Annotated in this window: 100 protein-coding genes and 4 pseudogenes (2 of these 104 cut by a window edge); 59 read left to right on the forward strand and 45 right to left on the reverse strand. The window is 58.8% G+C overall.

From position 1 onward, the window contains the following. Positions 1 to 561, forward strand: the 3' portion of a protein-coding gene (locus tag EDF61_RS02410; RefSeq protein ID WP_133833137.1) for a hypothetical protein. Its footprint begins 171 nt before the window's first position; only the last 561 of its 732 coding nucleotides appear in the window; its start codon lies beyond the left edge, outside the window; its stop codon occupies positions 559 to 561. Here the strand turns inward: EDF61_RS02410 and EDF61_RS02415 are convergent. Both EDF61_RS02415 and EDF61_RS02420 read right to left on the reverse strand, forming a co-directional pair. Further along, positions 545 to 1,744 (reverse strand): M23 family metallopeptidase, encoded by a 1,200-nt coding sequence (locus EDF61_RS02415; protein ID WP_166650672.1) that lies wholly within the window; start codon positions 1,742 to 1,744, stop codon positions 545 to 547. The two genes, EDF61_RS02410 and EDF61_RS02415, sit on opposite strands and share 17 nt — an antisense overlap. Then, entirely contained in the window at positions 1,744 to 2,106 is a 363-nt protein-coding gene (locus EDF61_RS02420) for a protein kinase family protein (RefSeq protein WP_133833139.1), read from the reverse strand. Before EDF61_RS02420 ends, EDF61_RS02415 begins: the two co-directional genes overlap by 1 nt. 246 nt (positions 2,107 to 2,352) lie before the next feature. Here EDF61_RS02420 and EDF61_RS02425 point away from each other — a divergent pair, with 246 nt between their 5' ends. From EDF61_RS02425 to EDF61_RS02460, 8 genes are all read left to right on the forward strand, one after another. Then, complete coding sequence (locus EDF61_RS02425; protein ID WP_133833140.1) at positions 2,353 to 3,639, forward strand: MinD/ParA family ATP-binding protein; 1,287 nt, start codon at positions 2,353 to 2,355, stop codon at positions 3,637 to 3,639. Positions 3,640 to 3,642: 3 nt separating this feature from the next. Further along, the gene (locus EDF61_RS02430) at positions 3,643 to 3,990 is read left to right on the forward strand and encodes a hypothetical protein (protein ID WP_133833141.1); all 348 of its coding nucleotides are present in this window, start codon (positions 3,643 to 3,645) and stop codon (positions 3,988 to 3,990) included. Continuing rightward, positions 3,990 to 4,745 (forward strand): DUF8175 domain-containg protein, encoded by a 756-nt coding sequence (locus EDF61_RS02435; protein ID WP_133833142.1) that lies wholly within the window; start codon positions 3,990 to 3,992, stop codon positions 4,743 to 4,745. The genes EDF61_RS02430 and EDF61_RS02435 overlap by 1 nt, the downstream gene beginning before the upstream one ends. Next, a complete protein-coding gene (locus EDF61_RS02440; protein WP_133833143.1) occupies positions 4,742 to 6,835 on the forward strand; it encodes a TrbL/VirB6 family protein in 2,094 nt (697 codons plus the stop codon). The genes EDF61_RS02435 and EDF61_RS02440 overlap by 4 nt, the downstream gene beginning before the upstream one ends. Positions 6,836 to 6,844: 9 nt before the next feature. Then, entirely contained in the window at positions 6,845 to 8,485 is a 1,641-nt protein-coding gene (locus tag EDF61_RS02445; RefSeq protein WP_133833144.1) for a hypothetical protein, read from the forward strand. Positions 8,486 to 8,736: 251 nt separating this feature from the next. Next, entirely contained in the window at positions 8,737 to 10,119 is a 1,383-nt protein-coding gene (locus EDF61_RS02450; RefSeq protein ID WP_133833145.1) for a putative type IV secretion/conjugal transfer ATPase, read from the forward strand. Further along, the gene (locus tag EDF61_RS02455) at positions 10,094 to 11,854 is read left to right on the forward strand and encodes a type IV secretory system conjugative DNA transfer family protein (RefSeq protein WP_133833146.1); all 1,761 of its coding nucleotides are present in this window, start codon (positions 10,094 to 10,096) and stop codon (positions 11,852 to 11,854) included. Before EDF61_RS02450 ends, EDF61_RS02455 begins: the two co-directional genes overlap by 26 nt. Next, positions 11,851 to 12,468, forward strand: coding sequence for a DUF4913 domain-containing protein (locus EDF61_RS02460; protein ID WP_133833147.1), 618 nt, complete (start codon positions 11,851 to 11,853; stop codon positions 12,466 to 12,468). Before EDF61_RS02455 ends, EDF61_RS02460 begins: the two co-directional genes overlap by 4 nt. Before the next feature lie 360 nt (positions 12,469 to 12,828). Here the strand turns inward: EDF61_RS02460 and EDF61_RS18710 are convergent, their stop codons facing one another. Then, positions 12,829 to 12,993 carry a hypothetical protein gene (locus EDF61_RS18710; RefSeq protein WP_166650673.1) on the reverse strand — a complete coding sequence of 55 codons (165 nt, stop codon included), beginning with the start codon at positions 12,991 to 12,993 and terminating at the stop codon, positions 12,829 to 12,831. 376 nt (positions 12,994 to 13,369) lie between these two features. Beyond that, on the reverse strand, positions 13,370 to 13,894 hold the full coding sequence (locus tag EDF61_RS02465) for a hypothetical protein (RefSeq protein WP_133833148.1): 525 nt from the start codon (positions 13,892 to 13,894) through the stop codon (positions 13,370 to 13,372). A 926-nt stretch (positions 13,895 to 14,820) separates the two neighbouring features. Here EDF61_RS02465 and EDF61_RS02470 point away from each other — a divergent pair. The 3 genes from EDF61_RS02470 (at position 14,821) to EDF61_RS19010 (ending at position 16,643) form a co-directional block, all read left to right on the forward strand. Next, a complete protein-coding gene (locus EDF61_RS02470) occupies positions 14,821 to 15,078 on the forward strand; it encodes a hypothetical protein (protein WP_133833149.1) in 258 nt (85 codons plus the stop codon). A 356-nt stretch (positions 15,079 to 15,434) separates the two neighbouring features. Next, positions 15,435 to 16,061 carry an IS110 family transposase gene (locus tag EDF61_RS19005; RefSeq protein WP_286172064.1) on the forward strand — a complete coding sequence of 209 codons (627 nt, stop codon included), beginning with the start codon at positions 15,435 to 15,437 and terminating at the stop codon, positions 16,059 to 16,061. A 72-nt stretch (positions 16,062 to 16,133) separates the two neighbouring features. Next, the gene (locus EDF61_RS19010; RefSeq protein WP_286172065.1) at positions 16,134 to 16,643 is read left to right on the forward strand and encodes a transposase; all 510 of its coding nucleotides are present in this window, start codon (positions 16,134 to 16,136) and stop codon (positions 16,641 to 16,643) included. A gap of 322 nt (positions 16,644 to 16,965) precedes the next feature. Here the strand turns inward: EDF61_RS19010 and mobF are convergent, their stop codons facing one another. Then, a complete protein-coding gene (gene mobF / locus EDF61_RS02480) occupies positions 16,966 to 21,306 on the reverse strand; it encodes a MobF family relaxase (protein WP_286172078.1) in 4,341 nt (1,446 codons plus the stop codon). Positions 21,307 to 21,908: 602 nt separating this feature from the next. Between mobF and EDF61_RS02485 the strand changes: the two genes are divergently transcribed. Then, on the forward strand, positions 21,909 to 22,343 hold the full coding sequence (locus EDF61_RS02485) for a hypothetical protein (protein ID WP_133833151.1): 435 nt from the start codon (positions 21,909 to 21,911) through the stop codon (positions 22,341 to 22,343). A gap of 280 nt (positions 22,344 to 22,623) precedes the next feature. On the opposite strand, the gene EDF61_RS02490 is transcribed toward EDF61_RS02485, so the two are convergent. Further along, on the reverse strand, positions 22,624 to 23,046 hold the full coding sequence (locus tag EDF61_RS02490; protein WP_133833152.1) for a hypothetical protein: 423 nt from the start codon (positions 23,044 to 23,046) through the stop codon (positions 22,624 to 22,626). A 1,151-nt stretch (positions 23,047 to 24,197) separates the two neighbouring features. Next, a pseudogene (locus tag EDF61_RS02495) lies at positions 24,198 to 25,393 on the reverse strand (IS110 family RNA-guided transposase). A gap of 705 nt (positions 25,394 to 26,098) precedes the next feature. On the opposite strand from EDF61_RS02495, the gene EDF61_RS02500 reads away from it, so the two are divergent. The 4 genes from EDF61_RS02500 to EDF61_RS02520 all read left to right on the forward strand — a co-directional run bounded on the left by EDF61_RS02500 (position 26,099) and on the right by EDF61_RS02520 (position 29,264). After that, the gene (locus EDF61_RS02500) at positions 26,099 to 27,025 is read left to right on the forward strand and encodes a hypothetical protein (RefSeq protein WP_133833153.1); all 927 of its coding nucleotides are present in this window, start codon (positions 26,099 to 26,101) and stop codon (positions 27,023 to 27,025) included. Further along, positions 26,986 to 27,381, forward strand: coding sequence for a hypothetical protein (locus EDF61_RS02505; RefSeq protein WP_146112352.1), 396 nt, complete (start codon positions 26,986 to 26,988; stop codon positions 27,379 to 27,381). Before EDF61_RS02500 ends, EDF61_RS02505 begins: the two co-directional genes overlap by 40 nt. Before the next feature lie 851 nt (positions 27,382 to 28,232). Next, on the forward strand, positions 28,233 to 28,601 hold the full coding sequence (locus EDF61_RS02515) for a hypothetical protein (protein ID WP_133833155.1): 369 nt from the start codon (positions 28,233 to 28,235) through the stop codon (positions 28,599 to 28,601). Positions 28,602 to 28,877: 276 nt separating this feature from the next. Continuing rightward, positions 28,878 to 29,264, forward strand: coding sequence for a hypothetical protein (locus EDF61_RS02520; protein ID WP_133833156.1), 387 nt, complete (start codon positions 28,878 to 28,880; stop codon positions 29,262 to 29,264). 569 nt (positions 29,265 to 29,833) lie between these two features. Here EDF61_RS02520 and EDF61_RS02530 read toward each other — a convergent pair. Further along, positions 29,834 to 30,136 (reverse strand): hypothetical protein, encoded by a 303-nt coding sequence (locus EDF61_RS02530; protein WP_133833157.1) that lies wholly within the window; start codon positions 30,134 to 30,136, stop codon positions 29,834 to 29,836. Positions 30,137 to 30,331: 195 nt separating this feature from the next. Here EDF61_RS02530 and EDF61_RS02535 point away from each other — a divergent pair, with 195 nt between their 5' ends. Further along, on the forward strand, positions 30,332 to 30,916 hold the full coding sequence (locus EDF61_RS02535) for a recombinase family protein (protein ID WP_133833158.1): 585 nt from the start codon (positions 30,332 to 30,334) through the stop codon (positions 30,914 to 30,916). 338 nt (positions 30,917 to 31,254) lie between these two features. Further along, on the forward strand, positions 31,255 to 31,806 hold the full coding sequence (locus EDF61_RS02540; RefSeq protein WP_133833159.1) for a hypothetical protein: 552 nt from the start codon (positions 31,255 to 31,257) through the stop codon (positions 31,804 to 31,806). Positions 31,807 to 31,910: 104 nt separating this feature from the next. Here the strand turns inward: EDF61_RS02540 and EDF61_RS02545 are convergent, their stop codons facing one another. Further along, the gene (locus EDF61_RS02545; protein WP_133833160.1) at positions 31,911 to 32,432 is read right to left on the reverse strand and encodes a hypothetical protein; all 522 of its coding nucleotides are present in this window, start codon (positions 32,430 to 32,432) and stop codon (positions 31,911 to 31,913) included. 1,159 nt (positions 32,433 to 33,591) lie between these two features. Here EDF61_RS02545 and EDF61_RS02550 point away from each other — a divergent pair. Beyond that, positions 33,592 to 34,275: a hypothetical protein gene (locus EDF61_RS02550; RefSeq protein WP_286172066.1), complete on the forward strand. Its 684-nt coding sequence runs from the start codon at positions 33,592 to 33,594 to the stop codon at positions 34,273 to 34,275. A 201-nt stretch (positions 34,276 to 34,476) separates the two neighbouring features. On the opposite strand, the gene EDF61_RS02555 is transcribed toward EDF61_RS02550, so the two are convergent. Together EDF61_RS02555 and EDF61_RS02560 are read right to left on the reverse strand one after the other, a co-directional pair. Beyond that, positions 34,477 to 35,586, reverse strand: a complete 1,110-nt coding sequence (locus EDF61_RS02555; RefSeq protein ID WP_133833162.1) for a hypothetical protein — start codon at positions 35,584 to 35,586, stop codon at positions 34,477 to 34,479. Further along, positions 35,583 to 36,092, reverse strand: a complete 510-nt coding sequence (locus tag EDF61_RS02560) for a DUF4365 domain-containing protein (RefSeq protein WP_133833163.1) — start codon at positions 36,090 to 36,092, stop codon at positions 35,583 to 35,585. The genes EDF61_RS02555 and EDF61_RS02560 overlap by 4 nt, the downstream gene beginning before the upstream one ends. A gap of 287 nt (positions 36,093 to 36,379) precedes the next feature. Between EDF61_RS02560 and EDF61_RS02565 the strand changes: the two genes are divergently transcribed. Continuing rightward, entirely contained in the window at positions 36,380 to 37,804 is a 1,425-nt protein-coding gene (locus tag EDF61_RS02565) for an Abi family protein (protein ID WP_133833164.1), read from the forward strand. Between the two features lie 232 nt (positions 37,805 to 38,036). On the opposite strand, the gene EDF61_RS19145 is transcribed toward EDF61_RS02565, so the two are convergent. After that, complete coding sequence (locus EDF61_RS19145) at positions 38,037 to 38,744, reverse strand: HNH endonuclease (RefSeq protein WP_133833165.1); 708 nt, start codon at positions 38,742 to 38,744, stop codon at positions 38,037 to 38,039. A gap of 83 nt (positions 38,745 to 38,827) precedes the next feature. Further along, the gene (locus EDF61_RS02575; RefSeq protein ID WP_133833166.1) at positions 38,828 to 39,442 is read right to left on the reverse strand and encodes a recombinase family protein; all 615 of its coding nucleotides are present in this window, start codon (positions 39,440 to 39,442) and stop codon (positions 38,828 to 38,830) included. Positions 39,443 to 39,705: 263 nt separating this feature from the next. Here EDF61_RS02575 and EDF61_RS02580 point away from each other — a divergent pair, with 263 nt between their 5' ends. Further along, a complete protein-coding gene (locus EDF61_RS02580; protein ID WP_133833167.1) occupies positions 39,706 to 40,077 on the forward strand; it encodes a hypothetical protein in 372 nt (123 codons plus the stop codon). 390 nt (positions 40,078 to 40,467) lie between these two features. Next, on the forward strand, positions 40,468 to 41,115 hold the full coding sequence (locus EDF61_RS02585; protein WP_096257432.1) for a hypothetical protein: 648 nt from the start codon (positions 40,468 to 40,470) through the stop codon (positions 41,113 to 41,115). 61 nt (positions 41,116 to 41,176) lie between these two features. Here EDF61_RS02585 and EDF61_RS02590 read toward each other — a convergent pair whose 3' ends face one another. Further along, positions 41,177 to 41,479, reverse strand: a complete 303-nt coding sequence (locus EDF61_RS02590) for a hypothetical protein (protein ID WP_013350251.1) — start codon at positions 41,477 to 41,479, stop codon at positions 41,177 to 41,179. A 207-nt stretch (positions 41,480 to 41,686) separates the two neighbouring features. Further along, the gene (locus EDF61_RS19015; protein ID WP_286172067.1) at positions 41,687 to 42,148 is read right to left on the reverse strand and encodes a hypothetical protein; all 462 of its coding nucleotides are present in this window, start codon (positions 42,146 to 42,148) and stop codon (positions 41,687 to 41,689) included. A 518-nt stretch (positions 42,149 to 42,666) separates the two neighbouring features. Between EDF61_RS19015 and EDF61_RS02600 the strand changes: the two genes are divergently transcribed. Continuing rightward, complete coding sequence (locus EDF61_RS02600; protein WP_041648428.1) at positions 42,667 to 42,870, forward strand: SDR family oxidoreductase; 204 nt, start codon at positions 42,667 to 42,669, stop codon at positions 42,868 to 42,870. 287 nt (positions 42,871 to 43,157) lie between these two features. Here the strand turns inward: EDF61_RS02600 and hxlA are convergent, their stop codons facing one another. Both hxlA and hxlB read right to left on the reverse strand, forming a co-directional pair. Beyond that, positions 43,158 to 43,781 carry a 3-hexulose-6-phosphate synthase gene (hxlA, locus tag EDF61_RS02605; RefSeq protein WP_133833168.1) on the reverse strand — a complete coding sequence of 208 codons (624 nt, stop codon included), beginning with the start codon at positions 43,779 to 43,781 and terminating at the stop codon, positions 43,158 to 43,160. Between the two features lie 57 nt (positions 43,782 to 43,838). Then, the gene (gene hxlB / locus EDF61_RS02610; protein ID WP_208294214.1) at positions 43,839 to 44,435 is read right to left on the reverse strand and encodes a 6-phospho-3-hexuloisomerase; all 597 of its coding nucleotides are present in this window, start codon (positions 44,433 to 44,435) and stop codon (positions 43,839 to 43,841) included. Between the two features lie 161 nt (positions 44,436 to 44,596). On the opposite strand from hxlB, the gene EDF61_RS02615 reads away from it, so the two are divergent. From EDF61_RS02615 to EDF61_RS02630, 5 genes and pseudogenes are all read left to right on the forward strand, one after another. Further along, complete coding sequence (locus EDF61_RS02615) at positions 44,597 to 45,895, forward strand: helix-turn-helix transcriptional regulator (protein ID WP_133833169.1); 1,299 nt, start codon at positions 44,597 to 44,599, stop codon at positions 45,893 to 45,895. A gap of 48 nt (positions 45,896 to 45,943) precedes the next feature. Then, positions 45,944 to 46,066, forward strand: a pseudogene (locus EDF61_RS19245) (IS110 family transposase); the annotation flags it as partial. Positions 46,067 to 46,178: 112 nt separating this feature from the next. Continuing rightward, positions 46,179 to 46,748: a YdeI/OmpD-associated family protein gene (locus EDF61_RS02620; protein ID WP_133833170.1), complete on the forward strand. Its 570-nt coding sequence runs from the start codon at positions 46,179 to 46,181 to the stop codon at positions 46,746 to 46,748. Between the two features lie 602 nt (positions 46,749 to 47,350). Continuing rightward, a complete protein-coding gene (locus tag EDF61_RS02625; protein ID WP_166650676.1) occupies positions 47,351 to 48,073 on the forward strand; it encodes an NAD(P)-dependent oxidoreductase in 723 nt (240 codons plus the stop codon). A gap of 134 nt (positions 48,074 to 48,207) precedes the next feature. Next, on the forward strand, positions 48,208 to 49,740 hold the full coding sequence (locus EDF61_RS02630) for a deoxyguanosinetriphosphate triphosphohydrolase family protein (protein ID WP_013348031.1): 1,533 nt from the start codon (positions 48,208 to 48,210) through the stop codon (positions 49,738 to 49,740). A 73-nt stretch (positions 49,741 to 49,813) separates the two neighbouring features. On the opposite strand, the gene EDF61_RS02635 is transcribed toward EDF61_RS02630, so the two are convergent. Next, positions 49,814 to 50,833: an RNase H family protein gene (locus EDF61_RS02635; protein WP_166650677.1), complete on the reverse strand. Its 1,020-nt coding sequence runs from the start codon at positions 50,831 to 50,833 to the stop codon at positions 49,814 to 49,816. Positions 50,834 to 51,034: 201 nt separating this feature from the next. Between EDF61_RS02635 and EDF61_RS02640 the strand changes: the two genes are divergently transcribed. Continuing rightward, positions 51,035 to 51,520 (forward strand): hypothetical protein, encoded by a 486-nt coding sequence (locus EDF61_RS02640; protein WP_133833173.1) that lies wholly within the window; start codon positions 51,035 to 51,037, stop codon positions 51,518 to 51,520. 15 nt (positions 51,521 to 51,535) lie between these two features. Beyond that, positions 51,536 to 52,030: a hypothetical protein gene (locus EDF61_RS02645; RefSeq protein WP_208294215.1), complete on the forward strand. Its 495-nt coding sequence runs from the start codon at positions 51,536 to 51,538 to the stop codon at positions 52,028 to 52,030. Between the two features lie 222 nt (positions 52,031 to 52,252). Here the strand turns inward: EDF61_RS02645 and EDF61_RS02650 are convergent, their stop codons facing one another. From EDF61_RS02650 to EDF61_RS02665, 4 genes are all read right to left on the reverse strand, one after another. Continuing rightward, positions 52,253 to 52,990 (reverse strand): type II toxin-antitoxin system RelE family toxin, encoded by a 738-nt coding sequence (locus tag EDF61_RS02650; protein ID WP_133833174.1) that lies wholly within the window; start codon positions 52,988 to 52,990, stop codon positions 52,253 to 52,255. Next, a complete protein-coding gene (locus tag EDF61_RS02655) occupies positions 52,977 to 53,252 on the reverse strand; it encodes a type II toxin-antitoxin system prevent-host-death family antitoxin (RefSeq protein WP_102598330.1) in 276 nt (91 codons plus the stop codon). Before EDF61_RS02655 ends, EDF61_RS02650 begins: the two co-directional genes overlap by 14 nt. 133 nt (positions 53,253 to 53,385) lie before the next feature. Further along, positions 53,386 to 55,608, reverse strand: a complete 2,223-nt coding sequence (locus EDF61_RS02660) for an NADP-dependent isocitrate dehydrogenase (protein WP_133833175.1) — start codon at positions 55,606 to 55,608, stop codon at positions 53,386 to 53,388. A gap of 212 nt (positions 55,609 to 55,820) precedes the next feature. Then, a complete protein-coding gene (locus EDF61_RS02665) occupies positions 55,821 to 56,414 on the reverse strand; it encodes a TetR/AcrR family transcriptional regulator (protein WP_133833176.1) in 594 nt (197 codons plus the stop codon). Between the two features lie 147 nt (positions 56,415 to 56,561). Between EDF61_RS02665 and EDF61_RS02670 the strand changes: the two genes are divergently transcribed. The 5 genes from EDF61_RS02670 to EDF61_RS02690 all read left to right on the forward strand — a co-directional run bounded on the left by EDF61_RS02670 (position 56,562) and on the right by EDF61_RS02690 (position 61,493). Then, positions 56,562 to 58,022 (forward strand): MDR family MFS transporter, encoded by a 1,461-nt coding sequence (locus EDF61_RS02670; protein WP_133833177.1) that lies wholly within the window; start codon positions 56,562 to 56,564, stop codon positions 58,020 to 58,022. A gap of 790 nt (positions 58,023 to 58,812) precedes the next feature. Beyond that, positions 58,813 to 59,952: a hypothetical protein gene (locus tag EDF61_RS02675; protein WP_166650679.1), complete on the forward strand. Its 1,140-nt coding sequence runs from the start codon at positions 58,813 to 58,815 to the stop codon at positions 59,950 to 59,952. A gap of 13 nt (positions 59,953 to 59,965) precedes the next feature. Beyond that, positions 59,966 to 60,505 carry a hypothetical protein gene (locus EDF61_RS02680; protein WP_133833179.1) on the forward strand — a complete coding sequence of 180 codons (540 nt, stop codon included), beginning with the start codon at positions 59,966 to 59,968 and terminating at the stop codon, positions 60,503 to 60,505. A gap of 116 nt (positions 60,506 to 60,621) precedes the next feature. Then, on the forward strand, positions 60,622 to 60,930 hold the full coding sequence (locus EDF61_RS02685) for a type II toxin-antitoxin system Phd/YefM family antitoxin (RefSeq protein ID WP_133833180.1): 309 nt from the start codon (positions 60,622 to 60,624) through the stop codon (positions 60,928 to 60,930). Beyond that, on the forward strand, positions 60,927 to 61,493 hold the full coding sequence (locus tag EDF61_RS02690) for a type II toxin-antitoxin system RelE family toxin (RefSeq protein ID WP_208294216.1): 567 nt from the start codon (positions 60,927 to 60,929) through the stop codon (positions 61,491 to 61,493). The genes EDF61_RS02685 and EDF61_RS02690 overlap by 4 nt, the downstream gene beginning before the upstream one ends. Positions 61,494 to 61,653: 160 nt before the next feature. Here the strand turns inward: EDF61_RS02690 and EDF61_RS02695 are convergent. After that, a pseudogene (locus EDF61_RS02695) lies at positions 61,654 to 61,856 on the reverse strand (transposase); the annotation flags it as partial. A gap of 460 nt (positions 61,857 to 62,316) precedes the next feature. On the opposite strand from EDF61_RS02695, the gene EDF61_RS02700 reads away from it, so the two are divergent. From EDF61_RS02700 to EDF61_RS02725, 7 genes are all read left to right on the forward strand, one after another. Further along, positions 62,317 to 64,002 (forward strand): formate--tetrahydrofolate ligase, encoded by a 1,686-nt coding sequence (locus tag EDF61_RS02700; RefSeq protein WP_133833181.1) that lies wholly within the window; start codon positions 62,317 to 62,319, stop codon positions 64,000 to 64,002. A gap of 165 nt (positions 64,003 to 64,167) precedes the next feature. After that, on the forward strand, positions 64,168 to 64,317 hold the full coding sequence (locus EDF61_RS18720) for a hypothetical protein (protein WP_166650680.1): 150 nt from the start codon (positions 64,168 to 64,170) through the stop codon (positions 64,315 to 64,317). 225 nt (positions 64,318 to 64,542) lie between these two features. Further along, the gene (locus EDF61_RS02705; protein WP_133833182.1) at positions 64,543 to 65,301 is read left to right on the forward strand and encodes a LamB/YcsF family protein; all 759 of its coding nucleotides are present in this window, start codon (positions 64,543 to 64,545) and stop codon (positions 65,299 to 65,301) included. Next, the gene (locus EDF61_RS02710; protein ID WP_133833183.1) at positions 65,298 to 66,902 is read left to right on the forward strand and encodes a 5-oxoprolinase subunit B/C family protein; all 1,605 of its coding nucleotides are present in this window, start codon (positions 65,298 to 65,300) and stop codon (positions 66,900 to 66,902) included. Before EDF61_RS02705 ends, EDF61_RS02710 begins: the two co-directional genes overlap by 4 nt. 9 nt (positions 66,903 to 66,911) lie before the next feature. After that, positions 66,912 to 68,651: an acetyl/propionyl/methylcrotonyl-CoA carboxylase subunit alpha gene (locus EDF61_RS02715; protein ID WP_133833184.1), complete on the forward strand. Its 1,740-nt coding sequence runs from the start codon at positions 66,912 to 66,914 to the stop codon at positions 68,649 to 68,651. Between the two features lie 52 nt (positions 68,652 to 68,703). Next, complete coding sequence (locus EDF61_RS02720) at positions 68,704 to 69,378, forward strand: GntR family transcriptional regulator (protein ID WP_133833185.1); 675 nt, start codon at positions 68,704 to 68,706, stop codon at positions 69,376 to 69,378. 395 nt (positions 69,379 to 69,773) lie between these two features. Further along, positions 69,774 to 70,769: an adenosine deaminase gene (locus tag EDF61_RS02725; protein WP_133833186.1), complete on the forward strand. Its 996-nt coding sequence runs from the start codon at positions 69,774 to 69,776 to the stop codon at positions 70,767 to 70,769. Positions 70,770 to 70,885: 116 nt separating this feature from the next. Here EDF61_RS02725 and EDF61_RS02730 read toward each other — a convergent pair whose 3' ends face one another. Then, positions 70,886 to 71,695 (reverse strand): putative hydro-lyase, encoded by an 810-nt coding sequence (locus tag EDF61_RS02730; RefSeq protein ID WP_133833187.1) that lies wholly within the window; start codon positions 71,693 to 71,695, stop codon positions 70,886 to 70,888. Between the two features lie 13 nt (positions 71,696 to 71,708). Beyond that, complete coding sequence (locus tag EDF61_RS02735; protein WP_105661644.1) at positions 71,709 to 72,926, reverse strand: NRAMP family divalent metal transporter; 1,218 nt, start codon at positions 72,924 to 72,926, stop codon at positions 71,709 to 71,711. On the opposite strand from EDF61_RS02735, the gene EDF61_RS18725 reads away from it, so the two are divergent. Then, positions 72,925 to 73,101: a hypothetical protein gene (locus tag EDF61_RS18725; protein WP_166650681.1), complete on the forward strand. Its 177-nt coding sequence runs from the start codon at positions 72,925 to 72,927 to the stop codon at positions 73,099 to 73,101. The two genes, EDF61_RS02735 and EDF61_RS18725, sit on opposite strands and share 2 nt — an antisense overlap. Before the next feature lie 179 nt (positions 73,102 to 73,280). Here EDF61_RS18725 and purH read toward each other — a convergent pair whose 3' ends face one another. Both purH and EDF61_RS02745 read right to left on the reverse strand, forming a co-directional pair. Continuing rightward, positions 73,281 to 74,951 (reverse strand): bifunctional phosphoribosylaminoimidazolecarboxamide formyltransferase/IMP cyclohydrolase, encoded by a 1,671-nt coding sequence (gene purH / locus EDF61_RS02740; RefSeq protein ID WP_133833188.1) that lies wholly within the window; start codon positions 74,949 to 74,951, stop codon positions 73,281 to 73,283. Positions 74,952 to 75,048: 97 nt separating this feature from the next. After that, the gene (locus tag EDF61_RS02745) at positions 75,049 to 75,786 is read right to left on the reverse strand and encodes a hypothetical protein (protein WP_133833189.1); all 738 of its coding nucleotides are present in this window, start codon (positions 75,784 to 75,786) and stop codon (positions 75,049 to 75,051) included. A 187-nt stretch (positions 75,787 to 75,973) separates the two neighbouring features. On the opposite strand from EDF61_RS02745, the gene EDF61_RS02750 reads away from it, so the two are divergent. Then, positions 75,974 to 77,311, forward strand: a complete 1,338-nt coding sequence (locus EDF61_RS02750; protein WP_133833190.1) for an MFS transporter — start codon at positions 75,974 to 75,976, stop codon at positions 77,309 to 77,311. A 49-nt stretch (positions 77,312 to 77,360) separates the two neighbouring features. Here the strand turns inward: EDF61_RS02750 and EDF61_RS02755 are convergent, their stop codons facing one another. Next, positions 77,361 to 77,930 carry a TetR/AcrR family transcriptional regulator gene (locus EDF61_RS02755; RefSeq protein WP_133833191.1) on the reverse strand — a complete coding sequence of 190 codons (570 nt, stop codon included), beginning with the start codon at positions 77,928 to 77,930 and terminating at the stop codon, positions 77,361 to 77,363. Between the two features lie 207 nt (positions 77,931 to 78,137). On the opposite strand from EDF61_RS02755, the gene EDF61_RS02760 reads away from it, so the two are divergent. Together EDF61_RS02760 and EDF61_RS02765 are read left to right on the forward strand one after the other, a co-directional pair. Then, positions 78,138 to 78,806 (forward strand): histidine phosphatase family protein, encoded by a 669-nt coding sequence (locus EDF61_RS02760; protein ID WP_133833192.1) that lies wholly within the window; start codon positions 78,138 to 78,140, stop codon positions 78,804 to 78,806. A 108-nt stretch (positions 78,807 to 78,914) separates the two neighbouring features. Beyond that, positions 78,915 to 81,935, forward strand: a complete 3,021-nt coding sequence (locus tag EDF61_RS02765; RefSeq protein WP_133833193.1) for an alpha-mannosidase — start codon at positions 78,915 to 78,917, stop codon at positions 81,933 to 81,935. An 85-nt stretch (positions 81,936 to 82,020) separates the two neighbouring features. Here EDF61_RS02765 and EDF61_RS19150 read toward each other — a convergent pair. From EDF61_RS19150 to purN, 3 genes and pseudogenes are all read right to left on the reverse strand, one after another. Next, a pseudogene (locus EDF61_RS19150) lies at positions 82,021 to 82,101 on the reverse strand (hypothetical protein); the annotation flags it as partial. A gap of 30 nt (positions 82,102 to 82,131) precedes the next feature. Next, the gene (locus EDF61_RS02770) at positions 82,132 to 83,646 is read right to left on the reverse strand and encodes an SDR family NAD(P)-dependent oxidoreductase (RefSeq protein ID WP_133833194.1); all 1,515 of its coding nucleotides are present in this window, start codon (positions 83,644 to 83,646) and stop codon (positions 82,132 to 82,134) included. A 32-nt stretch (positions 83,647 to 83,678) separates the two neighbouring features. Beyond that, a complete protein-coding gene (purN, locus tag EDF61_RS02775; protein WP_133833195.1) occupies positions 83,679 to 84,248 on the reverse strand; it encodes a phosphoribosylglycinamide formyltransferase in 570 nt (189 codons plus the stop codon). 146 nt (positions 84,249 to 84,394) lie between these two features. Between purN and EDF61_RS02780 the strand changes: the two genes are divergently transcribed. Both EDF61_RS02780 and EDF61_RS02785 read left to right on the forward strand, forming a co-directional pair. Continuing rightward, on the forward strand, positions 84,395 to 84,925 hold the full coding sequence (locus tag EDF61_RS02780) for a DinB family protein (RefSeq protein ID WP_133833196.1): 531 nt from the start codon (positions 84,395 to 84,397) through the stop codon (positions 84,923 to 84,925). A gap of 105 nt (positions 84,926 to 85,030) precedes the next feature. Beyond that, entirely contained in the window at positions 85,031 to 85,669 is a 639-nt protein-coding gene (locus EDF61_RS02785; RefSeq protein ID WP_133833197.1) for a hypothetical protein, read from the forward strand. Positions 85,670 to 85,687: 18 nt separating this feature from the next. Here the strand turns inward: EDF61_RS02785 and EDF61_RS02790 are convergent, their stop codons facing one another. The 4 genes from EDF61_RS02790 to EDF61_RS02805 form a co-directional block, all read right to left on the reverse strand. After that, positions 85,688 to 87,019, reverse strand: a complete 1,332-nt coding sequence (locus EDF61_RS02790; protein ID WP_286172070.1) for a cell division protein PerM — start codon at positions 87,017 to 87,019, stop codon at positions 85,688 to 85,690. A 62-nt stretch (positions 87,020 to 87,081) separates the two neighbouring features. Beyond that, entirely contained in the window at positions 87,082 to 87,891 is an 810-nt protein-coding gene (locus EDF61_RS02795) for an aldolase/citrate lyase family protein (RefSeq protein WP_133833198.1), read from the reverse strand. After that, positions 87,876 to 88,661, reverse strand: coding sequence for a 2-oxo-hept-4-ene-1,7-dioate hydratase (gene hpaH, locus EDF61_RS02800; RefSeq protein ID WP_105657357.1), 786 nt, complete (start codon positions 88,659 to 88,661; stop codon positions 87,876 to 87,878). Before hpaH ends, EDF61_RS02795 begins: the two co-directional genes overlap by 16 nt. A 236-nt stretch (positions 88,662 to 88,897) precedes the next feature. After that, a complete protein-coding gene (locus EDF61_RS02805) occupies positions 88,898 to 89,581 on the reverse strand; it encodes a CE1759 family FMN reductase (protein ID WP_105657356.1) in 684 nt (227 codons plus the stop codon). A 152-nt stretch (positions 89,582 to 89,733) separates the two neighbouring features. On the opposite strand from EDF61_RS02805, the gene kynA reads away from it, so the two are divergent. Both kynA and EDF61_RS02815 read left to right on the forward strand, forming a co-directional pair. Next, a complete protein-coding gene (kynA, locus tag EDF61_RS02810; RefSeq protein ID WP_105657355.1) occupies positions 89,734 to 90,600 on the forward strand; it encodes a tryptophan 2,3-dioxygenase in 867 nt (288 codons plus the stop codon). A 109-nt stretch (positions 90,601 to 90,709) separates the two neighbouring features. Continuing rightward, positions 90,710 to 91,429 carry a PaaX family transcriptional regulator gene (locus EDF61_RS02815; RefSeq protein ID WP_133833199.1) on the forward strand — a complete coding sequence of 240 codons (720 nt, stop codon included), beginning with the start codon at positions 90,710 to 90,712 and terminating at the stop codon, positions 91,427 to 91,429. On the opposite strand, the gene EDF61_RS02820 is transcribed toward EDF61_RS02815, so the two are convergent. Both EDF61_RS02820 and EDF61_RS02825 read right to left on the reverse strand, forming a co-directional pair. Further along, positions 91,426 to 92,796, reverse strand: a complete 1,371-nt coding sequence (locus EDF61_RS02820) for a CoA transferase (protein ID WP_133833200.1) — start codon at positions 92,794 to 92,796, stop codon at positions 91,426 to 91,428. The two genes, EDF61_RS02815 and EDF61_RS02820, sit on opposite strands and share 4 nt — an antisense overlap. Before the next feature lie 111 nt (positions 92,797 to 92,907). Continuing rightward, positions 92,908 to 93,633, reverse strand: coding sequence for a LysM peptidoglycan-binding domain-containing protein (locus EDF61_RS02825; RefSeq protein WP_105657352.1), 726 nt, complete (start codon positions 93,631 to 93,633; stop codon positions 92,908 to 92,910). Between the two features lie 664 nt (positions 93,634 to 94,297). Between EDF61_RS02825 and EDF61_RS02830 the strand changes: the two genes are divergently transcribed. Then, the gene (locus EDF61_RS02830) at positions 94,298 to 95,431 is read left to right on the forward strand and encodes a YihY/virulence factor BrkB family protein (RefSeq protein WP_166650682.1); all 1,134 of its coding nucleotides are present in this window, start codon (positions 94,298 to 94,300) and stop codon (positions 95,429 to 95,431) included. Here EDF61_RS02830 and EDF61_RS02835 read toward each other — a convergent pair. Next, positions 95,423 to 96,142: a M50 family metallopeptidase gene (locus EDF61_RS02835; protein ID WP_105657350.1), complete on the reverse strand. Its 720-nt coding sequence runs from the start codon at positions 96,140 to 96,142 to the stop codon at positions 95,423 to 95,425. The genes EDF61_RS02830 and EDF61_RS02835 overlap by 9 nt on opposite strands. A gap of 157 nt (positions 96,143 to 96,299) precedes the next feature. Here EDF61_RS02835 and EDF61_RS02840 point away from each other — a divergent pair, with 157 nt between their 5' ends. Together EDF61_RS02840 and EDF61_RS02845 are read left to right on the forward strand one after the other, a co-directional pair. Further along, a complete protein-coding gene (locus EDF61_RS02840) occupies positions 96,300 to 96,620 on the forward strand; it encodes a hypothetical protein (protein ID WP_133833201.1) in 321 nt (106 codons plus the stop codon). Between the two features lie 77 nt (positions 96,621 to 96,697). Then, positions 96,698 to 100,153 carry a TM0106 family RecB-like putative nuclease gene (locus EDF61_RS02845; RefSeq protein ID WP_133833202.1) on the forward strand — a complete coding sequence of 1,152 codons (3,456 nt, stop codon included), beginning with the start codon at positions 96,698 to 96,700 and terminating at the stop codon, positions 100,151 to 100,153. 21 nt (positions 100,154 to 100,174) lie between these two features. Here the strand turns inward: EDF61_RS02845 and EDF61_RS02850 are convergent, their stop codons facing one another. Continuing rightward, positions 100,175 to 101,413, reverse strand: a complete 1,239-nt coding sequence (locus tag EDF61_RS02850; protein WP_286172079.1) for a polysaccharide deacetylase family protein — start codon at positions 101,411 to 101,413, stop codon at positions 100,175 to 100,177. Positions 101,414 to 101,658: 245 nt separating this feature from the next. Here EDF61_RS02850 and EDF61_RS02855 point away from each other — a divergent pair, with 245 nt between their 5' ends. Genes EDF61_RS02855 through EDF61_RS02865 form a run of 3 tightly spaced genes read left to right on the forward strand, consistent with a single transcriptional unit; the run spans position 101,659 to position 107,132 of the window. After that, positions 101,659 to 103,119 (forward strand): DUF3375 domain-containing protein, encoded by a 1,461-nt coding sequence (locus EDF61_RS02855; protein WP_133833204.1) that lies wholly within the window; start codon positions 101,659 to 101,661, stop codon positions 103,117 to 103,119. Then, positions 103,116 to 103,802: a DUF4194 domain-containing protein gene (locus tag EDF61_RS02860; protein WP_105661625.1), complete on the forward strand. Its 687-nt coding sequence runs from the start codon at positions 103,116 to 103,118 to the stop codon at positions 103,800 to 103,802. The genes EDF61_RS02855 and EDF61_RS02860 overlap by 4 nt, the downstream gene beginning before the upstream one ends. A 3-nt stretch (positions 103,803 to 103,805) precedes the next feature. Beyond that, entirely contained in the window at positions 103,806 to 107,132 is a 3,327-nt protein-coding gene (locus EDF61_RS02865; RefSeq protein ID WP_133833205.1) for an ATP-binding protein, read from the forward strand. Between the two features lie 73 nt (positions 107,133 to 107,205). On the opposite strand, the gene EDF61_RS02870 is transcribed toward EDF61_RS02865, so the two are convergent. The 5 genes from EDF61_RS02870 to EDF61_RS02890 all read right to left on the reverse strand — a co-directional run bounded on the left by EDF61_RS02870 (position 107,206) and on the right by EDF61_RS02890 (position 112,316). After that, positions 107,206 to 107,550: a DUF6176 family protein gene (locus tag EDF61_RS02870; RefSeq protein WP_133833206.1), complete on the reverse strand. Its 345-nt coding sequence runs from the start codon at positions 107,548 to 107,550 to the stop codon at positions 107,206 to 107,208. Between the two features lie 94 nt (positions 107,551 to 107,644). Further along, positions 107,645 to 110,140, reverse strand: coding sequence for an ABC transporter permease (locus EDF61_RS02875; protein WP_133833207.1), 2,496 nt, complete (start codon positions 110,138 to 110,140; stop codon positions 107,645 to 107,647). Between the two features lie 3 nt (positions 110,141 to 110,143). After that, positions 110,144 to 110,893 (reverse strand): ABC transporter ATP-binding protein, encoded by a 750-nt coding sequence (locus tag EDF61_RS02880; RefSeq protein WP_105657341.1) that lies wholly within the window; start codon positions 110,891 to 110,893, stop codon positions 110,144 to 110,146. 122 nt (positions 110,894 to 111,015) lie between these two features. Next, positions 111,016 to 111,942, reverse strand: coding sequence for a cation diffusion facilitator family transporter (locus EDF61_RS02885; RefSeq protein ID WP_105661620.1), 927 nt, complete (start codon positions 111,940 to 111,942; stop codon positions 111,016 to 111,018). A gap of 2 nt (positions 111,943 to 111,944) precedes the next feature. Then, positions 111,945 to 112,316 carry an ArsR/SmtB family transcription factor gene (locus tag EDF61_RS02890; RefSeq protein WP_105657339.1) on the reverse strand — a complete coding sequence of 124 codons (372 nt, stop codon included), beginning with the start codon at positions 112,314 to 112,316 and terminating at the stop codon, positions 111,945 to 111,947. Between the two features lie 81 nt (positions 112,317 to 112,397). Between EDF61_RS02890 and EDF61_RS02895 the strand changes: the two genes are divergently transcribed. Together EDF61_RS02895 and EDF61_RS02900 are read left to right on the forward strand one after the other, a co-directional pair. After that, positions 112,398 to 112,991, forward strand: coding sequence for a DNA-3-methyladenine glycosylase I (locus EDF61_RS02895; protein WP_105657338.1), 594 nt, complete (start codon positions 112,398 to 112,400; stop codon positions 112,989 to 112,991). A 4-nt stretch (positions 112,992 to 112,995) separates the two neighbouring features. Further along, positions 112,996 to 113,841, forward strand: a complete 846-nt coding sequence (locus tag EDF61_RS02900; protein WP_133833208.1) for a DNA-3-methyladenine glycosylase family protein — start codon at positions 112,996 to 112,998, stop codon at positions 113,839 to 113,841. A 326-nt stretch (positions 113,842 to 114,167) separates the two neighbouring features. On the opposite strand, the gene EDF61_RS02905 is transcribed toward EDF61_RS02900, so the two are convergent. Then, positions 114,168 to 115,019, reverse strand: the 3' portion of a protein-coding gene (locus EDF61_RS02905; protein ID WP_133833209.1) for a siderophore-interacting protein. It continues 3 nt past the right edge of the window; the window shows 852 of its 855 coding nt (coding positions 4–855); the start codon falls outside the window, past its right edge; its stop codon occupies positions 114,168 to 114,170.

Here is a 115,019-nt window from a genome sequence, read left to right on the forward strand (position 1 = left end):
GATTCCTTGGCGGGATCCCAAAATTTTGCGAACCTCGTATCCCATATTGGTATTGCGCTGGTGTTCTTCTGCGGCGGCATACAGATCTCCCATGGCATCAACCGCCCCGAGATCGCACACAAGATCCTGAAACTCTCCACTGTCGCATTGCCGGCCTCGGCCGCCCTGATGGGTGTCCTGTTCGTGCTCAGTGGCAGCTCCTACTCTGATGTGGGGTTGAACGCGTTCAGGGATAACCCGTTGGTGGTCTTATATAAGCTCGCGCTTTACATATACCCGGCGATCGTTTCCTCGTTCCTGGTGGCCCCGCTGATGCGGGCAGCTACCGAGTCGGTATCAAGGATTCCGTACTACTCCAAGAAGCTCATGGGCTTCGGCTTCGGCCTGGTCATCGCCGCCCCGCTGGGGCATCTGGCCGAGCTGGCGAACCGGCAACTGGGCTGGATCACGGACTTGTTCATCTATCCTGCAATTCTCAGTGTCCTGGCCGGCATGACGTTGGGACTGGTGGATGCGGTGCTGCGCCGAAGACAGCAGCAGGACTTTATCCAGGCATCGTGACGCCCTGCTGCTCGAGCAGCTCCATCGGGTTCGTGATCTGCCCGTCTTTCCATACTTCGAAGTGCAGATGGAAACCGGTCGAGTTGCCGTTGGTACCCACCTGGGCGATCTGTTCTCCTGCTTCAACTTCATCGCCGACGTGCGCGATCAGATCATCCGGGAACATGTGAACATATAAGGTCGTGATCTGGGCGCCGTCGTGCATGCCGTGGTCGATTTCGATCTGGCAGGGCGACCGGCCCACAACGAGGTCATCGCAACTGGCGCGGATGACTTGCCCGGCGGCCGCCGCGTAAATCGGGGTGTCTTCCGGGGCGGCGAAGTCTTCGCCGGCGTGCGGGTAGGGGCCGCGGGATTCGCCGTAGTTGTGCCAGATCTTCGTCAACGTCTCCAAGGGGAAGACCCAGTCTGATTCATTGTTCGGAGTGTTTTCCGTTTTCGGGTTGCGGCTCTCAGCCCCCTCATCACACGAGACATAGGCTTCATCCTGGTCGACATCAGTGGCTTCGGCGCCTTGCAACGCCGCGTAGATCAGCTCTGCATCATCCCTGCGTTGCGCGTAGTTATCAGGCAGGCCGGAGGCTTGGACGGCTTCGGCGGCTTGCTCGTAGGGCAGCTCTTCCCACCCGTCAATGTTCTGGAGGCGGTCGAAGAAGGTCGCAGCCGCATAAGTAGGGTTCATGATCTGTCCGACAGTGCCCCAGCCGGCGCTGGGCCGTTGCTGGAAGGTGCCCATGGCGTCCCAGGCGTGCCCGACACCTTCATGCGGTTCATCCAAGGAAGCCACGGCCACCTCTTTGGCTTGTTCCCATTCGTTTTTGGTCATGATGTGGGTGCCTTCCGGGTACTGCCAGCTCCCGTCGTTGGCCAGGATGGTCAGGCTGCTTTCCTGGATGGAGGTCATCAGTCCGATGATGGCCGCGCGTTGGGGCAGATCTGCGGTGCTGGCTTCGTTGATGATGATCGCGGCGTTGGCCAGTTGCTTCTCGGTGTAGTTGCCGACTGGGGTGGTGGGCAGGTTGGTGACGTTAATGTTTTTCCCGATGCTGCTGTTCGGGTCGCAGTCCATAGAGAGGGGATCCGCAGCGTCTCGTGGTCCGAGGATGGTCAGAGAGAGGAAAATGCCGCCGAAGAAGACTAGGAGGATGATGGCGAGGGTTTTGATGAGTCTGAAGCGTCGCATTACTTGGCGCTGGTGATCTTTTCGACGACCCATTCACCATCAGCCCGGCTTAACAGGAAGTCCAGGGAGTCGGTGTTGGTGTTCACGGTGACGGTGGCGATCGCCGCGGACCGACCTTTGACGGGTTCTTCGGTGCTGGTGACTGTGGTGGCGGTGATGTTCAAGTTCGAGACGTTTTGGAAGGTGCGTTGCGCGTCGGCAGAGAGATAGGGCCGCAGCCCGGTAAACCATTGAGGCTGGTTCAGGTCGGGGCGGGCGTAGGCTGTCGCGGCGTTGGTGGCCACGTCGCTAGCTTCTTGGGCGATCCGGGGGCTCCAGTCTTCGATGGCTGATTGTTCCGGAGAGGCATGAATGTCGTGCATGATCCCGTTCCCCTCCCCCGGCGTGCCCTCTGTTTCGGCCGGTGTGCAACCCGCCAGCAGCGCACTGGCTAAGACCAGAGCGATCCCTGTCGTGGCGGCACGGCGGCGAGAGCGGTCCCTAGCGTGGTGCGTGGTGCGGTGCATTCCCTGGTTCATGGCAACCCCCGTAGAGTATTATTTAGTGTTGAAACTTATATTTTCAATACTAATTGATACCATGGGTTTGATGAACGAAAGGGGAACTGCATGAGCGGGGATTGGCCGGGCGAAGAACGCCGCCGCATGAGAACAGACCTTCTGGTGAAACCAGCACCCAGCGAAACGGACACCAGCAACCCACCCACCCAGCAACCAGCCAGCGACGGACCAGCCCCTGGCTCGAGCACTACGACCCCAAATAGCGAGGGGCAAGAACCAGCAAACGCATCTGAGAAACCGGATTCCGCACAGGCATCCCCGGCATCCGGGACGATTCCGGGATCAGGAACACTACTGGGCTCAGGGACACCGCTGGTCTCGGGAACGCTCAGCAGTGCGATCACCGGTTCCGACGCCCTGGAAACGCCATTGCCAGCCGAAGAGGGGTGGCAAAAGAAGATCCGCACCTTAACTGGCGGGCTGATCGCCCCGAAACCAGGACCCCAAGAACTGACACGCCGGGACACGCTCGCCTCAATCCGCCGGGTCTACCCGCGCCCGGTCACTGTGACCATCGCCCAACCTGCCGGCGGCGCCGGGAAAACATCCCTCACCGTCGCACTGGCCTCCACCATCGGCAACACCTCGGATCACAACGTGCTGGCCATGGACAACAACGAAACCATGGGCACCCTCGGAGTCCGCACCCGTTCCAACGGGTCGAACATGACCATCATCGACCTGCTCGACGCCCTCGAGCAGCTCAAAAGCGAACGGACCCGCAGCGGCGATGTCCAGTACTACACCCGCCCGCAAGGCGATAACCGGTTCTGTGTACTGGCCTCCGATGAGGATCCAGACCGGATGCAAATGCTCACCCGCCCCACCTTCAACGAACTGCTCGAAGTCGTCCAGCGCTTCTGGAACGTCGTCGTACTGGACACCGGAAACAACACCCGCGCCGAGAACTGGCTCGCCGGCATCGACGCCACCGACCAGCTCGTCTTCCCAGTAGAGCTCAACGACAAATCCGTCGTCTCGGTCCTGCGCACCATCGAGCAACTGCAGGCGATGTCCCAAGTCACCGGAAACCAGCACTATGCCAGCCTGTGTGAGCACGCGGTCCTGGTCATCACCCCAGGATCCCACCGACGCGCCGTGGCTCCAGAGCGCCGAAAAGAACTGCGCCAGATGCTCGAACAAGCCCTCGGCGAGACCGCCACATTCCTCACCGTCCCCTACGAGCCAGCCCTGGACACCAACGGGCTCATCGACTGGCAACTCGCCACAGACGAGTCAGTGCGCGCCTTCGAAAAAGTCGCTGCCGCCGTCAGCGCCGGACTCTTCCGTTCCGCCTCTAACGACACGACCCCACGAAACACCAAGGAGAACTAACCCGTGTTCGCACCAGTACACACCGCGCTCAACATCGTTGCGGAACAAAAAGAATCCACCACCGTGAAAAACCCGTTCGAGGGAGTCTCCCCCGACATCTCACCTTTGGGCGATGGATTCGACAGCGCACTGGGCATCATCCTCGGCGTCATCTGGGGCGTCGTACTGATCTATGTGGCCGTGAAACTGCTGACCAGCCTTGGCAAGTTCGCCGGTGCGAAAAAGCAAGGCCACTACGAAGAGCTCGGTGAGCATACCGATGAGATGAAACGCCGCGGCATTGCCCTGGTCGCGGTTGCCGCGTTCGGTGTCATCATCGGTGCTGTCCTGAAATTGGCGGGGATGCTCTAATGACCAGCCGCCGCAGAATCATTGTCCTCATTGTCGCGGTGGTAGCCATCGCCCTCGTCGTGGTAGCCAGCGTCCTCATGTCCCAAGACCAGGATCAACCCGATTCTTCGGCGGCCACCACCCCTGCCACACCCACCAAAACCAGCGAGTACGGGTTCCCGGTCTCCAGCATCCGCCTCGGTGAAGGCGGAACCAAGACCGCACCCGACGGAAAAACCCCTATCGGATACACGGCTTCGTGCGAAGACGCCGTCCGTGCCGCCGTGAATTATGTGGCGGCTGATTCCTACTCCCCTGAAAACTGGAAGAACCAGAAGGCAACGCTTCAGCAGATCACCGCTTCGGGCGAGTACAACACGAAGTACATCAACGCCACAGCCTCACTGGTCTCCAATAATTCAGCTTCGGCCGAGAGCAGCCTGATCTCTCCAGCGATCTACAAGGTCGAGAACTGCGAATCAGGCAAATCAGCAAACATTGCCGTGGCACTCCAGATCGACGATCCAGGGCTCGAACTGGATGGGAAAACTATCGGCCCCTCGATCGAATACCGCACTCAGAACCAATCTTTGGTGTGGGAAGGCAACAATTGGAAGCTTGATTTCTCGCCGACGCCCGTTCGTGCGGAATCTCAATTGATCATTGCCGAGGGAGAGAAAGCTCCAGAATCCCCCAACGATCTGCTGAACCAAATTTTCGTAGACTCCCAAGGCAATCCGCTAAGCCGCGATGGTTGGATGGAGCTTGCACGATGAGGCGGTTGCTGACCGCCATCTTCGCTGCCTTGCTCGCCCTAGGTCTAGCAGTCCCGGCCCAAGCCACCGGAACAGATGAAAATATCTCTGAGGTTCTGAGCCAAGACCAGGTCAAGCGGTACGAAAACTTATCGGATGACGATAAGAACACCTTGCTGCATGATGTCATCACGGAGATCGGCGCCGACGAATGCAGCAATTTCACGTACTACCGCAAGATGGAATCTTTCCTCAACTTCGACTCCCGCAACTGCGAAGAACAGACGCGCGATGCGTTGCACGCCATGTATCCGGACCCTGACGCGCTGATCATCAAGCAGGAACCAGCCATGGATTTGTGCGAGGCCCTGAGCTCCACGGGTGCGGGACAGCAAAGCGTTACTTTCTGCGTCAGGAAACAAGCGAATGATTTCCTTATGGGGTGGGCTTCAGGCACTCTGAGAAATTGGATGGGCCAAAGCGAGATCGGCCGATCGGTTCTGAACGCCATGGATGCCATCGACAACACCATCGACTTCGTAGCCGACCCGAAAAGCGGACTCGAAGAAGTCGCCAACAGCAGCAAATCAGAGTCCATCGCACTCACCTCAAAAGTCCTCGAAGAGCTCACCTCCACCACCGAATTCGATGCCTCCAGCCAAGAGTTCAAAGACCGTTGGGCACTCTACGCGGGCATTGGTGTCGTCGGGCTCTCCATCATGCTGCTCACCTTATTCAAGCACCACAGCAACGGAGAGATCAGCGACGACGACTTCAGCAACTCCTTGCTCTACTACCTCCCGGTCAGCCTCTTCCTGGTGATCTACGGGCCGTGGGCCATGATCGAAATACAGCAACGCATCGCCCCGCTGACCTCCGGGGCCACCGACTGGTCAGCGGAAATGATCAGCAACTTCATCACCGTGATCTCCCGGTTCGCCTCCCTGGAATCCAGCAGCTGGTTCGGTCCTCTGGCGGCGATCATCTTCTTCGGGATGCTGTTCATCGGCTCGATCGCCCTGATGATCTACTTCCTGCTCATCCCGATCTTCCAGCAACTCATGGGCCTGGCCATCGCCGCCCTGATCGGCATGCTCATCTCGCCGAAAACCCGCCGCTACGTCCTGAAGATCGCTTCCACCCTCGCCACCCTGCTGATCCTCAAGCCCGTGGTCTTCCTCGTTATGGGCGCCGTCTTCGGAGTCCTGGCCTCACAGACCGCGTTCAAGGAAGGCACCGACGATGTGCTGGTCAACGTGGGCAACCTCGGTGCGACTGCGTTCATCATGCTGCTGATCGTTCTTTCCCCCGCTGCGATCTTCCGGTGGATGCCGATCATCCAAAGCCGCGAAGCGAACTTCGGCGGGATCTCCCCTGAAATTTCTGCTGGTGTCGGTGCTGCGGCCGGTGGCATGGCCGGCTCCCTCGCCGGCGCTGGCGCAGGAGCCGTGCGTCGGGCGATCTCCTCACGCCGCGGCAACGCTTCCAGTGGCTCTTCTTCTTCTGGGTCCCGTTCCGGTAATGGTGCATCGGGCGGCGGTGCTGCAGCAGGAGCCGGTTCAGCAGCAGCCGCCGGTGCTGCTGGCCAGGGATCTTCAGCTGCGCGTGGCGGTGATGATAGTTCTTCCCCACCTTCAGGATCCGGTACGTTCGGAAGTCCGGATGCTGGCCAGCCGCAAGGTTCTTCTAATGGCCAGTCGTCGCCTGGCAGCCCGGGCCAGGGTGCTCCGACCGAGGTCATGGAACGGCCAACCAGCCCCCGAACAGGAGGCGCAGGAAATGCCAGTGATTCCAGCGGCGCGGGTAGTCCAGGAACCATGGGATCTTCGGGCCGCAGTCCTGAAGGCGGCCCTGCTGGCGAATCGACCTTCGACGGTGGCGGTACTGGCACTTCTGGCCAGGCGGCTGGAGCCTCCGGCCGGCAAACCCAACCCGCCGGTCCTGCCAACTCTTCAACCAGTGCCACCTCTAACAAGGCGTATCGGCCGTTGCGTACCGGCAAGGTCGGAATGCTCTCCAACGCCCGCTACGCCATGTCCAACGCGGCAGCCCAAGCCCGCATCGCCCAACAGGACTCCGACCCCGATACCTGGGATTCGTTTAAGGACTGATCAACCCTCATGACTCGTCACGTTGCCCTCGGCGGTGAGTTCAAGTCCCGCGGACTGCTCTCAGGCCGCTCCCTGCCCGAAAAGCTCCTCCTCTTCATTGGCCTCGCACTCTCCGCATTCCTGGTCATGTTGGGATCATTCAGCTTCTTCTTCCTCGTCGCAGCGCTCTTCGTGGCCGTGGCCAGCATCCTTACTACGATGCCCACCGCCATCAATGAAGGACGCAGCCTCGCAGCCATCCACGCCGAACGGGCCTACCGGCTCTGGCAGAAAACCACCGGCACTGATGTCTTCGACCCCGTCCACGAACAGATCGCCGCAGAGCGCCTGAAAACCTACCAGCACACCACCCAACAAGAGCAGAAAACCCCGCGCAAGCAGAGAACACCGAACAAACAGGCAACCCCGAACCAGCAGAAGACTGCCCGTCCCAAAGGGTTCGCTGTACGCCGGGCCCAACGCCGCAAAGCCACCGACCAGCCGGCGCCGTTGATGATCGGGAAGATGAGCGCCACCGAAGTCCCCTTCAACACCCGCGAACGCCTCACCGTCTTCAGGCATGCGAACACTGCTCCGGTGTTCTATACCGCGATCTTCGAAGTGCGCGGCAGCACCGGCGGCGTGGTGGAAGAAGACATCGAAGACATCCCGTTCATCGGGTTCGGCAAAGTCCTCGCCCGGGCAGCGCGGCGGACCAGCGCCATCTCCCACATCCAAAGCTTCACCCGCTCCGTCCCCCTGGACATCACCGACCATATTTCCTGGCTCTCGGACTACGTCCACCCCGAAGCACACGACCATCTGGTCCGCTCCTACCAAGAGCTCTGCCTGGATGTGGAGCAGAAAGCCGAACAGCACCGCTCCTACTGGGTACTGCGCTTCGACAACCTCGCCGCACTGCAGCGCGCCATCACCGCCCAAACCCCCGGCCCGCGGGCGGTGCATGACGCGATCGTCAGCGAAGCCCACGCCCTGATGTCCCAAGCTGTCACTCATAAGGCGATCCGCAGTTTCCGGCCGGTGAACTCCAACATGGCCGCCGCCCTGCTAGCGCATTTGCAGGACCCGTACGAGTTCAGCATCGACGACCCGGACCAAAACCTCGGTTCGGTCTGGCAGCGCCTGGACGCCACAAAAACGTCCAAAGCAGTTTTGGTGAATAACCGTGCTTACACTCGGGTGGCTTATATTCCCCGTCATGGGTTCATAGCCGGCTCCGCGTTGCCGGTCCAGTCCATGCGGCAACTGGTCAACGGGATCGTGCCCGCAGTCATCCATTCGGTGTCGTGGGTCAACGAAGTCGTCGATGCCCGCACCGCCCGTGCCCAAGCAGTCTCTGATCGCACCAGCGATAAGGCCAAGCGCAAATCCGATGCGGAGAAAGGAAAGGTTAGCGACGGCACCGAACACGTCATGTCCAGCTCCTCGGACCAGCGCGGCGCCGATCTCATGCCAGGCAGCGGGCATCACGGGGTGAAATGGGGTGCGTACCTGAGCTTCACCGTGCAGTCCGAAGAAGAATTATTGGCTGTGTCCACGCAGATTGAATCGGTGGCCACTGATTGCGGAATCGAACGACTGATTTGGCTTGATGACCGCCACCATATGGCGTTGGCTTCCGTGATGCCGCTAGGACGAGGGATCCGTTAATCATGAAATATTTCAAGAAAACCAACCGCTCAACTGTTCTGCCCACCAGCCCCGGCACATCCGGAAAAGCCGCCTCCGGGCCTGCCTCAACTGACGGGGCAGTTCCCGGCCACAAGGGCGCGAAGAAACAGTCACGGAAAGAACGACGTGCATCAAAGCAAGCCAGGAAACTAGGACGAACACAAACGAGCAAACTAGCAAGCAATCAAAATAGCTCCACCCCCGCACCCGCCGAGATGTTCCGCCCGGACGTGTCCTGGGACGCTGGCCGCCGTTCCCGCACCGGATCCACCTACGGGCTCTACGACCCAGCCCCCGAAGGCGGGATCAGCACCACCCGGCAAACAGAGATCAGCAACCTCGCCGTCCCCTGGTCCCCCACCTCCTACAAAGGACTGCTCTTCGGCCTCGACCTGGAATCAGGGTGGGGCGTCATGCACGACCCGATCTTCGCCTACCCGAACACCGTGAACAACGCCAACGTCATCCTCATCGGCGACCTCGGCTCCGCCAAAAGCTCCGGCGGCAAAACCTGGGGCGGCCTGCGCCCGCTGATCTTGAACCGCAACGTCATCGTCGTCGACAAGAAACCCTCGGACTCCAACCCGGAAGAAGGCGAATACGCAGCCCTCTCTAGGTTCTTCGGGCGCGAGCCGATCACCTTCAAAATCGGTGGCGGCGGAGCCTGCCTGAACATCTTCGACCCGGCCATCTCCCCCGAAGTCGAAGACACCCGAACCAACGGCTCCGAAGCCCCACCAAGCCAAGCACAGCTATTGCGGGCAGTTGCCACCGAGGTCCTCGGCCGGCCAGTCTCCTCCCGCGAAGGCAAAGCAATGCGCACTGCCCACCACCGCGTGCTCAAAGAAACCCGCGCTGCTGGCCGTACCCCCACCATCGGCCTGGTCATCTCCCGCATGCTCGACCCCTCCCCTGTCGACTGCGAGGAACTGCAGATCGACCGGACCGTGTTGCGCGAATGGGGGTACGATCTGGCGTTCGAACTGGAACGGTTCGTCGATGAAGACCTTTCCGGCCTGATCGATGGCGAAACCTCAGAGAACGTGATCCTCGCTGACGGGTTAACCGTCTTCGACGTCTCCCAGCTGCCCGAGACCGGGCCGGCGTTGGCGATCATCATGACTGTCATCAACACGTGGATGACCAACCGGCTCTTCCGGGCCAAGAACCGGCGTCAAACCCACTTCATCGTCGAAGAAGCCTGGCACGTCGTCCAAACCTCCGTCGCCAAAGTCATCCGCCGCAACCAGAAAGTCTCCCGCGCCATCGGCCTGTCGAACTGGTTCATGTTCCACCACGTCTCAGACATCCCGCCCGGCACCGAGGCCGAAGCGATCATCAAGGAATGCGACACCGTCCTGGTCTATCAGCAGAAGAAAGCCCCCGATGCGCGGGCCGCAGTGGAAATGTTCGACCTGCCTGCCTCCAGTTACGGCACGATCTTGAACCTGGCCACCGGCACGTGCCTGATGAAGATCGGCAACGAAGCACCGTTCGAGGTCAAGCACCTGCGCAGCGACGTGGAAAAGATCCTCACCGACACCGACAAGGCCCTCACCGCCCAGAAAATGAACGAGGTGATCACCGATGAGCGCGAACCCCACGCAGCGTAACCGCGAAATCCCCGCCTGGCTGCTCATCGCCGCCCTGGCCGGCCTCGCCCTGGTGGCGTTGAACTGGGGCGAACGCCTCACCCCCACCGGCACCGGGATCTCCTGGAACCCCATGGACCTAATCCAAGCCGCCCTCGACAAGAACCTGGCCTGGCCGACCGGGTCGTGGTTCATCCTCGGTGGCTTCGCAGCCGTGCTGATCGTGGCGTATGTGCTGTTCACCGAACTCTGGGGAAGCTCGCGGGATGAGGCGAAGAAATACACTCCGCAGGGCGCGTCGATTACGTCGATGATGGGCTTCACTTCCGCCTGGCGCAAAGCCCGGCAGATCTACGGGGCCCAGGTTACGAAGAAGACCGCCGAGGCGTTCATCGCCCTGGCGGTCTATGCCAACGCGTCGAAGAAAATCCCGCTGTATATCCAGCTGGAAGACAGCATGTGGGTCTACGCCCCAGCACGCGGCGGCAAGACCTCCAGCATCGTCATCCCCATGGTCCTCAACGCCCCCGGCCCCGTCCTCGCTACCTCCACCAAACCTGACGTTGTTGCCTGGACTGCCATAGCCCGGGAAAAACAAGGTCAGGTGTTTGTGTGCGACTGGGAAAACATTACCGGCTGGCCCAATACCGTGAACTGGACGCCGATCTACGGGTGCGAGGACGAAGACGAAGCCCTGGAGCGGGGCAAGGCATGGGCTAACGCGGCCCCGATGGAAGGAACCAAGAACGGGTCCTGGTTCAGCGCCAAAGCAGGCACCGTCCTCGGACGACTCCTGCACGCCGCCGCATTGGAAGACCGCACCATGGACGACCTGCTCATGTGGATCTTCGACTCGCACAACCCCGAACCCATCACCATCTTGGAGGACCACCACAAATCACGGGCCTTCATCCAGCCCTTGCGCGAACGCACCGAATCCCGGGCCGGCGAAACCGAGGACTCCATCAAAGCCACCCTCATCTCCCTCGCCGAACCCCTGGTCACCGAACGGGTGCTCTCGCAATTCCGGTTCCGCAAGGAAGAATCCTTCGACATCAACACCTTCCTCGAAGGACCGAACACCCTGCACCTCGTCGTCGACGGGGAAAACTCCCCGCTGGGGACCTTGAGCACCATGTTCGCTGACCAGGTCTATCGGGCGGCCCGCCGCAAATCCAGCCAGTTCGCTTCCGGCCGGCTCTGGCCGGTCTTCCGCATGGTCCTGGATGAGGCACCGAATGTGGCGGCGTTCAGCAACATGGGCGAACTGATCACCGACACCGGAGGCCGCGGCATCCAAGTGGTCGGCATCAGCCAATCCTTTATCCAGAACGAAGCGCGCTGGGGCAAGGAAGAAGCCAAAACCATTGAATCCAACGCCAGTTTGAAGCTGATCTTCCCCGGAATCAACAGCGAAGACCTGAGAACCTACGCGAATGACATGGGCGTGCGAGATACCCCCCGCGTCAGCCACTCCTCCAGTAAGACCGGTGGCTCGGTGACCCGCAGCAGCGAAGAAAAAGCGGTCGTGCGCGCTGAGGAGCTCAAGCACCTGCGGTTCGGACAAGCTACCGCCGTGTATCGGAACCTGCCGCCGCACGTGGTGCATACCGAGATGGTGTGGCAGCGCAAAGACCACCAGGACTTGAAAGACATGAAAGACCAAACATTGCGCAGGTGCGGAAAGATCTTCCACGAACCCACCCAAACCCAGGCCGGTAGCGAGCCGGCAGAAACCTTTGACGGTGCCCGATGAGCGAACCACAACCCCACGACGATCTCGTCGAACTGATCGTTCCGCTGGTTGAGCCGCTGATCGAACGTCAAGAAAAGGTCGAGCAAGGCCTCGCCGCACAAGAAACAATTCTTGTGGAACTCACGAACCAGCTGGAACGACTCACCAGCATAGGCCCCGAGCAGGACGTCTCCCCGTGGAACCTCTATGCAGCCAACCCGAAACAAATCAATGAGCTGCTGACCAAGATCAACCAGTGGCTTCCCTGGATGAACGCGACCTACGGGGCGGGACAAAGCACGAACATGATCCCCGCCTGCTGGTTTCTACATCCGAACGTTGTTGCCCACGTAGTGGGGTTGTATGTGTCGTGGACGGCAGCGAACTATGGGAGTGAGAACCCGAATAGTGATCTGGTGTACTGGAACCTGCGCTACCTGCCCGACGTGCTCGATATCGTCAACGCACCCGCAGATAAGGGCGGGATGGCCGGTTGCCGGCGTGAGCACCGCGCGCCGGAACGGACAGACCCAGTCCCGGAAGCTCTCACGGATGAATTTACGCAGTGGCTGGAGCGGGGATACCTGCTACCCGACGACGATGAGGCCGTCGCTCAGCTCGACGTCTCTCAATGAGGCTTAGCTTCTCGACCTGTGTGAGGCTTCAGGCTAGGTCTTCGGTCGTTGCTTTGACACTGCACGCACACGATTGAGCTTCATAAGCCACTCACCGAGAGCAGGGTCCATGTATTTCATGAGGAAGAAGACATCAACCAAGCGATGCTCGGGCTGGGCAGAAAGAATGTTCTCGCCGTGGGCTATGCGGTTTCTCAGGTGATGCAAGCGGTGCAATCGGGCGGAACGATCACGCGCTCCTTGTGAGGCGTAGGGGAACGCTTTCAACAAGGCTTCCTCCCATTAGCCCCATAATGCATCAATGCTAACCATTTACCAAAGGAAATCTGAGCACTAATATCGTAATGGATTGGCTTTCTCTTATGCCGGCTGTGGCTTTTGCCTTCGACCTGATGCATCAACCGTATGCCTTGATGTTTTAGCAATGCCGTTCCGCATCATGCTATTAGACGGTGTAGCAGGATCTTCATTCCATCTAGCCATAAACATGCGTCCACTGATTTCGACTATTTCCACTTCACTCACGATGCGAAGTGTATTCGGACTAGAGTAAAGAGATTTCACGGGCGGAGAATCATAAGGAATAAGGCCTGCCCATTTGTGGAGATTGCCACTGGGGAATATCTCGCGTGCGCATTGGCATGCGAATGGTTCTCCGAGCACTCCGGCGGGTAACATCAAACTCTTATTGGAAGGGATTTTAGGTGAGGCGTTATTTTTCTTGCTTGGGATCGCTTAGATTGGCTTGGCCAACCGGTGAAGGCCTCCCACGCTTCTTGAGAGGTGGGGGTTAGACGCCCCCACCTACTCGATTAAATTATTGCTAAATTCCCAGACATTCAGGGGAGTAATAATCTCTAAAATCTAACCTAGGACTAGTCGCTTGGCAGATTATTCAAACCTACGACCAAGTGCCGTATGTTCCGAACCCTAGGTAAGCAGACTTGCTCCTGAACTGAGGGTATCCGGCAGAGTTTTCCCAAGGAACGTTGCGGCCTCCGGTCTTTCCGCAGCCCAGACCGTAAGTTTTCTTGGTTACCCCTTTGAAAACACCATTGGTGTACTTGGACACGTAACCAATTCCTTCTCCGCAGGCTCCACCATCACTGGTATAGATCAGCTGAAAGTTGTAAACTTGACGGCCAACTTTATTTCCAATCTGAGAGCATGATCGGTTGCCCCATTTGCTCCAACCGCCGCCAACTGGCGTATAAAAACCGGTCCAGCAAGCGCCTTTAGCCGCTGCAGGTTTAGCAATTGCAGCTGAAGCAGAACGCTTCGATTGTGGAGATCCTCCGGCCTTGATAGCGAGAAGATCTTTAGCTACTTCGTTTGTTTCTTTTACTGGGACTTCACCTGGAGTAAGTCCAATGTCTGATGCTAGATCTGGCGCAATGAACAGAGCGTCTTCTGCTTCAAGAGGCATAGGGTAAAAACTTCATCGCCGCTAACCTTTGAGGTTGCAGGATCCATGACAAACATTTTTTCGGAGCTAACACCGAAATTTTCTACCATTGCCGAATCAAGAGCAGCCTGATTGACGTATGTCGAAGAACTAGATTCATGTGGAGCCGCCAGAGCAGCTACTGGAGTCAGGACGCCCAAAATCAACGGTACGCAGGCAATACTCGTCAGACTTCTTCTAAGTTTCATTTTTATCCCACGTTGGACTGAATTTACCGACAACAAATGTACATCAATCTCTAGGATTTAATACCGGCAGATGCTCAATAGTTATCAAATCGATATAATTCGACCGTGCTGAGTGTAATTTTCACTTCCCGCTGGAATCGACTTCAGAGTCCCTTTGCTCAATGCCAGGAGTTGCATCGGGTTGACTGAGGACAATTTTTTCGTAGATCTTTGACGCATCGGCCAATGGTTCCAAGGGGTGAGGCGTGCAGCTATCACGACGAGACCGGATGATTCTTACTAAAGTTCCGACAATAATAGTGATCCAGAACGCTACATGGGGTATTGCGCCGTAATGTGGCTTTGACCCATCCTGCCAAGAAAAGTAAAAAACACCAGAAATGAGGAATGTTGTACACAGGACTGCTATCAGTAGCTTTTTCACGTTCACTCGTCTTTTCAGAACGTCCAATGCGCCGCCTGCACACTGTTCATCGGTTCATCGGTTCATCGCATGAATGTTGTGTCCTGAGCATAGGCTTGAAAACATTCACGTCGGTTTAGATGCGTAACGTTCATGCTAGTCAGTACGGCGCATGAACGCTAATTAATTCATTCTCTCATTGTAAATATACTACGATAATATCAGGTCATCTCTTATCCGACTGTTAGGATATGGACCAATAGGATGAAAATCAATCACACTACCTCAAGGAAAAAATGGCTCTTATTCATAAGAAGCTCGTTAGCATTGGAGTGCTGATTGCTGCAGTTGGCGTAGTGGTATCGAGTTTGTCCCCGGGGTTCTTCTTCGGCCTCTCCAACAATTTGAGCACTAACGATCCTCTGGTAACAGTTCCGCTGACGCTCTTAGTGACTTTTTGCCAGATGATCTTGGCACCATTCGGAGCAACGCTTGCTGCAATTGGGGTGTCCAAGCATCTGTTATCCAAGTCTGAGATGGATTCAAACGAATAATATTTATGCCTTCTTGACTCCTACTGTGCCTGGAATGTGCGGCTTTCAGGCCCTATCTGCGGTGAACACATGTGGTGTTGGGTCAAAGGCTAAACACATTGTTTGGGAAGCATGAAGCCCGTTATGTTGATAGTTCCCTCACCCGAGGATGATGGGAGCAATCGCCCAGCCAACCCCGGCGTGGTTTCTTGCCCCTGCTTATCCAATGGTCCGGGGCGTTGTAACCGGGGTTGGATGGCATCAGGGTGACTGCTGATTAGAGGCACGGTGCCAAGAGGCACTGGGCGCCAGTCGTAACGTGGATGAGAGGCTTTGTTACCGGTGGTTGGCCGGCACTGAACAATTAATCGATTCAAGTGAGCACAGGTCATGAAAACCGAAAAAATCTAGATCTTCCTTGGCCTCGACGACGGAAAACCGACCGCTGGGCCTGCGCCGTCACCACCGGCGACACCAAAATCTGGAACAAAACCCTGCCAAACGACGAAGCCAAACTCACTAAGATCTGTCAAGAGCTCAGAGTCAAAGGCACCGTACTGTTAGTTATCGGTCAGTCCGCGACCATTCGTGCCCTGGCCGTGGCTGTAACTCAGCATCTGGGCATCACTGTGGCCTACTTTGCCCGGGCTTACCATGCGCCGCATCGCAGACATGTATCCGGGCACGGCCTCAACAGACGAAAAGATGCCTTCATCATCGCTGACGCGGCCCGCAGCATGCCGCACACACTGCGCAGCATCCAAGTCTCGGACGTAGACGAAGCCACGCTGGCCATGCTTACCGGATTCGATCTGGACTTGTCTCGGCAAATCACTCAGATCAGCAACCGGATCCGCGGGCTTTTCACCCAGATTCATCCCGCTTTAGCGCGTGCGTTGGGAGCGCGGCTGGAGCATGATTCGGTGTTAGAAGTTCTCGCTGCGTGGCCCACTCCCGCCCGGCTGCGTCATGCCGGCAAGGCCCGGATCGACGCGAAGCTCTAGAAGCATGGTGCCCGTCGGCACACCGACTGCGCTAGCACCATCCTGAACGCCGTCGACGAGTAAGCAGTGGTCGTGATCGGTATCGACGCAGCAGGATTAGTCATCCCGCATTTAGCCCGACAAATGATTTCCTTGCACGCCCAACGCACGGACGTAGCCACACATCTGGAGAGCATGCTGGAGACTCACCCTCTATACTCGGTCCTGACATCCATGCCAGGGGTTGCCGTTAGGACCGCTGCGATCATCATCGCCGAAACCTCCGGCAAGACCTTCACCAGCGCTACAGCACTGTCCTCATACGCAGGATTAGCCCCAACCACGCAACAGTCAGGGACATCGATCAAGTCCGAACGCGTCATCCATTCAGGTAACAAATGCTTGAAACGAGCATTGTTCCTTTCCGCGTTTGCGCCCATCCGTTTCCATCCTGTCAGCCAGGCCTATTATGACCAGAAACGAGACCAAGACAAACGCCACGACCAAGCGGTGATCGCATTCGTCCACCGTAGCCTGACGGTGTTGTTCACGATGATCCGCGACAGGTTTATTTACGGCGTTCCGGCGGTGGAAGCTGCTTGATAAAATACACAGGGGCACCTCCAGGAGTGTCACGGCGTCGCCACGAGTCGAACCCGATTGGGTTCCGAAAAGACACCGTGCGAATCCTGAAAACGCTAATCGATTTGCTCTCTAACAAACGTATTCGTTTTCCCATACCCGACACTGTGGATAGGTTTCGTACCACTTCTCTGGTCACCAAGCACTGCCTCACGTGCTAAGCCTCTGAGACAACTGCGATTTGTCATACTCACTGGTTGTGCGGGTCCACTGCACAGGCCCTCAAAAATAACTCATGATTTCCCTGACCAGCATGGGTCAGTCGCTTACCGTCGTTCTCTTCTCATCGCATGGTTGGGCCGGATGGTCCGCGGCGCTGCGTTTCATCGTCCTTGAGTTTGCGCTGCTGATCAGCAGCTTGCTGCTGTTGCTCTTGGGTCTTGCGCAGGCGGGCCAGCAACTCATTCGCTTCGGCAGCCCCGAGCCTTTCCTGTCCGGCATGGTTTTCGCTCGTACTCATGGTGTTCTCCTTCTCCTGGGGTGTGGTTTCGTTCCTGGTTTGGGCTCGTTGGCGTAGCGCCGCGATCTTCGCCGCAGCCTCCGACTGCCCCACCGTTGCGGCAGATTCATTCATCTTCTGCTGGACCAGTTGTTCCTTAGCCTCTGCGGGCATTGGCTCGCGGGTGGTCAGTTCCGAGTGCTTATGCAGTGCTGCGGCGCGGTTGCGCAGGTCCTGCGCCACCGGACTGTTCTTCAGATGTTGCGCAGGCAGGAGGGATGGTTCAGCATCGGGGATGTTGTAGGTGCGGCGGTAGGCAGCGATTTCCGCTGCCAGCCGGCGCCACTCTTCGGCCCGGTCAACCCGGCCGGGGACTGGTCCCAGATCCTCCAGCCATGCTGGCGGGTTTTGGGCGAGTTCTACTCCGAGCCTCTGGTGTTCGGCGTCAACCACGGGCCGGTACGCTTCGATCTGTTCCTTCCACGCCACAGGCAACCGCGGATCAGCCAAAGGCTCACGAGGGGCGAACCACTCACCCAAACTGTTGGCTTCACGGCGCTTCTCGAACGGTGCTTGTTCTAGTTCGCGCAGCTTCAACTCCGTGCTGATGCGGCGCAGGACGGTGCCGCTGGTGGCGGCCAGGTTCTTGTGGTCGCGGTCGCGGATCTCTGCTTGGGCCAGTGGTTCTGGCATGTCTTGGCGTAGTTGTTGCTCTGCACGCAGCCGGACCAGTGACCAGGACAGGTAGGCTTCGTTGTTGTCCACGTCTGAGGGGATCTGGCGGATCAGTTCGTCATCAGTGCGCTTGATCCGAGCAGCCAGTTCCTCTTCGCTCAGGTGGCCGTACAGCCGGCGCGTGAGCGGCTTGATGCCTTCTGCTTCGGCCAGCTCGATAGCGCTCTTCCGGTAGGAGGTGCCGGCAGCGGCCGAGCGTTCCAGGGCGCGTTGCTTCAGTTCTTCCAGGTGCCCGTGCTCGACCTCGCGTAGTGGGCGTTCGGCGGTGGTGAGGGTGGCTTCGCGGTTGTCGAGCAGGGTGTCCATGCGCCAGGCCAGGATCGCGGCGATGCTGTCTGCTTCCGTGAAGTCGTGCTGGGAGTAGGCGTCCTCGATGAGGGGTTCCAGCTTCACCCCGGCCTCTTCGGCCCGCTCCAGGTGCCGGGCCACAGCTCCCCAGGCTGGGTCTTCAAGGATTGGCTGGGCTAGCGGGGTGCTGAGGGTGGTGCGCAGGATCTGCTCGTATTTGGCAGTCTGGGCTTGGTCTACCAGGTCCCGATAGATCATTCCGAGGCTGTTGATGTCTCGGGCCTGCTCGAATTCGCGGGTCACGGTTTCGTGGGCGGTGAGGTTCAGGTCCGTCCGCTCGGCAATGCCGCGCAGAACCTCATCCGGTCGTTCCCCTTCGGAAAGTCCCACATAGATGCGGTTGTCGTATTTGCCGCGGCTGGTCGCCACGTACGCGCCGGCACGATCAGTGCTATTGGTCAGCAGTGCGTGGGCGGTGTCGACGGTGGCACCCTGGGCACTATGCACGGTATCTGCATACCCGAGGATGACGCTTTCAGCGACGTAGTCGGCGGGGATGACAGCTAGGCCGTGGTGTTGCTGGTGGCGGGCGAGCAGGTGCCCGGATTCGATGCTTTCGACTACCCAGGAGTCGTTGTTCTTTACGAAGTCCTTGCCCTGGTGGACGCTGAGACGTCTGTCATTGTTCTTAGTCAGAATGACATCGCCAACATAAATCTCAGTGTCGTTCCGGCCGGTGATCATCTGAGTTGGATCAAGTTCATTGTTGCCTAATCGGTAGGCTTGGGCCTTCTGATTCAAGGCGGCCACCTGCTCGTTAGTACCAGCCAGCATCAGGGAGGTGCGGTGTTCGTTGGTGTCTTTTTGCCAGGCGGCGAACACTTGGTCGGCCATATCACCGGTGGTGCCAGCTTTGATTTTTCCTTCGGCCCGGTAGTACGCCCACGGGTCGTCCTTGCCGACTGCTGGGGCTTCGCGCAGCGCCAGGGACGCGGCGGCTTCCCCGAGGTTGGGGGTGCCATCAAGGTTCCGGAACCGGTGGATTTCCTCCAGGTGGGTGAGTTGTTCTTCATGGTTGAGCAAGCGCAGGATCCCGCCGGATCCGACGGCGGCGAGTTGCTTGTCATCGCCGATCGCGCGGACCAGGGCGCCGTGTTCTTGGGCTTTCTCGATCAGGGCCAGGAATTGGGTGGTGCCGATCATGCCGGCTTCGTCGATGATCACCACATCCCCCGGCGACAGCTTTTCCTCAGAAGCCAAGAGTCGGTCGACGGTCATCGCTTCCACCCCGACTTCATGACCTAAGAGGGTGGCGGCTTTGGCCGAGGGCGCTACGGCGATCACGTGGTGATCGGCTTGCTTCATGGCGTTGACAGCCAGTTTCATGGAGGTGGTTTTGCCGGTGCCAGCCGGCCCGATGCCTGCCACGAGGAGTTTGGGACTGCAGGAGAATTCGCGGGCCAACGCAACCTGCGCTTCGTTCAATCGGCCCTCGAATCTATCCAGGACGCTCTGGAAATGGTCGCTCGTAACTGCCGGAATGGCGTCGGTGCGAGCGGCTTGCAGGACCTGGTGTTCTGCTTCCAACACCGCCTCGGAGGTATAGAGAGCTGCGTGGGGTTTCTGGTACTTATGCATCGCCACCATAGCCCCCGCCACCGGTGCCGGCACGGGAAGATCAGGAGTGACTTTCAAGCTCAAGGAGTCGATCGCGATGGTTCGGACGTGTGCGATGACTGCATCAGATACTGGTTGGGCTTGGTATTGGTTGGTGAGTTGGCGGCGCACTTCAGCTTCCACGTGCGCCTGATTCCATGTCGCCCGCGACTGCTCTAATCGGGTGATGGTGGACTGTGCCAGCTCGTGGATCTGTGCTTCTGGAAGCTGGTCGATCGGTGTGTAAACAGGTTCCTGGCCGGCGGAATACTTGCGGGCGGCCGCGAATAGCTCGTCTCCCACGAGCGCTCCGGGGACAGAAGAGAATTTGTCTTGCCACTGCGTGGTGAGCTCGGAAAGGGAGAGGCCTTTCTTCTTCTCTGCACGGGTTTCCAAGGTCGCTTGCTGGGAGAGCTTGATCAGCTGCTTCGGGCTCGGAGCCCGCCCATGCTTCTCTTCAAACGCGTCAACGAGGGTCTTCAGCTGCGCTTTGATGTTGGTCCGGCGTGAGGACGCAGCCTCGATGCTGGCCAGGGGGATGCCGCCGATCTCGGTGATCGGGCGCTTGCCTTCCACCGTGCGTTGCGTGGTGGCTAGGCCGAGGTCGCGGCAGATGTTCTGCATGATCCGTGCGTTGTAATGCTCCGATGCAGATACCGCGTATTTGTGCAGGACGGTCCCGTCGATGGCGCTCCATTTGTCATCCATGCCCAGTACTTTGTTGGAGACGACGATGTGGTCGTGCAGCTGCGGATCCCCATCACGGGAGTCATAATGCCGGAAGGAGGTGTAGATCAGGCCTCCGTCCACGTCTTCGGAGCGGACCCCGTTCTTGCCGCGACGAGTGAAGACCGCATTATTTTCCAGGTACTTCATGGCGTCTTCGATGGCCTCATGATGGGCTTTCTCAATGACTTCCTGGACCTTGCGGTCGCTGACGCCCCAGAGGTAGGAGATGCTCTTGGACGGGGAGAACACCATGTCATACCCGGCGACCGCGTTCGATCCCCTATGGGTCTGCCGGGAGATGAACTGGGAGAGTTCTTCCTTGGTCTTCGGCTTGCGTCCGTGCAGCTTATAGAAGTGTTCGCCGCCAGCTTTAGCGCGCAGGACACGTCGTTCATCAACGGTCGGTTCGCGGTGCTTAAGCCGTGTGAAATCGCCCATGGCTGTGTTGATCTTCTTAGCCAGTTCGCCATCGAACTGGTCGAAACGCTTGTAGCGTTGGCCCAGCTGCGCTGGGATCTTCTCCCCCGACACCGGGTCAACCGTGCCAGCTAAGGGGTGTTGCCCTAGCCCGTAGAGCAGCTCCATTTGCTCTTCGGTGACTTCACCGTTCACACCGAGGTTCTTAGCTCCCCGGCCTCCCCAGATACCGGGTGGGTGTCCGGTGACGGTGTAGTAATCCCCGAGTTTCCGATCCGGTGAGCGCAGTTCATCGGCGGAGGCAACTTCGCGGGTGTAGTAGAGATAGCCGTCCCCTGCACTGAGCTTATGCAGGGTCATCACATGTTCGACTCTAGCAATTCTGCCCAAAGTTATCGAGGATGCAAGAGGTGTGACAGATCTGGTCTTGATGGATCGGGAGAAAATAGGGCCGGAGGACTTCGACGATGCGTGAGAGATCTTGGGACGGCCGAATGAGGTACGAGTGGAAACTGGCGGGTCAAGGCTCTTGCGTGTCGGGGATGGCACTGACCGGAGGGCTGCTACCGATCCATCATGTTGGTCGGCTCTGCTCCTTTGAGGAACGAAGAAGAAATAGTGCAGAGGCGGGCAAAGAGATCTGGCCATCAAAAGAAGAATGTTTTTGGTGCGGTTTTGCACATGCGATCTTCGCTGTGTGCAGGTGCGTCCAAGGTGGGTTTGATAGGGTCGCTGCTGTGCCCAGGGCAAGTCTCTTGTGTAAAACCGTGGCCCGATGTTTTCCACCTGTGGGCGGGTGGAGACGGCGCTTAATCTCAAAGCCGTCCACAGGTGGGAAACATCGGGCAGGACAGAGCCTGAGCGTCAGCGAAGTCCGTTAACGCTTTTTTGGGGCGGGGTGCGCGAGGGGTGTCCCCTCGCAAAATTTTGTTTTCGAGTTGGTGAAGGAATGAAGTGTTTTGATGAGTAAGCCACGCAAGTCTGCTGCAGCGGTGGCCGCCCGGGAGAAGGCGCGTGCGAAGGCTGAGGAGATCACGCGTCGTAATGAGCAGTTGATCGAGTTGGCGGCGAAGTTCTTCATCCATGAGGAAGAGATCGAACTGATCGATGAGGATGCCGCGAAGAAGATCGCCGAGCTGCAAGCGACTGCGGAGGCTAAAAAAGATAAGGCGCGAGTTGCTGCAGCGTCGGTGGTGGAGCAGATGGTGGGTACGGGTGAGTCTAAGAAGTCGATCGGTGAGCGTCTGGGGCTCAGCGGTTCGGAGTTGAAGAGCTTCCTGCCGCCGGCGACTCCAGCGAAGGAACCCAAAGTGGTCGAAGAACAAAACGAAGAGACTGCCCAGGACACAGCGTCGACTGCCGAGGGGCAAGCTTCCGGAGTTGCGGCAAATGTTTAAGGCCGAATGCTGAGCGCTGTGCCGCATCTCCCCATGCAGCGGGTTTGAGCTTATGTGTCCGGTTCGAGTATTGGCTACGAATTGCGGATCTCGGCGCGCGAACGGGCTTGTCCTCAGGCGGGCTCCTGCGCAAGCCATGCAACGAAGCAGCCTCGGTGCGGATGCGCTAGAAAAACATCCTCAATCGAGCGGCTGAACATACAGCACATCGCCATTGGCAGAATGACCGTGACAGAACTTTGGCCCTGAACGCGTGAGCGTTCAGGGCCAAAGCGTTAGGTTAGTTCCCGAAGTCCGGGATGTACGGTTCACACAGTCCGTCGATCTGTTTGAACTCTTGAGGGTTCATCCTTTCCAACGCTTCTGGTCCGTCCGCTTGTCCGCTGGCCCAGTACCAGAAGGCTTCCTTGCTGATGGCCAGGTTGCGGGCTTCGCAGCTGCGGTACCAGCGCGCGGTCACGTCGCCTTCCACGTACGTGGTGTATCCGAAGAGCTTCCCGGTTTCGTCTTCTGTTTTGGCTGCGGCGAAGATGATGTAAGGCCAGGATCCCAAGTCCCATCCGTCGCGTCCCCATCCAGGCACTTCGTACCACCCGGTACCGGCCAGCGATTCCATCCAGTCATACCCTTCTCCGTACATGTCACGCTCGACAGTCGCTGGGACGGTTACGGTTTCACGGGTGTCCTTGGTCGTGGTCTGCATAGGTTTTTGCTTCCTTTCGCTTCACGGAAAGAGGGGCAGGTTGCCAGCCACCCGCCTAACCTCTCCCCCGGTTGTTTTTTGCCTGCTGGCGAAATGCAATGAAGCGGGGCCAGCCGGAAAACCCATCAACCCGTCAGGGGTGCGCAATCCACGAAAATCTTGGGCCGGAAGAAGCGACGAAGGAGCGCGGCCCAAGAATTTCTGGTGGAGCACGCCCGAAGCGCAGCGAGTGGCTTGTGGGTTTGTAGGTGGCCCGTACACTCCGAAGGACAGCAGCAAGAAACAGGAAAAGGCCGGACGAAGTCCGGGCTAACAGTCGGCCGCGCCAGCGGACGCCCGATACACCCTGGAGACGAGCTTGCGAGGAGCCAGGGTGCTCAGCGGGACGGGCACCTCATGGCATAACCTAGTCCGTGTCTAACGTCCACGACTATCCTGGACGGGGAATGCTCGCATGTTCAGGACCACCAGCGGGGAATTGTTGCCAAAGTTCGGGACATCGGGTTCACGCAGACCTTGAAACACAGGAAGCATTCAGCCCACTGCAAGTCGCCCATGATGCCCCACAGATCAACTACGAGCAGCACACGAAAGCGTAAAGTACTCGTGCACGACGGTATTCCATCCAGCTCAATCCTGGAGCAACAAGAGCGCAGCACCATGCGCGGTGAGTATCTTTCGGCCTACCTGCTCAGCGCGTGAGAACTGGTCCACCGGTAACTGGCTTAATGAAAAACCAGAAATCTTCAGGGTGTGGTGTGCAAGTAACCATACAGCTGGTGGTTTAGCCTAGTTTCATGCGTGGTTCAGTCTCATGGCGACACCACGCACTGTTCGGATTGAGCGTTTCACCTCTCTCATCCGTGCGGGAACCCTGCATAATGGCTAGGTGCCCTATTGGGCACCTAGCCATTTGCATCTGCAAGCACTGAACAGGCTTAGCTTGACGTTCTGTGGACCAGAGTGGCCACACTTCAACGGTCCAAAACCAGCGATGAACAATCACGAGCATGCGACGTTTACTTCTTGTTCAGCGTCATCGCCACTGTGGCATATCCAGGCTTCGCGGCAGTTAACCAGACAGCCGAATTCCTTCTAAGGTCCTTCTTGGTCATGGTCTAATTCGGCTGGGGGTGCCCCTATGTTCTGTGTCAAGCAATTTTCAGCTCCGGAACATCATAAAGTGAGCCGTCTCGGATCATGGCAAACAGGACTGTGAGCCGTCGGTGGGCCAGTGCGATGAGCGCTTGGTTATGGCGTTTACCCTGAGCCCGTTTCCGGTCTTAGTATTCTCGGCTGGTCGGATCAAAACGGATGGAAGCAAACGCCGAAAGGAACAGCGCTCGTTTCAGTCGTTTGTTGCCTGAATGGCTGACGCGTTCGGACTTGATCGAGGTGCCCGACTGGCGCGTGGTTGGCGCAAGCCCGGCGTAGGAGGCCAGCGCCACTGCACTGGTGAAGGGCTTGCCGGAGGTCTCGGCGATGATGACCGCGGCGGTCTTGACGGCGACCCCTGGCATGGATGTCAGGACCAAGTAAAGAGGGTGGGCCTCCACCATGGCTTCCAAGTGCGTGGCCACGTCTACGCGCTGGGCATGCAAGTAAATCATCTGGCGGGCAAGGTGCGGAATGACCAGACCTGCGGCGTCGGTGCCGACCACGACCACGGTTTGCTCATCCAACGTATCCAGGATGGCTCCGGCCCAAGCAGTGCGCCGGCGGGCTCCCTGCTTCTTGAGCTTCGCATCGATCCGCGCTTTGCCAGCATGCTGCAGTTGCGCCGGTGTCGGCCAGGCTGCGAGGACCTCCAGCACCGCGTCGTGTTCCAGCCACGGGCCAAGAACGCGTTCCAGTGGCGGGTGGATCTGGGTGAACAACCCGCGGATCCTGTTGCTGGTCTGGGTGACCTGCCGGGCCAGATCCAAGTCGAATCCGGTGAGCATGCCCAGGGTGGCTTCATCCTCGTCCGAGACCTGGATACTGCGCAGCGTGTGCGGCATGGTGCGCGCCGCATCAGCGATGATGAACGCGTCTTTTCATCGGTTTTCGCCGTCCCGGGATACATGGCTGCAATGCGCCGCATCGAGAGTCCGGGCATGTAGGCAACAGTCATTCCTAGGTGCTGAGCGACGGCAACAGCGAGGGCTCCGATGGTTGCGGGTTGGTCCACGACGACTAGCACGGTGCCTTTGGCGCTGAGTTCTTGGTAGACCGAGACAAGTTTGACTTCGTCGTTGGGCAGGGTCTTATTCCAGATTTTGGTGCCGTCCTTGGTGACGGCGCAGGCCAAATGGTCTGTTTTCCCGACGTCGAGGCCGAGGAAAATTTCCACACCTGGGGTGCTCATGACTAGTGCTCCTTTGAACTAGTTCTTGTTCAAAGTCGACCAACCGTCGGTCGCAAAGTCTTAAATCCACGTTATGACAGACGTCCAGTTTTGGCGCAACGTCCCGCACCAGCAATCACCACGCTGCCATCGCAATCACGGTGGCAACACCCCCGGACTATTGGATAAGCAGGGGCAAGACACCATGCCGAGATTGGTCAGCCGACAGCTCCTATGTTCCTCGGTGTTAAGGAGCTGTCAACAGATGACGGGTTGTCAGAACCCTCACGAAAGATCTGGTCTAGTCTGTTCAGTCCACTGCTGAAGTACTTGATCCGGCGACCGATATTGAAGTTTCGAATACTTCGTTCTCGTGCGTCAGAAGAGGAGCTTAGTCGTAAAGACATCCTCCTTCAAACCTTCCTCAACTATCTGTGGGGGCTCTTGCCCACTCCTGCTCCAAACCCGTTGTAGACACAGCGTGGATCCCGGATCGTGAGGTTGCTGCCACGAGAGCGAGGCGCGAATGCGTTTAATTCTAAATTTTTGGCAACATCGAAGTGAAAAGCGAATTTACTAGATATGATCATATGCAATGCATATAAATCAGAATGCATTAATACGTTCGTATTCCGAGGCGCCACCTGCAGTCAGAACTTGCACTAGCGGACGTGGTCCCTACTTGGAATTGGCTATCAATTGAAAAAGGGCCCTTTGAAGGGACTAATGACGATGCTTGTCTCTGGGCTGACATTGGCGCTGACCATGGCTGCGATGCCTTCTTACGCATCACAAGATACGGATCTAAACCTAAGCGATGTCAAGAGCGCTTCGCCTATTCCAGCAGCCGAATCTGCGTCTCTTCTGAAAGACGATCCGTCATCGAAGACGATCACTTTATCAAACGGGGTGATTGTACCTTTCAGTGCAGACGACCGTACGAGTGCTGAAGAGGAAGCATTCCGCAGTGAAGTGTCATTGTTGGTAACTCTCGATCAGCTAACGTCAGCCAAGATGAATGAGCTGGGCCTTTCGGAGCCGGCAGAAACTCTGGCGACAATCCCAGTGACAGTAAAACCCAGCGATTTTCTTCTTGGGGTAGCTGAACCGGCCAAGCTCGGGTGCCGTGTTACCAAGCCTTCGTCGAGTGCAGGTGACATAAATATTTCTCGCCCCCAGATTGTAAAATCTGGGACAAAGATTTATGCGTATGCTCGATACAATTGGAAGAATGCACCCTTTTCCGAGTGTCCACGCGGCAAATCTCAGATCGGTGGACCCGACGGGCTAGCAATTACGTTCAACCGCGCCGTCACCAACAAGGGCGTTTCCTTTGTGGGGTGCAACAGCTATAACAAGTGTGAGAAAACTGGATGGCTGGAAACCAACAATCAATATGGTGCGGGTTGGGCGTTCCAGGATTGGGGCTACGGCGCGCTTTACGGACACAGTCCTACATATAAAGGAACTTTGACCTATACGCTAACCACGAGTTCAACTAAATGCCTTCAAGCTTTTGCGAAATATGGGCATTCTTGGAACTCTACAAAGCTGACCGGTTTTAGTATAGGTAAGTCTTCAATCGGAATCTCATGGAATACGAGCTCAAATCTATGGCAGAAATCAAGCCAAGCCGGGTCTTACCGATGCTAGGACGCACCTGGGCAAAGGGATTAGCCCTTGCATCATTTGTTCTGATCGCAGCTGGTTGCTCAACTTCAGATACATCCCAGTCACTATCTGTGGATGCCGTCATGGATGTTTGTGCAAAAAATGATTGTTTTACGGTAAAAGTTCCTGCGAACCTTTCAGTAACGGTCAACGGCCATGAAGTGAGCATTCCATCTTCCAACGGGTCTGGGACAGTGGCTTTGGAATCTGTCGGTGCTGTTCAAGTGACGGCACGCTGGAATTCGTTTGAGAAGACAGCCGATCTGATGATAAGTGATGGATCAGCGGAGTCAGTCACCATCAAGTTTGATGAAATAGCGAGAGTAACCGAACTATAGAGAAAAGTCTGAGGTCAAACCCCTGATTATTCTGATCGTCTGCATCACACGGCTGAGGTTTCTGTCGCGGTGCTGGTGATGGTTGATATCGTCGGAGCCGTCCAGGATTGCTGAATCCCCATGAGGGAGAGACCTCATCTGCAACAAGGGTGGCAATGATTGTTCATGTCTCAACAGACTCTTTCGCATGGAAGCATCCCGCGGTCTTTGCAGGATGCTTCCATGTTTAATGCCGAATCCAGAAAATCGCACGTGCCATCCATGAGTCGGTAGAAAGAATTGTCCAGTGAGTCCGCGGGATTTCACCTGCACTTCCTCACCACGGCCTTGACCTCCCCACCGCCAACGCCGAGATTGCCGAAGATCTCGTGCAGCTCGACGGCTCTCCCGTCATCGACTACACCCACTTCTCCCTCGCGTTGAGCCGATCACGCAAGTTCGCCCGATGGGTGAGCTGGAACATCGACGGATTACGCATGCAGTTGCTCTCCCGTGCCGGTATCAACTTCACCAAAGAGCAGCTACGGACCCGAGTGGAAACTTAAGAAATTTAGCTAAAATACCAATGACGGGTGTCGGCCCCCCAGAGTCATCCATACCTTTCCGAAGTCCCCCAATCTGCGTCGTGCCGTCCGTATGAGGAACCTTCACCGGACATTTCGTTGGCCGGCCATCCGCACCGAGAACGGGATTCGGAGGATCTTCTTCTAAGACGGTCCTCCGGGATGGGTAGACTCTCCTTCAACTGATCCAGGACGGCTCGGTGCAGGTTGCGGTGATCGAAATGACCAGGCAAAGGGGAACGCGAATGAGAAGGGTCCTTCCATTTAGCCGCGAGTCGATGAGGCTCCATGGCTGATCCGCTGAACGACATCGAACTTGAGATCATCGAAAACGGTGAAGACGACTGGGTCCTTTTCCTCCACATCATGGGGATCATCAACGAAGCCAAGGGAAGCGTCCTGACGGAGGACGAGGCCATTGCAGAGGCCACAGGATCTGCCTTGGCCCTGTGCGCCAAGGGGTATGCCCAGCTCGGGAGATACACCGGACCTACAAGTTTTGTGCCGTGGCCCGAGACCGGTGATGCGCTCCGCACTCGGTTGGAGCACGAGCTGAAGAATCCGCCTCCCGGGGAAGGCCACGAGTGCAATCTGATGTACATCATGCTCGATATCCTGCCTGAAGGGCAGAAAGCCAGAGACGAGCAGTCCCGGTAACCGAACGGCTAACGGGAATGGGCATCCCCTAGTCGTTAGACTGTCGGGCAGGAGAATGGAGGGGTGATGTTATTTCCTTGCAGCGACCAAGAGGCCGCAAAATGGATCACGACCGGCGTTGAGCACTGGTGTAATCTGGTGACGCTGGGCCCGCCGGGATTCCCGGCGTATGCGCGGCTGCGATTCATCCCCGATCCAACCTACGAGGGTCAGCCCTAAAATGATGCTGCGCGCTGGAATGACACCCTCTCAGACAATGATCAGCTCCGCATCACGGTGGGGACGTTACTGCAGCCCACCAGCTCGTCCACCGAGGGATACCTGCTGATATGGGACGGTTGGGGTGGTGACTCGTTCCCCGATCGCGTACTGCGCACGTCCCATGTGGTGGTCCCGAACCGTGAGTACTACCTGTGCAGGGTCTCGCTGCAGGACTTCGTATCCGGTGCGATCGAAGACTCGTGGCAGACTGAAACGGGTCACACCATGCCGCACCCTGCGTTCATCTGGCCTTCGGACCAGTCTTGGTGCATCACCTCAGACGTTGATCCCCATTGGGCTGGCATCGGGGCTGAAAAGGCGCTGATCGACCCGCTACTGACCGAACCACGTCTTGACATCGTCCGTGTCGAGCCGAATCAAAAAGTGCCCTTCTACCACTAGGGGGCGGCGAACCAACGAGACGGAGGGAAAGCGCCCGCAGCAGTAACCTCAGCTGGGACGCTGTTTCCGACTCTGATAGTCGAAGGTAACTAGGGCGACAGTATTTCCCAGTAACGTACTAGTGCATGCTTGTATATTGGTCCCATGCGCGCCATAGAAACAGTTCACGCGGAACCACGCGACTCGGATGATTCGCCCTGTTACCGAGTCAATTTTTGGGAACAACCTCGTCCTGGGTATAGCTGGAACTTAGATGCTTTTGTACTGGTTGAAGTGCAGGACGTATCAGAGGCACTCCGTTGGGTGGAGGAGCATGCGAATGGACGGCCCTTCGAACTGTTCGCAGAAATGGGCTCCGAGCCCGAGAAACCGCTCGGTACTCCGCGAAAAGCATCTCTTATACGTTTACTCGGAAACAATCCCAATGCCGGTTAAACCTGCGAGGGTTATTAACAGTTGACGTTCGGATCGCAGCGCTGAATAACATTAGGTGCCCTCTCAGCAGAGGAATGCATAGCGGCACGGCATGGAACGCGTTTTGTTCTCCGTATTCTGCAGTCTGTGCCTGATTACTGCCGGAAATAGGGGTCACTGGCAGAAGGCGAGCCCGCCTCTGTTGGTTCCCACCCGTGGAGACGAGCCATGCCGATTCCGCCTTCATAGATGTACTCAACCCAGATCACGGCATAGCGGCCGTAGCGGTTTGCTTCTGCCCATGCGAGGACATCAACGATGCTTTTTGCGTTTTCAATGCGGTTCTCGAAACAGGCACGGTTTTCGTCCCAGAAATCTACCCGATACACGGGATCTGGATTTTCCTGACTGACGTATCGAGGATCAATGAGAGTTGCCTTGATTTTTTCTGCACTCATGCTCACAACCTATCCCGTTCGAGGGTAATCATGCAGGAATTCTCGACCTGTCCCGTAAGCCGGTCGTTCACCGGTACAACTACAGACGACTTCGGACACTAATAAATTTGGCGAGTTTCAGCGATTGCTAGATTCCCGTATACCCCGCCCGATAAAATGCCCGGTGAAGGGGCGCTAAACGGTACACTCCAAATCATGACCGGACTCCTGATCGGATACGCGCGCGTATCCACTAACGACCAAGACCTCACAGCTCAAAAGAACGCGCTCATGGCCTCGGGCGTGCCTCCTGAGAAGATATTCACCGACCAAGGCCTCACCGGCACCAATAGAGCACGGCCAGGACTCAGCGAAGCATTGGCCGCCTGCCGCAATGGGGATACGCTGGTGGTCACTAAACTAGACCGGCTGGCACGCTCATTACGCGACGCAAAAGACATCGTTGACGAACTCACCCGCCGTGAGGTGAAGCTCAGCATCGGCGGATCTACCCATGACCCCACCGACCCTGTAGGCAAGTTACTCTTCAATGTCTTAGCCATGGTTGCCGAATTTGAGGCAGATCTAATCAGGGCGCGTACCCGCGAGGGCATGGCCGTTGCCAAAGCAAAGGGCAAACTGCGCGGCAAACAGCCCAAACTCTCCAAGAAACAAGAAACCCACTTAGTCGCGCTTCACCACGCGGGGACCCATACGACGGCAGAACTTGCCGAACTCTTCTCAGTGGCTAGATCCACTGTTTACCGCGCTATTAAACGCGCGGGTGAAACAGCCAGTTAGGGCCGCACATTCCCTCTGTGCAGGATAGTGCAGAGGACTATTGATCAAAAACCGACTCCGTGCAGTCGACTTCTGAAATTTTTATGTCCATAGTCGATTGCACAAGCCCGGAATTTCAACGGCTCATGTGCAGCCAACTTCGGAATCTGACAGTCATAGTCAGAGTGGGTGTTCGCATAAAAACACCCCCTAAAGAACTGTCCAAAACGCCATGCCGGACAGACCCCTACGGGACGGTGTGACTGTTGCAGGTGCGAAAGAAAAAGCTTGTAGGTTCGAATAAAGCGCGGGGCGCGCTTCAGCGATTAACATGATTCGGACTGTGCCATACTGGCGAAATGGACACGCCACGCATCCCCGTATCATCGATCATGGCGCGATGGAACTCCGCTGATCAAGCCGTGGACCTTGTCATCGACGGGACCGCGGTCATCGATATAGTCGATATTCAACGACATTGGGGGGTTTCTCCGTTTGCACGCCGTTTCTCGCGCGCAGCAGTACACCAATGGTTGACTGATTATCGCGGGGCGTACGGCGACCGCGATGAGAGGCTTTCGGGAGAAGAACTAGAAATCACAGTCTGCAGGGCGTGCGGCGATATGGATTGCGGCAATCTTGCGGTCGAGGTCGAGATGACAGCCGACACAGTCACCTGGAGACGACCTCATTGGGCCGGAGATGACGATGAAAACGACGACGAGCCCGATGCTAACGATCCAGAATCACTCTTCCCTCAGCTATTGGTATTCAACCGTGTCCAGTACGATACCGCGCTAATAGACGCGGAAAGGTTCATCGCGCGATCCAGGTGGCGTCGGCAGGAACCCGAGGCCGCAATATGGCTTGATCGACTACGCAACCGGTTCATGAGACTGTGGAATAAATAGGTACGTGCGCGCTGGTGGTAGAGGCCTGCTAACGCGATCCCAGTTAGGGTTCAGCTGGCGGTCATCGGATCTCAGTGGAGACGGCTTTGGAAAACGACAATTGCTCAGCCGGAAGTTGCATCAGCTTCTGCAACGGCAGCCAGAGCTGTACCTTCTACGCTCAACATCACAGTGCTGTCCCGACGGTTGAAGAAGTGTGTAATGATCGTCCGGCCGTTGGCCTCCCAAATCCAGGGTGGCGTCTCTTCGTTGTCCCACGGATGTTCTGGTTTTCCAAAGAGATCGGTGAGTTGGATACGTAGTTCGTTGAATCCGTTTTGAACTGCTGGTGCACCGGATTCTTGAGTGCTGTAGAGGTGGATTGTTACACCTAGGAACTTACGGTTATACGTGTCCCATGAACCAAGCACTTGTCCACCGACACATATATCCAGCTCATTCATCTGGTGGGGTGATTCTTCGTTCTCTAGCTCGTACCGGCCCCCTGATATGAATCCAAGACGCGCGAATAGATTTTCGCGTTCTTGATCAGACCGTGGCCAAGGCTCGTCGACCAATTTCTTGACGAGCTTCACGACGGTGCCAGGAGTGGGATTCAATTCCAACAAGAGGTCAGTCTCGGACATAGTGTGAGCTTACCTCGCAAGAATTGAGACATGGCCCTTAGAGGTTCCTCATTCGGGACACCAAAAACGGTCGTTTATGACACACTCATCCGTCGGCTTGGCCGAGAAACGCTGATAGTTGTATTCACAGCAGCTTTTCAACGCAGATTTGTCGCAAAACTCAATGCCATAAACTATGTGCTGATACGCCAATGCTCGCACGTGTTTTGAAACATTTAGGTATGTGTGACAACTCCTCCAGTCGCCCCAAGCTGTGAGGACTACTAGTCATGTTCACTCGAAACGTTTATCCCAATCCACCACCCACTTAGCCCGGAAGCGCCTATCTTCAGTCACCTTAAGCGGATTAATGCTGATCTTGGAATCGCAGATCGTGTATTAGGATGAGCCTGGACCGGTGAGAAACTTACCGCAAGGTCAATCAGATTCCACTTCTCCAGAGCGCGAAGAAGGATCCCACTCCAGGCAGATGAACGAGACCCCTCAAATCGGATCGGCTAGCTAGGTCAATGTTAGGTGAACACACCAAGTGCATATATGACCGCCGCTAATCCGTAGAGGACACGATGTACATCCAATCGGATAGTGGCGGTAACTCTAACGTCACCCTTAGGTTTTCGTTTAGCCATCAGTTTGTTCATCTCCTTTCTACATCCACCAAAGCGTAAGGGTGCCGTACGCCGGATGAATCGAACGCCTAAAGACTATGCATGATTTCGTCAGTTATCCATTACACTGAAGTGACGGGTAAAGCCGCATGTATCAAATCGATGCCGACAAGTTAACGTAGATACAGGCGGCTTTAGACGTTCAGAACTAGATGTAGAAAGTAGTGTGTATGTCGATAGAAATCCTGGATTTTTCCCGCCCTCCTAACGGGAAAGAGCGCAAAGCTTTCGCTTCCCGTCTTGCTCGACTGGAGGGAAACTACGGGAAAATGGTTGAATTCGCAGCTAAACGACTTCGCTCGCGACCGAGCGGAGGAGGGTCGCTGTCTCGTCACGGTTTTCGGATTCGAAAGACTTTTTGCTATCTAGAAAACGCGCCTAAGGGAAACTACTCTGATCGGACTGTTCCTCCTCGCTGTGAGCGACCACCAGCTACCCGCATCTCATCGAGCCGGGGTTCAACGCTGAGGTTTTATCTATTAGCGATCGCGATGACTCAAATGGAAAAGGGGGCGGGCGGAGCTGGAGTTGCCTTGCCAATCGTTGGAAACACCAGGTCCGCTGGGTGGACTGACTTCGTGGTCACGGACGCGGGAGATAACTCTGGGATAAATTTCATAGCGTCTAAAGACAAAAGAGCTAGGTCGGTTCGTTCGAGCCTTAAAGCGCTTGAACGAGAACAACTGTTAAAATTCGTTGCCGCCTCGGGGAAGCGCGGCAGTTTAGAAAAATACCACCTACTCGACGAGATGGGCGGGCAGGGTAGCCACATCGAACCTTACAAGGTTCCAAGATCACATGAGGAAGTTATAGCACTTCCTTCTGAATTCATCCTAAATTCATGGATCAACGTGTTGGAAGACTCCGAAATTTCTCTTCTCTTGATGATTGCCTGCGGAAAAGGTGGTTTTTACAACGACGGATTTGTTGCCATTCCGTCTAACGTGAGGCTTCTCCACTACGGAATCGGCCGCGATCCCTACATGCTGGCACGCAAGACGCTAGAACAATTCGGACTTATCGAAGTCGAGGAAGTAGGGCGTCACAGTGATGGCCGCGCGGACAGCGAAGAGGGTTACTTCCCACATCGGTTCAGAGTTCTTGAAGATGGCTTCAAAAAACAAGCTCTACCGACTGCAATTGGTATTCTCAAACAGCAGCTCCACAGAAAGTAGCTCATTAAGTAAAACTAAGGATAAAAGAGACACAGATGCACGATACAAAATGTTTTTCACTATTTGTCATATTAGGAGGACGAAAAGACAACTAACCAGCACTACTTAGAGTAGAAGCCGACGCAATCGCTTACGTTTCGGGTCACCCAATTGGACCTTTCCTCTGCAAAGCAAGTCCACTACGTCGAACTGTTTATTTGCTCATGAGAAAAGCAAAGTATTTCTAAGGGTTTCCACCCGTATCGGAGCCAAAATTTTCAGTCCTTTGCCGTGGACAGCTTCGACTTCACCTTCAACCACCAAGGTCTCTTTTTGGTCGAACCATTGATGTGATTTCCGCAGTTCTTCATCACGCAAAACTACCGTGATTTCGCAACTACGCCCTTTCCGAACCGTCTGGATATTAACTTCTCCATAGGTTAAAGACTCTTCATCTCGAAGCTGAACTATCGGTCCAGTAAAAGATTCGGTCCTCTTGTCCCGCGTAGGCCGCATCTTATCTGCAGTCATCTGCAGCAGTTCACTTGAGCCAGATGGAATGGATATTTTTCTCGGCAAAGTTTCGTTCGGAGGCAATGCCCCCGCCCAGAAGAACTCAGCAGAGAATTCAGATACAGCTTCCTCCATAACTACACTATGAAGGGCGTTCATCATCTCTCTACTGACCCCTGATAGGACAAGATCATCTACTATCCTGCGAGTTGGTTCTTTTGCAGGATCAACGATCAATGTCTGCACAGCAGACAGCGCTTGGGCCATGGTTCTGGTCGCCCGACGTTCCTCGGACTCATACTCCGCTGAGAAGAGATAGACGTCTTCCGCCTTTTTCAGGCTTAGGTCTTCGACCGGCACTAGCATCGGAAGGATATAGGATCCTTTTTTCGTGTGCGCAAACCTTGCTTTTTCTACGATTCGTTCGGCTGGTCGAGAATAGTTGCCGCCGATCTGTGCCCGTGCACCCTTGGAGGTAGTAGCACTTGCACGGAAAATAGTTCGGGCAGTAGAGATTAAGGAATATCCAGCTTCAATGGGGATACTTCCTTCAATAAGTATGTCGTCGGCGGCTCGGAAGTCGGTCACGTCCATATATGCATGTTCGATTGCTGAAGCAACCGACTCAATAGCGGACCGGGTGGGCCTCGCTATACGTTCGATCAGTCCATACCATTGCAAGTCTCCCGGCGAAATCTTCCAAGGAACCGCTATCACAGAACCTCGCTCATGCCTCCACAGTTCCCCGGCGGCGCCTTTGCTAAGTAAAGCCCAGCCATGATTCTTTAGATACCAGTTAAGGTTGGGGGAAATATTCATTGTGCTCCCCCCGTTGAAAATGAATTGACCAGATCTTGGTTCCATAAAGCTAAAGTTTTAGAAGTGAGACGGCTTGATCGATTTACGGCGATAGACGATCCTATATTTGCCGTTTCAATGCGCGTCCAGTAGGCGGTGGCATGTAGCAGCGTGGATTCTTTTCCCTCGTATCCTATCCAACGTTCCGGGGTATCATTCGGTACTTGAACAACGACAAAATAGGCAGGCCCAAAGTTCTGTTCCCATTTGCGCTTCCACTGGTTGTCTATGGGCCATGTCAATTGATGATTTGAGTTAAAACGTTTTTTGGTACATTTTATTTGGATACGGACAGGTAGCTCGGCAAACTGCACCGTCCCATCAATAGCCAAGACGTCCTCGTCTGGAGAAGTTGGATCGAAACCTACCCCGAACTGGGCACAAACATTCTGAAAATAAGCCACGCCGTAGCGACCTTTCCTCGTATTATTAGAAAAAGTTGGCCCTGCGGGAAATAATTCACTCATGTTGCTCTCTCCACCGTCATATCCAGGCTCATCCTATCGTTCTTCGCGATATCCCTGTGTCACGAGTGAATTGTAAAACTACGGACGCGTCCTCCAAACTGATTAATCGCTTAAATTCGAGCTATAAACCTCACACTAGCCGCCTTACCGTCAATGTCCGTTAAAGGCAGGTGACCAAGCACTCCGTCTCAGATATATTGACAATATGGAACCTCCCCGTGTAAATTTGACATCAACATGGCTAGCCATCCACTTCCGCATGGAAGGGATGGCCAGTTCTCTTTAAAATGACCTCTTCTTACAAGAAACCCTTTAAGACCGTCTCCGAGCAAATAGAAATACTTAGTTCTCGTGGAATGCACATCGATGACGAAGCTACGGCTGCGCAGAACCTACAAAATATCGGTTACTACCGTTTAAGTGGGTATTGGTACCCGTACAGACGGGAGATTCTTGGGCCCTCACCAGATCCCAAGTTCCCATTACTGCCCAGATCGAGCATCTTCAAACCCAACACTAATTTCAAAAACGTCATCCATCTCTACGAGATGGACCGAAAACTCAAACTTCTAGTGTTGGACGGGCTAGAACGTATCGAAGTTGCCATGCGGTTCCAAGTGGGCCATGTTTTAGGTGAAGGTCACGCATATGCGCATTGTGATCAAACCAGACTAAGCAGCGCTTTTACTGGGGTAACCGATGTGGAAGATCCGTTAGAGCGTGAAGGATGGCTCACTAGCGAGCATGCCAAATGGCTTTCGAAGGTCCGAAGGCAAGAAAATGACTCGAAAGAAGAATTTGTAAAACATTTCAAGTCGAACTACGGGGGCGCTCTACCCGTATGGGTTGTAACGGAAATATTAGATTTCGGCGGCATCTCGACACTCTACGGAGGTTTGAAACAGAATCATCGAGATCAGATAGCAGAGTCTCTCGGTTTCGAAGTTCAAGCCAGAGGTGACGGAACCTCTTTAGCGTCGTGGATGAAGAATCTCAATTTCATCAGAAATACGTGTGCTCATCACGCAAGGTTATGGAACAAGAATATAACTGTTCAAGGAACAGAACTTGACGAAATTCCCGATCTAAAACATGCGTCCGTATCTAGAGACCGAATCTACGCCTCCCTCGCTGTAATAGCCCACATCCTTATTCGCTCTTGTCCTGAAGCAACATGGCGTCAAGATGTTCGAGAGTTCATCATTCAGAGCTCCCAAGTCGCAGAACCGGCGCGCATGGGTTTTCCTGATAATTGGGAAGCCGAACGTATCTGGGACCCCCAATACCGGCCGAAGGTCGATCCCGTGCTTTCGCAACGAAGGAAGCTTCGAAATAAATTCGAGTGCATACAAAGCAGCGAAGTAGGACTCCTTATCTCGCCTCATGGTTCGAGGAAAGAAGCTAACAACATGGTCAGATCGCTTCGATCTCAAAGTTCTCTTCTGGCGTTGCAACTAGAAAATGGAAGCCAAGCGTATTTCCCGCTTTTCCAATTCGATCCCGATCAAAAGCGCATTAACCCAGCTGTCGAATACATCAATCAGAGACTCGAAGTCCGAAAAGACCCGTGGGGGGCTGCCCATTGGTGGCAGTCTCCTCATGACTCTCTTGAAGGAAATACACCGCTGCATTCGGCTATGAACGGAGACCTAACTAAATCCATGGCGCAAATTCTAATTCCAGAAAGCTCCGTCGAAAAACCTGCAAGATGATTTGAGTTGGCGTCTTGCATCCCATAGGTTGCAAGACGTCTCATCCTGCTCTTGCTGCAAGATCGAAAAACCCTGGAAACTCAGGATTCATTGATTCTTACAACCATGCCTCCCAAGTGGTTACGAGATAAGCGACACCGGCGTTGGTTATGAACGCTGGAGTTACAGTCCCAAAAGTCCTCTAAATCGTCCCGAGCTTCGAAAATTACAGTCGTCCATGGAACACAGCCAACTAAGGTTGCTGAGGTGGCGGCTGAATGTGCCCGAACCGACCTTCAAGGTCTTCAAGAGACAGTCTGAAACTCCAAGCCCCTGGATCGTTTCCTTTCGTTATGTTGCAGAACCTGTGGGAAGTAAAGAGGTTGTCGATACCATTCTGCCCTCCATTCGACACTGCATCACCATGATCAAGATGAGGATAAGCATCATCCATTGGACGAGCTGAAGGGTCGACCGGATACCCGCAAAGCTGACAAATATATTCGTCTCGTTTGTAGACCTCTTCCCGGTGCTTCATATACGAAGTGTCTCGGGAGGGCTTAGGTGTCCGACTGCTCAGGTTCTTGTAACGGCTAACGCTAATGCCCAAGCTCTCACGGTTACGAGTGCATTTACTGCAGAAACATATCGGTGGAATACTTTGCGCTTCGAGAGCATCCCTCTTGCAGCTGTGGTGCTTCAGCAAGAACGCGTTTTCTTCAGCCTTGGTGGGGCGTTCAAGCAACCTAGCCAGAAAGTCTTCCTCGGTCCCGACTTCAGCTATGGGACGTATCCGCTCTTTGCAGTAATAACAGAATGACTTGATTCTCCCAGTGCTGAAAGAACACTCGTACGAGCAGTAGACCTGGCTACGAAGATGTGTATAGAAATTTCGGCCGCAACCACGGCAGACTAGTTTTTCCGAATTGCGAAGCTTCTCCGCTTCGATCTGTTCCGTCATAGGGTGAGTTTATCTAGGCTGAACCATCACGAGCATTAGGCAGAATTTTTGGGTGGTGGATATTTCAGTAACGAGCCGAAGTTCTACTTCCGATTTAGTAGTTTCGCCCCGTCCGGTCGTAGCTCACCGGTAGGTGAGACGTGACGATAGAGCGTTTGCCGGGTAATCCCTAGCTCTTCACATAAAGCGCCCACTTTGGTCTCTTGCTGACCCATCGCCGCCATCGCCAACCTCACCTTGGCCGGCGTCATTTTAAATGGCCGGCCGCCCCTATGGCCTCGGGCACGGGCTGAGGCTAATCCTGCTTTAGTGCGCTCAGAAATGAGCTCACGTTCAAACTCGGCCAAAGCGGCGAAGATCCCGAAGACGAGTTTGCCAGAGGCTGTCGTCGTATCGATGGCAGCGCCTTCGCCGGTAAGTACTTTGAGGCCGATTCCCCGCTCAGTCAGATCATGCACCGTGTTTATCAAATGTCGCAGGTCTCGGCCTAGCCGATCTAACTTCCAAACCAGCAAAGTGTCGCCAGAACGCATACCTTTTAAACACGCTGCGAGTTGAGGACGATCGTCTTTACGTCCAGAAGCATGATCTTCATAGAGGTTCGGCTCTTCGACCCCCGCACTAAGAAGGGCGTCGCGTTGCAGGTCGGTATTTTGCGATCCGTCTGCTTTCGACACTCGCATGTAGCCGATCAGCATACTTGAACCCCTTTGTAATTTATACGTTCGTTTAAGTGACACATTGAAACCCTCGTGCCACTAGATCTCAATCTGTAATTTAACCAGTTACTTATTCTAAGTGTTGCAATCGATATTGAAAATCAATAAGTGACAGTGTCCCGAGGTGTGTCAAAACGCGGATCATCATATTAACTAATTTTAGAATATGATGACGATCAGAAAGCAGATTATTCACAACTCTATGATATTCTATGAGAAAAGAGTTTGAAAGGAATTGCATCATGGCTGAGTTTGAATCTATTGAAGATCTCCGAAATCACTTGCTTGAAGAACAGATTATGGTTGTTTCACTTCAAGAGTTACGTGAAGCACTTGATTATAAGAAACTAGGTCCACGTGTTCTCGTTGAAGTCGCGCAGAAGCTATCAGGTCAAGGTCTTGGATACTTTCCTCGAGACACGATCGACAACAACGTAGAGCCACGGGCTTGGGAAGAGGTGCGGGTATACCTGAAAGACTCGGCTCTGGGTAAGGTTGTACAGTCGGTCCTCGACCCGACGGAAAGTGGAGACACCTACCTACTGGAGCTCGCGGATGGGGATAACTCTGCTGCTGAAATGCTTGATGCAATTAGAAAAGTGCTCGGGGAGTAGCGCTCGCTCTGAAACGAGCAACGCTCGAAATATGAAAGGCCTCGCAGCCTGGTAGCAACCGCGTCTGACTGCTTCCCCGAGACCTCCAGATTGTCATCAGGAGGTCTCGGACCGCTCCCGAAAACGCCCAAGGTTCGATTTCGGGACATTGGGTTTCGGAACCCAGTTTCGGGAAAAGTTATTCATCAGAAACCGCCACCCAAGCATCTAGCTCGGAGGGCGGTTTTAATTTCCCATAAATGATCGTTTTTGAATCATCTACACTACTCAAAGCATCGACTGTTCAAAATTTTTTAATTGCGCTCAATACCTCGTCAAATACGGATTAAATGTTGAAGCTCAGTATAAGCTGATCAATATGATTGACTAAGGCAACTAACAGATCGATGGGTGAAACTTTTGAAAAAAATCACTTCAATTGCTCTCGGCGCTCTTCTGCTAGGTAGCTCGTTGCTGAGCGCGCCAGCTAATGCAGCCCAGATGGAGCCAGAAAATTTCGTAGAAACACAGGCAGTCCCAGCCTATGCTGTCGGGGAAAGTGGAGAACGGTTCTACTTTGACAACATTGAACAGAAGTTAGGGGTCGCGCAACCCGCAGCATACTGGTCACCCTGTGGCGTTTTCGATAAGAACGAAAAGCTCGTCAGAACTTTCAGTAGGCAAACGGTTAAAGGAGTCTCGGGACGTACAGCCTATCTACGTTGTGGCACAAACAAAGTCGTCAAAGGTAAAAATATCGGTTGGGGCTATCGGCATATCAAAGCTGGCCACATGAACGACTGGAACAACCAGGCGGAATCCTTAGGTGCGAACTGGAGGGACTTCGCGGATTGGGCAACAAACGAAGCCTTAAAATGGTCATGCCTAAAGAAATACCAAAGCGGCAATAAAACTATTCGGTACGGTGGGGTTTATGAACTTCGAGATTCCCGTGGGCGGATCATAAAAAAAGTCGGCGTCACGGCATCAGTTTCAGCCACAAATTCCCGTCTCATCACATCTCATCCCGACAGTGTGAACCGAGCTTGCGGTAAATAATCAAGCTTCGCTGGTAAGTTCTAACAAGAAGGGCTATGGCGCATGTGCGCCATAGCCCTTCTCAGTCTTCTGCTTCTATTCTCATACTTGCCCCGTACATGGTTCCCCGTGAACCAGTGAAAGTATGAAGAGCTGCTATCAACTCCGAGAACGCATACTGTTCGCCGCCGGTAAAGCCTCGCGGCATTCTAATCCCGTTCAAACCGGCAAGTTCATTTTCCGTAACCCTCCATTTGACGACCGCCGTGCCATTATCGTCAAAATTGGGATATTCGATATAGATTCCCCACGGAGTTAGGCGAGCTTCATACCCACGTTCGTTCACTAGGTAATCAACATACCTTTGACGCTTAAATGTCTCCATAGAATAATCCTAAGTCCTCCAAGCAAACAATCTAGTTACGGTAGCGAAGATCTCTGATAATGAATTCCGACAGGTTACGATTGCGATGGACCCAAGGATCTTTTTTCGCCACGAACTGTCATTGTTAGAGCTTTCTCACAGTTAGCATCATACGAACCCCAGCAGCGCCAAGGGTTAACTCTGATACCTCCACGTGGTCTTACTCCTTTAAGATGATGTGCCCATGATAGGTGTTCCTCGTGGCCTGGCAAGTGATATTCGCTTATCAGAGGCCATGCACGGGCCACGATCCGCCGTCGAAGGAGAACTCAGGTACCGCAGCTTGTGGCTTGTGTGCGGGAGGTCGTTTGGTTCCTGCTGTCCACGTGGGTGCAGGAAAAGCAGCGCAGCGATTGGGCTTTTGCTGTGCACAGGTGGGCAGGAGGCATAACCGCGATGCCCTGGTTTCGTCGCGGTTGATTCGGCTTCGGGTAGGGTTTCCATCCAGCAGGTCGCGTTGATCGCGACCTGTAGCGTTGCCAGGGCTTGGGCGACGGCTTGTTTCGTGTCGGGATAGTCCTTGTTCCACGAGTCGGTGCTCATGGTGATGCGTCCGGTAGCGGCGAGGTCTTCCAGCTCGTTGGCCAGGGCTTTGAGATCATCGAAAATCTCTGAGGCGTTGCGAGTCATGGTTGCTGTCCTTCGGTGGTGGGGTACGGAGGAAGATTATCGAACGTGACCGACAAGTGCGGCAGCCACGTCCCGTAGGTCTCCCCTTTCTCGTCCTCCCAGACCACGTGCACTAAGTGCGGGGTGCGGGCGGTGGCCTGTCCGTGAATTTGTGGGGTTCCGGTGGGCGTATGAATGAGAGCGGTTACGGCTTGATGTGGCTGGATGGGGTGGCCTGGGTAGTCTCCGGGCTGTAGCCGCATCACTCGATAGGGTTTGCCCTGGTGAGTGAAAACGTCCCAGGGGTTCGGTACCGGGGGTGAGGTTTGAGCGCGGCGGCCGGGGGATCTGGCGGCGGAGGCCGCCGCGCCCGATTTCTGCAACCGCTCAGTGTCCGCTTGCAGGTTTCTTTCCCAGATGCTGGGATCGCTAGTCATAGGTTTTATTGTCCTTGGTGTGCTGGGGATATGGCTAAGTGAGGGGCTTGGTTGCCCCTCACTTAGCCGGTTATTTACTTATCGGGTGTACTGGCCTCCCCTATGGCGCTGACCGACGGCGTCAAGGCCTGGAGCGAGGCCTTCCCTGACCTGTACAAGCAGTCGCTGGCCAAGGTTCCGCTGGGCCGTTTCGGCGATCCGGAAGCCGACGTCGCACCGGTGGTCGCCTTCCTGCTCTCGGATGACGCCAAGTACGTCACCGGCCAAACTCTCATGGCAGATGGTGGAGCTAACAAACTCTATTAGTCCCCGGAACTCATTCCTGCACTCCAGAGGCCGGAATATTGTCCTGGCCTCTGGAGTGCTTTAGCGCCCAATCTCAATGTGCACGATGTCGACTATTGGCTACTCTCGGTGGGGTCGCCAATGGTTCTGACCAGCAGAGCCATTGCCTGGAGCCAGGCTTTCCCAGAACTGTCCGAGCAGTCGTTGGCCAGGGTCCTGCTAACTGGAGTTCCCCGGGACATTGTGGACACTAGGATCGGTGGCCTTGCTCCGTCAGATCACATTCACAACCCCACGGGGAACTGCGTCTAGACCAGTGCGGCCTGCAGTTCCTTGGCTGCCTGCGCCGGGTCGGCGGCGGAGTAGATGGCCCCGCCAGCTACGGCTACCTGCGCGCCGGACTTCTGGACGTTGGCGATCGTGCTGATGCTAACGCCGCCAGCTACCGAGAACGGCACCTGGGATGCCGTGCCAGCGCTCAGCAGCACATCCAGGTCGTAGCCCGGCTGCGCCTGCTCGTCCAGTCCAGCATGGAATTCGACAAACTGGACGCCCAGCGCAGCAACTTCGCGGGCCCGGGCTGGCTTGTCAGCGATGCCGATCAGATCCACGACGATGCCCTTGCCGCGCTCGGTGGCGGCCTTGACCGCGCCGGCGATCGTGGAATTATCGGCGGCCCCGAGGATGGAGACCAGATCCGCGCCAGCGGCGAAAGCGATATCCGCTTCCAGTTCCCCGGCGTCCATGGTCTTCATGTCCGCGAAGACGGTCTTGTCCGGGTGGGCCTGCTTGATGGCGGTGATCACCGACAGCCCCTCTGCCTTGATCAGCGGTGTGCCCAGCTCGATGATGTCCACATACGGGGCGACTTTTCCAGCCAGCTCCAGCGCTTCGGCGGTGCTGAGCAGATCGATGGCAACTTGGATTTTCATGATGTTCCCTTTCAGAGGTTATTGGTGGTGGGTTGGTATTGGCGCCAAAGTGCCGGTCTACTCCAGGTTCGCGTGGCGCTGCCACAGCTGCTGCGCGGTGGCGTCATCCGCGCTCCAGAGCGTGTGGAACACGATTTCGGTGATCAGGAACAGCGCCTGCTCGAACAGGCTGCCGGAGTATTGGCGGGTGATGGACGATCCGTGGTCCGTTTTCCCGGCGGCCGGGACTTCTACGAGAACGTGGGCGGCTGACCCGATGGGGCTGGATGGATCGGTGGTGATGGCCGCGATCTGGGCGCCTGCCCGTTGGGCGGTGCGGACGCTCTGTACCACGCCCGCGGTGGTTCCGGATCCGGAGGCCACGAGCAACAGGTCCCCCTCGCTGATGGCCGGCGTGGTGGCATCCCCGGCGACGTGCACGGCCAGGCCCAGATGCATCAGGCGCATCGCCGCCATGCGCAGGGCCAGCCCGCTGCGTCCGGCGCCGGCGACGAACACCCTCGGCGCAGCGCGCAGCTGCGCTGCGAGCTCGATGACCTGCCGCGGCTTCACGCCCCGCACGGTTGCCTCGATCTCCGAGTGGACCAGGTTCATTGTGTCCAGCACGTCCTGCTGGGATATCGCTTCGGCGAGGGGTTCGGCCATGGTGTTCATGCCATTCCTTTCGACAGCGCCTCCCGGCGGAACGGATAGGCTTTGATGGGCATGAGTCAATTCTCCGGCCAGAAAGGGGTGGCCGCTACGCCATTTACAGGCAGTTGAACCTATCCTTTCGGATAGTGGCTGGTCCCCTGAGCTGCGATACACTGGCCTGCATGAGCATTCTGGACTCCTCTTTCGCCCCTGGCCTGCAAGCTGCCGCACCGGCACCAGGGGTGCTCGAATCGATCGCGCTGCTGGCCACGGCTGCGCTGCCGCAGATCGCCGTTCGCCTGCGTGATGCCTTGGCTCCGGAAATCCGTTGCGCGGCCCTGGCCATTTTCACCGAGGAGTGCACCGATAGGCCCAGGAAGCTTGCCGGCGACCAGCGCATCACGGATCTGGTAGGCATTGCGGAACTGGATCGGATCCGCGGTTCCCATCCCGGTGAGAACCGCTGGAGCGAGCGTGCCGAGATCGGCGGTGCTCCGCGGGAGATTCTCGCCCTGCGCTACCCGCCCAGCAATGCGCTGCTGGTGCTCATCGAGCCCCGCCCCGCCGGTGGCCAGCCCGAGATGATCGGATACCTGTGGAATCTGGCCGCCAACCGGATCCGCGAGAAGGTGGCCGATGCCCCTCCGTCCTATCTGCGCGAATCGCGCGCGGTCTCGGCAGAGCGGGTCCGGGTCACCGGCGAGCTGGTGGAACAGTATGCGACGAGCCTCGATATCCTGCTGGCGACCTTGCGCTCCACGCAATTGGACGATGCGGCCGCGCGCGTTGCCGCCATCGATCTTGCGGCCAAGACCCTGGTTGGGCTCAAGACCGTGGATGACCGCACCAATAGCATCGTGGAGGAACCGGTTGCTTCGGCTTTCACCCGCTTGCGCGATGACCTGCGCCCCTTGACCACTTTGAGCGGCGTGGACCTGCAATTCGTCGAGCCGCCCAAGAACGGCAGGGCATTGCCCGGCGAGGTGGCCCATGCCGCCCGGGCCATCGTGCGCGGACTGGCCCTGGCGATGATGGAGCAGGAAGACATCCAGCGGATCCGGGTGCAGTGGGACTGCGACGGTGAGAATTTGCTGATCAACGTCCGCGACGATGCACGCGGCGGCATCGATCCCTCCGCGGCGGCCATGGACCGCCTCGTGCGGCGCGTGGAGGCATTGAACGGGCTGATCGAGATCGAGGTCATGGGCGGATGGGGCACGGAAGTCTCGGTGAGGCTCCCGCTGGACGCCCCGCCGTCAGACGCGGCGGACATCGCCGAATGGAGCCTGGGCGGCCGGGAATTCGAGGTCCTGCAGCTCCTGGCAGCGGGGCAGCGCAACCGGGCTATTTCGCAGGCGCTGGGGATCAGCGAGAACACGGTGAAATTCCACGTGCGCAATCTCTTCAAGAAGATGGGCGTCAGCTCCCGCGCCCAAGCTGTCGCGCTGGCGCACAGCCATGGGGTGGCCAGCTCCACGTAGCCTGCCGGCATTGATGCTGGGCTTGGCGATGACCAGGCCTGCGGGGACAAACTGGTGCAGGGAAAATGCCGCCATCGAGCCCTCATCGCTATGGCCGGCCGATGGCTGGCCGCGCTCTTCGCCACGATTCGTGACGGGTCATTTCATGATGTTCCGGAGCAGGAAATTGCTCCACGGTCTCCGGCCACGTCCCGCCGTGCTTCGGGCAAGCAATGGCAGGCACCATCCCGACGGCGAGTCCAGGCTCTAGCAACTATGGGCAACGAGGTGCAGGATAGATTCCATGGATCCACAAGATGCTTTGATTCTTCCTGATGCCACCGCTTGGCGCGCTTGGCTCGACGAACACGAAGAAACCAGCGATGGCGTTTGGCTGGTAGTGGCAAAGAAGGGAACGACTTCTCCAACCTCGCTCACTGTCGCACAAGCATTGCCCGAGGCGCTCTGCAGCGGATGGATCGATGCAATCCGCCGCAAGCGCGATGACACGACCTTCCTCCAGCGCTACACTCCCCGCCGGAAGAACTCTGTCTGGTCGCAGAAGAACACTGAATTCGCCCAGGAATTAATTGATCAAGGCCGCATGCGGCCACGAGGCTTCGCGGAAATCCAGAAGGCCAAGGAAGATGGACGGTGGGAGCGTGCTTACCAAGGCCAGGCCACCGCCCAAGTTCCTCCGGATTTGCAAGAAGCGCTGGATCGCTCGACCGTGGCGGCCAAGAACTTTGCGGCCTTGAAATCCCAACCGCGCTATCACATCCTGCATCAGCTGATGATTGCCCGAACGGAGAAAACGAGGACTGCCCGCTTGGCTCGATTCGTTGCAGAACTTGAGCAGGATCCAGAAGGCTGATCCTAGGTCCGGTACGGCACTACGCGGATGGTGCTGCTGAGCGCTAGCTTCTGGAGCGGTAAATCGCTTCGGCAATCATGGCGCCGGCTTGCAAAATGGCTGCCGCGAGAATAAGCAGCGTCGCTGCAGTCGCTCCTCCAAGAATCAGCATGACTACTCCGACAAGGCCCAAGGTCTAGGCAATGAACATTGCTCCTGTAGTCATTCCCAGTCCGGCCTGCCGAGTTTTCTTCACACTCTGAGTCATATTGCCAGTTTAGACGCAGGGCCAAGTTCTCGGAAAAATGATTCCGTGAAATGATCCGCCTTCTAAATCAGGTTGGACGCGGAACTGATCATTTCATCCAGCGCCTTGGTACGGTGGAATTCAAAGCCCGGGCCACCCCGGCAATATCTCATCTCACGATTGGATTCATAGTTTGCGTGTATTAGTTCCGTGGCAGAGCTTGGTCGACAGCATGCAGATTCCCGGGGTCGAACCCGTCTTGTGGAATATCAACGATGGCGAGCCTCCAGCGGCTGATGTGCTCGTTACCGAGCGACCGCTGGATCCATCGCACCGAATGAGGGTGGGCAGAATTGCTGGATTGAAGCACGTCCATTTGCTATCCATCGGCTACGAATGGGTGCTGGACCATTTGCCCGGGGATGTGGCGCTCTCAAACTCCAAGGGCGCAGTTGAAGACTCAACTGCGGAGCATTGCCTGGCATTGATTCTTGCTTCACTGCGCGAACTTCCCAGGGCTCATCAGCTCCAGAAGGAAGAATCCTGGTCGCGGCTTTGGACCTCATCACTGCAAGGATCGAATGTTGTAGTACTTGGCGTTGGAGGCGTGGGCACAGCCATCATCGAACGACTCAAGCCATTCAAGCCTGCAAAGATCACGGGAGTTGCCAGCACAGCGCGCACCATCAACGGCGGGATCGACGTTGTCTCCATTGAAAACGTGCATCAGCTATTGCCCTCAGCGGAAATAGTCATCTGCGCCTTGCCCCATACGCCCCAAACCCAAGGACTGATTGGCAAGGAGTTCATGGATCGGATGCGCGACGGTGCTCTATTGGTCAATGTTGGGCGAGGACCAATCATTGCCACGGCAGCTCTGATTAAAGAGCTGGAGACCGGGCGACTGCGTGCTGCATTGGACGTTACCGACCCAGAACCGCTGCCGGTTGGCCACGCGCTGTGGAACGCCCCGGGATGCATCATCACCCCGCATATGGCTGGTAATACAGGACAGTTCATGGAATTGGTTTCAGAACTAGCAACTCGACAGGTTCAGTTGCTTTCTTCGGGTCAGACACCACTGAATCTCGTTCGTTGATCTTATTGCCCTCATTAGGCGCCTTATTTCAGTAGGAACCCGCGGATAGGATTGGTGGTAGAGGCAGTTCCGCTATAGAACTCGCATGACAATCCCGTGGTATCTCGCGGCCTTTCGCCTAGGCTAGTCATACGATGGAAACTAGAGCACAGACACATCAGACCGGCGGCCGCGACCGCGCTATCGTCGAGCGGAATCGCACCGGTGAGGATGAGTTCCGCATTGATATTGAGCGCATCCGCTTCTCCCCATATTTCTCCCGCTTGTCCTCGGTGACGCAGGTGATTCCCCAGGCTGGTTCAGGGACCCTGGTCCATAACCGGTTGACCCATTCGCTTAAGGTCTCCGCGGTGGCGCGTTCCATTGCCATCAGCCTCCGGCGTAGTGACGAACCTACTAGGCGACTTATCTCCGACTTGGGAGGGTGCGACCCGGTAGTCGTGCAAGCAGCGGCAGCGGCCCACGATCTAGGCCACCCTCCCTTCGGGCATCTGGGAGAGCAGGAACTCGACCGGGTTGCCCGCGATACTCTGGGGCTTCCTGATGGTTTCGAAGGCAATGCACAGACCTTCCGGATCCTCACCGCCCTGGACAGCTGCGATGCCACACCGCGCGGCATGAACCTGACCCGCGCGGTTCGCGCGGCTGTGCTCAAATATCCCTGGACGCGCAATGAATGGCGCAGCCAGGCCCCGGTCGCCCCGGAGCTGCTCCCCCGCGGCGTCGGCGCGAATCCGGCTGCTGGCGCCATGAAGTATTCGGCCTACGATATCGAGGCCGAGGAAATGGACGATGTCCTGTCGGTCTTCCCAGGCATCGGAAAATACCAGCAGACGCTGGAAAGCTCGGTTATGGATATCGCAGACGATATCGCTTACGCGGTTCATGACCTCGATGATTTCTATCGAGCTGGCATTTTGCAATACACCAGCGTCTCCGCTGAACTGCGGGCGTGGCTGGACAACTCCGTCCGCTTCCAAGCCCTGAAGGCTCCGGAACTGGACCAACGGCAACCGGGCCATGCGCTGGAAATTACGTGGCGCCATGTCCTGGCCAAGGATCCCTGGATTGCCAAATCTGAAGCATTCCGCGCCTCGGTGCAACGGGTCGGCCATGACCTCGTCGATGGCTTGCTCGCAGTTCCCTACGACGGCGGCCTGCAGGCAGACCGTGCGGTTACCGCCTTCACCCGGCGATGGATTGACCGATTGCAGGAATCCATCACCGTTGAACGCACGCCTAACGTGCGCAGCGGCCATATCCGCTTGAGCGATGAAGCGTGGCATGACGTCGTGGTACTCAAGTTTGTCCATTCCCGCTTCGTCTTGGACCGTTCAGATCTGGCGGTATACCAGCGCGGGCAAACGCGAATTATCCGTTCCCTGGCAGAAGGCTTCAACACCTGGCTCAACGATCCGGAGGATGCAGGGCGTGCACCGCGACGGTTGCTGGACTCGGTGGAAGCCACCACCGAGGAATACCGCCAGCTGCGCGAGAGCACCCCAGAGCTGTTCTCGCAGTCCGGCCCGCATGAAATCCAGCGGCTGGGCCAGGCCCGGGCCATCGTTGATTACATTGCTTCCTTCACCGATGCCCAAGCCGTCTCGTTGAATTCGCTGCTAACCGGCACCTCGGACAATCTCTGGGAGGCCGGCCGCGGGCTGTAGCGGCCGGGTGCTGCACCGAGCTGGCGGGGTAGCTCACCTGCTCATGGGCCCCGGCCGCAGGCCGCGGCATGTTTCATGCCGCGAGTGCCTGCTGGGACAGTTCCTCGCGCACAATCTGGGTCATCATCGACTGTGTCAGTTGCGGATTGATCCGGGCGCTGAAATGCCGCGACATCAGGATGGCCATCCGGTTGGCCGCTTCGTTGTGCCGATTTCCATCGTGTCCGCGAACCCAGTGGGCGCGGGTGCGCCCGGTACGAAGTTCTAGACTCTCGCGCAGCTCATGATGGACTTTCACAGTGCGCCGCCGTCCTTGCACAAGATCATTGACCGCTTTCACCAGGGCACGGCTGTCGCTGAAAATAGTCAGGTCCGAATCGAGCGGGGCGTGGGTCAGCGTCAGCAGGGCGCCTGTGGTTTCTGCCAGCAGGGTGTCCTGGACGTAGTGCTTCGGCGAAATTGCGCAGGCCCAATGTCCTTGCGAGGTCACCATCGCTCCAGCGCCGCGGAACTTCCTGTTCCGCGGCACCGAACCGTCTGTATAGGCTATGACTGAAGGCTTCGCCGTGTAGTCCTGTACCAGCGGGGCCAGCGCTTGGCTATTGGCCTCGTTGGCAACGCCCAGATCCAGCCCGAATTGCCACGACGGATTGAGGCAGAAAACGGGATTCATCGATAATTCTGCCATTCCGAGGTCGTCATAGTCCGGGACCAACAGGTCGATCGATGACGGCTGCGAAATCTTGGAGGTACCGGAGAACTCCGCAATAGCCTGCAGGATGGCCTGGTCCAATTCCCCGTTGACAGCAGTACCCGTGAGAGTCAGCAATGGACGGTTCACGAAATCGCACAGTGTCAGCGCAAAATAGAAGTGGAGACCATGCGCGCTTCGCTGGGCGAGGTGCTTTTCCTCGACAATCCGCTCCGCAAATGGAACGTACTGCTGCTTCTTCCCGTGGGCATCTCGAATGAACGCTGAACGTTCGAGAACGGCGATCAGCCGTGAAGGCTGCGGCTGCCGCTGTGCGCCGGCCAATCTCCGCACACCATCCGGTTCGAGCGCAACGGGCATCTGCGGACGTGGAACTGACACCAGCATTGAGATTCCTCCTGCCTGTTTTGGTGATGTCAGGCGATACTATCGACTGGCACCTACGATTTAGCCCCGGGCCGAGTGTTCTGGTGCGGGCACCTGGGCGAGCTCGGTCTCGCGCCCGCCCGATACCCAGGCTGAAATGTCGGTGCGCCATGGCATGATCGTGGTAACGACATCACCCCCACGGCAAGGAGCACAGTGGACACGCAACTTCCCCTCAGAATCATGGAAGCAGTCGGCCTGCTTCACCGGCTGGGCTACCTCGGGCTGCGGATCCTGCCCGGCATCAATGCCTCGGGCACCGCGTGGCGGATCGTCATCCACAACGTCACCGAATGGAACCCCGAGGACAAATTCGGCGACCCGTTCAATTCTGAGGAATCCTGCGTCTACAGCACCGCCGGGGCCAATGTCTTCAACCACGACGTGCAGATGCCCGAGGATGTCAGCCGGGTCAGCGTCGCAGAAGCAATCCTCGAAGCCATGCCCTCATTACAACGCAGCACCCCGGGCGAGACCGGAAACCTGGACTACGTGCGCTGGTACGCTCAGCTGCTCTCGCAGGTCACCCGACTCGACGAATTGCCGGTGGCGTATGCAGACTACTTCGATGATTCCGAGGGGTGGGAACTCGGGTGGGGCAGCCACCGCCGCTTCCCGGCACCGCCGACCTATCGTCCGTAACCCGCAGTATCCCCGGTGCCGGCCAAACCGGAAAAGCGCGATGAGCACTATGTGCTGGCGCTGTGCTCCGACACATTGGGCCTGCCGTGCATCGGTCAGCAATCCTTTGACTGGCTGCGGGGCGACCCGTCTCTGAAGAACGGCAAACGCAAGACGTTGCCGATTGATGGCTATTTCGAGGAGCTGGGCCTGGTGGTGGAGTACCACGAGCGGCAGCATTCGGAAGCTGTCCCGTTCTTCGACAGCAAGGTGACTTCCACCGCCATGCTCCGCGGCCCGCAGCGCTCGCTCTACGATGCCCGCAAGGCGGCGTTGATTCCGCAACACGGGATGGCGCTGCTGGTCATCGACTACCGCGACTTCGCGAACAAGGAAGGCAAAATCGTGCACGATCCGGCGCGGGACCGACAGATCGTGGCGGCGTTACTGGCCCGGACCGCGCAATGCACCGAACATGGTGTCGTCACGAACTTCCCGGTGCCGCTGGCGGAAACGCCAGCAGAACCGTGAAACAGGTTATTTACTGGATCCTTTCACCAAAACGATTCCTTGAGGATTTCACCGCTCAGGTCGAACTTCCGATTTGGCATGAACTGACCAACGAGACATTTTATCTGCCGTATTAAATTCATTGATCGCCGCTCTTTGTCATGAGTGGCGATCAATTGCTTCGATTCGATGATCAAGTTCCGAATGCTAAAGGACCCAGGATGCGGATAAGTTTGGTTCAGGTTACCTGTGTCCGCGATGGGCACCAGCATGCCCCTTCACACGAATGCACGGTGTTTTCAGCTTGGGCATGATTGCCCCGCATCTGGGCTCGCGCCTACTCGCCAAGATGCGGTCTGGTCGAGTGCTTGTTGCGATGCGCCCAAGAGCTGCGGCAATGGCAGCTTCGTGGTTCACTTCGCCGTTTACCCATGCCGCTGACATGGCAACGACAATTTCGTCCTTCGACAGTATTCTGGCGAAGTCCTCGTCGAGCGCCCCTGCAGCAACAGCCGATTTAATGAGCCCTTCAGGAGCCGGTTCCTCCTTATAGTCCCAATCTTCCAAACCGACACGTGCCTTGGTGTCATCGATCAGCGTCAGCGCATCCCAGATCTGGGTTTGTTCTGCTTCGCTGAGTTTGCCGGATTGAATCAGGTCGTGCGCGTAAACATACACCTCATCGTCACGTCGATGACCGATTGTTATGACTTCAATCAGGCCAACGCCTTCACGCACGCTCACCCTATATATGATGCGGAACTCTCTTTGCGCCGCCTCAACCGTGTTGAAGCCGACCAAGTTTGTCTTGTTCTGATTTGAAAGAGGGTGCTTGCCCTGTGGAGCAGCGAACAGCGAAACGATCGTGTCCATCACGTTTTCCCGCTGCGGGGCTACAACGTTTTCGATCAGCCAGTCAATGCTTTCTTCGGTGAATACAACTTCAGCTTGCTGTTGTGGTAGCTCATCAATCGGAGGCAAGGAGCTTCTCCCGAGCCTGATCCGTCGTCAACATTGCCGAACGGTCAGCGACGAGGTTGGCCGCCATGCTCAGCACCTTCAACTCAACTTCGCGTAGAAGCCGGCGCTGTTCATCACGTTCGGCAGCGCTCATGACAACTGCAACAGGCTTTCCGTGGCTCGTCAAAGTCACCGGGCGTTCCTGAGCCTGAGTCGTAATGAATCCTATTCCCTTGCGTGCTGCCACAGTAGAAGAGATTCTTAGAGGATGAGTCGTTGCCATGACACCATGTTAGCAATAAATACATATTAATACATAGAGAATCAACAATGGTGTTATTTGACTCATAGCAGATTAACGCCGCCGGCCCCAATCCTCGATGAGGATTGGGGCCGGCGGACTGGGATCTAAGGGACTACTTGGTCAGCAGTTCAAGAGTCTTGTTCAGCGTCGCGCTTGGACGCATTACAGCGGCGGTCTTGGCTTCGTCTGGTCGGTAGTAACCAGCGATATCCACGGCCTGGCCCTGTACGGCAGCCAGCTCGGAAACGATGGCTTCCTCATTCTCGTCCAGTGCCTTGGCAACGGCGGAGAAGGCTTGCGCAAGCTGAGTGTCCTTGTCCTGCTTGGCCAATTCTTCAGCCCAGAACTTGGCCAGGTAGAAGTGGCTGCCGCGGTTGTCCAACTCGCCAACCTTGCGCTTAGGCGACTTGTCTTCCAGCAGGAAGGTGCCGGTTGCTGCATCCAAGGTGTCGGCCAGAACCTGGGCCCGGGCGTTGTCGTTGTTCACTGCCAGGTGCTCGAAAGAAGCACCCAGGGCCATGAACTCGCCCAGCGAATCCCAGCGCAGGTGGTTTTCGTTCACCAGCTGCTGCACGTGCTTCGGAGCCGAACCGCCGGCGCCGGTCTCGAACAGGCCGCCGCCAGCCAGCAGCGGAACGATCGAGAGCATCTTGGCCGAGGTGCCCAGTTCCAGGATCGGGAACAGGTCGGTCAGGTAGTCGCGCAGCACGTTGCCGGTCACCGAGATGGTGTCCTCGCCCTTGCGGATGCGGTCGATGGAGTACTGGGTCGCCTCGACCGGGGACAGGATTTCGATGGTCAGGCCATCGGTGTCGTGTTCCTTCAGGTATTCGTTGACCTTGGTGATCAGCACGGCGTCGTGGGCGCGCTTCTCATCGAGCCAGAACACTGCAGGGGTGGCCGAAGCGCGAGCGCGGTTCACGGCCAGCTTGACCCAGTCGCGAATGGCAACGTCCTTGGTCTGGCAGGCACGCCAGATGTCGCCGGCGAAGACCTGGTGCTCGATGAGCACGGTGTCGTTCTCGTCAACGATCTGCACGTGGCCGTTGGCAGCCAGCTCGAAAGTCTTGTCGTGCGAGCCGTATTCCTCGGCCTTCTGGGCCATCAGGCCGACGTTCGGCACGGTGCCCATGGTGGTCGGGTCGTAGGCGCCGTTGGCACGGCAGTCGTCGATGACCACCTGGTAGATGCCTGCGTAGGAGGAATCCGGCAGAACGGCCAGGGTGTCTGCGGTATCGCCCTTGGCATCCCACATCTTGCCGCCCAGGCGGATCATTGCCGGCATGGAAGCATCAACGATGACATCCGATGGGACGTGCAGGTTGGTGATGCCCTTGTCGGAATCGACCATGGCAACTGCCGGGCCTTCTTCCAGGCCCTTGGCGATCAGCTTCTCGACGCCGGCGCGAACCTCGTCGGAGAGTTCGTCCAGGCCGCCGAGGATGGCAGCCAGGCCGTTGTTCGGGTTCAGGCCGGCTGCTGCCAGCTCGTCGCCGTAGGTTTCAAACAGCTCGGAGAAGTAGGCCTTCACCACGTGGCCGAAAATGATCGGGTCGGAGACCTTCATCATGGTGGCCTTCAGGTGAGCCGAGAACAGCACGCCCTCTTCCTTGGCGCGGGCCACGGAGTTCTTCAGGAACTCGGACAGGGCCGCGGCGTGCATGACGGTGCCGTCGATGACTTCGCCGGCCAGCACGTCGAAAGGCTTCTTCAGGACCTTGACTTCGCCGTCTTCGCCGACGAAGCGGATCGAGATCTTCTTGTCCGCGTCGATGACTACGGACTTCTCGTTGGCCGCGAAGTCGTCAACGCCCATGGTGGCCACGTTGGTCTTCGAATCAGCGGCCCACTCGCCCATGGAGTGCGGGTACTTGCGGGCGTAGTTCTTCACGCTCAGTGGTGCACGGCGGTCCGAGTTGCCCTCGCGCAGGACCGGGTTCACAGCCGAACCCTTGATCTTGTCGTAGCGCGCGCGGACGTCGGTCTCTTCATCCGAGGTCGGGTTATCCGGGTAGTCAGGCAGCGCGTAGCCGGCAGCCTGCAGCTCGGCGATGGCAGCCTTCAGCTGCGGGATCGAAGCCGAGATGTTCGGCAGCTTGATGATGTTTGCATCCGGGGTCTTGGCCAGGTCGCCAAGTTCTGCCAGAGCATCACCGATGCGCTGCTCTTCGGTGACATAATCCGGGAAGGTAGCGATGATGCGACCAGCCAGCGAGATGTCGCGGGTCTCCAGTTCCACACCGGCGGTCGAGGCGAAGGCCTCCACGATTGGCAGGAACGAGTGGGTCGCCAGCATAGGCGCTTCGTCGGTGTGGGTGTAAATAATCTTTGCCATAGGTGTGGCGTCTCCCTGAACGTCGTGCGGAAGCGGTGTTACCGCCCTGAACTCAACGTTCCAAATCTACCTGATTTTGCTCTGCACCACACTTTGCGGCAGCGGGAAATACGCGCGGCAACGCCGTTTCTTCACCGAAATGCCGGGCTGGACAGCCTGCAAGCAGTTCGTCACATTTAAGTTAATCAGCGATAACTCAACAGAGTTATTCGCTATTCGGCTCTTCCGCCGGCCAGCGCTTCGAGATTCGCCATGGCCTCATCGAAGAGTTCGACGGGACCTGCAGGCTCCCCGGCGCGTTCCGCCTGGCCGAAGCTCTGCCAGGCCACGCGCCAGAGGACGGCCAAGGCTTCGCCAATCATCAAGGCGGGCATGGCCGGCACCAGCCCGCGGCGGCGCAGCTCCTGCGAGGTGGCAGCGCAGAAGGCTTGATCTTGCCGGGTGATGGCCAATAGCAGCTTCGGCTCCGTGGCTATCAACCGGGAAATGCGGCGGTATTCATTGCCGCGGATCTCGGCAACAAGGATCCGGCGGCATTCGTTGGCCAGCAGCCGGAAAATCTGCGCGCTCGTGGATCCGTCTGCGATGGGGCATTCGGTCACGGCCTGGATCAATTCATGCTGCGCCGGCACCATGGCCGCTTCCCTGGATTCGCAGTAGCGGAAGAAGGTCCGCTCAGAGATGCCGGCCCGGGCAGCGATCTGCCCCACGGTCACCGATTCCAGACCATGGAGTTCCACCAGGTCCAGGGTTGCCGCCCGGATGGACTGGATCGTTGCCTCTTTGCGTTCCTCGCGAATCCCCATGGCGCTCTCCGATGCTCCGGACTGCCTGTGCTGCGCAGGCGTCGTCCACCAAAATTGTTTCCTGTCACAGTCTGACAGATTCGCTTACGAAAAAGTGGCAGAGTGTGACAGTATTTAGCGGTTAACACTCCACAGGAAGAAGACTTCGTGACTACAAATCCCCCTAGAACCAGCGCCAAGCCAAGCGCGGCGCCCACCGGGCAACTCTCCGCCAAAACCCTGACGGGTATCATCGCCTCGCTGGCCCTGGCCGCTTTCATGATGATCCTGAACGAAACCGTGCTCACGGTAGCGCTGCCCGGCATCATGCAGGACATGGGCATTTCGGCGTCCACCGGCCAGTGGCTCACCACCGGATTCCTGCTGACCCTGTCGGTCGTCATCCCCACCACCGGCTTCCTGCTGCAGCGCTTCGCGCACCGGTCGCTGTTCTTCTTCGCCATCATCAGCTTCATCCTCGGCACCGTCATCGCGGTGCTGGCGCCGAGCTTCGGCTTCTTGCTGCTGGCACGCGTTATCCAGGCCGTCGGCACGGCCATCGTCCTGCCCTTGCTGATGACCACCACCTTGACGCTGGTGCCCGTCCACCAGCGCGGCACCATCATGGGCCTGAACTCGATCGTCATCGGCGTCGGCCCGGCTATCGGGCCTACCGCTTCGGGGGCCATCGTGCACGCATTGGGCTGGCACTACATCTTCATCCTGATGCTGCCAATCGCCGTGGCGGTCCTGGTACTGGGCGCCATCTTCTTCAAGATCCCTTCCAGCGCACGCAAGATCAAGGTGGATTCCGCTTCGGTGCTCCTGTCCGCCTTGGCCTTCGGGTTCCTGGTGTACGGCATTTCCAGCATCGAACATGCCGCGGATAACGCCACGATGACCATCGCCAGCTTCGCCATCGGCCTGGTAGCCCTGGCCCTGTTCATCATCCGCCAGGTCAAGCTGGCCGCCAGCGGCCGCGAACTGCTGAACCTGACCCCGTTTGCCTCGCGCAGCTTCAGCTTCGCGATCGCGATGATCATGATTGCCTTCGGCACCCTGCTCGGTTCGCTGATGATCGTGCCGATCCTGCTGGAATCCGGGCAGGGCGTCGACTCGCTGCAGATCGGCATCATGCTGCTTCCCGGCGGACTGGCACAGGCCATCGCCTCGCCGATTTTCGGGCGGATCTACGACAAGCGCGGCCCGCGCCCGGTCCTGATCCCCGGCGCCGTGTTCCTGGCCGGCGGTCAGTGGATGTACGCCACCGTGACCGCGCAGACCGAATTGTGGATGTTCATGCTCTGCCACATCATCTTCTCCATCGGACTGGCCCTGCTGATGACCGGTCTGATGTCCTCCGCGATGGCTTCGGTGGATCCGCGCCTGTTCGGCCACGGTTCGGCGATCTTCAATACCGCGCAGCAGCTGGGCGGTGCCATCGGCACCACGGTCTTCGTGACCGTGATGTCGCTGCTGTCAAAGGTCCAGCTGGACGCCGGGTCCGAGCTGGCCGAGGCCTTGTTCTCTGGCGCGCATATCTCGTTCATCGTCGGCGCCGTGCTGGCCACGATCGGGATCGTCTTCGCCTTCATGATCAAGGGCGAGAAGCCGCACGCGAATCACTAACGCACTACCCCCGGCGCAGCACGCCAGGAAGGTCTGAAATCGCGCGGGCGCTGGTATCCAGAAGAGCGGCAGGCAGCACGGATAAGACTGCGATCAGCCCGAGCGGAGGAATTCCTCCGCTCGGGCTTCACTTGTCCTTGGAGGCACCTCGGACTGCAGGCCGCTTCCTTGCCCGTTGGGTTCTGGGCAGTTGCATGGCTACAACGACGTCATAAGTTCCCCAAACGCAAGGCTGGCCAGGAAACCGCCTGGTCCGCGATTCATGTTGGGAAGCACACAGTTGCCTAGGCGCTTCTACTGGGCACCGGAAAGGGAACCCGATACCACATACGTCATAATCTGCTACCGACACTCGACGGCCACATTCTTTGCACACCTGGGTGCATACTGCCACGGACGCCGCCCGATTCCGCGCCGTTCATTAGCGAGCAGCGGCAGGTCATTGATCGTTTTCCAACTCATTTATCCCAATAGCAGCTGAATTCTCACTCAACTGTCGGATCTGCCGAGACCAACTTTCCAGCGAACAGCCCTATTTCCCGGTAGGCAAGTGCACCCTTTAAGCGAAAGCTCTCTCCTTCTCACAAAAAACCCCACTGCATCGGGTTTAAACCATTACTATTTATTATAGCGACTCATACTGGGCTGAGTAGGGACTTTCGGACAATCCCGTGTCCGGAGTGCTGCCCTGGATGCATTTGCATCTGACTTGAATGCAAAGTCGCTGGATATTCCTAGGCATGCCACAACCATGCACCCGGTATTCACCTGGCGCATAGGAAAGAAGAAAATGAATAGCACTTTGTTCCGCCGGACTCGTTCTCGGCTCCTATCGGCGATAGCCATCGCCTGCGCAGTCTCTGTAGCTGCATCGTCAGCCAGCCTCGCGGACCCCTCCGAGCCGAGCCAAGTAACGACACAAGAGCTCCTGTCGGATGCTTTAGCGGCAGCGGGAGAAACTGAAGCCAATTTAGTTGAACCGACGCTGAACTCTGAAGTTCTGGAGTTCGGCACCGGCGAGGGCGCGGTATTCGTCCAAGCAACTGAAGAAGGTAAATCGCTTGCAATTGGCGCAGAGAATGTGGAACGAGAGTTCAGCTTCGGACTACCCATTGAGAGTGCGCCAAGTGATGTGCAAATGCTCGACGATGGCACTGCTGTATTCAGCGATGATGAAATAGATCTTGCACTGCAGACTCATGACGATGGAGCTATACGTGCACAGACAATTATTCACGATGCCGATGCGCCTCATGAGTTCCGGTATGAACTGGGGCTACCGGAAGGGTCATTCGCTGAGATTGCCCAAGATGGCGGAGTAGACGTCTTTCAATCTTTCCCCGATGAAAACGAATCCGTTCTGACCAGTCGATTTGAACCTGCATGGGCAGTTGATGCAAGTGGCGAAACAGTCAGAACTTGGTATGAGCTTCACGATGGTGACTTGGTCCAAAAAGTAGACATTGGGGAAGACCATGAATACCCAGTCGTAGCTGATCCGTTTTGGATCCCAGCAATTATTATCGCTATCAGGGTTACCAGCATCGTAATCAAGGTAGGCTCCAAAACCGTCAAGTACGCTAAGGCTCCCGCTTCACGAGTTGTCAACGCGTTGTCTTCCTTCAAGACCCTTTCTTACAGAACGGGTTCACATACGTTCAAACTTGATAAGAGCGGAATGAAGCATATTCTTCAGCGGCATCATCCAAAATATTGGGATGGTTCTTCTAAGAGTAGCCAAACATTTTTCAATCCGAAGATGTCAATCAGCGATGTACGAAATCTGGTTCATGGCGCCATGAAGCAGAACCAAAGTAAACTGAAAAGCGGTGGAACCAACAAGCGAATACAGCTCGAAGGAACCTATAACAACGTGAAGTACAAGATGGTCATTGACAGAGGCCGAGTTGTCCAATTCTACCCGCGATAAGAATCAAGGTGAGATGAAAGAACAAGCCGTACATAGCGAACCATACATTCTGGTTCCGCACACGGTCACGGATATCGAGGATTTCGTCGCTAATCCCGAAAACTACTTGGTAAGCATGTTTCAGGAACCCGAACGGGCTGCCGAGATGTGGCGGAATCGACTCAAAGAAAATCCCTACGGCAGTGAAGGTTTTCTTTCTCTGTCTTACTACGGGATCGATTTGATCTCGGGTGACCTGTGGGATGAAGTTACAGGAATCTGGTTTGAGCTCCTTGAGCTGGTAGAAGAGTTCATGGAGAAAGGGTCAGCTGAAAGGCTGTTTCCTGGCCAGCCAGTGCCCCTTCGACTGGAAGTGAAAGGACGATCTACACTTTTCACTGTTAATCGCCAAACAAACATTGTTGATCCCGACGACTTTATTCCGGGAATCCTGGATGAAGCTTACCGCTACTACTCATGGGTCGAAGAAAACATTGGAACCGACGAAAGCCAAGCCCTCCAGTCCGTGAATTCGTTGCGTCATCAGTTCCTTGAACGGAAGCATTCAAGCTAACGGATCCTCCGCTCTCTCAAGCTGGGTCGCTACCAAGGGTGGCGACCCAGCTTTTGCTTTAACGAGGCACGGAAGGCAAACTAGAAAATCTAGGTAGAAATCTATATAGTTTTCATATGACTACTTTGAGCATCACCGAAGCATCACGCGCGGGGCTCTCTGCGCTTGTCGCCGCCGCCGAAGAGGGCCGGGATACCCCTTTGTCGCGCCATGGCAAGGTCGTGGCCGAAGTCGTTTCCGCCAAGGAAATCGCTCAGCTGCGTCATGACCGGGACACTCTTCGCGATGCTGCGCTGGTGATGGCACGCTTTGCCACTGATAGCGGCGTGCGCACGACGCTCGACCAAGCGATGGAATTCTTCAATTTGAACCGCGCAGAACTTGAGGCGGAAAATGTCGAAGAAGCCCAGTCTGATAATTCGTGAATCAGCCTCAAGACCGCCTGTGCATCGTCCGGCTAACTGAAGACGCAGTATCTGACCTACATCGTCTTCACAAAAAGGATCCGCAGATCGTGCGATCCGTTTTCAAGAAGATGCTGCTGCTCGAAAAATCTCCTGAGGCTGGCGAGCCCTTGCTCGGTGCGCTAGTCGGTTTCCGCAAGTTAGTCGTTGGCGATCGCGACTGGAGAATCGTATGGCGCATTACCGAAGACGCGTCCGGCCGCCCAATTCTTGATATTTCTGAGGTCTGGGCTGTTGGAGCTCGTTCGGATGGCGAGGTTTACGATGAGCTCACCTCACGGGTCGCACGCATGGGCGATGACCCGAAGATTCAATCGCTCAAAGACGTCATTGTCCAGATGGGACGGCTCTACGAATCCGTTGAAGCTCAACCTGAACCCGCACGGGGATCTGTCTTGCCCGAGTGGATGGAAGCTGCGCTCGTAGAACAACTTCATCTGTCCACACAAGAGATTTCAGGATTGAGCGAACAGCAAGCCCAGCAAAGACTCATGCAGCATTGGTCCCGCAGCGCTGACAGCTAAACCTTCCGCCGGCACCGCCGAGCTCAGCGGCAACCGCACGGATCCGAACGTCTGAAGATTTCCGGTGATGCTCTCCCATCGGCAATGAATTATCGTTGCCCGCACTACTCGAATTCCAGGCTGCCTCGTCGCAAACCCGCACTGTTCACTATGTTGTATCAACATTCGCGGTGATGAACTTGCGCAGCGATGCCGACGAAGCATCAGGGATAATTGCCAGTCAGGCTCGGCCCCACCCATCATCTGAAATCTCAATAGCACCCGCCACCAGAGTCTTTCCGGACGCACCACGTCCTGTACGACCGGGGCGGGGGCCCCGAAAAGGCTCTCGTCTACTTCGACTCGTCCGGAGAGCAACGTGCTCTAATAGTTCATGGCAGCTCAGTCGTAAGGTTTTCAGTTGATCCTCGAATCACGTTATCGCTTCACCACTCTTCACTGCATCATTCCGCTTGGATCCGACAATCCGGAAACACTATGTCCGGGAACGTGAGCGCGGCAAACGTCCTAACCAAGCGCTCATCGTGTTGACCATCCGACGCCTATCAAGATTGCTTGCAATGACGCCTCACAGCTGGTTCTGTGCCGTTTCGGAGCTGAGAATCGCTGGCTTCAATAGAGGGGCACCTTCTCCGTGAAATGTGGAACAGGTATTGTTACCACTTCGCCAGGCCCGGCTCGGGTAGACACCGATCCATGTTCTGCCCGGTGCAGCCTTCTCGCCTCGCCTGCAAGGTGATAGCTTGAAGGCCAATCAGGGAAAACCAGGAGCCTTGGTCTTCCTCATCCCCGGGTCACCGGGCAGCCAGATAGGGGAGGCAACATGGCAGCAGTGCCGGAAACCGATATGAGCGATCTGGCCATTGCCTCGCGGGCAGTGCTCAGGCCGATCTCCCAGATTGCCGAAGCGGCCGGAATCCCGGAAGACGCGCTAGAGCCCTACGGCAAGTACAAGGCCAAAATTGATCCTGCCCTGCTGCCGGCCAACGGAAGCCGACCCGGAAAAGTCGTCCTGGTCAGCGGCATGTCCCCGACACCGGCAGGGGAAGGCAAATCCACCATGGTGGTGGGCCTGGGCGACGCGCTGGCGGCCACCGGGACCAAGACCATGATCGCGTTGCGCGAGCCCTCAGTCGGCCCGAGCTTCGGGATGAAGGGCGGAGCCACCGGTGGAGGCCAATCCCAGGTGCTGCCCATGGACGAGATCAATCTGCATTTCACCGGGGATTTCCACGCCATCACCAGTGCGAACAACCTGCTCATGGCCATGCTCGACAACCACCTGCAGCAGGGCAACGAGCTGGGCATCGACCCGCGATCCATCACCTTCAAGCGGGTGCTGGACATGAACGACCGCGCATTGCGCCACGTGGTGATCGGCCTTGGCGGTTCCTCCAACGGGGTCCCCCGCGAAACGGGTTTCGAAATCACTGCCGCATCCGAAGTCATGGCAGTGTTCTGCCTGGCCACCGGGCTGGCGGACCTGCGCGCCCGGCTGGGCAAGATCACCTTCGGATACACCTACGCCAAAGCCCCGGTCACGGTCGATGACCTCGGAGCGGCGGGCGCGATGGCGCTGCTGCTCAAGGAAGCCATCAAGCCCAACCTGGTGCAGAGCATCGGGGGCACTCCCGCGCTCATCCACGGCGGGCCCTTTGCCAACATCGCCCACGGCTGCAACTCGGCCATCGCCACCAACACCGCCCGCGCACTGGCCGACGTGGTGGTGACCGAAGCCGGCTTCGGCACCGATCTGGGCGCCGAGAAATTCATGGACATCAAGGCCCGCTACGCCGGGTGCCCGCCGGACACGGTGGTCATTGTCGCCACCGTCCGCGCACTGAAGATGCATGGTTCGGTGCCCAAGGATGAGCTGGGGGAAGAAAACGTCGAGGCCGTGCGGGCCGGGCTGCCGAACCTGGAACGCCACGCCTCGATCGTCTCGAAGTTCGGCATCCAGCCGATGATCGGCATCAACCGCTTCACTACGGATACCGATGCCGAGCTGGAAGCGGTCACCGGCTGGGCAAAACAGCAGGGCATTGCCTGCGCCATCGCCGATGTCTGGGGCCAGGGCGGCTCCGGAGCAGGCGAGCTGGCCGACATGGTACTGCGGACCATCGGGGAACCGGGCAATTTTGCCCCGCTGTACGAGCTGCAGCAGCCGGTCGAGGACAAGATCCTGGCCCTGGTGCGGGGCGTCTACGGGGGCGAAGGCGTCGAGTACTCCCCCAAGGCCCGGCGGATGCTCCAGCAGATCCACGACAACGGCTGGTCGCATCTGCCGGTCTGCATCGCCAAAACCCAGTACTCCTTCTCCGATGACCCCCAGCTGCTAGGCGCCGCCAGCGGCTTCACCGTGCAGGTCCGCGAGCTGATCCCCAAGACCGGTGCCGGATTCATCGTGGCCATCACCGGGGCGCTCACCACGATGCCGGGACTTCCGCGGGTGCCAGCGGCCCTGCACATGGATGTCGACGAGCACGGCAACGCCATCGGACTGTCCTAGCGGCCAGGCAAGGCCGCGGGGATCGCCAGCGTGCCGGGATTCCACGGCGGGCGAACATGGTAATTCCCTGATCGCACCGCTTTTCGCCACGATTCACGGCTAGGCTATGTGAACCAGCACCCGATAGCTGGCAACCAAGCAAGGCACGGATGAAGGGAAATAACCATGGGAACCGAAAACCACGACGAAACCACAGGTCCAGCTCAGACTCCGGACCCAGAGGGCGAGAACACTACTGTCCCTGATCCGGATGCGGCCCAGAACGCGCCTATTCCGTTCGGGCATGAAGATTCCGACGGCGAAGAAGGCCAGTAGCCGCACCGCCAGCCACAAGACCTGCCCGAGGCCAGGATTCCGCAAGGATTCCTGGCCTCGGGCTTTAGTATTCCACGTGCAAAACGCCTGATCAGATGACAGATGGGAACACCGCTCCAGCAGAATTCCGGGAAGCGATGCTCAAAAACCCTGCCAAGATTGTTGAACAATTACCGAAAGTGGGGCATTCTTTTACCAAGAGGTTTTCACGAGACGGGGATCACAATGCCATACATAGACCTGAATTCAGACGTAGGCGAGTCGTTCGGCAACTGGACGATGGGCGACGACGCCGCCATCTTCACCTCCGTGTCTTCGGCCAATGTAGCTTGCGGGTTCCACGCTGGAGACCCCAGCACCATCGCCCAGACCTGCCGCGATGCGGTCAGCGCCAACGTCACCATCGGAGCCCATGTGGGCTACCGCGACCTGGCCGGTTTCGGCCGCCGCTTCCTGGACTGCTCGGCCACCGAATTGGCCGATGACATCCTCTACCAGCTTGGAGCCCTGCAAGCCCTGGCACGCGCCGCAGGCAGCGAAATCAAGTACGTCAAGCCGCACGGCGCCCTGTACAACACCATCGTGCACCACCAGGTGCATGCCCAGGCCGTCATCGATGCCATCAAGGCCTTCGGCACCGACCTGCCGGTCCTGCTGCTGCCAGGTTCTCTCGCCCTGCAAAAGGCCGAAGCCGCTGGCCTGCGCGGCGTCGCAGAAGCCTTCGCCGACCGCAACTACACCCCCGAGGGCACCTTGGTCTCCCGCCGCGAATCCAACGCCGTATTGCACGACCCCGCGCAGGTCACCGCGAACATGGTCCGCCTGGCCACCGAAGGCACCATTGTTGCCGTGGACGGCAGCACCATCAAGATGGAAGCCGAGAGCATCTGCCTGCACGGCGATACTGCCGGTGCAGTGGCCATGGCCAGCGCCGTGCGCGCAGGACTGGAACATGCCGGCGTGCAGATCCGGAGCTTCGCGTGAGCATCCGCGCCATTCACCGGGCAGGCTCCCATGACCTGCTCATCGACCTGGACTCGCTCGATGCTGTCTTGGCGCTCAACGCCGCCTTGGAAACCTCTCCCCTGTCCGGACAGCGCGACCTCTTGGCCGCCGCGCAAACGGTTCTGCTGAAATTCGATTCCGCGCAGAGCGCCGAACGGGCCATGGCAGCACTGCCAGAACTTGAAGTAGCCTCTGCACTCCACGCTGCGGGCAAGCTGGTTGAAGTACCAGTGAATTACGATGGCGAAGACCTCGCCGCCGTGGCCGAGCTGACCGGGCTGAGCACCGAGGCTGTGATCAATGCGCACACCAGCCAGAGGTGGCGTGCAGTATTTGGCGGATTCGCTCCCGGCTTCGCCTATCTGCTCGGCGAAAACCAGGACTTGCATGTCCCGCGCAGAGACTCCCCGCGCACCAAGGTGCCCGCCGGAGCGGTGGCGCTCGCCGGTGAGTACTCGGCCGTCTATCCGCGCCAATCCCCCGGAGGCTGGCAGCTGATTGGGCATACCGATCTGCAAATGTGGGATTTGCAGCGCGAAAATCCTGCATTGATCCGGCCGCAGGATACCGTGCAGTTCGTCCGGGCCACCCGGAAAATATCGGTGAGCCAAGCACCCGCCGCACAAGACGAAGCATCAGAGCAGGCACTTGCCGGTGGCCTGAAAATCATCGACGCCGGACTGCAGTCCCTGCTCCAGGATGCCGGACGCATCGGCTACGGCAACCTCGGAGTTGGCGTCGCAGGAGCCGCAGACCCGGCCGCCTTCCACCAGGCCAACCGCCTGGTGGGCAACCAACCAGGCCAGGCCGTGATCGAGAACCTCGGCAGCCGCATCACCGTTGAAGCCGAGCAAGACCAGGTGCTGGCGCTTACCGGCGCCGAAGCAGAACTCTGGATCACCCCGGCCGAAGACGACCAGGTCCGCACCCCGCGCCAGGCCGCGGCCAATGCACCGTTCGCGCTGCTGCACGGCGAGCGCCTGGAGGTTGAACCCGCCGGCCGCGGGCTGCGCAGCTACCTTGCGGTGCGCGGCACCATCGAGCAGGAACCGGTCCTCGGCTCACTGTCCACCGACACCCTCTCCGGCGTCGGTCCCCAGCCTCTGCAAGCCGGCGGCATGCTGCCGGTGAACCGCCCGCAGCTGGGCCACATCGTTGGCAACAGCGAACCGAGCACCCTGCCGGTCCCAGACGATAACGGCGTGTACACGCTGCGCGCCATGCCCGGTCCGCGTGCCGATTGGTTTGGCCAGGCGGGCCTGGACCAGCTCGCCGCCCAGATTTGGGATGTCACCAGCGAATCCAACCGCGTGGGTGTACGCCTGGATACCGGGCAGCAGCCGCTGCAGCGCGTCCGCTCCGGGGAACTGGCCAGTGAAGGCGTAGCCCGCGGATCCTTGCAGGTGCCGCCCTCCGGCCTGCCGGTGCTGTTCCTCGCAGATCATCCGGTCACCGGCGGCTATCCGGTGATCGCCACCGTCATTGCCGAAGACCTCAGCGCAGCCGCGCAGCTTCCGCCCGGAAGCAGAATTCGATTCGAACTCCATCCCGCTGCCGGCCACGCGGCATCAGACGCCTAAGGAATTGCCATGAAAAAAGTTCTCATCGCCAACCGAGGCGAAATCGCGGTCCGCATTGCCCGGGCGGCCACCGACGCAAATATTTCGTCGGTAGCCATCTACTCGGACCCGGATGCCGACGCCCTGCACGTGCGCCGCGCAGATGAAGCGTACCCGCTGCACGGTTCCACCGGCACGGACACCTACCTGGATATCGACAAGATCATCGAGATTGCCAAGCGCTGCGGCGCCGATGCGGTGCACCCCGGCTACGGTTTCCTCTCGGAGAACGCGAACTTCGGCACCGCCGTCATCGAAGCCGGCATGAGCTGGATTGGTCCGCCTCCCGCGGCCATCGAAGCATTGGGCAACAAGGTCACGGCCCGGCAGATCGCGGTGCGCGCAGGTGCGCCGCTGGCCCCGGGCACCGACGGCCCGGCAGCGGACGCCGGCGAGGTGCGGGCCTTCGCCGAGGAGTACGGCGTGCCGGTCGCCATCAAGGCGGCCTTCGGCGGCGGTGGCCGCGGCATCAAGATCGCCTACTCGCTCGATGAGATCTCCGATGCTTTCGAGTCCGCCACCCGCGAAGCCACCGTGGCCTTTGGCCGTGGCGAATGCTTCGTGGAACGTTTCCTGGCCAAGCCGCGCCACGTCGAGGCCCAGGTGCTGGCCGATACCCACGGCAATGTGGTGGTCGTCGGCACCCGCGACTGCTCCTTGCAGCGCCGCCACCAGAAGCTGGTGGAAGAGGCGCCTGCCCCGTTCTTGACCGATGAGCAGCGGACCCGGATCCACGAGTCCGCGAAGGCGATCTGCAAGGAAGCCGGATATGTCGGGGCCGGCACCGTGGAATACCTGGTGGCCCAGGACGGTCTGATCTCCTTCTTGGAAGTCAATACCCGTTTGCAGGTGGAGCACCCGATCACCGAGGAGACTTCCGGCGTTGATCTGGTGGCCGAGCAGTTCCGCATTGCCGATGGCCTGCCGTTGTCCATTACCGAGGACCCGCAGCCTACCGGCCATGCCATCGAATTCCGCATCAATGCCGAGGACCCGGCTCGCGGCTTCCTGCCTGCGCCCGGCACCGTGGAGCGGTTCGAAGCGCCAACCGGCGCCGGCGTGCGCGTGGACTCAGGGGTCCGCAGCGGCTCGGTCATTCCGCCGTTCTACGACTCGATGATCGCCAAGCTGATTGTGCGCGGTGCCGACCGGAACCAGGCGTTGCGCCGTGCCCGCCTGGCGCTGGAAGAAATCAGCATTGCCGGTGTACCCACGGTCCTGCCATTCCACCGCGCCGTCATCGAGCACGAAGCGTTCAACGGCGAATCCCTGGGCGTCTACACCACATGGATCGAGGACGAGTTCCTCAACGAGGTGGAGGCCAGCGACGAGATGGATCTGGACCAGCGCGATACCAGCCGTGAAACCATCACCATAGAGCTCGATGGCAAGGCCGTCCAGCTGGGTCTTCCCGCTGCACTGACCAACGCGTTGCGCAATACCCCCGGAGCCGGCACCGCCGCCGCCACCCAGGATGATGCTGCCGGCCAGGTCGATGCCGCCGCGGTACGCAGCACCATGGACGGGAACCTCGTCCGCTTCGCCGCGGAAGATGGCAGTGCAGTCGCCGAAGGGCAGAGCATTGCCATCGTCGAGGCGATGAAGATGGAATCCACCATCACCGCGCACCGTGATGGCATCTTCCGCGCAGCGGACTTGAGCGCAGGGTCAGCCGTACGCCGCGGCGACACCTTGGGCACCATCGGCTAGCGTCCAGGCCATGGAGTCCGTACCCGCAAGCCAGTTGGGATAAATTGGAAGCATGAAAGCCACCAGCAGCACCTCGCATCCGGCCAAGGCCCCACACGCGCACAGCGGGCTCTGGGCTGCCAATGAGCTGCGCCGCCGCATTGCCGAAGGCGAGCTATTGCCCGGTGACAAGCTTTCCGAGCAGGCCCTGGCTGAATCGTTGGGGCTCTCGCGCAATACCTTGCGCGAGAGCTTCACCTTGCTCAATAGCGAGCTGATCATCACCCGGATCCCCAACCGGGGTGTTTTCGTGGCTTCTCCGGATGCGGATGATGTGCGGGAAATCTATGCGGTGCGCCGTACCGTCGAGCCGGCATGCCTGGCGTGGGGCCAAGACATCGACCTGGACCGGTTGGGCAAGATCATCGAAGAGGCTCGCACAGGTCTGGCTGCCGGCGACGTGCCGCGGATGGCCAATGCCAATCAGGCCTTCCACAAGCAGCTGGTCGCCTCCTCCGACAGCGAACTGCTCCAGGAGCTGATGAGCCGCGTGCTGGCCCGCATGCGCCTGGTCTTCCACGCCATGAGCGACGCCCCGGATTTCCATTCGCACTATGTAGAGCGCAATGCGAATCTGTTGGCCATGCTCCGCGCCGGAAAGCGCCTGGAAGCCGCCCAGACCCTGCGCGGCTATCTCGACACCGCTGAAGCTGAGTTGCTCAGCCACATCGCCCAACGCCCGGAGTAGGCATGGAGCAGGGCCTTGGCCCATTCCGCTTGCGATTTCCATCTCATCCGCGCCGTGCATTCCTCACTGCTCTGCGGCAAATGCCAGCCTCCAGCGCTTGCCTCATCGGGTTGTGCACCCTCGTTTTCCACGGATGCCGCAGAGGCCAAATCCGGGCTTGCCCCGCGGAATTTCCACTGCGATCACCGGTTTTTCCGGATCCTTGATGCTATCGCCGCCGCCTGCCTGCCGGTGCGGACAGCCGCAAGCCCAGCGCCCTGCGGGTTTCCTCGACGCACGGACAAGCCAAGCAAGCACATAGATAGCCAACGTATGGTTTAACGAAACCATTGCACGCCACCGCCGTTTCATCACGGCCTAGGCCCTCGTCCCCTGCTTGGAAGGTCGCACCACCCGTGAAATTGCCTGTAGCCGAATTGCACATCCACCTTGAGGGAACGCTGGAGCCAGAAATGATCATGGCGCTGGCGGCAAAAAACGGTGCTGAGCTGCCCTATGCCTCCGTTGACCAGTTGCGTGCCAAGTACCAGTTCAGCAATCTGCAGTCCTTCCTCGACCTGTTCTATGCGAATATGGCGGTCTTGCGCACCGCTGGAGACTTCCACGAAATCACCGTGGCCTACCTGCAGCGCGCCCATGACTCCGGCGTGCGCCATGTGGAATTGTTCTTCGATCCGCAGGCTCACATCCAGCGCGGACTGGGCCTAGGCGAGGTCATCGCCGGCATCCGTTCCGGCCTGGCCGAGGGCGCAGAACGCTGGGGGATCTCCCACAAGCTCATCGCGTGCTTCTGGCGCCATGCCCCAGCGGAAGAAGCGATGGACTTGATGAAGGTGCTGGTCGCCGAGAAGCACGATATCGATGGCATCGGCCTGGATTCCTCGGAGGTGGGTTTCCCGCCCGAGCTGTTCCAGGAAGTCTTTGCCTATGCCCGCGCCCACGGCCTGCACGTCGTTGCCCATGCGGGCGAGGAAGGCCCTGCTGACTACATTTGGCAGGCGCTGGACTTGCTGGAGGTTGAGCGCGTGGACCACGGCATCCGTTGCCTGGACGACCCGACGCTGGTTCAGCGCTTGGTCGACGAGCAGATGCCTTTGACTGTCTGCCCGCTATCCAACATCCGCTTGCGTGCGGTGGACACCATGGCCGATCATCCGTTGCCGCAGATGCTCGAAAAGGGCTTGAAGGTTTCGGTGCATTCTGATGATCCTGCCTATTTCGGCGGATACATGGATGCCAATTTTGCCTCGCTCATGGCAAGCTTCAACTTCAGCACCGGGCAGCTGGCTACGCTGGCAAGGAATTCCTTTGAATCCGCATTCCTGGATGAAGAATCCAAGCAGGTACTGCTTGCCGAAGTCCAGGCCTGGGTTCAGCGGCAAAGCCTTTAGACATGGGAACGCGGCGGCCTCTTGGGGGAAGGCCACCGCGTTCGATCCAGGGCCAAAGGCTCTGGCGGGAACTTGGCGGCCCCCTTGGGGTGAGGCCGCCTCGTTCGGTCTATGGGCTAGGGAACCTGGTATTGGGAATCCCTGATATCCGTGATGAGCATGTGCCCCGGTGCGTGGCCGATGGCCAAGGCCGGGCGGGACTCCATCACTGCTGCCTGCGGCGTGACGCCGCAGGCCCAGAACACCGGAATCGTCCCTTCCGGGATCTGCACTGCATCTCCGAAGTCAGGTGACCCCAGATCTGCTATGCCCAGCTCTTGGGGGTTCCCGATATGCACTGGAGCCCCGTGCACAGCTGGATAGCGCGAGGTAATGCGTACCGCGTCGGCAACCTGCGAGGCAGGAATCGGACGCATGGAGACCACCATCGGACCGGACATCGCTCCGGCCGACTGCGAGCGGATATTGGTCTTGTACATTGGCACGTTCACGCCCTGGTCGATATGCGCGATGGAAATGCCGCTTTCCATCAGTGCGCTCTCGAAGGTGAACGAGCAGCCGACAATGAAGGTCACCAGATCATCCCGCCAGTACTCTGACAGGTCGGTGGGCTCATCCACCTTGACCCCGTTTTCGTAAACCATGTACTTCGGCACGTCGGTGCGGATATCTCCGCCTGCCAGCAATTCATTGCTGGTTTGCCCCGCCTCCAGGACACCGAGGATCGGGCAGGACTTGGGATTGCGCTGGGCAAAGAGCAGCACATCGAAGGCCAGCTCCTGGGGAACGATGATCAGATTTGCCTGCGCATATCCAGCGCTGATCCCGGCGGTAGGCAGCACCTGCCCGGCACGGAACAATTCGCGGGCTTCGCTTGGGGCCATCGCCGCACGTTCGGAATGCCCGAGACTCTTCAGGACCTTCATGATTGCTTGGCTCCTAGCCGTTCCAGAGGGCTGCCAGACCCGAAATCGAGTTCCAGCCGAGGTAGACGCTGAGCAGCCAGGTCAAGGCACCGATGACCAGCAGGGCCTTGGGGTAGTTGTATCCGTTCATCAGGTCGCGGCGGCGCCATGCGACCCAGAGCAGTACTGCGAAGCCCACAGGAAGGATCAGACCGTTGAAGGCTCCGGCGAAGATCAGCAGGGTTGCCGGCGCCTTGCCCAGGAACAGGTAGATGATCCCGCAGACCACGATGAAAGCCACGGTGATCAGGTTGCGGGTGCGCTCCGGTGTGGTGCGCTTGGTGATGAAGGAAACCGAAGTGTAGGCGGCACCGATCACACTGGTCAGCGCGGCAGCCCACAGGATGATGCCGAAAGCGCGGATGCCGATGGGGCCGGCGGCGTGGCCGAAAGCTTCGGCAGCCTTGTTGTCGCTGGTCAGCGCTACGCCGCCAGCCACAACGCCGAGGATCGCCAGGAAGAGCAGCACGCGCATGACACCGGTGACGATGATTGCCAGGGTCGAGATGTTGGAGATCGACTTGACATGCTCCACGCCCGATGTGCCCGAATCGATCATGCGGTGGGCGCCGGCGTAGGTGATGTAGCCGCCAACGGTGCCGCCGATCAGGGTGGTGATGATCAAGAAATCGATCTTCTCGGGGAGCACCACGTTGCGGATCGCATCGCCCACCGGTGGGGCGGCGACAATTGCCACGTACAGCATCAGCAGGATCATGACGGCTCCCAGCATCACCACAATGCGGTCCAATGCCATGCCGGCTTTCTTTGACAGGAAGACCAGAATGGCGATGGCCGCGGAGATGGCGCCGCCAATTTTGGCATCAACACCCAGCATGGCGTTCAGGCCCAGGCCAGTGCCGGCGATATTGCCGATGTTGAAGACCATGCCGCCGATGAATACCAGTGCGGCCAGTACCCAACCGATGCCAGGGACGACTTTGTTGCCCAGTTCCTGGGCACGCATTCCAGATACCCCGATCACGCGCCAGACGTTCAGCTGGACCGCGATGTCCACAAGGATGGAGACGACAATGGCGAAGGCGAAGGCCGCGCCAATTTGGACCGTGAATTCTGTGGTCTGGGTGATGAAGCCCGGTCCGATGGCGCTGGTGGCCATCAGGAACATGGCGCCTAGGAGCGCCGTGCGCCGCGCCTTGCTGCTTTGGGATGTTGACTCAGGAAGTGCCATGATGACGTTCCAATGCGATAGTGGTGACAACCGTCACAAGGTCAATGTGATGGACAAGACTTTACAGGTTGTTGAACAACTCTGGCAACAGGTTGTTGAACAATTTACTTTGCAGGCCTCCTCCGATCCCATTGCAAATCACCATTTATTCGTTTTGGTGCTGAGCGCTGACTAGCAAATTCCCAAAATATACTCGAGGCCCAGCAGCCCACTGGACTCCTCGAAAATTCTTTCCATCAAGTAGCTCGCGTCAACGCAACCGGAAGGTTCCATCTTGATTCGGCACTTAAAAGACCACGGCCGCGGTCACAGCGATAATTCGCCGGGACCGCGGCCGCGGGGCACTAATCGGGTTTAGTGGAAGAAGTGGCGTGCACCGGTGAAGTACATCGTGATACCGGCTTCGTTCGCTGCCGCGATGACTTCCTCATCGCGCACCGAACCACCGGGCTGCACGACAGCCTTCACGCCGGCATCGATCAGGATCTGCAGGCCGTCGGCGAATGGGAAGAAAGCATCCGAAGCGGCCACGGAGCCCACGGCACGCTGTTCCGAAGCAGCCGCGTCAGCGTTCTCAGCGCCACCGGCGGCATCTGCGCCGGATTCGACCTTGACGCCCAGGGTGTTGGCGCGCTCCACGGCCAGCTTGCAGGAATCGATGCGGTTGACCTGGCCCATGCCAATGCCCACTGCAGCGCCGTCCTTGGCCAGCAGAATCGCGTTGGACTTCGCGGCGCGCACGGCGCTCCAAGCGAATTCCAGATCTGCCAAGGTAGCAGCGTCAGCAGCTTCACCGGCAGCAAGGGTCCAGTTCCCTGGCTTGTCGCCCTCGGCATCGATCTTGTCGCCGGCCTGGACCAGCATGCCACCGCTTACCTGGCGGAACTCGTTCTTGTTGCGGCCATAGCCATCTGGCAGGGCCAGCAGGCGGATGTTCTTCTTGGCGGAGAGGATCTGCACCGCTTCGGCCTCGAAGTCCGGGGCAATGACCACCTCGGTGAAGATGCCCTTGACGGTTTCTGCCATTTCCTTGGTGACCGTGCGGTTGGCGGCGATGACGCCGCCGAATGCGGACACCGGGTCGGTAGCGTGGGCCTTGCGGTGCGCATCAGCGATTGGATCTGCCGCGTCATCCGAAGCGACGGCCACACCGCAAGGGTTGGCGTGCTTGACCACAGCCACAGCCGGCTTCTCGAAGTCGTAGGCGGCACGCAGTGCAGCATCTGCATCCACGTAGTTGTTGTAGCTCATTGGCTTGCCGTGCAGCTGATCAGCCTGGGCGATGCCGGCTGGAGCGGCTTCGTCAACGTAGAGCGCTGCCTGCTGGTGCGGGTTTTCGCCGTAGCGCAGCACATCGGCACGCTGCAGGGCCACGCCTGCGTAGGCTGGCCAGTCGATGACGCCGTCGCCGTCCTCATCCAGGAACTGGCTTGCGGTCCACGAGGCTACCGCGGTGTCGTAGGCTGCGGTGTGAGCGTAGGCCTTGGCGGCCAGGCGCTGGCGGGTCTTCAGATCGAAGCCGCCCTCGGCTGCTGCGGAGATGACCTGCGGGTAGAAAACTGGATCAACCACGATGGAAACGGCGGCGTGGTTCTTCGCTGCCGAGCGGACCATGGCTGGGCCCCCGATATCGATCTGCTCGACAACTTCATCCTGCGAGGCACCCGAGGCGACGGTCTGCACGAAGGGGTACAGGTTCACCACCACCAGGTCGATCTGCTCGATGTCCATCGAGGAGAGGGTGTCCATGTGCTCGGTGACGCGGCGGTCCGCAAGGATGCCGCCGTGGATGCGCGGGTGCAGGGTCTTGACGCGGCCATCGAGCATTTCAGGGGAACCGGTCACCTGCTCGACCTCGGTCACGGGAATTCCAGCGGCAGCGATTTTCTTGGCTGTGGAGCCGGTGGATACCAGCTGCACGCCTGCGGCGTGCAATCCAGCGGCCAGCTCCTCCAAGCCGGTCTTGTCGTAGACGGAAATCAGTGCGCGACGGATAGCGACTTTGTCCAGCACGGTCTTACTCACGAAATTTTTCTCCCGGCGGTGAGAATGAATGGGGCGGGCAGCGCAGAGGCCACCGCCTTCATTCTAACCAAGGAAGGCACCGGAATTTCAGTTCGTGTCAAGCCCCTTCCGGCAATGAGGAAAGGTGCGGGAAATATGAAGAAAGCTGCTTGTCAGTCAGGCAAAGCTGCAGAAGTTTCTCTGCATGTTCTTCATCTGCGACATAGGCCACGAGATCTGCCTTGGTCCGTTCGCCCAACTCTTCGCGCAACGACCGGGCTACCGCAACCAGCGTGTGATAATAGCGCTTGATGGTAGGTTCCCAGCCATCACGCGCAGCCAGTCCGGTCATCGCCTCGGACCATAGCGTGGCCGCGGGATCTTCGCATAAATCAATGGATGACCAGTGCCAATCGCTGGGTTCCCACTTATCCGAGTAGAAGCTCTCCTCGTCGCTGTCTTCCAGATCCGCTTCCAAGGAGGCCAAGACGTCGTCGAGATCTTCCCCGTCGGAATCCTCGTCATCCGGCTGGTCTTCGTCTTCATCATCGGAATCTGTGATCAGCAGCGAATCGTCTTCCAATGTGACGGCTTCAGGTTCAAGGCTTCCATCGCCGTCGGCATCGGGACGATCCTCGTAATCGGCAGGCTCATCGGCGTCTTCACCGCGTTCCACCAATTGCTCGCGAGACTCCGTGAGGCGATCTCGTTCCAGGGCCTGCACCGAGTTCAAGGCCAGCAACGGCATGGCGATGCTTTCGCTTTCCTCGGTGCTGACTCCATGCAAGGCAATGGCATAGAAGTCCTGGTCGGGGTGTCCAGCTATCACTTCCGCTGCGTGTCGAAGGGCAGTCACCCGTATAGCCTCTTCGAGAGCGGTCCAATCTACTCCCATGTCCAGAGATTACCCCCTTGCCGGCGCAGACAACAGGCCTTGACGTGGCGGGAGAAGAAGCGTAGAGAGCTACACCTGCAACCTGGTTTTCGGCTATGCTTCACGCGGTACAAACCATTTCTGCTCGCACACCGAAAGGTGCACCACTGTGTCTTCCGCACCCCTGCCTTCTGGCACATCGATCGTGCAAGAGCTGCCGTTCAAATGGAAGGTGCAGGGCACCATTTTCATTATCGGCGGACTCGGCTTCATGTTCGATGCCTGGGACGTGACCCTCAACGGCGCGTTGATTCCATTGGTCGCCGAAGAGTGGGGGCTTGACCGTCCCACCGCGGCCTTGCTGGGCACTTCCAATCTGGTGGGCATGGCCCTGGGCGCCTTCCTCTGGGGCGGGATCGCCGACCGCTATGGACGCAAGAACGCCTTCAGCCTGACGCTTCTGATGTTCTCGCTATTCACCATCCTCGGCGCGCTGTCCCCGAATTTCGGCTTCTTCGTCGCCTTCCGCTTCCTGGCCGGCGTCGGCCTGGGAGGCTGCATCCCGGTGGACTATGCGCTTGTCGGCGAGTTCACCCCTGCCAAGCTGCGCGGACGCGTGCTCACCGCCATGGATGGCTGGTGGCCGGTGGGCGCGGCACTGTCCTTCTTCGTTTCGGGGTGGGTGATGGCCACCGCCGATAATTGGCGGCTGATCCTGGCGGTCATGATCCTGCCCGCGTTCATGGTGTACCTGGTACGGCGCTCCATGCCCGAATCCCCGCTGTTCTTGGCAGCCAAGGGCCGCGACGCCGAGGCCCGTGCGGTCATCGACCAGCTCGTGGAACGCACCGGGGCCACTGAGCGCGAGTACGTAATTGCACCTGTGGAATTGGAAAAGGCTCCGCGCTGGTGGGAGCAGGTCGCTTCGCTGTGGCGGTACTCCTGGAAGATCACCGCCACCAGCTGGCTGCTGTTCATGACCATTTTGCTGGTCTACTACCTGGCCTTGACCTGGTTGCCATCGATTCTGACCGAGGCCGGAATGGCCCAGTCAGCGTCGTTCTTCGCTACCGCGGTGATGGCCTTGATGGGGCTGGTGGGCGTTGTTCTGGCAGCATTGCTGGTGGAGCGGGTTGGCCGTAAATGGCTGCTGGCGATCTCCGCGCCAATCTCAGGCATCGTGCTTGTGATCGTAGCCCAGAACCTGCATATCCCAGCGACCGCGATTGCCTGGGTGCTGGTCTTTGGCGTGGTGGTCCAGGTCGCTATTCCGGTGCTGTATGCCTACGTTTCCGAGCTGTACCCCACCGAATTGCGCGCCAGCGGTTTCGGCTGGGCCTCGACCATGTCCCGCTTTGCCGCCGGCTTCGGTCCCCTGCTCTTCGCGGCCCTGTGGCCAGTGGTCGGGCTGGGCTGGCTCTTTGCCGGCGCGACTGCGCTGGTGCTGGTAGCCGTCGTCTTCATGGCGCGATTCGCTCCAGAAACCCGCGGCATGAGTTTGGATTAAGGATCATCGGCCAGCGGCGAATGCCAGCACCTTCTGGTGCTGGCATTTGCTAGTCCTGCGTAGTTTGCGGGCGCAAGCCATCGCGCATGATCTGCACGATGCGGTCCTCCAAACCAGGCTGGCTCTTGCTGAAGGCCCGCGGCAGTGGACGGGTCATGGCCCCGATGGTGGCAATCAGTTCTATCTCCGTTACGTCTTTGCGGACCAAATTCGCGTTCTTGGCCAAGTCCAAGGCGGAGTGCAGGGACTGGCCGGCCTCTGCCTGGACCTCCAGAATGCGGGGGCTGATCTTCCGTGGCAATTGCAGCCCGAGCGCTTCGCTCAGTGCCCCGAGATTCTGCTGGACCAGCGTGCCAAGCAGAACTTCCCAAGCGTCCGTGTCACCGTCTTCAAGCCGCTGAACCGCTGATTGGGAAGCGATTCGGATATCCCCAAGCGTGCCGAGGGTGACTTCTTCAACCAGCGCATTCCGGTCAGCGAAGTTTCGATACAGTGTGCCGATGCCCACTCCGCTGGCCTCTGCAATAGTTTCCATCGCAATCTGGGCGCCGTGTTCTGCAAATAATTCACGAGCTGCTCGAAGGATGTTCTCACGTCGCCGAAGAGCATCTGAACGCATGAGTGGAATCCGATCTGAAGGAAATTCTGGCGCACGACTTGCCACCTGACGATTTCACGATAGCGGACAGGCAATGCTCTGACGAAGCGGAAATCAACTTTCCAGAACGAAAAGTTTGCTCCCTGCGCCCGCGCCCAGCCATTCCGCATTTCCAGAAACCGTGCTATCCCTAGGATCTAGAACCTCAAGGCCAAGGAATCCTCGGATATGCGTTTTCAGCTCATCAGGCACGGACAAACCCCATCGAATGTTGCCGGGCAGCTTGATACCGCTTACCCGGGTGCCAGCCTCACTCCGCTGGGGCATCGCCAGGCTCGTGCCCTGCCGCAGGCATTCAGTGGCGGGCAGCTGCAGTCCATCTATGCCTCGACGCTGAACCGCACGCAGCTGACGGCCCGACCATTGAGCGAATCCACCGGACAGAAGTTGCAGGTCATTGACGGCCTCGAGGAGATTTCAGCAGGCACCTTGGAGATGCAGGCCGACGAGGCCTCACGCTTTGCCTACGGCATGTGCCTGCATTCGTGGATGCATGGCGACTGGGAGCAGAAGATGCCCGGCGGGCCGAACGGCTACGACTTCATTGAAAGATATTCCAAGGCCCTGGAAACCATCGCCCGGGCACAGGACTACTCCGGCACGGTCGCGGTATTCAGCCATGGTGCCGCCATTCGCGTCTTCAGCGCATGGGCTACGAAGATGGCGCCTGCCGATGCCGCAGAGCTGCATATCGAGAATACCGGTGGCTCCTTGCTGGAATTGGGCATCGGCGGAACGTGGGCCTTGGAACGGTGGAATCCAGAACCGCTCGGTGGCGACTTCGTTCGCGATGTTCTCACCGAGGACGTAACGGGTGGCGAGGACGGTATCCCTTGAGTACCCCGCTCCACCGGGGATCGCGAGTTGCACCAACTCAGCATCTATTTTTTCGGTAGTCTGGCAGGGGAGCTCATTTTCCGCTGAGCGCACAAACGGAAGGACCTCATGCACGACGACATTTCCCTGACCACCGGACGCGTCCGCCGCGTTCTGACCGAACGTATCCTTCCCGCGATATATTCGGAAACCATGCCATTGACGCTCTCCTGGCACGAATTGCCGGGAGAGCCGATAGCTCCTGCGCAGGGCCTTGCACTGGACTACCAGCCCACAGAGGTTGGTACCCCGTGGGGCGCGGCCTGGGGCACCACATGGTTCCATCTGCAGGGCCAGGTTCCGGCGCATTGGGCCGGACGCCGGGTGGAAGCCGTGATTGATCTGGGATTTGACGTCAACATGACCGGCTTCCAGTGCGAGGGCCTGGTTTACCGGCCCGATGGCATCACCATCAAGGCGATCAACCCGCGCAACCAGTGGGTGCCCATTGCCGGGCAGGCCGAAGGCAATGAGGTCATCGACTTGTACCTGGAAGCGGCATCCAACCCGGTGCTGCTGGACTACCACCCGTTCCTCCCCACCGAGCAGGGCGATATCCTCACCTCGTCTTCGCGCCGGCTGTACACCACCCGCCGCATGGACCTGGCGGTCTTTGAATCCGTAGTGCACGAGTTGTCGCTGGATCTGGAAGTGCTGCTGGATCTGCAAGAGCAGCTGCCGGCCGGCCCGCGCAAGATGCAGGTCCTGCAGGCCATGGACAACGCGTTGGACGTGCTCGACCTGCAGCGGATTGCCGAGACCGCGCAGGCCGCCCGCAAGGAGCTGGCAGCGGTCCTGGCCGCCCCGGCCGAGCACAGTGCGCACCGGATTTCCGCGATTGGCCACTCGCATATCGACTCGGCCTGGCTGTGGCCGCTGCGCGAAACCATCCGCAAGGTCTCCCGCACCTGCTCCTCGATGGTGGAGCTGCTGGGCGACGAGGAAGAATTCCTCTACGGCATGTCCAGCGCCCAGCAGTACAAGTGGCTCAAGACCCATCGCCCCGAGGTCTGGGATCGGGTGAAGAAGGCCGTTGCCGACGGGCGCTTCCTGCCGCTGGGCGGCATGTGGGTCGAGTCCGATACCGTGATGCCCTCGGGTGAATCGCTGGTCCGCCAGTTCCTCTACGGCCAGAAGTTCTTCCGCGACGAATTCGGCATCGATTCAAAAGGCGTATGGCTGCCCGATTCCTTCGGATACTCCCCTGCCCTGCCCCAGCTGATGCGCCGGTCCGGCTTCGAATGGTTCTTCACCCAGAAGATCTCCTGGAACCAGCAGAACAAATTCCCGCACCACACCTTCGATTGGGAAGGCATCGACGGCTCGCGCGTATTCAGCCACTTCCCGTCGATGGACACCTACAACTCGCAGCTCTCCGGGGAGGAAGTCGCCAAGGCCTCGCGCCAGTTCCGCGAAGCCCGGCTTGCCAACAACTCCATCGCACCGGTCGGCTGGGGCGATGGCGGCGGCGGCACCACCCGGGAAATGACCGGCAAAGCCAAGCGCCTGGCCAACCTGGAAGGCAGTGCGAAAGTCCGGTGGGAACACCCGAACGACTTCTTCGACCGGGCCAAGGCCGAGCTGCCCAACCCGCCGGTATGGGTGGGAGAGCTCTACCTGGAGCTGCACCGCGCCACGCTGACCAGCCAGCACCAGACCAAGTCGGGCAACCGCCGCACCGAGCAGCTGCTGGTCGAGGCCGAACTGTGGGCGGCTACCGCAGCCATCCGCACCGGGGCCGAATACCCGTACGAGCAGCTCGACGAACTGTGGGAATCCGTGCTGCTCCACCAGTTCCATGACATCCTGCCCGGCACCTCCATCGCCTGGGTGCACCGCGAAGTGGTGGCACGCTACGCCCAGGTCATCGAGCAGGCCGAAGCGCTGATCCGCGCCGCCCAGCAGCAGCTGGCTGGCGAGGGCTCCACCCCTATTGCATTCAACGGTGCGGCGTTCACGCGCAATAACCTGGCCTTCGGCCAGGCCAGGGAAGTGGAAGCCGTTCCTGTTTCCGCGGTCCGGGCAACGGCAGCCGATGGCGGCTACATCCTGGATAACTCGGTCATCCGGGTGGCGGTCAATGCCCAGGGCCTGATTGCCTCCGCGGTGGATCTGGCTACCGGCCGTGAAACTATCGCCGAGGGCCAGGAAGCGAACCTGCTGCAATTGCACCAGGACTTCCCGAACATGTGGGACGCCTGGGACGTGGACAAGTATTACCGCAACCAGGTCACCGATCTGCGCGAGCTCGATAGCCTGGAGCTGTCTTCGCGCGAGGACGGCAGCCAGGTCATCACGATTGCCCGCAGCTTCTCCAAATCCACGCTGGTCCAGGAACTGTCGCTGGCGCCAGGCTCGCGGACCGTGCAGATCTCGCAGGGTACCGATTGGCATGAGGCAGAGAAATTCCTCAAGGTCGCCTTCCCGCTGGATATCCGTGCCGAGCATGCAATTGCCGAAACCCAGTTCGGCTACCACAAGCGCGTTACCCACGTGAATACCAGCTGGGAAGCGGCGAAGTTCGAAACTTCCATGCACCGCTTCGTGCTGGCCGAGGAACCCGGCTTCGGCGCGGCACTGGTCAATGATTCCATCTACGGATTCGATGTCACCCGCGATGCCAAGGACGCGGCCGTCACGACAACCATGCGCCTGTCATTGCTGCGAGCCCCGCGCTTCCCGGATCCTGAAACCGACCAAGGCCTGCAGGCCCACCGCTACGGTTTGGTCATCGGCGCGGACGTGGCCATGGCAACAGAAGCCGGCGCCTTGCTCAACAGCGCAGAGCGAGTCGTCCATGGCGCCCACGGCGTGGACCCGCTGGTATCGGTCACCGGTGAAGGCCTGGTGATTTCCAGCGTGAAGCTGGCTGCGGACCACTCCGGCGATTTGGTGGTGCGGGTCTATGAATCCCTGGGGCGCCGTGCCAGCGGCAGCCTGTTGGTCAACGCGCAGGCCTTGTCTGCAGCCACCGCGAGCCTGCTGGAAGATGAGCTGGCGGGGCAAGTCCTCGAGCTTTCCGATGGTGCAGTGCCGCTGAAGCTGGGCGCTTTCGAAGTGCGCACCCTGCGCTTCGCCCTGGCCAGGTAACCGCGGGTTCCGGGGCTGGCCCTTCGCACGCCGTGGCGTGCGAAGGTCCAGCCCCGCTGCAATCCACGGTCCTGGCTTGCTGGAATCACTGGATCAGTCTCCCGTCCGGAGCAACCGCATACCAGACCCCGCCTACGCCCTGGCCGTTGGTATCACCGGGCTTGGCGTCCTAGACGGGGAGGATTTCCGCCGATCCCTACCATGGTGATGGCTCATAGTCCTTGAGGAAGCAGCCAAACAGGTCAATGCCGCGTTCCCCGTCAACGATCGGCTGGTACACCCGGGCCGCGCCATCAATCAGGTCCAAGGGGGCGTGCCATCCGTCGGCAACTTTCCGGACCTTCGCATCATGCGGGCGCTCATCGGTGATCCACCCGGTGTCCACCGCGCTCATGAGGATCCGGTCGGTCTTCAGCATCTCTTCCGCGCTGGTGCGGGTGAGCATGTTCAGTGAGGCCTTGGCCATATTGGTGTGCGGGTGCCCGGCACCCTTGTAGCGGCGGGAGAACTGGCCTTCCATCGCCGAGACGTTCACGATGTACTTGCGCCGGGCCCCGCTGGCGGCCAAGGCCGGGCGCAGCCGTGAAGCGAGCAGGAACGGGGCGGTGACATTGCACAACTGCACTTCGAGCATTTCCAGGACATCAACATCACCCAGGATCTGCGTCCAGGAATTCTCCGTCACCACGTCCGGGATCAAGCCCCCGGCATCGATTGCGGTTCCCGCTGCGATTCGTTCCAGCGATGCGGAGCCGGCCCGCATGGCCAGATCTGCCAGTTGCTGCGCATCGTAGCTTTCCGATGCCGCAGGGGCCAGCAGTGCTGATTCTTCCAGGCGGAAGGCACTGGCCAGGGCCTTGGGATGCTCGGAGGGCGGGTTCGCTTCGCCCCACAGCTCCGGTCCCCCGTTGCCAGGCAGCAACTGCGCGGCCAGGGGCTGCTGCTCGGATTCGACCAGATGCTGGTAGGAGTTGGCCGTGCGCCGCACGGTCTGCGCGGCGTTGTTGATCAGGATATCGAGCGGACCTTCGGCAGCGACGCGGTCGGCCAGGGAGATGACCTGTGCCGGGTCGCGCAAGTCGATGCCGGCAATGCGCAGCCGGTGCATCCATTCGGCGCTGTCCTCCAGTGCCGCGAAGCGCCGTGCGGCGTCCTTGGGAAAACGCGTGGTGATGGTGGTGTGGGCTCCATCGCGCAGCAGCCGCAGCGCGATGTGCATGCCGATTTTGGCTCGCCCGCCGGTCAGCAAGGCGCGCTTGCCGCTCAGGTCCGCGCGCGCGTCCCTGCGTTCGCGTCCCTGTGCGGCGCAGTCAGGGCAGAGATAATGGTGGAAGGCATCCACGGTGGTGTAGCGCTGCTTGCAGATGTAGCAGCCGCGCGGCTTGCGGAATTCCCCGGCGCTTGCGCTTCCGGTTGAACTGCTCAGGTCCAGGCCGAGGGTTTCGTCATCCAGCCGTTGCGGCGAGCCGGTGGCGGTGCGCTCGATCACGGCCCTGTCCGCGGCACTGATCTCGGCACGCTTTTGGGACTTGCGGTAGCGCTTGGCCGCCTTGAACATGTTGCTGGTGGCCCTGCGCACGGCAACGTGCCGTTCATCCTCGGGATCCAGCTGGTGCACCACCGACAGGACTTTCAAAGCGGCGGATAGTTCTGCTTCGGTAAACAGTTCGGTTTCTGGTGCCTGCAAAGGCAGCGGCGTAGGTTCAGTCATCTCCCCACCAATTTTACGCGGTGGGCAGCGCCCTATTTTCCCTTGGCGAGATCGGCGAGCGTGGCAATGAGCAGGCGGCGCTCGACGAGCTTGATGCGCTCATGCAGCGATTCCTCGGTGTCGTGCTCTTCAATCGGCACGGCTTCCTGGCGCAGGATCGGACCGGTATCAACCCCGGCATCGGCAATGTGCACGGTGCAGCCGGTGACCTTCACGCCGTAGGCCAGCGCATCGCGCACGCCGTGGGCGCCGGGGAAGGACGGCAGCAGCGCAGGGTGGGTGTTGATGTAGGTGCCGTCGAAGGCGTTGATGAATTCCTCGCCGACGATGCGCATGAAACCGGAGGAGACAACATAGTCCGGGGCGTAGGACAAGCACTTTCCGGTGAGCGCATGGTTCCATTCGCCGCGATCCGCGTAGTCCTTGAAGTTCACGACGAACGTTTCGATTCCGGCTTCAGCCGAACGCTGCACGCCGTAGGTGCCGTGCTTATCCGCTCCCACGGCCGCAATCTCGACATTGTCCAGCTGGCCGTCGGCCACTGCGTCGATGACTGCCTGGAGATTAGAACCGGTACCTGAAACCAAAACCACAATGCGCATGAATTCAATTCTACGGTTCGCCGGGTCCGGCGCTTCATCCCGGACGCAATGTTGCATGGCGTTTCGATCCGCAGGCCTTTTCCCGGCACCGTTGCCGCGCCGGCCCTAGACTGGCCGTAAGAGCGCCATTCGAAGTGGAGAAGTTGATGAGCCAGATAGTTCCCGACGGCAAGGACTGGACCGTTGTCCTGGACGCGGTGTGCGCGCAGTGCGCCGTCGATGTGCGCGGCATCTCGCCCGGCGATGCCATGACCCAGCTTCCGGTGTGCGTGGACCGCTATATCGAGGTGCTCGCGCGCCCCGATGCCCAGACCCGCACGAACCCTGCCCGCTGGAGCGACCAGGAGTACGTGGCCCACGTCGCCGAAATGCTGCAGGTGATGAGCGGGCGCCTGGACCTGATGCTTGAGCACGATGACCCGACGTTCCCCAACTGGGACCAGGACCGGGCCGCCGTTGAGGGAAACTACAATTCGCTGCCTGCAGGGCAGGTCGCCGAGCTGTTGCGAGAAAGCGCCGCCCGCTACGCCACGAAGCTGTCGAGCATCGACCCGGCGCAGTATTCCCGCCGCGGCCTGCGCTCGAACGGTGCCGCGTTTACCATTGAAACGCTGAATCAGTATGCCTGGCATGACGTCATGCATCATCTGTGGGATCTGGCTCCGCAGACCAGCTAGGCGCGCCCGACACAAACGAAGGGGCCAAATGGCAGGTGCACTGCCCTTTGGCTAGACTTCTTGGCGTACGCGCGAAAACAGTTCTACATAAGGAGCCAGGCAGTCATGCCCAAGGCATATTTCGGGAAAATTTCTGCACTGGCTTTCACCGGGCTGCTGTCCTTGACCGCGTGTTCTGCCGGGATTCCGGAGACCGGTGAATCCGCTGCTCCAGTCCCATCGGCTGAAGAATACATGCCGCTTCTGGTGCAAACGCAGGATGATGATGACAAGCTTCCCGAAGGCTTTGAGGATACCGAGTCCTACGACGCGGAAACCCGCCACCTGCTGGCCACCTCGGACTTCGGCATGCACTACGTTGCCGTAGGCAGCGAAGGCCAGCTGTGCATGATCGCCGTTCCCAAGCCTGTGGAAGAAGATGGCGATTACGAGATCGCCGGGACCACCTGCCCGACGATGGATTATGTGGTCCAGAACGGTATTCCGCTCAAGGTCGATGGCGGTGAAAACAGCTTCAAGACCGTCACTTACCTGATGCCGGCTGGCATCAGCGACGTGACGGTGGAGAACTCCATCTCCGAGCTTCGCGCCAAGCATCCCGAACTTGAAGCCGAGGATATCCAGGTAGTTGCCGAGAATGATTCGGTGCTGCTGGTGATGGAGGAGTCGACTGCCAGTGTGCTGGGGACGATCACCATCAACCGCCCCGATGGCGATCCGCTGGTCCTGGCCAGCCTGACCTAGGCCAACAGCGGCAAGCCTCTAGCCTTCGAGTACCGGGTCGGTCTCGAACAGCGGGGCAATCAGGTAGCCGATCGCGGTGCCCACGCCGATTTGCAGTGCCAGGGCACCTGCGGTCGCCCACATGTTCGGGCCGATCTCTACCAGTCGCCCAATGGCCAGGGAGCCGGATGACAGCCAGGAACCGATCAGGCTCAGCAGCCCGCAGACAATGCCGGTGAAGACCGCCAAGGACGCGGTCGATGCCGCCAGCGACAGGGCATTGAACGGAATGCGACGGGCAAACCAGTCTTCGAGGTGGTTCTCGCCAACGCGCAAGAAGTACCAGCCGGCCACGATGCCCGCGGCCACGGGAATCAGCAGGAACAGCCATTGATGGGCCATCTCTCCTGAAGGAAGGGAAGCCAGCATCGGAATCGACGGCAGCGGACCCACCGTGGTTTCCAAGGTGGACAGGGTGCTGCCGGTACCGATGCTGAAACCGCCACCGCTGATCCAGGACAAGACCCAGAACACTGCGTTCGGGATGAAGGACAACTGCACCGTGGTCAGCGCGGCCGAGCCGATCGGGCCGGGGCGCAGCTCCTGCGACACGTTGGCGACGTCGGTCCAGTGCACGCCCAGGTTGATGGCCAGCAGCAATCCGGAGATTCCCACGGCAGCGACATAGCCGAGGAACCCGGCCACGATCACATGCCATACGTAGGATCCGGCCCAGCGGCGATGCGGTGAGATCCGCTGGATATAGGCGGCCGTATCGACACCGAAAAGGCGAGCCCAGGAGCCTGCTTCGCGCCGCGCGCCAATGATCAGGCCCACGAGCGCGATGATCAGCGGAATGAAGGTCGCCGCGATGATATTGACCCGCGCATGCGCGTTATTGGCGAGGAACCCGATACCGGTACCGATGGCCCCGTAGGCCACGAAGGCGCCGAGCAGCCCTTGCCAGAGCTGGTCGGTGTAGGAAGCGCGAGCGATGCGCCGTCCTGCACGCAAGCAGAACAAGAACGGCAACAGCGATAGTCCCAACGGGATCAGCGTGACCCATCCGGTCACTGAACTGGGGTCAGCTTCGGGGCCGAGATTCAGGATCTCCACCGGCACGCCGTGGATAAGCAGCCAAATGAGGCCGCCGAACTGCAAGATGGCCTCAAACGAGTCTTCGAGGAAGCCTCCGCTGAAATAGACGGCGACCAGCGGCAGGGTGATCAGGGCAAGGCAAAAGACCACGGATTGCAGTATCTCGAAGACCCCCTGCAACGCCAGGGGCATTGGCCAGCCGTTGCGCAGGCGCAACATCACTGCCTTCATGGGTTTCTTTTCGCGGCTCATCATCTTCAATGTTGCCATCATTGGCGCCGACCGGCCTCGATCGACGCGCAATGATGGCCTGAAGGGTTGCCTAGAACACTGGGCTAATAGCTGTCCGGAGCAGCGCTTTGGGCTTCGGAATTGAAGCTTGCAGCCAGCGCTTCGGTGGCACGCGCCAGCAGTGCCACGTCGGCACCCACGCCGACGTAATCCGCGCCGGCGGCCATGTATTCGCGGGCGCTCTTCTGGTCGAAGGCGTTGACCCCGGCATACTTGCCTGCGGCCTTGGCGGCGTTGATGGACTTGATCACCGCAGCGACCACGTCCGGGTGGCTCTGCTGGCCGATGACGCCCATGGAGGCGGCCAGGTCCGATGGACCGATGAAAATCCCGTCAACACCTTCGGTGGCAACGATTTCCTCGACGTTCCGCACCGCTTCATCCGCTTCGATTTGAACCATGATGGTGATGGTCTCATCAGCGCGGGTCAGGTACTCGGGGATGCGGTTCCAGCGAGCCGAGCGGGCCAGGGCGGAACCGACACCGCGTACGCCCTTGGGCGGGTACTGGCAGGAGGCGACGGCAGCGGCGGCTTGCTGGGCATCATTGACCATCGGGATGATCAGCGACTGCACGCCCAGGTCCAGGAACTGCTTGATCACCACCGGATCGTTGACCGCAGGGCGGACCACTGGAACGACCGGGTAGCTGCGCACGGCCTGCAGCTGGGTCAAAATGTTCTGCAGGTCGTTGGGCGAATGCTCGCCATCGATGAACAACCAATCGAACCCTGCACCTGCGCAGATTTCAGCGATCAGCGGGGAAGCTGAACAGACCCAGATGCCTGCCAACGAGTGGTCGGCGTCCTTGAGCGCATCCTTCAGCGACGGATCCGCTTCTACTCGAAATGACATGTCACAGTTCCTAGCGGTCCGTAATCGGCAAAGACGGTATCCCCTGCATTGACCCACATCGGGCGGGTGAAGGATCCGGCCAGGATGATTTCCCCGGCCTTGAGCTTGTCGCCGTGCGGGGCAATCTTGTTGGCCAGCCAGTACACGCCAGCGGCAGGGTGGTTCAGCACACCGGCTGCGACACCGGTTTCTTCGACGGTCTGGTTCTTGAACAAGATCCCGGAGACCCAACGCAAATCGATGTTCTCCGGCTTGACCGGGTTGCCGCCGATCACCATGGCACCCATGGCGGCGTTGTCGCTGATGGTATCCACAATGGTGCGGCCTTCCATCTCCACGCGGGCATCGAGGATTTCCAAAGCGGGGATGACGTATTCGGTAGCTTCGAGCACATCGAAAATGTTCGCCCTCGGGCCTTCGATGTCCTTCTTGAGCTTGAAGGCCAGCTCCATCTCCACGCGGGCACCGGTGAAGTCTTCCCACTTCAGCTTCGCGCCGGAGTCGTAGACCATGTCATCGAAGATGATTCCGTAGTCAGGCTCGGTGATTCCGGTAGCCATCTGCATGGCGCGGGAGGTCAACCCGATCTTGCGGCCGACCAGCACGCGGCCAGCGGCTTCGGAGCGCTGGCGCCACAGGTTCTGGACCCGGTAGGAATCTTCTACCGTCATTTCTGGATAGCGTGCGGTCAGACGCGGCACGGGAGTCCGTGTCTCGCCGGCCTGGACCAGCTCATCGGCAATGGCCGTGATTGTTTCCTCGGATAGCATCGACGGCTACACCTTTCACTACTGTTCAAACCTCTTGGGGCTGCCGCCATCTCGAAGAGATGACTTAGCTCACGGTTCTTGATCGTACCGAGGTTCGAGATTGAAGGCACATCGTACTAACATTCTGCTCGACTTTTCGTGGCCATTCGAGCTCCTTTTCGCAAAAGATTTGGCCCACCGCCATGCGCCCCGGTGCGGGTGCATGGCCGTTGGCCCAACCTGGCGGAACGACCGACTCAGGATCCGGATTTGAGGTTTGCCAGCAACGCTTCGAAGGGCAGTGAGGAGAGTTCATCATCGGGGTCGGCGAATTCGCTGACCGAAGGAGCGATGGAACGGGTATCCCCCAAATCCGCATCAGCGGCGAATTCCCCTTCGTTCAGGGACAGTGCCAGGACGACTTCTCGCGCAACCCGGCGAGCGCGATCTGCCAGCGTGCCAGTCAGCCCCTGTCCCCCGAAGTCTTCCGAAGACGCGAAAACCGTTGTCGGCATGATCTGCGCCCTGAGGTAGGAGAAGATCGGACGCATGGCGTAGTCAACCGCGAGCTGGTGCCGCTGGGTTCCCGCGGTGGCAGCGAGCACGACCGGTTTTCCGTTGAGCGATTTAGGGTCCAGGATATCGAGGAAGGACTTGAAGAGGCCTGAGACCGAGGCCGTGAAGACCGGGGTGACGGCAACGAGCACGTCCGCATTCACCACTGCGTCGATAACTTTTTGCAGGCCCGGGGCGGCGAAACCGGTCAGCATATTATTAGTGATTTCACCAGCATGCTCACGCAGTTCGATATTGCTCACGTCGGCTTGCACGCCGGCGGCAGCTAGCTGCGCGGCAATATTCTCTCCGATTTGCTGGCCCAGCAGCGAGGAGCTCGATGGGGTTCCCAGCCCACCGCTGATGACGACTACTGACTTGCTCACTGTTCTTGCCTTTCACTATTTATATGCGTATGCATGTATCAACAGCGGGGTCGCCGGACGTATTCCCGGCATCGGCAGTTCTTTTCGCCTCGTCAGCTCAATTCGGTTTTTCACTATTGTGACGGTCGCAATCTTATTGATAATATCTGCATATGAGCACTCCGAAGCCACAGACCGAGAATCAGCGCGCAATTGAAGATGGCGTCCGCACTGACTTCAAAAACACGATGTCCTACGGCGGCTACCTTGATCTGGAACGCATCCTGTCAGCGCAGCATCCGGTCAGCGTTCCCGAGCACCACGATGAAATGCTCTTCATCATCCAGCACCAGACCAGCGAACTGTGGCTCAAGCTCATGCTCCATGAACTCCTCGAAGCACGCCGCCTGCTGGGCCTCGATGACTTCGGCAAAGCCCTGAAATGCCTTGCCCGGGTAAAGCACATCCAGAAGACCCTGACCGAACAGTGGTCGGTCCTGGCGACCTTGACACCGCGCGAATATGCACAGTTCCGCGACTTCCTCGGCTCTTCCTCCGGCTTCCAGTCCTTCCAGTACCGCGCCGTGGAGTTCATTCTGGGCAACAAGCATGAAGGCATGCTCAAGGTCCACGAGGCAGATCCAAAGGCCCACGAGCTACTGTCCAAACTCCTTCACGAGCCAGGTCTCTACGATGTGTTCCTGGCCGCCCTGTCCCGCCACGGTTACGACATTCCCGAAGACGTGCTTTCACGGGACTTCACCAAGCCTTGGGCATTCCAGGAGGCACTGGTGCCAATATTCAAGGATATCTACGAGTCCGAGGACACCCGCTGGGGCTTCTACCAAGCTTGCGAGGACCTGGTAGACGTCGAGGACAACTTCCAGGCATGGCGCTTCCGCCACATGCGCGTTGTCCAGCGCACCATCGGATTCAAGCGCGGCACCGGTGGCTCCTCGGGCGTTGACTTCCTCAAGCGCGCCCTGGACCTGACCTTTTTCCCAGAGCTGTTCGCGGTGCGTACCGAAATTGGCAAGTAGCACCTCCCTCACGGCTCTGAGCCTCGATGACTTCGAGGCGAGATGCGGAAGCGCCACATCGATTATCCGCACGATTACCGGCCTTTATATACGGCATGAGAAAACTCCGGTGGCGCGCACCCGAATAGTGGAACTGGCACATGCTGCCGGAGTTTCGGTCCCTGCGGCGCAAACCGCCATCTCCCGACTGATTGACCGGGAAGTGCTGGAAGCAGCGCAATCTTCCACCTTGCGCGTTCCGAGCGCGGCGCAACAGATGTTCGAGCGTGGCACCAGAAGAATATTCACCCCGCGCCAAATGTCAGGCAGTGACCCCTGGTGCCTGGTGGCCTACTCCCTGCCGGAGACCTTGCGCTCCTTGCGCCACCAGGTACGCAAGCATTTCTTGCAGCTTGGCGGCGGCATGCTCGGCTCCGGATTATGGATTTTCCCCGAGTACCTGCGAGAGGAAGTCTCGGCGGTGCTCAGTGCCCTGGGAGCCAGGGAACACGCGACGCTTTTTACCGCCCAGCAACCATACTTCCCCGGACCACCGCAGCAGGCTGCCGGGCAGTGGTGGGATCTTGAGCGCCTGAGCACGTTGCATCGAGCGTTCCTGGAGAGCACCGCTTCCCTGGATTCCAGCGACATTGCTCCGCCCAGTGCTTATCGGGGGTATGTCACGATGGTCGATTCATGGCGTGCTCTTCCCTACCTTGACCCCGGCTTGCCGGAGTTCATGCTGCCCGCCCACTGGCCTGGCGATGAAAGCAGGGAACGCTTCTTGGCACTGTCCAGCGCATTCCAGGAACCAGCCTCGCTCTTCGCACGCTCGCTTCTGGCTTCCTAGTTCCAGACTGGTTCATCTTCTCCATACGGAGCAGGCGGACCAGGGTAGTCCAGCGCCTGGCCTGCCATGCTGAAGGGCGGCGGGACATACTCAAGGGATCCGAAAGTACTTTCCACCCGCTTCAGCCGCACGCCACCGTCGAATTGAGCGGGGCGTTGCGGGGCGTCGAAGGCGAACAGCGCATGCGCGGTCCGAGCCAAGGAGAATCGCACCGACCCGGTCCGCCCTTGGACACTGCGCGCCCGAACCAAGGCGATGACGGCTGCAGCGATCCCGTAGCCAGTGGCGTGGTCCAAAGCCTGCACCGGTAATGCGCCCGGTGATGGCCCGTTACCACGGTAAGCCTCCGAGATGCCGGTGGCAGCTTGCACGATGCTGTCGAACCCGCACCGTTGGGCCCAAGGCCCTTCGAAGCCCCACGCACCTAATTCAGCAACAACGAGCTGCGGGTACCGTAGGGCTAATTCATTCCGGCCAAGCCCTGCCTTGGCCAAGGCCCCGGGGCGATAGCCCAAGAGGACGGCATCAGCATCCTGCAGCAGTTCGTGGATCCGCGCCTGCCCTGTTGCGTTTTTCAAATCCAGCAGCGTGCTGCGCTTGCCGAATCCGGTATCAACATATTGCCAAGGCAATTCGGGGAGCAGCGGCCCGTCGACGCGCAAGACCTGGGCGCCAAGTGCTGCCAACGTCCTGGTTGCGGTGGGGCCAGCGATGACCCGTGTGAGGTCCAGAACCTTCAACCCTCGAAGGGGCATTGCTGCACGCGGGTCAAATTTCCAGACCGGAGCCGAACCTGTTGGGCGCATGCGGAATTGAGCCCAGTGCCCGCTGCCGGCCGCTTGGCCCTCTGCCGAGCTGAGCCACTGTTGACGGGATCGCACCTGCGCGGCTATTCCACCAGCGGCAATAATGCGTTCTTGGGCATCGTGGGCACAAAGGCTTGCCACTGCGTCGGCGATGTCAATCCCCGAAGATGTTCCCAATGCAGAGTGGAGCGAGCGTTCATGGTGAGGGTAATTCGCGTGGGTTCTGATCCAGCCGTCGGCCGTTCGGTAGAATCCCGAATATCGAGCAAAACCTTGTGGTTTCTGCCCCGCGATGCGCAAGTGGGCAGAGGACGCGAAGGCCGCTGCGATATCCGGCGTCGCTGTGGCGAGCCATGGTGAGGCAGCGGCAAGATCATTAAGGGCGGAACATACCAAGCCAACGGATCGAGCTGCGAGCTTCTCCGCGTTCAAAGGACCCGCCCACCAAACCGCGGGCCCCGTAACAGGGCAATCACCTGCCGTCTCGAGCAATCGGTGCGCGGTGAACCCCGAACCCAGGATATGGTCCTCGGCCACGCGCTCATCTTCGGAATGCAGCATGAACCTCAGCCTATACCCGGAAAATCACCACTTCGATGCAGGCAGTTGGAAAACGGAAAACCCGCGTCGTGTAAAAAATACGCGACGCGGGTTATCTGAAGCTCTGCGGAATTAGTTCGCTGGAACGTTCAGGGTCTGCCCGACCATGATCAGGTCTGGGTTGCTCAGCTGATCGTCATTCAAGACGAACAGGCCACGCCAGTCCTTGACGCCAAGCTGGTCGGCAACCTTAGCCAAGGTATCGCCGGACTTGACGGTGTAGTCCTTGCCCGAATCGGTCACGTCAATGTTGAACACTGGTGCCTTTGGAGCTGGAGCAGCGTGCTTTGGAGCTGCCTGCTGCTTGGGAGCCTGCTTCTGGACCGGAGCTGCCTGCTGCTTAGGTGCTGCCTGCTGCTTTGGGGCCGCCTGCTGCTTAGGAGCGGCCTGCTGCTTTGGTGCTGCCTGCTGCTGAGGAGCCTGCTTCTGAGGAGTCGCGGAACCCGAAGGGGAACCGCTAATGCCCAGCTTTGCGGTACATGCTGGCCATGCGCCCCAACCCTGGGATGCCTGGACCTTGGTTGCAACGCGAATCTGCTCGGCCTTCGAAGCCTGGTGAGGCATGCCCGAACCGCCAAACGCCTTCCAAGTGGACAGCGAGAACTGCAGGCCACCGTAGTAGCCGTTGCCGGTGTTGATGGACCAGTTGCCACCGGACTCGCACTGAGCCAGCTTGTCCCAGGTGCCTGCGGCATTAGCTGGTGCGGAAGCTGCAACGATTGCGGTGCCGGCAACTGCAACGGCGGCCAGCGAGGCTCCACCGCGGCGGATCAAGTTCTTGGTCTTCTGCTGGATCATGATTCTCCAGTTGCTCTTCCCGCGCTCAGGTCTTCCTAGACCATCCTCGTGCACCACTCAGCGTCGCATTTCGACTTTGATTAAATACTGCCCTGGTGAGCGGTTTGGAAGTCCCGGCAGTACCTGTTTCCCCATAACACTGCGAGTGTTATCGAAACGTTATGAATGACCATAACGCACCAACCCACCACCCTCGCAACTCAGGAAACGGTCAGAAAACCCGTAAATACAGGTCAATTGGCCAGAAAAAAATTTTGAATCGGGTCCGAAAATCACCATGATCCCCATATCAAGCAACGAAAATGTTACTTTCCAAAAGTGGAGATTATCCAGCTCGCTGTGATATAGCTTGCAATTCACTTCTGGGCCGTGCCCAGCTCCCTTCAAGGTTGCATTCCGCCTTCGCCAAAGCTGGAATAGCGGCGTCCGAAACCCAAGGCGTCAGGCAATCCGAAGGGGCAATTTTTCTCCGGCAGACGGCCTTTTCCTCGCTGCCACCTGCAAGGCCTCCCGGGCGATGGACACACCGCGGCGTTCAAGCAACAGGACAGCTGAATTGCCCTGAGGTAATTTGTTTCAAGAAGCCAGCGCTGTAGGTTTGATTTCATCAGTCAGACAGGGGAACTCAATGCCAGTACAAGGCAGCACAAGCAAAGACCGATTCATGGAATCCTTGACCTGCTACCCCCGGGCCCTGCGGGAATTCTTTCGCAACGATGGACTAGACGTTGCCGCTTCCCTGTCCTATTTCATGGTTCTTGCCATGTTCCCCGGATTACTGGCATTGATCTCGCTCCTGTCTTTGGCCGGTGCCAGCGAAAGCGGCACCAAATGGATCATGGAGCTGCTAGAGCAGAGCCTCGCCCCGAACGGACAATCTGCAAGTAGCGACTCCCAGCAATTGCTCGACACGGCCGAACAGCTGCTCGCTGGCTTGGCATCCCAAGCGAGCGGAACGTTCTGGGCAATCCTGGCCGGTTCACTCGGCGCGCTGTGGAGTACATCCGGATATGTCACGGCATTCAGCCGCGCGTTGAACCGGCTGTATGGGGCACCGGAAGGCCGCCCCCAGTGGAAGCGCCGTCCTCAGATGTTCCTGATTACGGTGCTGATCATGCTGGTTGCCGTCGTGACCCTGGTGCTGCTGCTCGCTTCTGGCTCCGTCGCCCGCGGAATCGGCAATATTATTGGCATGGGCGACAGCTTTGTGCTCGTGCTGAATATCGCCAAGCCGCCCTTGATGCTTATTATGTTGCTCCTGGTTCTAGCCTTGCTTTACTACTTCACCCCCAACGTCAAGCCAACGAAATTCCGCTGGTTCTCGCCCGGCACACTGACAGCTCTGGTGATCCTGGGACTGTCGGTATTCGGGTTCAGTATTTATGTTTCGCAGTTCGCCAGCTACTCCGCCACCTACGGAACCATTGGCGGGGTGATCATCTTGATTCTTGCTTGCTGGATCAGCAACATCGCTTTGCTCCTCGGAGCCTTGGTGGATATCGAATTCATCCGCCTCCGCCAGCTTCGCACGGGCATGCCTGCCATAGATGACGTACTTCTTCCACTGCGTGATGACACTTTGGTAGCCAAGCAGGAATTGGCAACATACAAGGATCTCGTCCAGGCCCAGGAAATCCGTATCAAGCACGGTGGCGACCCGCTGCAAGATATGGAAAGGGATCCATCCACGAAGCCTAAGCGCAAGACGAAGCTGCTCCCCATGGGGCTGGTTGCCGTGGCGGCCTGGACCGCTAGCCGCATGAAAACCAAACGCGATCTGCGCAGGGGCTCAGAATAGTCCCGACAAGCTCTGCAGTGCCCACCACAGGCCGCCGGAACCGAGAACAAGAATCACCACAACCCACAATGAGGCGAAGGTCCGGGTAGCCTCAGCGATCAGGTACGCATCGGACTGGGCGATATCGTGGCGTCTCCAAACATGTACCGAAAGCAGCTTGACGAAGTCTTTAAGGCCAGCCAGCAGCAAGAACCCGGCGATAAGCAACGCCAGATACAGGTACGCTTCGACCGGTGCAAAGAAGACCACTGCCAATGCCACGAGTGCGCTGATAGTGCACACAATAAAGGCCGGCCAATTTCGGACAAAGATCAGCGCCAGCAGGAACAGCAACGCGTAGATGCCGAGCGCCCGCCCGGAATAGCCCGTGGATATGCCCCACAGCATCAAAGCTGAAACCCATATCGGTGCGGGGTACCCGAAAATCCCGGAGATGATGACAGAAATCTTGCCCCGTCCAATGCTCCGCACTTCTCCGGAATGGTCCCAGCCCAGCCGCAAGCCAGCCACGTATCTGCCCGTGAATAAGGCCGCGATGATATGGCCGAGCTCATGAATCAGCGTGGAGTACAAGCCGGTGATCCGCCAGACCGGACGAGGGACCACCAATAGCAGGATCAAGAACGCAACGATCAGCCACTGCCACTGGTTCAGGGCCACGTTCACCGGCTGCGAGAGCCGCTCCCAGGCCTGGGCAATATCTAGATTCATTCCTGCTCCTCATCGGCGTTCGGTTTTACTCATTCTTGCAAGCCCTACCGGCCACAAAGTGACCGGCGAGTGCATTTCCCGACTTTCTGGGAAACATCACAGGTGACGGGCATAGTCTGCAAAGCGGAACACTGTGCCGTATATCTGGAGGAGTCTCATGTCTCGCATCGTTTCAACCGCCTTGGCCACCACCGGTTTAGTGGGCGGCTACGCTACCGGTCGTGCCACCAAGAAGCGCCCGCTGGCTGCCGTTGTGCTCGGCGCTGCAGGTGCCGGCGCCTTCCTGCTTTGGAAGAAAGATGCTGGAACGGCTAAAGCCATTGCCTTGATCAGCGCCTATCTCGGAGGCTTCGGCGCTTCGCATCCGCTGGCCAAGAAAATCGGTGCGTGGCCAGCTGTGAACTCGGTGACTGCCGGCGTTGCCATTCTCTCGCTCGTTCTTGGCGGCTCCAAGAAGAACAAAGACGATCTGTCCTAAGCGGCATCAGCGAATCTGTCGGGGTCTGGTGCTACGTTGACTAGGTAGGAAACAAGTCAACGAAAGGCCCAGGCCCCGTGTTCTTTCTAGATGATCAGTTCATCTTCTCAGCGAGTGACCTGTCAGTCTCCGTTGACTGCAATTACCAGTCCCTGTACCTGCTGGACGTGAAACTCGGCCTGCGTCCCAAGCCTGACAAGGCACGAGACGAAATGCTGGAACGAACAGCGGTGCTCGGCGACGCCCATGAGCAGAACGTCCTCAAAGACCTGATAGCTGCCTATGGCGAATACGACCCGGCGACGGGAACCGGCGTCAAACAATTCACTGATCGCCCGCAGATGTCTGCGGCCGGTCTTCGGGCAGCCCACGAAGCGACCATGCACGTGCTTCGCAACGGCGCCGATGTCATTTTCCAGGCCACCTTCTTCGATGGGGCTTTCATTGGCTTTGCCGACTTCCTAGTCCGCCAGGAAGACGGCACCTGGGCCGTATGGGATACCAAGCTCGCCCGCCATGCAAGGGTCAGTGCCCTGCTCCAGATCGCAGCCTACGCGGATCAGATGCTGGCAGAAGGGCTCCCCGTGTCCACCTCGGCAACGCTGGTCCTCGGCGACGGGACGCATTCGGTGCATCGGGTTGATGAAGTGCTGCCAGTCTTCCGGGCCCAGCGTGAACGATTCGTGAAGATGGTGCAGGAACACCGTGCGGCCAACCAGCCAGTTCGGTGGAACTCCGATGAACTGCGCTTATGCGGCCGTTGCGATTATTGCGAAGAGCAGGCCCAGGAAACTCGCGACCTGCTATTGGTCGCTGGCATGTCCATGGTGCAGCGAGAAAAACTTCGCGCCCGCGGCATTTCCACCATTGACCAGCTCGCCGGGCTAGAGGATGGACCAGGCACCTCGCTGCACCGTGCCGCGGAGCAGGCCAGAATGCAGCTGGGGCTGGCCCAGAGCGATGGCATGGTCCACGGCGTCTCCTACCGGGTGAAGAACGAAGGCCCGATCTCTTCGCTGCCGCGGCCTGATCAAGGCGACATCTTCTTCGATTTCGAGGGCGACCCGCTCTACCAGGAACCTTCCGACGGCTCCTGGGGCCTGGAATACCTCTTCGGCGTCATCGAATATGACACCGGGGTGCCGGTGTTCAAACCCTTCTGGGCCCATAGCCGCGCCGAAGAGCGCCAAGCCTTCCTGGACTTCATTGCCTATGTCGAAGAACGCCGCCAGCGGTTCCCGCGCATGAAGGTCTACCACTATGCGCCCTATGAGAAAACTGCCCTGCGCAAGCTCTCGCAGGTGCATATTGCCGGTGAGGACGAAGTCGACCAGTGGCTGCGTGAGAACCTGCTTATCGATCTCTACGAGACCGTGCGTAACGCCCTGGTGGTTTCCACCCGCTCATACTCCATCAAGAAGCTTGAACCGTTGTACATGGGAGAGCACCTTCGCTCCGGGGATGTCACCGATGCCGGAGCATCGGTGGTCGCCTATGCCCAGTACATGCTGGCGCGGGATTCGAAGAACGACGGGGCCGCTGAAGCGATCCTCGAGTCGATTGCCGATTACAACGAGTACGACTGCCTTTCCACTTTGCGCTTGCGGGATTGGCTGCTTTCGCTCAGCGATGAGGCGCCTGGCACCCTGCCGGATATGCCTGAGCCAGGCCCGGCCGCAGACGAATACGAGCCCACCGCCGAAGAGCTTCGGCTGCAAAACTACCTTGCGCAGCTTCCCCACGCCCACGCGCTGAGCAACGATGACCGCGCGATCGCGATGGTCGCCGCTGCGACCGGTTACAACCGGCGTGAAAAGAAGCAGTTCTGGTGGGAACACTTCGACCGCTTGTCCGCGCCAATGGATGATTGGAGCGACGCCCGGGGAGTGTTCATTGTGGACACTGCGGAAGTACTCGAGGATTGGCATAAGGCCACCCCTCGGGCGCGCACCTCTACGCGCGTGACGAGATTGCAGGGAACCTTGGCGGAAGGATCCCTGCTCTCCCCCGGCTCATCAGTATTCGCCATGTTTGATGCTCCGTTGCCTGAAGGCATGGCCGTTGACGACTCCGTGCGCGGCGGCGCATTCAACGCCACCGTAGTCGAGCTCGGTCCGGGCTGGATTACCATTGCGGAGAAAACCAGCGGCAAGATCCCTGCCTACGGTGCCCATCCATGCGCATTGGCTCCGGATAAGCCGTTGGCGACGATGAGCATCGATGCAGCGCTCAAGGAGATCGCCCAGCGGGTGGGCTCCACCGTACCGGTGCTTCCGGAACGGCCGGGCATCGACATCCTGCGGCGGATTCCGCCACGCCTGAAAACCCTTGCGGCACCGGTGGATCCAGCCCTGGTTGATGGACAGGCGCAGATCTATCCTGCCGTGGTCGAGACGTTGAAGGATCTTGATAATTCCTATCTTGCGGTACAAGGCCCTCCGGGGACCGGCAAGACCTTCGTCGCTTCGCATGTGATCCGTGAACTCGTTGATTACGGATGGAAGATTGGCGTGGTTGCCCAGTCCCATGCAGTAGTTGAAAACGTCCTGCGGAAAGCGGTGCAGGCCGGGGTCGATCCCGAGGCAGTAGCCAAGGAAGTCAAGCACGATGATCCGGTCCCCTGGGCCGGCACGTCCAAGGATTCCTTGACTGAAGTTCTCCACGCATCGGGCGGCGGGCTCATTGGAGGTACTGCCTGGACGCTGACCGGTTCGAAAGTCCCCGCGGATAGCCTGGATTTGCTGGTGATCGATGAGGCCGGGCAGTTCTCACTGGCCAATACCTTGGCGGTTTCACGAGCAGCCCGCAATTTGCTGCTGCTCGGTGATCCCCAGCAGTTGCCCCAGGTCACCCAGGGCACTCATCCTCAGCCGGTGGACGAATCGGCGCTCGGCTGGCTTTCCGGCGGCGAACCAGTGCTGCCAGCCGAATTGGGGTACTTCCTGGCAGCTTCATGGCGAATGCATCCAGCGCTTTGCGCCAAGGTTTCGGCATTGAGCTATGACCACCAGCTGTTCTCGGCAGACGCCGCCGGGTTGCGGCAGCTCGAAGGCACACCGGCCGGGGTCGAGACGGTGTTCGTTGAACATCGAGGCAATACGGTCAGCAGCGCCGAAGAAGCCGGGGCCATTGTCCGATTGGTCCGCGAGCATCTGGGGATGATGTGGAGTCCGGGGGCAGGCCTGCCTGCCCGTCCATTGGGCGCCGCTGACATCCTGGTAGTTGCTGCCTACAATGCCCAGGTAAATCTGGTGCGCGATGTCCTCGAAGCTGAAGGCCTATCGGCGGTCAAGGCGGGAACGGTTGACAAGTTCCAGGGACAGGAAGCACCAGTTGTGCTGATGACCATGGCATGTTCCAGCGCCACCGATGCATCGCGTGGCATCGAATTCCTGCTTAACCGCAATCGCATCAACGTTGCGATTTCCCGCGGCCAATGGAAGGCCATCATCGTGCGCAGCGAAAGGCTCACCGATTATCTGCCTTCCAACCCATCGGCGCTCTCGCAGCTCGGTGCCTTCATGGCTTTGTAGCTTGATGTTGGATTGGCCCGGTCATTCGCGCGCCGGGTCAATCACATCCTCGACTTTGAAGAAACTTCCCAGGACTGGCCGGTCACCGCGCAGTTCCTTGGCGAACTGCAACCCATCCACATTGATGCGCATCTGCCGCTGGTACTCATCACCCTGCTGCATCCATGTGCGAGTCGTACCGTCAACGCCGTAGAAGTAATCGAACCCCTGGTCCTTGAAGAACTGGTACCGTTCCCCCGCGTAGCGCTGGATCCGGGCAATATCCGATCCAAAAGGATAGATGTAGTGCCCGGTTTTTCCCACGATCGGTTCCACTTCGGCTTTCCACAGTTTCGTGTCCCGCTTGAGCCGATCCATGCTGACCGTCCCGGTGGCAATGTGCCCCCATGAATGGGACGCGAAAACCCAACCGCTGTTCTTCATCGCTTCTGCGATCTCCGCCGCCTTCTTCTGGTCAGCTTCCAGAGTCTTGCTCTGGGGATACTGGCTGGCAGAGGTGCGGTAGCCGAATGCGCCGTTGTATCCGGTCATCGCGATAAGGCCGCGAGCGTCCCGATACGTGAAATCGGGATGTTCCGCTATGAAGTCATCGACCATCGTGGTCACGTCAAAAGCGCCAACCTGCGTTTTTCCCTCCGCATCGACGTATTCGTTGCGGACCTTGCCGTCCTTATCCAGCACCAGTTTGCTGGCGAAGCCATCACCTTCCATGTATTCGTAATAGCTCAGGTCATCGATGGACAGCACCACTGGCTTCTTGCCCTGGGGCAGCATGATATCCCGATACTCCATCTGCCCCTGTTCGTCGAGCGAGGCGAAATCTTCCGGGTTGACCAGGACATAATCACGCGCATACAGCTCGTCGAGGATGGCTGCAAATTCCTTCTGGGTCACCATGTAGTCGGCGTACCCCTGCGAACTGCTGCCTTCGTCAAAGGCCCTGCCGGGATCGACAATCAGCGAGTGGAAGAACAGGTGAGGTATGTTGTTCGGCTCTTCCCAAGCTGAAACCTGCCCTTTCTCTTCCTCTAGGCCGCTGGCCATCTGGTTCAGTTGTTCGGCGCTGTCTTTCTTGGCGAGTTTAATCGCCGCGTCATAGTCGTATCCGTCAGCTAGCCGGTTGATCTCGGCTCTCACGCCGTCCACTCGTGCTTCTTCCTGCTCAGCCTTTTCAACGGCAGCAGGATCCGGGGCCGGCGTTGGCGGCTCCTGTGAAGCACTGCACCCGGCAAGTCCCAGCGCCAACCCGAGGGAAATCACCAATCGTAGATTCTTCAATGGCTTCGACCTCCGTGACCTCCACCGTGCCCGCCAGGCCGGAAGAAAACGAGTTGTCATCTGGTTATTTCGACCCTACACAGGTAGCGCTGGAGGCAACACCCTTTCATGATGAATTACCGAACTTGAGCGATGTCTAACATTCAGCTTTTAGGGAGCTCACATTTTGGAAGGAGTCCAATGATTTAGAATTGATTGGTTAGGCGTCCCAAAGATCAAGGAAGTACATGCAGCCCTCGCACCGCGCGAATAGTTTGTGGCTTCAGTCCCAGCAGTTCAAAAGCTCGGCAGCGTATCGGCTTCTGACCGCCCAGCCGTGGGCTGTGGCCTTCATCCGCGCAGAGTTCACCGCAGACCGTTCACGGATCGCATTGGAACTTTTCCATGCCTCCTTGGATTCCTTCCTGAAGCAAGCGCGCAAAAGCGATGACCAGATTCCCGCCTCGTATTCGGCCCAGGATTTCGCCGAAGCATGGGTCAAACAGGGAATTCTGGCTCGTCCGCTGATTGATGGGCGCTTCGTGTATGAACCCAGTGCGCAGACCCTGCGCACCCTGCGCTACCTGGCGGATTTTTCCACCGACGATTCGCATTTGAACTCGTCTCGCCTGAACACGTTGCTTTCTTCCCTGGAATCGCTGGCCCACGAAACCGATCCGGATCCCGAAGCACGTATCCGTGCCCTCGAATCCCAGATCGCGCTGCGCCAAGCCCAAATCGACCAGCTGCGCAGCGGGGATGACCCGGCGGTGCTTTCTCGCACGACCGCCTTGTCGGCAACACGTTCCGTACTCGATCTGGCATCGAGTTTGCCAGCAGATTTCCGACGCATGCGCGACGGCGTCCAGGATATGCTCCATTCATTGCGTGAAGGCATTCTGGATGCCTCCACAGCCAAGGGCGTAGCTGTGGGCCAGGTTCTTGAAGCTGACCGTCAGTTGCGTTCCACTGCCGAAGGCGAAACCTTCAGCGGATTCACTGAATTCCTGAACTCCCCGGAAGCGCAGCAGCGTTTCCGCGCCGCATTGGCCGAAGTCCTGGACCGCGACTTCGTAGATGACCTGGAAACGCCCGAACGCCAGATCCTTACTAACCTGTTGCGTGAATTGCGCCGCCAGGCAGCTGAAGTCCATGCCTCCTATGGCAAGCTCTCTGAATCCCTGCACGCATTCGTGCAGTCCGAGGACTACAAGCAGGCCGAGCTATTGCGCCAAGCGGTCCGAGAAGCTGAACTGGCGATCAGCAAGTCCACGAGCCTCAAACCCCGCAGCGGCTTGGCCCCGATGGAGCTCTTCGCTCCGCAGTTCGTCACCCTTTCCGGTCTTGGAATCTACGACCCATCCGAGCATGTGGCTCCGCCTCCGCTGGCTCAAGCGCCAGAATTCAGCGAAGCCGACATTGTGCGTAATCCCTCGACGCCCCAGGCGGACATGCCACTGCTGCGTGCATCGATCACCCGGCATCTGGGCCAGTCCAGTTCCGGTTCGATCCGGTTGGATGAAGTCTTCGAATCCTTGGATGCCGGGCAGCGGCACTTGAACTCCATTCGTGCCCTCGTGGAAATCGGGCGCACCAATGGCGAATCGCTGAACGAGAGCGATCTGCTCAGCATCCATTTCCAGCAACTCGATGGTTCGATGCGAACCGCAATCCTGCCCGCGTTAAGCTTTACGAAGGAGCCGCTATGACCAAGAGCGATTCATACGCCGCACCGATCACCGAACCATTGTTCGAGGGCGATACCGGGAAGTTCCCGCTGCCGCTGCGCCAGCTGCTGGTCCGGTTGTTGCGCGGCCCGTACCTTGATGGGTCCATCGATGCCTCGGCTTGGCAACTGCTGCTGGACCAGCAGCAGAGCATCAGCGATTACTTCTCCGAGATCTTCTTGGCACTGCAGCTGGACATGGACCGCAAGATCGCCATGCTTGCCCCCGTCCAGATTGAACAGGTCCACACCTCCCCTATCGCTCCGCGCCGTCCGCTGAAGCGTGATGAAACCCTGCTCGCCCTGCGGCTGCGGCTGTTGCTCGAACAGCATTCGGGCAGCGGGAGCGATGCCGTGATTTCGCGTGCGGGCATGCACGAGATCCTGGCCGAGCACCGCCAGACCTCAGACCGCGATGACAAGCGCTTTGCCGAGTCCTGCGATGCTGCGGTAACCCGCCTGCAGGCTCTGCGCCTGCTGACCGGCACCGAGCTGGAGAACGAGTTCCGCATTTCCCCGGCCCTGGCGATGGCGCTGCCGATCACCAATATCCAGGACATACCACGCTACATCGCGGCAATCGACGCTAATGATCCAGCTTTCAGCCTGGGAGCCGAAGAAGCTGATGACCTCGCAGAGCAGACCCCCGAGTTGGTGCAGGAGTAACCGATGAGCATTGAAATGACTCTCCCGCTGGGCGGGGCACTCAACCCAGGCCAGCATCGGCTGAGCCGGGTACAAATAGTTAACTGGGGAACCTTCCACGGCTTGCATGATCTGGCCGTGGACCGCGCCGGCACCTTGGTCACCGGCCATCCGGGCGTGGGCAAATCCACCTTGTTCGATGCGATGGGCCACGTCTTCTTTGCAACGCCCCGCCTGAACGAATCGGCCAATGACGCGGCCACCCGCGAGGACCGCCGCACCACGTTCTCCTACATGCGCGGGCGCAAGTTCAAAACCAGCGCCGGCACTGTCTACCAGCGCCCCGGCGCGACGTGGAGCGCCATTGTGCTCAGCTACGACGATGGCATGGGCAACACCGTTACAGCCGGCGCGGTCTTCGATCTGCCCGATGCCGGTCTGGAAGGACAGGTCTCCAAGCACTATCTGTTGTGCGAGGGCAAGGTCAATATTGCGAAGCTGGAAAACCACGGCCCACGCCGCTTTACCGTGTCCTCGCTGTCCAAGGCCCTGGCACCGAGCGAGGCATTCGATACCCACAAGGCTTTCATTGAGCGATTGCGCCGCCGTTTAGGCGTCGAAAGCGACAAGGCCTTTGCCCTGTTGCGCACGTTGCAAAATGGCAAGGGCCTGGCCAAGGGCGTCAACCAGTTCTTCCGCCACGAAGTGCTGGAAGAACCAGCCACGTTGAAGGCCGCGTCCGCAGCAGTGGAAGACTTTGCCCATTTGCGTGGCATCTACCGCCAGCTGGATACCGCCCGCGCCCAGCGTGACGTGCTCGCGCAGGTGCCGGAGCAGGATCAGGCCTACCGTTCCTTGGCTGGACAGATCGCCACCGCCCGGCAATTGCTGGAAAGCGACGTGCACACCCTGGAAACCCAGGTCCGCCAGCTGGTGCTGCGCAATGACCTGAACTCCCACGAAACGGAGCTAGCCAAGCTCAAGGCCGAAGAGGCCGAGCTGCGTAAGCGCAAGGAAAAGCTCGATGACCAGCTCCAGTCGCTGGAGGCTGCCCACGACTCTGCGGGCTCTGCTTCCCTGATGCTGCTGGAGCGCGAGGCCGATGTGGCTCGCAAGGCATTGAGCGAGAAGGAGTACGTCATCCGGACCCTGCAGCAGCAGGCCTCGGATGCTGGCTTGGCCTTCGAATTCTCGGCCACCGGCCTGGATGAGCTGCGGGCCAACGCGGCACGTACCTTGCAGCAGCTCAGCTCGATTACGCATGATGCCCAGACCGTTGAGTACGAGGCCATGGCCACCTTGGTCAACCTGCGCAAGCGCGCAGAAACGTTGGCTGACCAGATCCGCTCCTACCAGCGCCGGGCCAGCAATATCGATGACCGTTCGATAGCCGCCCGCCGAGCCATCGCTTCGGCCTGCTCGCTCAAGGAAGAACAGCTTCCCTTCGCTGGCGAGCTCATGGATGTTTCGGCCGATGCCGGTACCTGGCGTTTGGCCGCTGAAAAGGCCTTGCACTCCTTGGCCCGCACGCTGCTGGTTCCCGGGGAGCTGCTCACCCAAGTCACCCACGCCATTGATCAACTCGACGGCTTGGGCCGCGTGCGGTGGAGCGACATTTCCCAGCCGCCGCGCACCGCTGAAGCCGGCCCGGCAGACCTGGTGGCCAAGCTGGACTTCGCGCCCGGCGAAGCCGGGGCCTGGCTGAAGGCGAAGATCACCGCCGACTACCCATTGGCCTGTGTTGAGAACGATGCAGCCATGCATGTGCACCCCAAGGCGATAACCCCGGCCGGCACCATCAAGTCAGGAACCGGAAGCTTCGAGCGCGATACCCGCACGTTGCCTGCTTCCGAGTACCTGCTGGGCTTCACCAACGAGTCGAAGATTGCCGAGTTGCAGTCCAAGGCGGCACGGTTGGATGAGAAAATCGTCCAGGCCCACCAGGCTGCCGATGAACGCAGTGCGGCGAAGAACAAGATCGTGGCCAAAACCCAGCTCTTGCAGGCCCTCATTGCCGATGAGCGGACTTTTGGCCAGTTCGACGCGTCCGAGGCACTGGAAGCGTTGCGCCGCAGCGAGCAGAAGCTCGGCGATGCCTTGGCATTGTCCGGGGATTCCTCCCGGGTTCGCCAGCAAATCGAAACGGCGAAGGCCGAGGCAGAAACCCTGGTCGGGGACCTCGCACTGGTTCGTTCACGCATTGCAGATCTTGGCTTGCAGGTGCAGCGTGCACAGCAGATCCTGTCCACCAGCGATGACTTGGGGACCGGATGGGAGCAGAGCATCCCGTCCGCGCTGCGCCAGCATCAGCTGCTTGGCCCGGTTCTCCAGCAAGTGGTTGCAGGAAACTGCCCTGCCAGTGAACAAATCAGCGAAGCCTTTGCCGAGGTCAAGCTCCAGCTGGGCAGCCAGGTCAACTCCTTGCAGTCGCAGCGACAGGAAATCGGTGGCGCGCTGAGCGAAACCTTCCGTCGTTTTGCCCGAGAATTCGGCACCTCGCACGCGCAAACCCATGGCACCACCGCTGAAGCAGCTGAGCACTACGCGCAGCTGCACGACCAGATCGTGGCCGATGGCCTGCCGCACCATGAGGCGCAGTTCCGCGAATACTTCGCGAACCGTTCCTATGAACGCTTCAGCGACCTCTTGCAGTTGCTGGATGAAGAGCGCCGGATGATCTCCGAACGCATCAAGCCGCTGAACCAGATTCTGGCAGAGGTGACTTTCGAGCATGGGTCGGTCCTTCGCTTGGAAGCAGTAAATGCGATTCCAGTTGAGGCCGGTACCTTCCGCAAGGACCTGAAGGACGCATTGCAGGAGGCTTACACCACCAAGGACGAATCCACCTTGGCCAGCTCCTACCAAGCGCTGGAGGCACTGGTTACCGCACTCAGCGACCCGGCGATGGCTTCATGGCGTTCGACCGTGCTCGATGTCCGCCAGCATGTGATGATCAGCTGCAATGAGCACAAGCCCAATGGCGAGATTGAGACCGGTTTGGAACCCGGGACGCTCTCCGGCGGCGAAGGCCAGCGCTTTACTTCCTTCATCATGGGTGCTGCCTTGGCCTACCAGCTGGGTTTCGCTTCTGCCGGGTTCACTTCCTACGGCACGGTGATGATTGACGAGGCCTTCATTCAAGCCAACTCCGAATATGCAGCGGCAGGCATACGCGCGTTGCAGGAGTTCGGTTTCCATCTGGTGCTCGCGGCCCCCGAGGACAAGATCGATTTGAGCCGCCATCTGGGATCCATCACGGATATCATCAAGCACCCTGGCTCCAATATCTCAGGCTTCGTGACCACCGGCCGTTCCCCGGCCATGGCCACGACGATTACCCTGCGCAGCTGAACATCCAGAACAAGGCACGAGGTCCAGAAGTCGCCATAGCGAGTTCTGGACCTCGTGCCTTGTTGCTTCGCCTCTAGACCATGCTGCGCTGCACGCGTTCAGGGATCATGACCACCCGCGGGGACAGCTCTTGGGGTGCGAAGCCGGGATCGATGCACTGCTTCCAATACCTGAGATGCACCTTGTCGATTTCATGTGCAGAGTCCTGCACCGCGGCACCGCCCTCGCCTTGGATGCTGTACCAGTAGAGGTAGTCGACACCATCCAGGGTTTCGCTGAAGATCGTCTCCACGTACATCTTTTCGTCTTCCAGGGTTTCAAGCACCGCGGGCATATTGCTGTTCAGGAATTCCAGCCATTCATTGGCTAGCGCTGATTTGCCTGGCAGAACTCGGAATCGAGTGAGTTCAATTTTCATGTCTACAGCCTATGGGCTTGAGCCGCACCTGCGGAAAAGACAGTGGTCCTGAAAGCCTTGGCTTTCAGGACCACTGTCTTTGGCTGGCTACCGGCTATTCGACGGCCAATCCTTCAACCGGCGACAACTTTGCGGCGCGGCGGCCCGGAGTCACCGATGCCAAGAGCGCTGCCACGATGCTGATCAGCAGGACCAGTGCGAGCTGCCACCATGGGATCTCGTAGGTCATCGTTCCCATGGACGCGAGTGCCGAGCGGGCTCCAAGCAGGCCGTAGGCCACACCCAGCACCAAGCCGAGCAGGGCTGCGACGCCGCCAATCAGTACCGCTTCGGTCGCCAGCATGCCGCGCAGCTGCTTCTTCTTCAGGCCCAGGGCACGAAGCAGGGAATTCTCCCGGGTGCGTTCCAGGATCGAGAGGCTGAGCGTGTTGGCTACGCCGATCAGGGCGATCAGCACCGCCACTGCCAGCAACGCAGAGACAATCATCAGCAGCACGTCAATGATCTGGGAGAACATCGACTTCATCACCACACCGCCATTGATCATTGATGATTCAACGCCGGTGATGGCAGAAACCTTGGTGACCAGTTCGTTGACGCCCGCTGCATTGACGTCGGAATCCACCTTGATCAGGATCCCCGAGTACTGATTGGCTTCATCGATTTCCAGCTTGCTGAAAGTCTGCTCGGTGACGATATTTCCTGAGAGCATGGCCTCGGAATTCTTCACTGCCAGCGTTTGCCCGCCAACTTCCACCGTCGGGTTTTCGGGACTACCCAGCACATAGACGATTTCGCCATCTGCCGGCACGATATTCGGATCCAGTGCAACGTCAGCGAAGCTCGTGGGATCAACGGACATGACCTCGGCGTTGAACATTTCATCGGTTCCCATGTCCACATCCGCATATCCGGAGGTGAAGCTGGAGCTGGCGGTAATCCCGTCCACGCCATTGATTTGCTCAAGCATGCTCTTGGTCTCGGCGCCTGAAACTTGGCGGTCATAGAAGGAGACCATCATGTCGACCGGGAATTCTGCGGCCACAGCGTTGTTCAAGCTGGCCTTGGCGGTCTGGCCGCCGACCATGATCATGGACACCAAGGTCACGCCGATCAGCAGTGCCGTTGCCGTCGCGGTGGTTCGGCCCGGGTTGCGCACGGCGTTCAGGGCCGCGAGCTTTCCCGCCGTCGATTTGCCAGCCACGGCCTTGCCGATCCCGGAAACGCTGCTCGGCACGAACAGCGAAGCCAGCATCAGGATCCCCGGGAAGGAAACCAGGCCGCCCAGGAAGGCGACTACCAGATCCCCCTGGATCGCGCCGTAGGCCAGCAAGCTGGCGCCGGCCACCACGAACAGCGATCCGAAGATGATCCGGGCTTTGCCGGCACGGTTCTTCACGCTGGCAGCGTCGAAGGGGCGCAAGGCCGCCAGCGGTGCGAGTTTCATCGCCCGTCGAGCCGGCAGGCTCGCTGCGACCACAGTCATCAGCACGCCGACGAGAATTGGGATGGCCAATCCCTGCGGGGTCAGGGCCAACGCCGCATAGGACATCTCCGGCACCATCACGTGCAGCAGCTGGATCAGGCCCGCCATCAGTGCGACGGCGAGCAAGACACCGAGAATCGAGGCAAGAATGCCAATGAGCAGTGCTTCGATGAGCACCGAGCTTCGAATCTGCTTGCGCTTGGCGCCCAGGATGCGCAGCAGTGCCAGTTCGCGGGTGCGCTGGGCAATGACTACGGCAAAGGTATTGACCACAACCAGACCGGTGACCACCAGTGCAATCAGTGCGAAGACCAGCAGGATCACGCTGAGCTGGTCGGTGCCTCCGGTGAACTGGGCGACTTCGTTCAAGACCTTCTCATCGGCGGTCACCACCGCCATGTCAGCCATCTTCTTGCCGGCAAACAGCTTCTCCAGCTCTGCCTTCAATGACTCGTCGGAGCCGTCGCCATTGACCACGATTTCGGTGATCAGGGCTTGGCCGCCGGAAAAGTGCTGCCACGCTTTCTCGCTCATGCCGGCCAAGGCGTAGGCCGAGGTCCGCGGGTTGGTGGTCGAGCGCTGGATGCCCACGATGTTGTAGTTCGCCGGCGAGATCGCGCCATTTTCCAGAGCCACGACGTCCCCGATGGACACGCCCATTTCCTTGGCGTGGGAAGCATCGATAATGATTTCGTTGGAACCTTGGGGCGCCCGGCCCTCAATCAATTCCATGCCACCCAGCCCCTGGTCGGGATCTACTGGCTGTGCGGACACGCCGTAGCTGTTGTCCGCCGTGCGCAGCAGGCCGTCGGCGTAGGCCAGGCCATAGGCGGTGGAAACTTCAGGCAGGTTCCGGACATCTGCGATGTCCTTGAGGCCCAGCTCGGTCAACTCCTCGGCGCCGGGAACCAGGTCCCAATCGGGGTAGGCCACCAGGTCGGCGTTCTTGTAGGCGTCTCCGAGCGAATTCTTCAGTGTCGCCTGGGTGGATGAGTTCACCGAAAGCGTTGCGGCAAGAAAGGCGGTGCCGATGGCCACAGCCAGGATGACGGCGATATATCGCCGTGCATAGGTCTTGATATTCGAAAGTGCTACGTGCAGCATTGCTTACTCCGCCAAGGAGGCCAGGGCCTCGGTTACGGTAGCCACGGTTGGCTCCTGGATGGATCCGACAATTGTGCCGTCCTTCATCAGCAAGACATTGTCTGCATAGGACGCGGCCACCGGGTCGTGGGTGACCATGATGATGGTCTGGCCCATTTCACGGGTGGACGTGCGCATCAAGGACAGCACTTCGGCGCCGGTACGCGAGTCGAGGTTGCCGGTCGGCTCGTCGCCGAAGACCACTTCCGGCCGGGTGAGCAGTGCTCGGGCTACCGCGACACGTTGCTGCTGGCCGCCGGAAAGTTCATGCGGTTTGTGGTTCAGGCGGTCGCCCAGGCCGAGCGCCTGGATGACGGTGTTGAACCAGTCGCGATCGTGCTTCTTGCCGGCCAGCGACAATGGCAGCAGGATGTTGTCCTTGGCGGTGATGGTTGGCACGAGGTTGAAAGACTGGAAGACAAAGCCGATCTGCTCGCGGCGCATCTCGGTCAGCTGGTCATCGCTCAGCTCCAGCAGGTTCTTGCCGCCGATGATGATTTCGCCGGAGTCGGCGGTATCAAGTCCTGCCAGGCAGTGCATCAGCGTGGATTTTCCGGAGCCCGATGGGCCCATGATGGCGGTGAAGCGGGATCGTTCGAAGGAAACGTTTACGTCGCGAAGGGCCTCAACCCGGGTGCTGTCATGCCCGTAGGTCTTGGTCAAGCCGCGGGCAGCGACCGCATTTTCGGTTTTTGGCAGAGTCTCAGAAGTCATATTAGAAATACTACAAAGCGCCTAGCCAAACCCGCATCCACCATCAGGACCTAGTTTCCCGGGGGTGCGTCATACCAAGGTATGAGCAAATTCGCGGACGCTCTGCCCCCGCAGGTTACCGATTAGCAGCCATGTTCGCGTTCGGTTTCCTGGTGCGATGCCGGCTCAATCTGGAAGGTCGAGTGCTCAACGCTCACGGTGAAATGATCTGCCACGCACTGCTGCAAATCCCGCAGCAGCCCACCGGCTACCCCAGCGGAGAACATCGAGTCCTCGACCACCACATGGGCGGTGAGCACCGGAAGGTTGGAGGCAATCTGGCTGGCGTGCAGATCGTGCACCGCGATCACCCCGGGCAATGCCTCCAAATGCGCTTTGACCCCGAGCAGGTCCAGGCCCCTAGGCGTGGATTCGAGCAGGATGTGGGTGGTTTCCCCCAGCAATTTCATGGCCCGGGGAACGATCAGGGCGCTGATCACCAGGGCTGCCACGGAGTCGGCGCGCATCCATCCGGTGTAGGTGATAACCAGCGCGGCGATGATAACGGCAACCGAGCCCAACGCGTCGTTGACTACTTCCAGGAAAGCCGCACGCATATTCAGGTTGCTATTGCGTCCCGCGGAAATGATCCACATGGAGATGACGTTGCCCAATAGGCCGATGATGCCGAAGGCCAGCAGTCCCTCCGGTTGGACCTCTGCAGGGGTGAAGAGCCGCCGCACGGCGTCGATGGCCGCATAGATGCCCACAGCCAGCAGCAATGCCGATTGGAAGGTGGCGGAGAGGACTTCTGCGCGGCGGAATCCCCAGGTGCGCTTGGTCGTTGGCTTGCGCATGATCAGGTTGGCAGCGGTCAGAGCCAGCAATAGCCCCAGGGTATCGGTCAGCATATGCGCTGCGTCGACCAGCAAGGCCAGCGAGTTGGTGACGATAGCGCCAACAACCTCGGCGACGAGGATTGTAGCGGTGATGGCGAAGGCCCAGGCCAGGCGGGTTCGGTTTGCTCCGGAATGATCATGGGAGTGCCCGTGAGAGTGATCGTGTCCCAAGTTCAGCCTTTCTTCGGATCCATGCTGTGCGCTTCTTCCCAATGGTGATGGGATGCCTCTTGCGGCAGAAGCGCCGAGGCGGCAGCGGTCAATGCGTCAAGTGCTTCACCCTGGCCCAGCGAGTAGATGCTGGCCCGGCCCTGGCTTCGGACGTGCACCAGGCCGGTGTCCTTCAGGCAGGACAGATGCGCGCTGACCGTGCTTTGGGCAAGCCCCAAATGCTCGGTCAGTTCCCTGACCTTATGCTCCCCGGTGCGCAGATGGTCCAGGATCAGCAGCCGTGCCGGGTCAGCGAGCGCGTGGAAGAGCGCAGCGAACTGGAGCTTGCCGCTGCGGATTTCCGATGCATCGATATCTGACTCTATTATCGCCATATAACGATGATAGGTGACTTTGCCGCGAAACGGAACGTTGCATGGCCAACTGCGCATCGCGATGGATGGCAAGATGAAAATATGACTGAAGATCTCATCGTTGGCGAAGACGGATTGGCGCGCCCTCGCTGGGCCGCCTCGAATGACATGCTCCGCACGTACTACGACGCCGAATGGGGCATGCCGATCACCTCCGAAGAGGGACTTTTCGAGCGGCTGAGCCTTGAGTGCTTCCAGTCAGGCCTGTCCTGGGCCATCATCCTTTCCAAGCGCGAGTCGTTCCGCCGCGCTTTCGAGCACTTCAATCCCGAGAAGGTCGCGTTGTTTACCGAGGACGATTTCAATCGCCTGATGGAAGACGCCGGGATCGTGCGCAATAGGCTCAAGATCCGCGCAACGATCGCCAACGCAGAAGCGACCCTGATGCTGCGCGAAGAGGGCGGCCTCTCGGATTTCGTGTGGTCCTTCAAGCCGGAACAGACCCCGGCTCCGCGTAATTTCACTGAAGTACCCACGCAAAGCCCCGAGTCCAAGGAACTGGCCAAGGCGCTGAAGAAGCGGGGTTTCAAGTTCGTGGGCCCGACCACCATGTACGCGTTGATGGAAGCCATCGGCATGGTCGATACCCATCTGGTCGGATCGCACCGCCGCGGCACTTCCGGCATTTGGGCCTGAGGTCATGGAACTGCGCCTACCGGCAACGGGAATTCTGGACGTCGGCCACGCACTGGCAGTCCTGGAATTGCATTCGCTGCCTGCCCAGGAGCGGCTGGATGCCGCTGCGGCCCAGCTGCACCGCGTCCTGCAGCTGGACGGGAACCTGGTTGAAGTTTCATTGAGCCTGGATCCTGCAGGCGTATCGCTCACCCACGACGCCCCGGCTGAATCCATTGCGCGCCTCACGGAGATCATCAACCATTGGCTTGGACTGCAGCAAGACACCACAGCTGCTTATGAAGCGCTCCAGGCCCTTCCTTGCTACCAGCCGCTCGCGATGGCTTACCCCTCCTTGCGGCTCATCAGCTACCCGGATATTTTCGAGGCCCTGGCCACCACGATCATTGGACAGCAGGTGTCCTTGGCGGCGGCACGGACCCTCGGCGGGCGCTACGTCGGCGCATTGGGCCAGCAGCATGGCTCGGGCCTTCGGGCTTTCCCCACAGCGGCCTCAACGGCCGCCTGCACGCCTGGGGAATTGCGTGCAATCATTCGCTGCCCGTTGCCGCGGGCAACGGCGCTGCACGCGGTAGCCGAATGGTTCGAGCACAGTGGAAAGTTCCTGCTCGGAGACGTGCCGGCATTCCTGGAGCAGCTCCAAGGGCTGCGCGGCGTGGGGCCATGGACGCGCAATTACCTTGCCCTGCGGGGTTTGCGGGATCCAGAGATCTTCCTGGAGTCGGATCTAGTAGTTCGCCGAGCCATGAGCAAGCTTCATGATCGCGGCGTCACTGTGGCGCCTCCACCGAAGGGTGCGGGCTACCTGGCCACGTTGCTGCTGTGGTCCTTCGACGCCGCCAAGCTGTAGCAACGAGAAAGGGAGCTTATCAAGGTGTGCAATCCTGATAAGCTCCCTTTTCGACGAATCGGCCGACTGAGCAAGTCAGCCGATTCTCCATTCCCCTTATTCAAGCCGGCTACGCCGCTCGCTGCTTCGAGGTGAGCAGCCCCGGCAAGCAGCGAACTAGCCGATAAATATCGGTCAAGCTTGACGCTTCTCCCGACCACACACGGGAGAAGCTCTGGAATAAGCATATCCTAAGAACCAGTAATAACGTCAAGCCCTGTTTGCGTAATTTTTCGATTTATTTCTTAGGTCGCTCTAACTTGCTCGATTTTGTCCGCGCCAAAAGACTAGTCGGCGAAGATCTTGCCAACTTCCGTACGCTTCTCGGCCTGGAATGCATCTTCTGCACGGCCAAAGGCCCAGTAGGCAGATAGCGACATGTCGCGGCGGTCCACGCCATGCTCGTCATAGAAGTATGCGCGCAGCTTCTTCATGACTTCGCGCTCACCGTGGGCAAAGACCTGCACCCGGCCCTCGGGCCATGGAATCCCCCGGACCACGGACTCCAGGATCGTGGTTTCAGGGGAGAATTCGACACCGCGGTGAATCCAGCGAATTTCCACGCCAGCCGGCGCCTGCAATTGCATTTCGTCAGCCTCGTCGGCAACTTCGATGACCACCAGGCCCCGCATCTGCGGGGCCATGGACTCCAAGGAGGCCGCAATGGCGGGAATGGCAGTTTCATCTCCGGCAAAGAAGTGGAAATCGAATTCATCCTTGGGGACAAACATTCCGCCCGGGCCCGAGAAGCAGATCGATGAGCCGATCTGCGCGTCACGCGCCCAAGGACCTGCTAGGCCCTCATCGCCATGGACCACGAAATCGACCTCGATGGTTCCCGCCTGCATATCGCTGCGGCGCACGGTATAGGTACGGCGAACCGGCAGATCCTCGGGAGCCAGCCACTCACGCAGCGCTTCCATGTCATAAGGCAATTCAAGGCCCAGTTCCGGCTTCGCGAACAGGAATTTCACGTAGCGGTCGGTCACCGGCTTGTCTGCGAAATCGCAGATGCCTGGACCGCCAAGGGTGAGCCGCACCAGATGAGGTGCGATATTCTCGCGCTTGAGGACCTGCAGGAGGACCTGGGGGCGCGCAGGTCGGCCTCCAGTTTGCGGGCGATCACCAGCCGGCTGGGA

Source organism: Arthrobacter sp. JUb115 (assembly GCF_004365035.1).
In the GTDB taxonomy this organism is placed as follows: domain Bacteria; phylum Actinomycetota; class Actinomycetes; order Actinomycetales; family Micrococcaceae; genus Glutamicibacter.

What these genes read in the sequence shown, in the direction of transcription:
- EDF61_RS02555 (WP_133833162.1), bottom strand. Translation starts at nt 35,586, where the DNA reads ATGAATATTTCCCCCAACCTTAACTGGTATCTAAAGAATCATGGCTGG.
- EDF61_RS02880 (WP_105657341.1), bottom strand. Translation starts at nt 110,893, where the DNA reads ATGACTTCTGAGACTCTGCCAAAAACCGAAAATGCGGTCGCTGCCCGC.
- EDF61_RS02735 (WP_105661644.1), bottom strand. Translation starts at nt 72,926, where the DNA reads ATGGCACTTCCTGAGTCAACATCCCAAAGCAGCAAGGCGCGGCGCACG.
- EDF61_RS02835 (WP_105657350.1), bottom strand. Translation starts at nt 96,142, where the DNA reads ATGAATCTAGATATTGCCCAGGCCTGGGAGCGGCTCTCGCAGCCGGTG.
- EDF61_RS02890 (WP_105657339.1), bottom strand. Translation starts at nt 112,316, where the DNA reads ATGGCGATAATAGAGTCAGATATCGATGCATCGGAAATCCGCAGCGGC.
- EDF61_RS02665 (WP_133833176.1), bottom strand. Translation starts at nt 56,414, where the DNA reads ATGGGGATTCGCGAGGAACGCAAAGAGGCAACGATCCAGTCCATCCGG.
- EDF61_RS02545 (WP_133833160.1), bottom strand. Translation starts at nt 32,432, where the DNA reads ATGTCCGAGACTGACCTCTTGTTGGAATTGAATCCCACTCCTGGCACC.
- EDF61_RS02515 (WP_133833155.1), top strand. Translation starts at nt 28,233, where the DNA reads ATGGCTGATCCGCTGAACGACATCGAACTTGAGATCATCGAAAACGGT.
- EDF61_RS02600 (WP_041648428.1), top strand. Translation starts at nt 42,667, where the DNA reads ATGGCGCTGACCGACGGCGTCAAGGCCTGGAGCGAGGCCTTCCCTGAC.
- EDF61_RS02875 (WP_133833207.1), bottom strand. Translation starts at nt 110,140, where the DNA reads ATGCTGCACGTAGCACTTTCGAATATCAAGACCTATGCACGGCGATAT.
- EDF61_RS02840 (WP_133833201.1), top strand. Translation starts at nt 96,300, where the DNA reads ATGTCTCGCATCGTTTCAACCGCCTTGGCCACCACCGGTTTAGTGGGC.
- EDF61_RS02470 (WP_133833149.1), top strand. Translation starts at nt 14,821, where the DNA reads ATGGCTCTTATTCATAAGAAGCTCGTTAGCATTGGAGTGCTGATTGCT.
- EDF61_RS02655 (WP_102598330.1), bottom strand. Translation starts at nt 53,252, where the DNA reads ATGGCAACGACTCATCCTCTAAGAATCTCTTCTACTGTGGCAGCACGC.
- EDF61_RS02860 (WP_105661625.1), top strand. Translation starts at nt 103,116, where the DNA reads ATGACCAAGAGCGATTCATACGCCGCACCGATCACCGAACCATTGTTC.
- hxlB (WP_208294214.1), bottom strand. Translation starts at nt 44,435, where the DNA reads ATGAACACCATGGCCGAACCCCTCGCCGAAGCGATATCCCAGCAGGAC.
- EDF61_RS02705 (WP_133833182.1), top strand. Translation starts at nt 64,543, where the DNA reads ATGCCATACATAGACCTGAATTCAGACGTAGGCGAGTCGTTCGGCAAC.
- EDF61_RS02615 (WP_133833169.1), top strand. Translation starts at nt 44,597, where the DNA reads ATGAGCATTCTGGACTCCTCTTTCGCCCCTGGCCTGCAAGCTGCCGCA.
- EDF61_RS18720 (WP_166650680.1), top strand. Translation starts at nt 64,168, where the DNA reads ATGGGAACCGAAAACCACGACGAAACCACAGGTCCAGCTCAGACTCCG.
- EDF61_RS02820 (WP_133833200.1), bottom strand. Translation starts at nt 92,796, where the DNA reads ATGCTGCATTCCGAAGATGAGCGCGTGGCCGAGGACCATATCCTGGGT.
- EDF61_RS02415 (WP_166650672.1), bottom strand. Translation starts at nt 1,744, where the DNA reads ATGCGACGCTTCAGACTCATCAAAACCCTCGCCATCATCCTCCTAGTC.
- EDF61_RS02465 (WP_133833148.1), bottom strand. Translation starts at nt 13,894, where the DNA reads ATGCCTCTTGAAGCAGAAGACGCTCTGTTCATTGCGCCAGATCTAGCA.
- EDF61_RS02770 (WP_133833194.1), bottom strand. Translation starts at nt 83,646, where the DNA reads ATGACTGAACCTACGCCGCTGCCTTTGCAGGCACCAGAAACCGAACTG.
- EDF61_RS02760 (WP_133833192.1), top strand. Translation starts at nt 78,138, where the DNA reads ATGCGTTTTCAGCTCATCAGGCACGGACAAACCCCATCGAATGTTGCC.
- EDF61_RS02490 (WP_133833152.1), bottom strand. Translation starts at nt 23,046, where the DNA reads ATGCAGACCACGACCAAGGACACCCGTGAAACCGTAACCGTCCCAGCG.
- EDF61_RS02830 (WP_166650682.1), top strand. Translation starts at nt 94,298, where the DNA reads ATGGAATCCTTGACCTGCTACCCCCGGGCCCTGCGGGAATTCTTTCGC.
- purN (WP_133833195.1), bottom strand. Translation starts at nt 84,248, where the DNA reads ATGCGCATTGTGGTTTTGGTTTCAGGTACCGGTTCTAATCTCCAGGCA.
- mobF (WP_286172078.1), bottom strand. Translation starts at nt 21,306, where the DNA reads ATGACCCTGCATAAGCTCAGTGCAGGGGACGGCTATCTCTACTACACC.
- EDF61_RS02675 (WP_166650679.1), top strand. Translation starts at nt 58,813, where the DNA reads ATGAATAGCACTTTGTTCCGCCGGACTCGTTCTCGGCTCCTATCGGCG.
- EDF61_RS02660 (WP_133833175.1), bottom strand. Translation starts at nt 55,608, where the DNA reads ATGGCAAAGATTATTTACACCCACACCGACGAAGCGCCTATGCTGGCG.
- EDF61_RS02580 (WP_133833167.1), top strand. Translation starts at nt 39,706, where the DNA reads ATGGCTGAGTTTGAATCTATTGAAGATCTCCGAAATCACTTGCTTGAA.
- EDF61_RS02435 (WP_133833142.1), top strand. Translation starts at nt 3,990, where the DNA reads ATGACCAGCCGCCGCAGAATCATTGTCCTCATTGTCGCGGTGGTAGCC.
- EDF61_RS02460 (WP_133833147.1), top strand. Translation starts at nt 11,851, where the DNA reads ATGAGCGAACCACAACCCCACGACGATCTCGTCGAACTGATCGTTCCG.
- EDF61_RS02590 (WP_013350251.1), bottom strand. Translation starts at nt 41,479, where the DNA reads ATGGAGACATTTAAGCGTCAAAGGTATGTTGATTACCTAGTGAACGAA.
- EDF61_RS02720 (WP_133833185.1), top strand. Translation starts at nt 68,704, where the DNA reads ATGAAAGCCACCAGCAGCACCTCGCATCCGGCCAAGGCCCCACACGCG.
- EDF61_RS02900 (WP_133833208.1), top strand. Translation starts at nt 112,996, where the DNA reads ATGGAACTGCGCCTACCGGCAACGGGAATTCTGGACGTCGGCCACGCA.
- EDF61_RS02755 (WP_133833191.1), bottom strand. Translation starts at nt 77,930, where the DNA reads ATGCGTTCAGATGCTCTTCGGCGACGTGAGAACATCCTTCGAGCAGCT.
- EDF61_RS02790 (WP_286172070.1), bottom strand. Translation starts at nt 87,019, where the DNA reads ATGATGGCAACATTGAAGATGATGAGCCGCGAAAAGAAACCCATGAAG.
- EDF61_RS02795 (WP_133833198.1), bottom strand. Translation starts at nt 87,891, where the DNA reads ATGTCATTTCGAGTAGAAGCGGATCCGTCGCTGAAGGATGCGCTCAAG.
- EDF61_RS02530 (WP_133833157.1), bottom strand. Translation starts at nt 30,136, where the DNA reads ATGAGTGCAGAAAAAATCAAGGCAACTCTCATTGATCCTCGATACGTC.
- EDF61_RS02575 (WP_133833166.1), bottom strand. Translation starts at nt 39,442, where the DNA reads ATGCTGATCGGCTACATGCGAGTGTCGAAAGCAGACGGATCGCAAAAT.
- EDF61_RS02700 (WP_133833181.1), top strand. Translation starts at nt 62,317, where the DNA reads ATGGCAGCAGTGCCGGAAACCGATATGAGCGATCTGGCCATTGCCTCG.
- EDF61_RS02865 (WP_133833205.1), top strand. Translation starts at nt 103,806, where the DNA reads ATGAGCATTGAAATGACTCTCCCGCTGGGCGGGGCACTCAACCCAGGC.
- EDF61_RS02715 (WP_133833184.1), top strand. Translation starts at nt 66,912, where the DNA reads ATGAAAAAAGTTCTCATCGCCAACCGAGGCGAAATCGCGGTCCGCATT.
- EDF61_RS18725 (WP_166650681.1), top strand. Translation starts at nt 72,925, where the DNA reads ATGATGACGTTCCAATGCGATAGTGGTGACAACCGTCACAAGGTCAAT.
- EDF61_RS19145 (WP_133833165.1), bottom strand. Translation starts at nt 38,744, where the DNA reads ATGACGGAACAGATCGAAGCGGAGAAGCTTCGCAATTCGGAAAAACTA.
- EDF61_RS02485 (WP_133833151.1), top strand. Translation starts at nt 21,909, where the DNA reads ATGAGTAAGCCACGCAAGTCTGCTGCAGCGGTGGCCGCCCGGGAGAAG.
- EDF61_RS02420 (WP_133833139.1), bottom strand. Translation starts at nt 2,106, where the DNA reads ATGCACGACATTCATGCCTCTCCGGAACAATCAGCCATCGAAGACTGG.
- EDF61_RS02535 (WP_133833158.1), top strand. Translation starts at nt 30,332, where the DNA reads ATGACCGGACTCCTGATCGGATACGCGCGCGTATCCACTAACGACCAA.
- EDF61_RS02780 (WP_133833196.1), top strand. Translation starts at nt 84,395, where the DNA reads ATGAGCCAGATAGTTCCCGACGGCAAGGACTGGACCGTTGTCCTGGAC.
- EDF61_RS02560 (WP_133833163.1), bottom strand. Translation starts at nt 36,092, where the DNA reads ATGAGTGAATTATTTCCCGCAGGGCCAACTTTTTCTAATAATACGAGG.
- EDF61_RS02540 (WP_133833159.1), top strand. Translation starts at nt 31,255, where the DNA reads ATGGACACGCCACGCATCCCCGTATCATCGATCATGGCGCGATGGAAC.
- EDF61_RS02825 (WP_105657352.1), bottom strand. Translation starts at nt 93,633, where the DNA reads ATGATCCAGCAGAAGACCAAGAACTTGATCCGCCGCGGTGGAGCCTCG.
- EDF61_RS02505 (WP_146112352.1), top strand. Translation starts at nt 26,986, where the DNA reads ATGGCAGAAATCAAGCCAAGCCGGGTCTTACCGATGCTAGGACGCACC.
- EDF61_RS02730 (WP_133833187.1), bottom strand. Translation starts at nt 71,695, where the DNA reads ATGAAGGTCCTGAAGAGTCTCGGGCATTCCGAACGTGCGGCGATGGCC.
- EDF61_RS02550 (WP_286172066.1), top strand. Translation starts at nt 33,592, where the DNA reads ATGACTCAAATGGAAAAGGGGGCGGGCGGAGCTGGAGTTGCCTTGCCA.
- EDF61_RS02765 (WP_133833193.1), top strand. Translation starts at nt 78,915, where the DNA reads ATGCACGACGACATTTCCCTGACCACCGGACGCGTCCGCCGCGTTCTG.
- EDF61_RS02895 (WP_105657338.1), top strand. Translation starts at nt 112,398, where the DNA reads ATGACTGAAGATCTCATCGTTGGCGAAGACGGATTGGCGCGCCCTCGC.
- EDF61_RS02445 (WP_133833144.1), top strand. Translation starts at nt 6,845, where the DNA reads ATGACTCGTCACGTTGCCCTCGGCGGTGAGTTCAAGTCCCGCGGACTG.
- hxlA (WP_133833168.1), bottom strand. Translation starts at nt 43,781, where the DNA reads ATGAAAATCCAAGTTGCCATCGATCTGCTCAGCACCGCCGAAGCGCTG.
- hpaH (WP_105657357.1), bottom strand. Translation starts at nt 88,661, where the DNA reads ATGCTATCCGAGGAAACAATCACGGCCATTGCCGATGAGCTGGTCCAG.
- EDF61_RS02455 (WP_133833146.1), top strand. Translation starts at nt 10,094, where the DNA reads ATGAGCGCGAACCCCACGCAGCGTAACCGCGAAATCCCCGCCTGGCTG.
- EDF61_RS02685 (WP_133833180.1), top strand. Translation starts at nt 60,622, where the DNA reads ATGACTACTTTGAGCATCACCGAAGCATCACGCGCGGGGCTCTCTGCG.
- EDF61_RS02620 (WP_133833170.1), top strand. Translation starts at nt 46,179, where the DNA reads ATGGATCCACAAGATGCTTTGATTCTTCCTGATGCCACCGCTTGGCGC.
- EDF61_RS19015 (WP_286172067.1), bottom strand. Translation starts at nt 42,148, where the DNA reads ATGACTCGCAACGCCTCAGAGATTTTCGATGATCTCAAAGCCCTGGCC.
- EDF61_RS02565 (WP_133833164.1), top strand. Translation starts at nt 36,380, where the DNA reads ATGACCTCTTCTTACAAGAAACCCTTTAAGACCGTCTCCGAGCAAATA.
- EDF61_RS02425 (WP_133833140.1), top strand. Translation starts at nt 2,353, where the DNA reads ATGAGCGGGGATTGGCCGGGCGAAGAACGCCGCCGCATGAGAACAGAC.
- EDF61_RS02630 (WP_013348031.1), top strand. Translation starts at nt 48,208, where the DNA reads ATGGAAACTAGAGCACAGACACATCAGACCGGCGGCCGCGACCGCGCT.
- EDF61_RS02680 (WP_133833179.1), top strand. Translation starts at nt 59,966, where the DNA reads ATGAAAGAACAAGCCGTACATAGCGAACCATACATTCTGGTTCCGCAC.
- kynA (WP_105657355.1), top strand. Translation starts at nt 89,734, where the DNA reads ATGAGCACTCCGAAGCCACAGACCGAGAATCAGCGCGCAATTGAAGAT.
- EDF61_RS02785 (WP_133833197.1), top strand. Translation starts at nt 85,031, where the DNA reads ATGCCCAAGGCATATTTCGGGAAAATTTCTGCACTGGCTTTCACCGGG.
- EDF61_RS02440 (WP_133833143.1), top strand. Translation starts at nt 4,742, where the DNA reads ATGAGGCGGTTGCTGACCGCCATCTTCGCTGCCTTGCTCGCCCTAGGT.
- EDF61_RS02500 (WP_133833153.1), top strand. Translation starts at nt 26,099, where the DNA reads ATGACGATGCTTGTCTCTGGGCTGACATTGGCGCTGACCATGGCTGCG.
- EDF61_RS02855 (WP_133833204.1), top strand. Translation starts at nt 101,659, where the DNA reads ATGCAGCCCTCGCACCGCGCGAATAGTTTGTGGCTTCAGTCCCAGCAG.
- EDF61_RS02870 (WP_133833206.1), bottom strand. Translation starts at nt 107,550, where the DNA reads ATGAAAATTGAACTCACTCGATTCCGAGTTCTGCCAGGCAAATCAGCG.